This window comes from Burkholderia sp. LS-044, assembly GCF_004803625.1.
GTDB classification, from domain to species: domain Bacteria; phylum Pseudomonadota; class Gammaproteobacteria; order Burkholderiales; family Burkholderiaceae; genus Burkholderia; species Burkholderia cepacia.
Genome location: NZ_SSWO01000020.1, coordinates 1 through 111,802, shown reverse-complemented (window position 1 = coordinate 111,802; position 111,802 = coordinate 1). Strand labels below are relative to the sequence as shown.

General features: G+C 68.5%; 104 protein-coding genes and 3 pseudogenes. 59 read left to right on the top strand and 48 right to left on the bottom strand.

Annotation, left to right across the window (positions count from 1 at the left end; genetic code table 11):
• Positions 1 to 250 precede the first annotated feature (250 nt).
• On the top strand, positions 251 to 1,945 hold the full coding sequence (locus E9536_RS35175) for a M48 family metalloprotease (protein ID WP_060083075.1): 1,695 nt from the start codon (positions 251 to 253) through the stop codon (positions 1,943 to 1,945).
• A gap of 37 nt (positions 1,946 to 1,982) precedes the next feature.
• Here E9536_RS35175 and E9536_RS35170 read toward each other — a convergent pair whose 3' ends face one another.
• The 6 genes from E9536_RS35170 to E9536_RS35145 form a co-directional block, all read right to left on the bottom strand.
• On the bottom strand, positions 1,983 to 2,570 hold the full coding sequence (locus E9536_RS35170; RefSeq protein ID WP_027789222.1) for a DUF2946 family protein: 588 nt from the start codon (positions 2,568 to 2,570) through the stop codon (positions 1,983 to 1,985).
• Positions 2,563 to 3,600 (bottom strand): hydrolase, encoded by a 1,038-nt coding sequence (locus tag E9536_RS35165; RefSeq protein ID WP_060083074.1) that lies wholly within the window; start codon positions 3,598 to 3,600, stop codon positions 2,563 to 2,565. The genes E9536_RS35170 and E9536_RS35165 overlap by 8 nt, the downstream gene beginning before the upstream one ends.
• Before the next feature lie 33 nt (positions 3,601 to 3,633).
• Complete coding sequence (locus E9536_RS35160) at positions 3,634 to 4,080, bottom strand: nuclear transport factor 2 family protein (protein WP_006749968.1); 447 nt, start codon at positions 4,078 to 4,080, stop codon at positions 3,634 to 3,636.
• A 115-nt stretch (positions 4,081 to 4,195) separates the two neighbouring features.
• The gene (gene waaF / locus E9536_RS35155) at positions 4,196 to 5,233 is read right to left on the bottom strand and encodes a lipopolysaccharide heptosyltransferase II (RefSeq protein ID WP_027785312.1); all 1,038 of its coding nucleotides are present in this window, start codon (positions 5,231 to 5,233) and stop codon (positions 4,196 to 4,198) included.
• 146 nt (positions 5,234 to 5,379) lie between these two features.
• Positions 5,380 to 5,574, bottom strand: coding sequence for a zinc-finger domain-containing protein (locus E9536_RS35150; RefSeq protein ID WP_006749970.1), 195 nt, complete (start codon positions 5,572 to 5,574; stop codon positions 5,380 to 5,382).
• 50 nt (positions 5,575 to 5,624) lie between these two features.
• Positions 5,625 to 6,548 carry a branched-chain amino acid transaminase gene (locus tag E9536_RS35145; protein ID WP_011353071.1) on the bottom strand — a complete coding sequence of 308 codons (924 nt, stop codon included), beginning with the start codon at positions 6,546 to 6,548 and terminating at the stop codon, positions 5,625 to 5,627.
• A gap of 205 nt (positions 6,549 to 6,753) precedes the next feature.
• On the opposite strand from E9536_RS35145, the gene E9536_RS35140 reads away from it, so the two are divergent.
• The 3 genes from E9536_RS35140 (at position 6,754) to E9536_RS35130 (ending at position 9,306) form a co-directional block, all read left to right on the top strand.
• On the top strand, positions 6,754 to 7,509 hold the full coding sequence (locus E9536_RS35140) for an AzlC family ABC transporter permease (protein ID WP_027789224.1): 756 nt from the start codon (positions 6,754 to 6,756) through the stop codon (positions 7,507 to 7,509).
• The gene (locus E9536_RS35135; protein WP_027789225.1) at positions 7,506 to 7,829 is read left to right on the top strand and encodes an AzlD domain-containing protein; all 324 of its coding nucleotides are present in this window, start codon (positions 7,506 to 7,508) and stop codon (positions 7,827 to 7,829) included. Before E9536_RS35140 ends, E9536_RS35135 begins: the two co-directional genes overlap by 4 nt.
• Positions 7,830 to 8,109: 280 nt before the next feature.
• Complete coding sequence (locus E9536_RS35130; RefSeq protein ID WP_060199198.1) at positions 8,110 to 9,306, top strand: phosphoglycerate kinase; 1,197 nt, start codon at positions 8,110 to 8,112, stop codon at positions 9,304 to 9,306.
• Between the two features lie 157 nt (positions 9,307 to 9,463).
• On the opposite strand, the gene E9536_RS42590 is transcribed toward E9536_RS35130, so the two are convergent.
• Positions 9,464 to 9,592, bottom strand: a complete 129-nt coding sequence (locus E9536_RS42590; protein ID WP_021164118.1) for a hypothetical protein — start codon at positions 9,590 to 9,592, stop codon at positions 9,464 to 9,466.
• Here E9536_RS42590 and pyk point away from each other — a divergent pair.
• The 6 genes from pyk (at position 9,591) to E9536_RS35095 (ending at position 16,412) form a co-directional block, all read left to right on the top strand.
• Positions 9,591 to 11,027 (top strand): pyruvate kinase, encoded by a 1,437-nt coding sequence (gene pyk / locus E9536_RS35120; protein WP_021164117.1) that lies wholly within the window; start codon positions 9,591 to 9,593, stop codon positions 11,025 to 11,027. The genes E9536_RS42590 and pyk overlap by 2 nt on opposite strands.
• 316 nt (positions 11,028 to 11,343) lie before the next feature.
• Positions 11,344 to 12,408 carry a class II fructose-bisphosphate aldolase gene (gene fba / locus E9536_RS35115; protein WP_027789227.1) on the top strand — a complete coding sequence of 355 codons (1,065 nt, stop codon included), beginning with the start codon at positions 11,344 to 11,346 and terminating at the stop codon, positions 12,406 to 12,408.
• A 233-nt stretch (positions 12,409 to 12,641) separates the two neighbouring features.
• Positions 12,642 to 13,532, top strand: a complete 891-nt coding sequence (locus tag E9536_RS35110; RefSeq protein ID WP_021164115.1) for a phosphoribosylaminoimidazolesuccinocarboxamide synthase — start codon at positions 12,642 to 12,644, stop codon at positions 13,530 to 13,532.
• Positions 13,533 to 13,548: 16 nt separating this feature from the next.
• Complete coding sequence (purE, locus tag E9536_RS35105; RefSeq protein WP_021164114.1) at positions 13,549 to 14,070, top strand: 5-(carboxyamino)imidazole ribonucleotide mutase; 522 nt, start codon at positions 13,549 to 13,551, stop codon at positions 14,068 to 14,070.
• Positions 14,071 to 14,160: 90 nt separating this feature from the next.
• Positions 14,161 to 15,372: a 5-(carboxyamino)imidazole ribonucleotide synthase gene (locus E9536_RS35100; RefSeq protein WP_027789228.1), complete on the top strand. Its 1,212-nt coding sequence runs from the start codon at positions 14,161 to 14,163 to the stop codon at positions 15,370 to 15,372.
• 11 nt (positions 15,373 to 15,383) lie between these two features.
• Entirely contained in the window at positions 15,384 to 16,412 is a 1,029-nt protein-coding gene (locus E9536_RS35095) for an L-threonylcarbamoyladenylate synthase (protein ID WP_027789229.1), read from the top strand.
• Positions 16,413 to 16,497: 85 nt separating this feature from the next.
• Here the strand turns inward: E9536_RS35095 and E9536_RS35090 are convergent, their stop codons facing one another.
• The 3 genes from E9536_RS35090 to dacB all read right to left on the bottom strand — a co-directional run bounded on the left by E9536_RS35090 (position 16,498) and on the right by dacB (position 20,582).
• Positions 16,498 to 17,643: an SGNH/GDSL hydrolase family protein gene (locus tag E9536_RS35090; protein ID WP_027789230.1), complete on the bottom strand. Its 1,146-nt coding sequence runs from the start codon at positions 17,641 to 17,643 to the stop codon at positions 16,498 to 16,500.
• Between the two features lie 95 nt (positions 17,644 to 17,738).
• Entirely contained in the window at positions 17,739 to 18,653 is a 915-nt protein-coding gene (locus tag E9536_RS35085) for a sterol desaturase family protein (RefSeq protein ID WP_060083072.1), read from the bottom strand.
• 396 nt (positions 18,654 to 19,049) lie between these two features.
• Positions 19,050 to 20,582 (bottom strand): D-alanyl-D-alanine carboxypeptidase/D-alanyl-D-alanine-endopeptidase, encoded by a 1,533-nt coding sequence (gene dacB, locus E9536_RS35080; protein ID WP_059699985.1) that lies wholly within the window; start codon positions 20,580 to 20,582, stop codon positions 19,050 to 19,052.
• A gap of 186 nt (positions 20,583 to 20,768) precedes the next feature.
• Here dacB and E9536_RS35075 point away from each other — a divergent pair, with 186 nt between their 5' ends.
• The 6 genes from E9536_RS35075 (at position 20,769) to E9536_RS35050 (ending at position 26,147) form a co-directional block, all read left to right on the top strand.
• Positions 20,769 to 21,431 (top strand): response regulator, encoded by a 663-nt coding sequence (locus E9536_RS35075; RefSeq protein ID WP_021164091.1) that lies wholly within the window; start codon positions 20,769 to 20,771, stop codon positions 21,429 to 21,431.
• Between the two features lie 3 nt (positions 21,432 to 21,434).
• Entirely contained in the window at positions 21,435 to 22,781 is a 1,347-nt protein-coding gene (locus tag E9536_RS35070; protein ID WP_059523396.1) for an ATP-binding protein, read from the top strand.
• A gap of 111 nt (positions 22,782 to 22,892) precedes the next feature.
• Positions 22,893 to 24,377: a DegQ family serine endoprotease gene (locus E9536_RS35065; protein ID WP_011353057.1), complete on the top strand. Its 1,485-nt coding sequence runs from the start codon at positions 22,893 to 22,895 to the stop codon at positions 24,375 to 24,377.
• A gap of 104 nt (positions 24,378 to 24,481) precedes the next feature.
• Positions 24,482 to 24,919, top strand: a complete 438-nt coding sequence (locus tag E9536_RS35060; protein WP_048024989.1) for a carboxypeptidase-like regulatory domain-containing protein — start codon at positions 24,482 to 24,484, stop codon at positions 24,917 to 24,919.
• A gap of 132 nt (positions 24,920 to 25,051) precedes the next feature.
• Positions 25,052 to 25,411 carry a DUF427 domain-containing protein gene (locus E9536_RS35055; protein WP_119339018.1) on the top strand — a complete coding sequence of 120 codons (360 nt, stop codon included), beginning with the start codon at positions 25,052 to 25,054 and terminating at the stop codon, positions 25,409 to 25,411.
• Between the two features lie 28 nt (positions 25,412 to 25,439).
• Complete coding sequence (locus E9536_RS35050) at positions 25,440 to 26,147, top strand: SRPBCC domain-containing protein (protein WP_136472386.1); 708 nt, start codon at positions 25,440 to 25,442, stop codon at positions 26,145 to 26,147.
• 41 nt (positions 26,148 to 26,188) lie between these two features.
• On the opposite strand, the gene E9536_RS35045 is transcribed toward E9536_RS35050, so the two are convergent.
• Entirely contained in the window at positions 26,189 to 27,202 is a 1,014-nt protein-coding gene (locus E9536_RS35045; protein WP_136472384.1) for a helix-turn-helix domain-containing protein, read from the bottom strand.
• Positions 27,203 to 27,354: 152 nt separating this feature from the next.
• Between E9536_RS35045 and E9536_RS35040 the strand changes: the two genes are divergently transcribed.
• Complete coding sequence (locus E9536_RS35040; RefSeq protein ID WP_060313548.1) at positions 27,355 to 28,020, top strand: cysteine hydrolase family protein; 666 nt, start codon at positions 27,355 to 27,357, stop codon at positions 28,018 to 28,020.
• 100 nt (positions 28,021 to 28,120) lie between these two features.
• On the opposite strand, the gene E9536_RS35035 is transcribed toward E9536_RS35040, so the two are convergent.
• Positions 28,121 to 28,762 carry a TetR family transcriptional regulator gene (locus tag E9536_RS35035; RefSeq protein ID WP_027789239.1) on the bottom strand — a complete coding sequence of 214 codons (642 nt, stop codon included), beginning with the start codon at positions 28,760 to 28,762 and terminating at the stop codon, positions 28,121 to 28,123.
• Between the two features lie 402 nt (positions 28,763 to 29,164).
• Between E9536_RS35035 and E9536_RS35030 the strand changes: the two genes are divergently transcribed.
• From E9536_RS35030 to E9536_RS35020, 3 genes are read left to right on the top strand one after another with little or no spacing between them, the layout of a single operon-like run.
• Entirely contained in the window at positions 29,165 to 30,442 is a 1,278-nt protein-coding gene (locus E9536_RS35030; RefSeq protein WP_027789240.1) for an efflux RND transporter periplasmic adaptor subunit, read from the top strand.
• 15 nt (positions 30,443 to 30,457) lie between these two features.
• Positions 30,458 to 33,658 carry an efflux RND transporter permease BpeB gene (gene bpeB / locus E9536_RS35025; protein ID WP_027789241.1) on the top strand — a complete coding sequence of 1,067 codons (3,201 nt, stop codon included), beginning with the start codon at positions 30,458 to 30,460 and terminating at the stop codon, positions 33,656 to 33,658.
• A complete protein-coding gene (locus E9536_RS35020; protein WP_136472382.1) occupies positions 33,658 to 35,181 on the top strand; it encodes an efflux transporter outer membrane subunit in 1,524 nt (507 codons plus the stop codon). The genes bpeB and E9536_RS35020 overlap by 1 nt, the downstream gene beginning before the upstream one ends.
• A gap of 351 nt (positions 35,182 to 35,532) precedes the next feature.
• Here E9536_RS35020 and E9536_RS35015 read toward each other — a convergent pair whose 3' ends face one another.
• A complete protein-coding gene (locus E9536_RS35015) occupies positions 35,533 to 36,909 on the bottom strand; it encodes a nucleobase:cation symporter-2 family protein (RefSeq protein ID WP_021159518.1) in 1,377 nt (458 codons plus the stop codon).
• A gap of 438 nt (positions 36,910 to 37,347) precedes the next feature.
• Between E9536_RS35015 and E9536_RS35010 the strand changes: the two genes are divergently transcribed.
• From E9536_RS35010 to fghA, 3 genes are all read left to right on the top strand, one after another.
• The gene (locus E9536_RS35010; protein ID WP_136472380.1) at positions 37,348 to 38,829 is read left to right on the top strand and encodes an FGGY family carbohydrate kinase; all 1,482 of its coding nucleotides are present in this window, start codon (positions 37,348 to 37,350) and stop codon (positions 38,827 to 38,829) included.
• 275 nt (positions 38,830 to 39,104) lie between these two features.
• Positions 39,105 to 40,211 (top strand): S-(hydroxymethyl)glutathione dehydrogenase/class III alcohol dehydrogenase, encoded by a 1,107-nt coding sequence (locus tag E9536_RS35005; RefSeq protein WP_006483756.1) that lies wholly within the window; start codon positions 39,105 to 39,107, stop codon positions 40,209 to 40,211.
• A gap of 16 nt (positions 40,212 to 40,227) precedes the next feature.
• Positions 40,228 to 41,076: an S-formylglutathione hydrolase gene (gene fghA / locus E9536_RS35000; protein WP_027789244.1), complete on the top strand. Its 849-nt coding sequence runs from the start codon at positions 40,228 to 40,230 to the stop codon at positions 41,074 to 41,076.
• A gap of 131 nt (positions 41,077 to 41,207) precedes the next feature.
• Here the strand turns inward: fghA and E9536_RS34995 are convergent, their stop codons facing one another.
• The 4 genes from E9536_RS34995 to E9536_RS34980 are packed head-to-tail and all read right to left on the bottom strand — an operon-like array spanning position 41,208 to position 44,320.
• Positions 41,208 to 41,990, bottom strand: a complete 783-nt coding sequence (locus E9536_RS34995; protein ID WP_027789245.1) for a metal ABC transporter permease — start codon at positions 41,988 to 41,990, stop codon at positions 41,208 to 41,210.
• Positions 41,983 to 42,873, bottom strand: coding sequence for an ABC transporter ATP-binding protein (locus E9536_RS34990; RefSeq protein ID WP_059692641.1), 891 nt, complete (start codon positions 42,871 to 42,873; stop codon positions 41,983 to 41,985). Before E9536_RS34990 ends, E9536_RS34995 begins: the two co-directional genes overlap by 8 nt.
• A 14-nt stretch (positions 42,874 to 42,887) precedes the next feature.
• Positions 42,888 to 43,811: a zinc ABC transporter substrate-binding protein gene (locus E9536_RS34985; RefSeq protein WP_136472378.1), complete on the bottom strand. Its 924-nt coding sequence runs from the start codon at positions 43,809 to 43,811 to the stop codon at positions 42,888 to 42,890.
• 47 nt (positions 43,812 to 43,858) lie between these two features.
• A complete protein-coding gene (locus tag E9536_RS34980) occupies positions 43,859 to 44,320 on the bottom strand; it encodes a Fur family transcriptional regulator (RefSeq protein ID WP_011546084.1) in 462 nt (153 codons plus the stop codon).
• 328 nt (positions 44,321 to 44,648) lie between these two features.
• On the opposite strand from E9536_RS34980, the gene E9536_RS34975 reads away from it, so the two are divergent.
• The 8 genes from E9536_RS34975 to ugpC all read left to right on the top strand — a co-directional run bounded on the left by E9536_RS34975 (position 44,649) and on the right by ugpC (position 53,324).
• A complete protein-coding gene (locus E9536_RS34975) occupies positions 44,649 to 45,425 on the top strand; it encodes an L-iditol 2-dehydrogenase (protein WP_060312455.1) in 777 nt (258 codons plus the stop codon).
• Between the two features lie 96 nt (positions 45,426 to 45,521).
• Positions 45,522 to 46,478 (top strand): sugar kinase, encoded by a 957-nt coding sequence (locus tag E9536_RS34970; RefSeq protein WP_027789249.1) that lies wholly within the window; start codon positions 45,522 to 45,524, stop codon positions 46,476 to 46,478.
• Positions 46,466 to 47,827 carry a D-tagatose-bisphosphate aldolase, class II, non-catalytic subunit gene (locus tag E9536_RS34965; protein ID WP_136472376.1) on the top strand — a complete coding sequence of 454 codons (1,362 nt, stop codon included), beginning with the start codon at positions 46,466 to 46,468 and terminating at the stop codon, positions 47,825 to 47,827. The genes E9536_RS34970 and E9536_RS34965 overlap by 13 nt, the downstream gene beginning before the upstream one ends.
• A 396-nt stretch (positions 47,828 to 48,223) precedes the next feature.
• On the top strand, positions 48,224 to 49,549 hold the full coding sequence (locus E9536_RS34960) for a sugar ABC transporter substrate-binding protein (protein ID WP_021159529.1): 1,326 nt from the start codon (positions 48,224 to 48,226) through the stop codon (positions 49,547 to 49,549).
• 114 nt (positions 49,550 to 49,663) lie between these two features.
• Complete coding sequence (locus E9536_RS34955; RefSeq protein ID WP_021159530.1) at positions 49,664 to 50,617, top strand: sugar ABC transporter permease; 954 nt, start codon at positions 49,664 to 49,666, stop codon at positions 50,615 to 50,617.
• Positions 50,614 to 51,465, top strand: a complete 852-nt coding sequence (locus tag E9536_RS34950; RefSeq protein ID WP_021159531.1) for a carbohydrate ABC transporter permease — start codon at positions 50,614 to 50,616, stop codon at positions 51,463 to 51,465. Before E9536_RS34955 ends, E9536_RS34950 begins: the two co-directional genes overlap by 4 nt.
• On the top strand, positions 51,462 to 52,145 hold the full coding sequence (locus E9536_RS34945; RefSeq protein ID WP_060286268.1) for an HAD family phosphatase: 684 nt from the start codon (positions 51,462 to 51,464) through the stop codon (positions 52,143 to 52,145). The genes E9536_RS34950 and E9536_RS34945 overlap by 4 nt, the downstream gene beginning before the upstream one ends.
• A 69-nt stretch (positions 52,146 to 52,214) precedes the next feature.
• Positions 52,215 to 53,324 carry a sn-glycerol-3-phosphate ABC transporter ATP-binding protein UgpC gene (gene ugpC, locus E9536_RS34940; protein WP_059554412.1) on the top strand — a complete coding sequence of 370 codons (1,110 nt, stop codon included), beginning with the start codon at positions 52,215 to 52,217 and terminating at the stop codon, positions 53,322 to 53,324.
• A gap of 13 nt (positions 53,325 to 53,337) precedes the next feature.
• Here the strand turns inward: ugpC and E9536_RS34935 are convergent, their stop codons facing one another.
• A complete protein-coding gene (locus E9536_RS34935) occupies positions 53,338 to 54,222 on the bottom strand; it encodes a LysR family transcriptional regulator (protein ID WP_021159534.1) in 885 nt (294 codons plus the stop codon).
• Positions 54,223 to 54,336: 114 nt separating this feature from the next.
• On the opposite strand from E9536_RS34935, the gene E9536_RS34930 reads away from it, so the two are divergent.
• The 3 genes and pseudogenes from E9536_RS34930 to E9536_RS34920 all read left to right on the top strand — a co-directional run.
• On the top strand, positions 54,337 to 55,533 hold the full coding sequence (locus E9536_RS34930; RefSeq protein ID WP_136472374.1) for a serine hydrolase domain-containing protein: 1,197 nt from the start codon (positions 54,337 to 54,339) through the stop codon (positions 55,531 to 55,533).
• The gene (locus E9536_RS34925; protein WP_136472372.1) at positions 55,530 to 56,741 is read left to right on the top strand and encodes an MFS transporter; all 1,212 of its coding nucleotides are present in this window, start codon (positions 55,530 to 55,532) and stop codon (positions 56,739 to 56,741) included. Before E9536_RS34930 ends, E9536_RS34925 begins: the two co-directional genes overlap by 4 nt.
• Positions 56,742 to 56,837: 96 nt before the next feature.
• Positions 56,838 to 57,029, top strand: a pseudogene (locus tag E9536_RS34920) (helix-turn-helix transcriptional regulator); the annotation flags it as partial.
• A 75-nt stretch (positions 57,030 to 57,104) separates the two neighbouring features.
• Here E9536_RS34920 and E9536_RS34915 read toward each other — a convergent pair.
• From E9536_RS34915 to dalD, 3 genes are all read right to left on the bottom strand, one after another.
• Entirely contained in the window at positions 57,105 to 58,052 is a 948-nt protein-coding gene (locus tag E9536_RS34915) for a sugar-binding transcriptional regulator (RefSeq protein WP_034195854.1), read from the bottom strand.
• Positions 58,053 to 58,174: 122 nt separating this feature from the next.
• Positions 58,175 to 59,656, bottom strand: coding sequence for a xylulokinase (xylB, locus tag E9536_RS34910; protein ID WP_060206935.1), 1,482 nt, complete (start codon positions 59,654 to 59,656; stop codon positions 58,175 to 58,177).
• Between the two features lie 83 nt (positions 59,657 to 59,739).
• A complete protein-coding gene (dalD, locus tag E9536_RS34905) occupies positions 59,740 to 61,164 on the bottom strand; it encodes a D-arabinitol 4-dehydrogenase (RefSeq protein WP_136472368.1) in 1,425 nt (474 codons plus the stop codon).
• A 149-nt stretch (positions 61,165 to 61,313) separates the two neighbouring features.
• Between dalD and E9536_RS34900 the strand changes: the two are divergent.
• Positions 61,314 to 61,939, top strand: a pseudogene (locus tag E9536_RS34900) (MFS transporter); the annotation flags it as partial.
• Between the two features lie 18 nt (positions 61,940 to 61,957).
• Here E9536_RS34900 and kynA read toward each other — a convergent pair.
• The 3 genes from kynA to kynB form a co-directional block, all read right to left on the bottom strand.
• Entirely contained in the window at positions 61,958 to 62,893 is a 936-nt protein-coding gene (kynA, locus tag E9536_RS34895) for a tryptophan 2,3-dioxygenase (RefSeq protein WP_136472400.1), read from the bottom strand.
• 89 nt (positions 62,894 to 62,982) lie between these two features.
• Positions 62,983 to 64,233: a kynureninase gene (gene kynU / locus E9536_RS34890; RefSeq protein WP_091924611.1), complete on the bottom strand. Its 1,251-nt coding sequence runs from the start codon at positions 64,231 to 64,233 to the stop codon at positions 62,983 to 62,985.
• Between the two features lie 27 nt (positions 64,234 to 64,260).
• Positions 64,261 to 64,902 (bottom strand): arylformamidase, encoded by a 642-nt coding sequence (gene kynB / locus E9536_RS34885; RefSeq protein ID WP_136472366.1) that lies wholly within the window; start codon positions 64,900 to 64,902, stop codon positions 64,261 to 64,263.
• A 130-nt stretch (positions 64,903 to 65,032) separates the two neighbouring features.
• Between kynB and E9536_RS34880 the strand changes: the two genes are divergently transcribed.
• The gene (locus tag E9536_RS34880; protein WP_006477992.1) at positions 65,033 to 65,533 is read left to right on the top strand and encodes an Lrp/AsnC family transcriptional regulator; all 501 of its coding nucleotides are present in this window, start codon (positions 65,033 to 65,035) and stop codon (positions 65,531 to 65,533) included.
• Here E9536_RS34880 and E9536_RS34875 read toward each other — a convergent pair.
• From E9536_RS34875 to E9536_RS34865, 3 genes are all read right to left on the bottom strand, one after another.
• Positions 65,520 to 66,029, bottom strand: coding sequence for a flavin reductase family protein (locus E9536_RS34875; RefSeq protein ID WP_021162543.1), 510 nt, complete (start codon positions 66,027 to 66,029; stop codon positions 65,520 to 65,522). The two genes, E9536_RS34880 and E9536_RS34875, sit on opposite strands and share 14 nt — an antisense overlap.
• Positions 66,030 to 66,334: 305 nt before the next feature.
• Entirely contained in the window at positions 66,335 to 67,000 is a 666-nt protein-coding gene (locus E9536_RS34870) for a hypothetical protein (protein ID WP_136472363.1), read from the bottom strand.
• Positions 66,997 to 68,403, bottom strand: a complete 1,407-nt coding sequence (locus E9536_RS34865; protein ID WP_060171847.1) for a selenium-binding protein SBP56-related protein — start codon at positions 68,401 to 68,403, stop codon at positions 66,997 to 66,999. The genes E9536_RS34870 and E9536_RS34865 overlap by 4 nt, the downstream gene beginning before the upstream one ends.
• A gap of 583 nt (positions 68,404 to 68,986) precedes the next feature.
• On the opposite strand from E9536_RS34865, the gene msrA reads away from it, so the two are divergent.
• Positions 68,987 to 69,547, top strand: coding sequence for a peptide-methionine (S)-S-oxide reductase MsrA (gene msrA / locus E9536_RS34855; protein ID WP_041492935.1), 561 nt, complete (start codon positions 68,987 to 68,989; stop codon positions 69,545 to 69,547).
• 34 nt (positions 69,548 to 69,581) lie between these two features.
• Here the strand turns inward: msrA and E9536_RS34850 are convergent, their stop codons facing one another.
• The 3 genes from E9536_RS34850 to pdxH form a co-directional block, all read right to left on the bottom strand.
• A complete protein-coding gene (locus E9536_RS34850) occupies positions 69,582 to 70,871 on the bottom strand; it encodes a DUF72 domain-containing protein (RefSeq protein ID WP_136472361.1) in 1,290 nt (429 codons plus the stop codon).
• 23 nt (positions 70,872 to 70,894) lie between these two features.
• Entirely contained in the window at positions 70,895 to 72,115 is a 1,221-nt protein-coding gene (locus tag E9536_RS34845; RefSeq protein ID WP_059692609.1) for a cyclopropane-fatty-acyl-phospholipid synthase family protein, read from the bottom strand.
• Positions 72,116 to 72,236: 121 nt separating this feature from the next.
• Complete coding sequence (pdxH, locus tag E9536_RS34840; protein WP_027789268.1) at positions 72,237 to 72,881, bottom strand: pyridoxamine 5'-phosphate oxidase; 645 nt, start codon at positions 72,879 to 72,881, stop codon at positions 72,237 to 72,239.
• Between the two features lie 128 nt (positions 72,882 to 73,009).
• Here pdxH and E9536_RS34835 point away from each other — a divergent pair, with 128 nt between their 5' ends.
• Entirely contained in the window at positions 73,010 to 73,867 is an 858-nt protein-coding gene (locus E9536_RS34835) for a tRNA threonylcarbamoyladenosine dehydratase (RefSeq protein WP_124536396.1), read from the top strand.
• A 127-nt stretch (positions 73,868 to 73,994) separates the two neighbouring features.
• On the opposite strand, the gene trxA is transcribed toward E9536_RS34835, so the two are convergent.
• Positions 73,995 to 74,843, bottom strand: coding sequence for a thioredoxin (gene trxA / locus E9536_RS34830; protein ID WP_060086440.1), 849 nt, complete (start codon positions 74,841 to 74,843; stop codon positions 73,995 to 73,997).
• A 52-nt stretch (positions 74,844 to 74,895) separates the two neighbouring features.
• The gene (locus tag E9536_RS34825; RefSeq protein WP_136472358.1) at positions 74,896 to 75,777 is read right to left on the bottom strand and encodes a pirin family protein; all 882 of its coding nucleotides are present in this window, start codon (positions 75,775 to 75,777) and stop codon (positions 74,896 to 74,898) included.
• A gap of 263 nt (positions 75,778 to 76,040) precedes the next feature.
• Between E9536_RS34825 and E9536_RS34820 the strand changes: the two genes are divergently transcribed.
• A complete protein-coding gene (locus E9536_RS34820; protein ID WP_027789271.1) occupies positions 76,041 to 76,919 on the top strand; it encodes an EamA family transporter in 879 nt (292 codons plus the stop codon).
• A 64-nt stretch (positions 76,920 to 76,983) separates the two neighbouring features.
• Here the strand turns inward: E9536_RS34820 and E9536_RS34815 are convergent, their stop codons facing one another.
• Positions 76,984 to 78,510, bottom strand: a complete 1,527-nt coding sequence (locus tag E9536_RS34815) for an N-acetylmuramoyl-L-alanine amidase (protein ID WP_136472356.1) — start codon at positions 78,508 to 78,510, stop codon at positions 76,984 to 76,986.
• Positions 78,492 to 79,046, bottom strand: coding sequence for a tRNA (adenosine(37)-N6)-threonylcarbamoyltransferase complex ATPase subunit type 1 TsaE (gene tsaE / locus E9536_RS34810; protein ID WP_027789273.1), 555 nt, complete (start codon positions 79,044 to 79,046; stop codon positions 78,492 to 78,494). Before tsaE ends, E9536_RS34815 begins: the two co-directional genes overlap by 19 nt.
• Positions 79,047 to 79,063: 17 nt before the next feature.
• Between tsaE and queG the strand changes: the two genes are divergently transcribed.
• The 3 genes from queG (at position 79,064) to xerD (ending at position 81,769) form a co-directional block, all read left to right on the top strand.
• Complete coding sequence (gene queG, locus E9536_RS34805; protein WP_136472354.1) at positions 79,064 to 80,287, top strand: tRNA epoxyqueuosine(34) reductase QueG; 1,224 nt, start codon at positions 79,064 to 79,066, stop codon at positions 80,285 to 80,287.
• Between the two features lie 64 nt (positions 80,288 to 80,351).
• Entirely contained in the window at positions 80,352 to 80,819 is a 468-nt protein-coding gene (locus tag E9536_RS34800; RefSeq protein ID WP_060086436.1) for a methylated-DNA--[protein]-cysteine S-methyltransferase, read from the top strand.
• Complete coding sequence (gene xerD / locus E9536_RS34795; RefSeq protein WP_059692602.1) at positions 80,819 to 81,769, top strand: site-specific tyrosine recombinase XerD; 951 nt, start codon at positions 80,819 to 80,821, stop codon at positions 81,767 to 81,769. The genes E9536_RS34800 and xerD overlap by 1 nt, the downstream gene beginning before the upstream one ends.
• Before the next feature lie 48 nt (positions 81,770 to 81,817).
• Here the strand turns inward: xerD and E9536_RS34790 are convergent, their stop codons facing one another.
• Positions 81,818 to 83,380 (bottom strand): AMP-binding protein, encoded by a 1,563-nt coding sequence (locus E9536_RS34790; protein ID WP_136472351.1) that lies wholly within the window; start codon positions 83,378 to 83,380, stop codon positions 81,818 to 81,820.
• A gap of 261 nt (positions 83,381 to 83,641) precedes the next feature.
• Between E9536_RS34790 and ybaK the strand changes: the two genes are divergently transcribed.
• Together ybaK and plsY are read left to right on the top strand one after the other, a co-directional pair.
• Positions 83,642 to 84,133, top strand: coding sequence for a Cys-tRNA(Pro) deacylase (gene ybaK, locus E9536_RS34785; RefSeq protein WP_027789278.1), 492 nt, complete (start codon positions 83,642 to 83,644; stop codon positions 84,131 to 84,133).
• Positions 84,134 to 84,247: 114 nt separating this feature from the next.
• Positions 84,248 to 84,886, top strand: a complete 639-nt coding sequence (plsY, locus tag E9536_RS34780) for a glycerol-3-phosphate 1-O-acyltransferase PlsY (protein ID WP_027789279.1) — start codon at positions 84,248 to 84,250, stop codon at positions 84,884 to 84,886.
• Between the two features lie 79 nt (positions 84,887 to 84,965).
• On the opposite strand, the gene E9536_RS34775 is transcribed toward plsY, so the two are convergent.
• On the bottom strand, positions 84,966 to 85,451 hold the full coding sequence (locus E9536_RS34775; protein ID WP_021162564.1) for a YajQ family cyclic di-GMP-binding protein: 486 nt from the start codon (positions 85,449 to 85,451) through the stop codon (positions 84,966 to 84,968).
• A 137-nt stretch (positions 85,452 to 85,588) separates the two neighbouring features.
• Between E9536_RS34775 and murB the strand changes: the two genes are divergently transcribed.
• Positions 85,589 to 86,638 (top strand): UDP-N-acetylmuramate dehydrogenase, encoded by a 1,050-nt coding sequence (gene murB, locus E9536_RS34770; protein ID WP_136472349.1) that lies wholly within the window; start codon positions 85,589 to 85,591, stop codon positions 86,636 to 86,638.
• A gap of 90 nt (positions 86,639 to 86,728) precedes the next feature.
• Here the strand turns inward: murB and argF are convergent, their stop codons facing one another.
• Positions 86,729 to 87,658, bottom strand: coding sequence for an ornithine carbamoyltransferase (argF, locus tag E9536_RS34765; protein WP_027789281.1), 930 nt, complete (start codon positions 87,656 to 87,658; stop codon positions 86,729 to 86,731).
• A 413-nt stretch (positions 87,659 to 88,071) separates the two neighbouring features.
• Here argF and E9536_RS34755 point away from each other — a divergent pair, with 413 nt between their 5' ends.
• Positions 88,072 to 88,392 (top strand): DUF3579 domain-containing protein, encoded by a 321-nt coding sequence (locus tag E9536_RS34755; protein WP_021162567.1) that lies wholly within the window; start codon positions 88,072 to 88,074, stop codon positions 88,390 to 88,392.
• 156 nt (positions 88,393 to 88,548) lie between these two features.
• Here the strand turns inward: E9536_RS34755 and rpsT are convergent, their stop codons facing one another.
• The gene (gene rpsT / locus E9536_RS34750; protein ID WP_006482211.1) at positions 88,549 to 88,821 is read right to left on the bottom strand and encodes a 30S ribosomal protein S20; all 273 of its coding nucleotides are present in this window, start codon (positions 88,819 to 88,821) and stop codon (positions 88,549 to 88,551) included.
• Between the two features lie 304 nt (positions 88,822 to 89,125).
• Between rpsT and murJ the strand changes: the two genes are divergently transcribed.
• Together murJ and E9536_RS34740 are read left to right on the top strand one after the other, a co-directional pair.
• Positions 89,126 to 90,676 (top strand): murein biosynthesis integral membrane protein MurJ, encoded by a 1,551-nt coding sequence (gene murJ, locus E9536_RS34745; RefSeq protein ID WP_027789282.1) that lies wholly within the window; start codon positions 89,126 to 89,128, stop codon positions 90,674 to 90,676.
• 8 nt (positions 90,677 to 90,684) lie between these two features.
• A complete protein-coding gene (locus tag E9536_RS34740) occupies positions 90,685 to 91,527 on the top strand; it encodes a SirB1 family protein (protein ID WP_027789283.1) in 843 nt (280 codons plus the stop codon).
• 70 nt (positions 91,528 to 91,597) lie between these two features.
• On the opposite strand, the gene E9536_RS34735 is transcribed toward E9536_RS34740, so the two are convergent.
• The gene (locus tag E9536_RS34735; protein WP_060195152.1) at positions 91,598 to 92,356 is read right to left on the bottom strand and encodes a 3-hydroxyacyl-CoA dehydrogenase; all 759 of its coding nucleotides are present in this window, start codon (positions 92,354 to 92,356) and stop codon (positions 91,598 to 91,600) included.
• Between the two features lie 508 nt (positions 92,357 to 92,864).
• On the opposite strand from E9536_RS34735, the gene E9536_RS34730 reads away from it, so the two are divergent.
• Positions 92,865 to 93,434: an AidA/PixA family protein gene (locus E9536_RS34730; RefSeq protein WP_081072864.1), complete on the top strand. Its 570-nt coding sequence runs from the start codon at positions 92,865 to 92,867 to the stop codon at positions 93,432 to 93,434.
• A 184-nt stretch (positions 93,435 to 93,618) separates the two neighbouring features.
• A pseudogene (locus tag E9536_RS34725) lies at positions 93,619 to 93,810 on the top strand (transposase); the annotation flags it as partial.
• A gap of 215 nt (positions 93,811 to 94,025) precedes the next feature.
• Here E9536_RS34725 and adk read toward each other — a convergent pair.
• The 4 genes from adk to lpxK form a co-directional block, all read right to left on the bottom strand.
• The gene (gene adk / locus E9536_RS34720; protein ID WP_021162571.1) at positions 94,026 to 94,688 is read right to left on the bottom strand and encodes an adenylate kinase; all 663 of its coding nucleotides are present in this window, start codon (positions 94,686 to 94,688) and stop codon (positions 94,026 to 94,028) included.
• A 208-nt stretch (positions 94,689 to 94,896) separates the two neighbouring features.
• A complete protein-coding gene (gene kdsB / locus E9536_RS34715; RefSeq protein WP_124536386.1) occupies positions 94,897 to 95,688 on the bottom strand; it encodes a 3-deoxy-manno-octulosonate cytidylyltransferase in 792 nt (263 codons plus the stop codon).
• 120 nt (positions 95,689 to 95,808) lie between these two features.
• A complete protein-coding gene (locus E9536_RS34710; protein ID WP_006482216.1) occupies positions 95,809 to 96,003 on the bottom strand; it encodes a Trm112 family protein in 195 nt (64 codons plus the stop codon).
• A complete protein-coding gene (gene lpxK, locus E9536_RS34705; protein WP_059623902.1) occupies positions 95,984 to 97,012 on the bottom strand; it encodes a tetraacyldisaccharide 4'-kinase in 1,029 nt (342 codons plus the stop codon). The genes E9536_RS34710 and lpxK overlap by 20 nt, the downstream gene beginning before the upstream one ends.
• A gap of 449 nt (positions 97,013 to 97,461) precedes the next feature.
• Between lpxK and xseA the strand changes: the two genes are divergently transcribed.
• A complete protein-coding gene (xseA, locus tag E9536_RS34700) occupies positions 97,462 to 98,844 on the top strand; it encodes an exodeoxyribonuclease VII large subunit (protein ID WP_059688532.1) in 1,383 nt (460 codons plus the stop codon).
• A gap of 214 nt (positions 98,845 to 99,058) precedes the next feature.
• Complete coding sequence (sodB, locus tag E9536_RS34695) at positions 99,059 to 99,637, top strand: superoxide dismutase [Fe] (RefSeq protein ID WP_011352986.1); 579 nt, start codon at positions 99,059 to 99,061, stop codon at positions 99,635 to 99,637.
• A 106-nt stretch (positions 99,638 to 99,743) separates the two neighbouring features.
• Here the strand turns inward: sodB and chrA are convergent, their stop codons facing one another.
• Together chrA and E9536_RS34685 are read right to left on the bottom strand one after the other, a co-directional pair.
• The gene (gene chrA, locus E9536_RS34690; RefSeq protein WP_136472346.1) at positions 99,744 to 100,955 is read right to left on the bottom strand and encodes a chromate efflux transporter; all 1,212 of its coding nucleotides are present in this window, start codon (positions 100,953 to 100,955) and stop codon (positions 99,744 to 99,746) included.
• Positions 100,956 to 101,041: 86 nt separating this feature from the next.
• A complete protein-coding gene (locus tag E9536_RS34685; protein ID WP_027789289.1) occupies positions 101,042 to 101,749 on the bottom strand; it encodes a Crp/Fnr family transcriptional regulator in 708 nt (235 codons plus the stop codon).
• Between the two features lie 81 nt (positions 101,750 to 101,830).
• Between E9536_RS34685 and E9536_RS34680 the strand changes: the two genes are divergently transcribed.
• The 3 genes from E9536_RS34680 to E9536_RS34670 all read left to right on the top strand — a co-directional run bounded on the left by E9536_RS34680 (position 101,831) and on the right by E9536_RS34670 (position 104,096).
• Positions 101,831 to 102,355: an Mpo1-like protein gene (locus tag E9536_RS34680; RefSeq protein WP_059692590.1), complete on the top strand. Its 525-nt coding sequence runs from the start codon at positions 101,831 to 101,833 to the stop codon at positions 102,353 to 102,355.
• Positions 102,348 to 103,394, top strand: a complete 1,047-nt coding sequence (locus tag E9536_RS34675) for a 2-dehydropantoate 2-reductase (RefSeq protein WP_136472343.1) — start codon at positions 102,348 to 102,350, stop codon at positions 103,392 to 103,394. Before E9536_RS34680 ends, E9536_RS34675 begins: the two co-directional genes overlap by 8 nt.
• A 99-nt stretch (positions 103,395 to 103,493) precedes the next feature.
• A complete protein-coding gene (locus E9536_RS34670; protein WP_027789292.1) occupies positions 103,494 to 104,096 on the top strand; it encodes a methyltransferase domain-containing protein in 603 nt (200 codons plus the stop codon).
• Between the two features lie 19 nt (positions 104,097 to 104,115).
• Here E9536_RS34670 and E9536_RS34665 read toward each other — a convergent pair whose 3' ends face one another.
• A complete protein-coding gene (locus E9536_RS34665) occupies positions 104,116 to 105,390 on the bottom strand; it encodes an EAL domain-containing protein (protein ID WP_027789293.1) in 1,275 nt (424 codons plus the stop codon).
• Between the two features lie 180 nt (positions 105,391 to 105,570).
• Complete coding sequence (gene mdtD, locus E9536_RS34660) at positions 105,571 to 107,007, bottom strand: multidrug transporter subunit MdtD (RefSeq protein ID WP_027789294.1); 1,437 nt, start codon at positions 107,005 to 107,007, stop codon at positions 105,571 to 105,573.
• 218 nt (positions 107,008 to 107,225) lie between these two features.
• Between mdtD and E9536_RS34650 the strand changes: the two genes are divergently transcribed.
• Positions 107,226 to 107,549: a DUF2917 domain-containing protein gene (locus E9536_RS34650; RefSeq protein WP_021156384.1), complete on the top strand. Its 324-nt coding sequence runs from the start codon at positions 107,226 to 107,228 to the stop codon at positions 107,547 to 107,549.
• 95 nt (positions 107,550 to 107,644) lie between these two features.
• Positions 107,645 to 109,036: a CoA transferase gene (locus E9536_RS34645; RefSeq protein WP_136472341.1), complete on the top strand. Its 1,392-nt coding sequence runs from the start codon at positions 107,645 to 107,647 to the stop codon at positions 109,034 to 109,036.
• Between the two features lie 21 nt (positions 109,037 to 109,057).
• Here the strand turns inward: E9536_RS34645 and E9536_RS34640 are convergent, their stop codons facing one another.
• Positions 109,058 to 109,804, bottom strand: a complete 747-nt coding sequence (locus E9536_RS34640; RefSeq protein WP_027789297.1) for a GntR family transcriptional regulator — start codon at positions 109,802 to 109,804, stop codon at positions 109,058 to 109,060.
• A 166-nt stretch (positions 109,805 to 109,970) separates the two neighbouring features.
• Between E9536_RS34640 and E9536_RS34635 the strand changes: the two genes are divergently transcribed.
• Both E9536_RS34635 and E9536_RS41940 read left to right on the top strand, forming a co-directional pair.
• A complete protein-coding gene (locus E9536_RS34635) occupies positions 109,971 to 110,816 on the top strand; it encodes an aldo/keto reductase (protein ID WP_027789298.1) in 846 nt (281 codons plus the stop codon).
• Positions 110,817 to 110,876: 60 nt separating this feature from the next.
• The coding region (locus tag E9536_RS41940) for a hypothetical protein (RefSeq protein ID WP_211097517.1) at positions 110,877 to 111,802 on the top strand (926 nt) is incomplete at its 3' end.

Genomic DNA, 111,802 nt, shown 5'->3' with positions numbered 1-111,802 from the left:
GCTCGCACGAGCACGTCCGTCGATCCTGCTTCGCGATCGGGCAGCGCGCGGCATCCGAAACCGGCTCCGCGACCCGATGCAATGCTTCAACGGGCGCTTATCATAGCAGCGGCGTTCGCGTCGCCGGAGCGCAGATGGCACCGCCGCGGCACGGGACAGTCATCGCGGCGCCGGTACAATGACCCGAATATTCAGACCAAACGCCGCGATGCGCGCCCGGCGCGCGGGACGGCGTCGTTTTCATCCTGCCATGCGTGTCAAACAGTTGCTTGCCGTGTCGCTGTCGGTGGCGCTCGCGTTGCCGCCGAGCGGCCATGCGCAGCGTGCGTCCGCACCGCCGCTCGAAGCGGCGGCCGACGGCGCCCGGTCGATTTCCACCGTGCCGTCCGGCATCGCGGCCGGCGTATTCGGTACGTACGGCGGCGCGGAGAGCCGGTTCTCCGACGCGGGCGGCGCGTCGGCACCGGCCGCGAGCCTGCGCGCGCCGCTTCGCGCGCTCGAGCTGCCCGACCTGGGCGATGGCTCCGGCGGTTCGCTGACGCCGCAGGCCGAGCGCCGGCTCGGCGAGCGGGTGATGCGCGAAGTGCGGCGCGATCCCGACTATCTCGACGACTGGCTCGTGCGCGACTACCTGAATGCGATGGCGGCGCGGCTCGCGGCCGCGGCGGCCGCGCGCTTCATCGGCGGCTACACGCCGGACTTCGACCTGTTCCCGGTGCGCGATCCGCAGATCAACGCGTTCTCGATGCCGGGCGGCTTCATCGGGATCAACAGCGGGCTCGTCGTCACGACGCAGACGGAGTCGGAACTCGCGTCGGTGGTCGGCCACGAGATGGGGCACGTGCTGCAGCGGCACATCGCGCGGATGATCGGCGCGAACGAGAAGACCGGCTATACGGCGCTCGCGACGATGCTGCTCGGCGTGCTGGCGGGCGTGCTCGCGAGAAGCGGCGACCTCGGCAGCGCGATCGCGATGGGCGGGCAGGCATACGCGGTGGACAACCAGTTGCGCTTCTCGCGTTCGGCCGAGCGGGAGGCCGATCGCGTCGGCTTCCAGTTGCTCGCGGGCGCGGGCTACGACCCGTACGGGATGCCGGGTTTCTTCGAGCGGCTCGATCGCGCGTCGATGGGCGATGCGGGCGTGCCCGCGTATGCGCGCACGCACCCGCTGACCGGCGAGCGGATCGCCGACATGGAGGATCGCGCGCGCCGCGCGCCGTACCGGCAGCCGCGCCAGTCGCCCGAATACGGGTTCGTGCGCGCGCGGCTGCGGATCCTGCAGAACCGTGCGCCGACCGACATCGCGGCCGAAGCGCGCCGGATGCAGTCCGAGATCGACGATCGCACGGCGCCGAACGTCGCGGCGAACTGGTACGGCATCGCACTCGCGAACGCGCAGCTCGGCGAGTACGACGCGGCCGGCAAGGCGCTCGCGTCGGCACGCACGGCGTTCGACGCGCGCGAGCGGCGCGAGGACGATCCGGCGACGAGTTCGCCGAGCCTCGACGTGCTGGCCGCCGACATCGCGCGCCGTGCGGGGCGCGCCGACGAAGCGGTGCGGCTCGCGGCGCTCGCGCAGCGGCGCTGGCCGGCGTCGCACGCGGCGATCGTCGAGCATCTTCAGGCACTGATCGCGGCGCGCCGTTTCGCCGACGCGCAGGCGCAGGCGCGCGCGCAGGCGAAGGCCGACCCCGAGCAGCCGGACTGGTGGGACTATCTCGCGAAGGCGAGCGACGGCAAGGGCGACGTGCTGGCGCGGCGCCGCGCGCTCGCGGAGAAGCTTGCGCTCGACGGCGCGTGGCCGTCGGCGATTCGTCAGTTGAAGGAAGCGCGCGACGCGAAGGACGTCTCGTTCTACGAGCAGTCGATGATCGGTGCACGGCTGCTGGAATTCGAGGCGCGCTACAAGGAAGAGCGCGACGACGAGAAGAACGGCCGCGGGTAGCGTCCGGCGCGCGCCGGGCGCGCGAAGCCGCTGCGGGTCAGGCGTCGCCGCCGGCCGCGTCGCGGGCCTGTCGTGCCGGGCTGGCGACGTAGCCGAACCGCGCAGGCACGTCCGCGCAGACGATGCTGCCGAGCGGGAGCGTGCGGCCGTCGCGCCAGCGCAGTACCGGCGGTGCGGCATCGAAATCCGCGTGATCGGCGAACAGCCCGAGATCGTGATCGTGCAGCGCCGCGATGCGCGGCGCCGTGCCGGCCGAGCGAAACAGCACGCCGCCCGCGTCGTCGAGCCATGCTTCGTCCGGTTCGAACGGCGTACCGGTCTGGTCGGTGAGCGCGAGTTGCCCGTCGCGTTCGGCCAGGCGGACGACCCAAGGCGTATAGGCAAGCTCGACGTACACGCGCTGCGGTCCGTTCTGGAAGAACCACTGGCCCTGCGCGTCGCATTCGTAGTTGCGGCCGATGAACGCGTTCAGCGCCGCATGCCGGATCGGCGAGCCGAGCTCGCCGGCCGCCTGGGCCGCGTCGTCGCGCAGCCGCCATTCGCCGCGCCGGTCGAGCAGCAGCCAGCCGGTGCAGTGCGGCACGTTCGGCCATTTGGCGAGGGCCTGCCTGACGATGTCATCCATGGTCGACGAATTTGGAGCAATAGCCGAACACCCGCGCCGACAGCCAGTCGAGACGGCCGGGGAACGGCCCGGTCATGAACCCCGCGTGTCCGCCGTCCGCGGGCTGGTCGAGCTCGACGGCCGGCGATACGTCGGCCGGGCCCGGCAGCGCGGACTCGGGCAGGAACGGGTCGTTGCGGGCGTTGAGGATCAGCGTCGGCACGTCGATCGCCGGCAGCAGCGGCCGGGTCGTCGCCTTCGTCCAGTAGTCGTCCGCGTCCGCGAAACCGTGCAGCGGGGCGGTCACGACCTCGTCGAAGTCGCGCATCGTCACGGCCTGCAGCATCGCTTCACGGTCGAACAACCCCGGATACTGGTCGAGCTTCGCGAGCGCCTTGCGCTTGAGCGTCTTCAGGAAGCTGCGCGTGTAGACCATCGCGAAGCCTTGCGACAGCGCGCGCCCGCCCGCGTGCACGTCGATCGGCGTCGAGATCGCGGCGGCGGCCCGCAGGATCGACGTGTCGCTGCGATGCTCGCCGAGCCAGCGCAGCAGCACGTTGCCGCCGAGCGACACGCCGGCCGCAACCAGCGGCCCGCGATGCTGCGTGGCGAGCCGGCGCAGGATCCAGTCGACTTCGGCGCTGTCGGCGAGATGGTAGAAGCGCGGCTGGCGGTTGATCTCGCCGCTGCAACTGCGAAAGTGCGGGACGACCGCGTGCCAGCCCTTCGCGCGCGCGGCGGCCATCATCGCGAGCGCGTAGTGCGAGCCCGAGCTGCCTTCGAGGCCGTGGAACAGCACGAACAGCGGCGCATCGGGCGGCGGCGCCGCGCTGTCGAGATGCGCGACCCAGTCGAGATCGATGAAATCGTGGTCGGGGGTTTCCCATCGCTCTCGTCGGTAAGCGACGGCCGGGCGCCGTGCGAACAGCGCGGGCACGATGGTCTGGGCATGGCTGTTCGGCAGCCAGCGCGGTGCGCGATAGCGCAATGAATCGTCGTTGGGGGCCGGGGCCCCGGTCAGCGGCGAGGTGGGCGGAGAAGCCGTACTCATGATCGCCCCGCTAATGCGTTGCTTCGTTCTTCGTCAGTGCAGCGGACCCTGCCCGTGACGGATCTTCGCGGCGAATTGTCCGGCCGCCTGTTCGGGAATCGGGCTCGCGTGAATATGCGCGATGCGCCACTCGCCGCGCTCGTGAATCATCACGTACGTGGCGAAAACCATGTCGGGTTCGGCCGTCAGGTCGGCCTGCTGATGCGCTTCGGCGATCGTATAGACGACCGTGCCGAGGCTGTCGTACACACGGATGTCGAGCGGCTCGATCGTCACGGGGCGCGTGGCGAGCCGGTTGGCGAGCCCGCTGCGGATCTGGTCGAGGCCATGCAGATGCTCGCCGTCCGCCCATACGCAGCTGGCGAAATCCTCGTCGATCCACAAACCCAGCAGCGCGTCGAGATTGGCATCGGCGACGGCCTGGTAGTAAGCGTTCAGCGTATCGGCGGCGGCTTCGAAGAGGCGGGCAAAACGTGGCATCGGGGTTATCTCTCGCGCGCGTCGCGCGCCGTATTCAGCACGGCGGCCCGGATGGAGCCGCCGTACACCGGTGAATCGGATTGCCCGGCGCGTCGTGCGACGCTGCCGGCCAGGGTCAGCGCTGCCCGACGAGCATGCCGCGCAAATCGCCGAATACCTGCTCGGGACCGAGTTCGCGCAGGCACTTCAGGTGGCCGAGCGGGCACTCGCGTTCGAAGCAGGGACTGCATTCGAGATGGAGCCATTGTACCTTCGCCAGGTCCGACAGCGGAGGGGTGTGGCGCGGATCCGTCGAGCCGTACAGCGCGACGAGCGGCCGGCGCAGCGCGGCGGCGACGTGCATCAGCCCCGAATCGTTGGTGACCACCGCGTTCGCGCGCGCGATCAGCGCGCATGCCTCCGACAGCGACGTCTGCCCGCACAGGTTGCGCACGTTCGGCGCGTGGTCGGCGATCGCCTGCGCGGCCGCGGCGTCCTTCTGCGAGCCGAGCGCGACGATCTGCGTGTACGGGAACGACTGGTGGACGATGGTGGCGAGCGACGCGAAGTGCTCGGGCGGCCAGCGCTTGGCCGGGCCGTATTCCGCGCCGGGGCAGAACACGACGAGCGGCTTGCGGGTGTCGAGGTTGAAGCGCGCGGACACGCGCGCCGTCTCGTTCAGGTCCGCGTCGAGGCGCGGCGCGGGCAGCGTCTTCATCGACTCGGGCAGCTTCGCGCCCGGCGCGTACGCGAGCGCCGCGTAGTGGGTCGTCATCGGCGGCCGCTCGCCCGACTTGGTCGGGTTCGCGTGCCGCACGTTCAGCAGCCCGTAGCGGTGCTCGCCCGTGTAGCCGATCCGCAGCGGGATGTTCGCGAGCCACGGGATCACCGCGGATTTCAGCGAATTCGGCAGCACGTACGCCGCGTCGTAGCCGACGTCGCGCAGGTCGCTCGCGAGCTGCCAGCGGCGCAGCAGTTGCAGCTTGCCGTGCGCGAGATCGGTCGCGTAGACATCGTGGATCTCGGGCATCCGCTCGAGCACGGGCGCGACCCACGAGGGTGCGACGGCATCGATCGCGATGCGGGGATGGAGCTTCTTCAGCAGCGCAAAAAGCGGCTGCGCCATCAATGCGTCACCGATCCAGTTCGGTGCGATAACCAGCGCTCGACGCATCAGGTCGACTTCCGATGTCTTGATGAAGCGCGGCGCCCAGGCGCCGCGTTCGGGTTGCCAGAATGGAGAACGGCGGCGCGCCGGAAGCCCGGCTGCGCCGCCTTGGGTCGGCGGGCCTGCAAGCCTGTAGGCCCGGCCGCCGGGGCTCAGTGGCCCTTGACGACCTCGCCGTCGCGCAGCTTGTAGCGCGTGCCGCAGTACGGGCAGCGTGCTTCGCCGTGCGAGACGTCGATGAAGACGCGCGGGTGCGCGCTCCAGCGCGCCATGGCCGGGTTCGGGCAGTACGCGGGAAGATCCTTGGCCGTCAGCTCGACCAGCGGCATTTCCTTGATTTCACTCATGAGACTTTCTCTTATCACTCTTTTGTGGGGCGGTCGGTGGCGCGGCGCGCTCAGACCTTCGTCAGCCAGTGCGCGTACTTCGCGTTCTTGCCCGACACAATATCGAAAAACGCCGACTGGAGCTTTTCCGTGACCGGGCCGCGCGCGCCGCTGCCGATCGTGCGGTTGTCGAGCTCGCGGATCGGCGTGACTTCGGCGGCCGTGCCGGTGAAGAACGCCTCGTCGGCCGTGTAGACCTCGTCGCGCGTGATGCGCTTCTCGATCACCTCGATGCCGGCGTCCTTCGCGAGCGTGATGACCGTGTCGCGCGTGATGCCGTCGAGGCACGACGACAGGTCGGGCGTGTACAGCTTGCCGTTGTTCACCAGGAAGAAGTTTTCGCCGGAGCCTTCCGACACGTAGCCGTCGACGTCGAGCAGCAGCGCCTCGTCGTAGCCGTCGGCCGTTGCTTCCTGGTTCGCCAGGATCGAGTTCACGTACCAGCCCGAGGCCTTCGCGCGGACCATCGACACGTTCACGTGGTGGCGCGTGAACGACGACGTCTTCACGCGGATGCCCTTCGCGAGGCCTTCCTCGCCGAGGTACGCGCCCCACGGCCATGCGGCGATCGCGACGTGGATCGTGTTGCCCTTCGCGGCCACGCCGAGCTTTTCCGAGCCGACCCAGATGATCGGGCGCAGGTAGCACGACTCGAGCTTGTTCTCGCGCACGACTTCCAGCTGCGCGGCTTCGAGCGTTTCCCGGTCGAACGGCACGTCCATCTGGAAGATCTTCGCCGAATTCAGCAGACGTTTCGTGTGCTCGTACAGGCGGAAGATCGCGGTGCTGCCGTCAGCCGACTTGTACGCGCGCACGCCCTCGAAGACACCCATGCCGTAGTGCAGCGTATGGGTCAGGACGTGGATCTTGGCGTCGCGCCAGTCGATCAGCTTGCCGTCCATCCAGATCTTGCCGTCGCGGTCGGCCATTGACATAGGATTCTCCTGGGAAGCAGTTGTACAGCGGGTTGTATGCAGCGTTGAGCCGGAAAGACGCTTATTTTAGCGTCATTTGCCGGCGATCCGGTCGGTCGGCACGGGGCCGGCGCTATAATCGCCCGGTACCGATTCCAATAACGACGGGTCGTACCGGCAGGAGGCGCCGGCGGCCCGACGAACCGCCCGCCGCGGCCCGCTTCCCATGCTCGCTCGATTGTCCGCCACCGACCGCTTCGCGCTGATCCAGGGCGCGCGCGACTATTCCCCGACGCTGATGGCGATTCTCTCGTGGGGGCTCGTCACCGGCATCGCGATGAGCAAGTCGGTCATGACACTCGCGCAGGCGAGCGCGATGTCGCTGCTGGTCTACGCGGGCTCGTCGCAGCTCGCGGTGCTGCCGCTCCTCGCGGCGAAGCTGCCGATCTGGACCATCCTGCTCACGGCCGCGATGGTCAACACGCGCTTCGTGATCTTCAGCGCCGGGCTTGCGCCCCATTTCTCCTACCTGCCGCTGTGGCGGCGCCTGGCGATCGGCTATTTCAACGGCGACGTGATCTACCTGCTGTTCCAGAAACAGGGCTTCGCCTACGGTCGCGTGCCCGGCAAGGAAGCGTATTTCTGGGGGATGGCGCTCGCGAGCTGGCTGTCGTGGCAGGTGTCGTCGCTCGCCGGCATCCTGCTCGCGAGCTTCTTCCCCGCGAGCTGGGGGCTGGAGCTGGCCGGCACGCTCGCGCTGATCCCGATCATGGTGTCGGCGGTCGCGAACCGGTCGACGCTCGCGGCCGTCGCGGTCGCGGGCATCGTGTCGCTGGTCGCGTTCGACCTGCCGTACCGGCTCGCGCTGCCGCTTGCGGTGCTCGCCGCGCTCGCGGCCGGCTGCACGGCCGACTTCTTCGTCGAACGGGCCGACTGGCGGCGCATCCGCACCGAAACCGTGCACGAGAAGGAGATCGAATGAGCGCGACGGAGATCTGGATCGTCATCATCGGGATGACGATCGTCACGGCGGTCACGCGTGCGCTGTTCCTGATCGGCGGCGAGCGCACCGTGCTGCCCGAACGCGCGCAGCGGGCGCTGCGCTACGCGCCGGCCGCCGCGCTCGTCGCCGTCGTGCTGCCCGACGTGCTCGAAACGCCGGCCGGGCTGTCGTTCGCGCTGTCCAACCATCCGTTTTACGCGTCGCTCGCCGGCCTCGGCTGGTTTTTGTGGCGCCGCAGCATGCTCGGCACGATCGTCGTCGGGATGCTCGTGTTCACCGCGCTGCGCCTGATCTTCTGATGAGCCGCCGTTCAGGCCCGCCGGGCACCGGCCGCTCGCGCAGGTGCATTGCTGCGTTGCGGCAATGTGTCCGTTCCCGCGCGCGATCCCAAATAGGCGGAATTCGCCGCCGCACGGGTCAGTCTGCCAGGTGGATCGGCTAGAATGCCCGTTCGAGATTTTTTACCCGTGCGCGTCATGCGAACCGCCAGCCACGGCCGCATCCGGCGCCCTTTCGCGGCAGCCCGCGCACGTCCAGCGTGAACCCCCTTTCCCCATCCACTACTTCAATCTGTTCAACATGAGCCAAGTCAAGCGTCTTACCGACCTGATCGCCGCCGGCCAGCTCGCCGGCAAGCGGGTATTCATCCGCGCCGACCTGAACGTCCCGCAGGACGACCAGGGCAACATCACCGAGGACACGCGCGTGCGCGCGTCCGTGCCGGCCATCCAGGCCGCGCTCGACGCCGGCGCGGCCGTGATGGTCACGTCGCACCTGGGCCGCCCGACCGAAGGCGAATTCAAGCCGGAAGATTCGCTCGCGCCGGTCGCGAAGCGCCTCGCCGAGCTGCTCGGCCGTGACGTGCCGCTCGTCTCGAACTGGGTCGAGAACGGAGTGAACGTCGCGCCGGGGCAGGTCGTGCTGCTCGAGAACTGCCGCGTGAACAAGGGCGAGAAGAAGAATTCGGACGAGCTCGCGCAGAAGATGGCGAAGCTCTGCGACGTGTACGTGAACGACGCGTTCGGCACCGCGCACCGCGCGGAAGCGACCACCCACGGGATCGCGAAGTACGCGCCGGTCGCGTGCGCGGGCCCGCTGCTGGCGGCCGAACTCGACGCGCTCGGCAAGGCGCTCGGCAACCCGGCCCGCCCGCTGGTGGCGATCGTCGCCGGCTCGAAGGTGTCGACCAAGCTCACCATCCTGAAGTCGCTGGCCGGCAAGGTCGACCAGCTGATCGTCGGCGGCGGCATCGCGAACACGTTCATGCTCGCGGCCGGCCTGTCGATCGGCAAGTCGCTCGCGGAAGCCGACCTCGTCAACGAGGCGAAGGCGATCATCGACGAAGCGCGCGAGCGCGGCGCGTCGGTGCCGATCCCGACCGACGTCGTGACGGCCAAGGAATTCTCGCCGACGGCCGTGGCCACGGTGAAGCAGGTCGCCGACATCGAAGCGGACGACATGATCCTCGACATCGGCCCCGATACGGCGAAGGCGCTCGCGAGCCAGCTCGAGAAGGCCGGCACGATCGTGTGGAACGGCCCGGTCGGCGTGTTCGAGTTCGACCAGTTCGGCAACGGCACCAGGACGCTCGCGGAAGCGATCGCCAAATCGTCCGCGTTCTCGATCGCGGGCGGCGGCGACACGCTCGCGGCCATCGCGAAGTACGGCATCCACGACCAGGTCAGCTACATCTCGACGGGCGGCGGCGCCTTCCTCGAGTTCCTCGAGGGGAAGAAGCTGCCGGCGGTGGAAGTGCTCGAAACGCGGGCGGCCTGAGCGTGGCGGCGCGCGCAGGGGTGATGAAGGCCGCGCGCTCCGCGAAAGCGGAGCAGCCGGCCGGCGCGGGCAAGCGCAAACGCGCGCCCGCGCGGGCGAACACCGCCCCGCGCGCACCGGCGGCCGCTGGCGACGCGGCCGAGCAGCACCACGAGATTCAGAACAAAGCGATGCCGGGCGCAAGCACCGGCACGCCCCCCGGAACGGCCGCCGCTGGGCCCGCCGCTTCCGGCTCTCGCAGCGTTTCACCCAGCGCATCCACCTTGATCCAGATGAGGAGTTTCATGCAGCGCGCCACCAAGATAGTCGCCACGATCGGCCCGGCTTCCAGTTCGCCGGAGATTCTGCTGCAGATGATGCAGGCGGGCCTCGACGTCGTGCGGCTCAATTTTTCGCACGGCACGGCCGACGATCACCGCCAGCGCGCCGAGATGGTGCGCGAGGCCGCCCGCAAGGTCGGCCGCGAGATCGCGATCATGGCCGACCTCCAGGGCCCGAAGATCCGCGTCGGCAAGTTCGAGAACGGCAAGACGACGCTGACGCCGGGGCAGCCCTTCATCCTCGATGCCGGTTGCGAGCTCGGCAACGACGAGCGCGTCGGGCTCGACTACAAGGAACTGCCGCGCGACCTGAAGCCGGGCGACCTGCTGCTGCTGAACGACGGCCTGATCGTGCTGACCGTCGAGCGCGTGCTCGGCGACGAGATCCACACGATCGTCAAGGTGGGCGGCGAGCTGTCGAACAATAAAGGCATCAACCGCCAGGGCGGCGGCCTGTCGGCCCCCGCGCTGACCGCGAAGGACATGGAAGACATCCGCACCGCGATGTCGCTTGGCGCGGACCTGGTGGCAGTGTCGTTCCCGAAGAACGCGACCGACATGGAAATGGCGCGCCAGCTCGCGAACATCGCGGGCGCGCCGTACGGCATCAAGCCGAAGATGATCGCGAAGATCGAGCGCGCGGAAGCGATTCCGGCGCTGCAGAGCATTCTCGACGCGTCCGACGGCATCATGGTCGCGCGCGGCGACCTCGCGGTGGAAGTGGGCAACGCGGCCGTGCCGGCGCTGCAGAAGCGCATGATCCGGATGGCGCGCGAGTCGAACAAGCTCGTGATCACCGCGACGCAGATGATGGAGTCGATGATCCACGCGCCCGTGCCGACCCGCGCGGAAGTGTCGGACGTCGCGAACGCGGTGCTCGACGGCACCGACGCGGTGATGCTGTCGGCCGAGACGGCCGCGGGCAAGTACCCGGTCGTCACGATCGAGACGATGGCGGCCGTGTGCGTCGAGGCGGAGAAGTCCGAAGAGGTCGAGCTCGACAAGGATTTCCTCGACCGCACGTTCACGCGGATCGACCAGTCGATCGCGATGGGCGCGCTGTTCACCGCGTACCACCTCGGCGCGAAGGCGATCATCGCGCTGACCGAATCGGGCGCGACCGCGTTGTGGATGTCGCGTCACTACACGCACGTGCCGATCTTCGCGCTGACGCCGCGCGTCGGCAGCGAGCGCACGATGGCGCTGTACCGCAACGTGACGCCGCTGCACGTCGACTTCAACAGCGACCGCGACTCGGCGCTGCAGGCAGCGCTCGAGATCGTCGTCAAGCAAGGCTACGTGCAGCACGGCGACATGGTCGTGCTGACCGTCGGCGAGCCGATGGGGCAGGCGGGCGGCACCAACACGCTGAAGATCGTGCGGGTCGGCGAGCACTATTGAGCACCGACTGAGCACCGCGCCGGCCAGCGCGCCGGCCGCCCGGATCGGCTGAAAAATCGATCCGGCACCGTTTTATACGCGAAAGCCGCGTGGGGTCCGAAGCCCCACGCGGCTTTTTTTCTCTTTTTTGCCCGCATTGTGCCGTGCGAACGTAACAAATTGCGAGTCGGCGCCACCGGGCGGTCGGAATCGGAGGCGCTTCGCGATAAAATGCGGCTATTCGACGCTCAGCCGCGCCGCGCCACCCCGGTTCGAACGGGAGCGAGCGCCGCGCCGGCGTCAGGGCGCACCGGTTTTCATTCCAAGGAGTTCCACAATGCCTCTCGTATCAATGCGTCAATTGCTGGACCACGCGGCAGAGCACGGTTACGGCCTGCCGGCCTTCAACGTGAACAACCTGGAGCAGGTCCAGGCGATCATGGCGGCGGCGGACCAGGTCGGCGCGCCCGTGATCATGCAGGCATCGGCCGGCGCGCGTAAGTATGCGGGCGAGCCGTTCCTGCGCCACCTGATCGAAGCGGCGGTCGAATCGTACCCGCACATCCCGGTCGTGATGCACCAGGATCACGGCCAGTCGCCGGCAGTCTGCACGGCCGCGATCCGCAGCGGCTTCACCAGCGTGATGATGGACGGTTCGCTGGAAGCCGACGGCAAGACGGTCGCGTCGTACGAGTACAACGTCGACGTGTCGCGCAAGGTCGTCGAGATGGCGCACTCGATCGGCGTGACGGTCGAAGCCGAACTCGGCGTGCTCGGCTCGCTCGAGACGATGAAGGGCGACAAGGAAGACGGCCACGGCGCGGAAGGCACGATGACCCGCGAGCAGCTGCTGACCGATCCGGAGCAGGCCGCCGACTTCGTGAAGCTCACGCAGTGCGATGCGCTCGCGATCGCGATCGGCACGTCGCACGGCGCGTACAAGTTCTCGAAGAAGCCGACGGGCGACATCCTGTCGATCCAGCGCATCAAGGAAATCCACGCGCGCATTCCGAACACCCACCTCGTGATGCACGGTTCGTCGTCGGTGCCGCAGGAACTGCTGGCCGAGATCCGCGAATTCGGCGGCGACATGAAGGAAACCTACGGCGTGCCGGTCGAGGAAATCCAGGAAGGCATCAAGCACGGCGTGCGCAAGATCAACATCGACACCGACCTGCGTCTCGCGATCACCGGCGCGATCCGCCGCTACCTGTTCGAGAACCCGGGCAAGTTCGACCCGCGCGACTACCTGAAGCCCGCGCGCGAAGCGGCGAAGCAGGTTTGCGTCGACCGCTACCTCGCGTTCGGCTGCGAAGGCCAGGCCGGCAAGATCAAGCCGCTGTCGCTCGACAAGATCGCCGAGCAGTACAAGTCCGGCGCGCTCGCGCAGGTCGTGCGCTGAGACTGTAGTACGATTGCCCCCGCCCGGTACTGCCGCCGGGCAAGGGCTGGCCGCCCGGTTGCCGGATCCGATCCGGCCCCGGTAGCCGCTCCGTCCGGCCGAACAAGGGCCGGCCGGCAACCGCCGGGCGCCGTCGCCCGCCGGTTCGCCGACGTATTGCAAGACCGCCGTTCCCGCCTGCCGCGGGGAACGGCGTTTCCCTTTTTGTTTGGCTCCTTATCTGCGAAAAGACGATGTCTACCCTTTACGAATCCACGCTCCGCTCGCTGCCGCTCCTCGGTCGCGGCAAGGTCCGCGATAACTACGCGGTCGGCAACGACAAGCTCCTGATCGTCACGACCGACCGCCTGTCGGCATTCGACGTGGTGATGGGCGAGCCGATTCCGAACAAGGGCCGCGTGCTGAACCAGATGGCGAACTTCTGGTTCGACAAGCTCGCGCACATCGTGCCGAACCACCTGACGGGCGACGCGCCGGAAGCGGTCGTCGCGGCCGACGAGGTCGAGCAGGTGAAGGGCCGCGGCGTGGTCGTCAAGCGCCTCGAGCCGATCATGATCGAAGCGGTCGTGCGCGGCTACCTGGCCGGCAGCGGCTGGAAGGAATACCAGGCGTCGGGCGCCGTGTGCGGCGTGCAGCTGCCGGAAGGCCTGCAGAACGCGCAGAAGCTGCCCGAGCCGATCTTCACGCCGGCCGCGAAGGCCGAGATGGGCGAGCACGACGAGAACATCACGTTCGAGGAAACCGAGCGCCGCATCGGCACCGAGCTGGCCGCCACCATTCGCGACATCTCGATCAAGCTGTACAAGGAAGCGGCCGATTACGCGGCGACGCGCGGCATCATCATCGCCGACACGAAGTTCGAATTCGGCCTCGACAACCACGGCAAGCTGTACCTGATGGACGAAGTGCTGACCGCCGATTCGTCGCGCTTCTGGCCGGCCGACCAGTACGAGGTCGGCACCAACCCGCCGTCGTTCGACAAGCAGTTCGTGCGCGACTGGCTCGAGGCGCAGCCGTGGGGCAAGACGGCGCCGGCGCCGGCGCTGCCGGCCGACGTCGTCGAGAAGACGGCCGCGAAGTACCAGGAAGCGCTCGAGCGCATCACCGGCCAGGCGCTTGCCTGATCGAGGTACATACGACATGAGCGAAATCCAGACTGCCCACACGCACAGCGCGCCGCTCGTCGGCGTGCTGATGGGTTCGAGTTCCGACTGGGACGTGATGAAGCACGCGGTCGCCATCCTGCAGGAATTCGGCGTGCCGTACGAAGCGAAGGTCGTGTCCGCGCACCGGATGCCCGACGAGATGTTCGACTATGCGGAGAAGGCGCGCGAGCGCGGGCTGCGCGCGATCATCGCGGGCGCCGGCGGCGCAGCGCACCTGCCCGGCATGCTGGCCGCGAAAACCACGGTGCCGGTGCTCGGCGTGCCGGTCGCGAGCAAGTACCTGAAGGGTGTCGATTCGCTGCACTCGATCGTGCAGATGCCGAAGGGCGTGCCCGTCGCGACGTTCGCGATCGGTGAGGCCGGCGCCGCGAATGCCGCGCTGTTCGCGGTGTCGATCCTGTCCGGCACGTCGACCGACTACGCGAACCGGCTCGCCGCGTTCCGCGTGCGCCAGAACGAAGCCGCGCACGCGATGGTGCTGCCGCCGCTGGAATGACGGCATGGCGCGCGGCCGCACGACGCGGCCGGCGCCGGATTTTCCCACTGCGGCGGGCATTTTCGCGTTCCGCCGCGACCGACCACTGACATGACCGCAACTCCTGATTCCGTTTCCCCGATCCTGCCCGGCGCGTGGCTGGGCATGGTCGGCGGTGGCCAGCTCGGCCGCATGTTCTGCTTTGCCGCCCAGTCGATGGGCTATCGCGTCGCCGTGCTCGATCCCGATCCGACGAGCCCCGCCGGCGCGGTCGCCGACCGCCACCTGCGCGCGGCGTACGACGACGAAGCCGCGCTCGCGGAACTGGCCGACCTGTGCGACGCGGTGTCGACGGAGTTCGAGAACGTGCCGGCCGCAAGCCTCGATTTCCTCGCGCGCACGACGTTCGTCGCGCCGGCCGGCCGCTGCGTCGCGGTCGCGCAGGACCGGATCGCGGAGAAGCGCTTCATCGAGGCGTCGGGCGTGCCGGTCGCGCCGCACGTCGTGATCGAATCGTCGGCGGCACTCGCCGCGCTCGACGATGCCGCGCTCGACGCGGTGCTGCCGGGCATCCTGAAGACGGCGCGCCTCGGCTACGACGGCAAGGGCCAGGTGCGCGTGAGCACCGCGCAGGAAGCGCGCGACGCGCATGCGGCGCTGAACGGCGTGCCGTGCGTGCTCGAGAAGCGCCTGCCGCTGAAATACGAAGTGTCGGCGCTGATCGCGCGCGGCGCGGACGGCCGCTCGGCCGCGTTCCCGCTCGCGCAGAACGTGCATCACAACGGCATCCTCGCGCTGACGGTCGTGCCCGCGCCGGCCGCCGATGCCGCGCGCGTCGAAGAGGCGCAGCAGGCCGCCGTGCGGATCGCCGATACGCTCGGCTACGTCGGCGTGCTGTGCGTTGAATTCTTCGTGCTGGAAGACGGTTCGTTCGTCGCGAACGAGATGGCGCCGCGCCCGCACAACTCCGGCCACTACACGGTCGATGCGTGCGCAACGAGCCAGTTCGAGCAGCAGGTGCGCGCGATGACGCGCATGCCGCTCGGCAACCCGCGCCAGCATTCGCCGGCCGCGATGCTGAACATCCTCGGCGACGTGTGGTTCCCGGACGGTGCGGCCGGCGTAGGCGCGACGGCTGATGCCGTCACGCCGCCGTGGGACACGGTCGCCGCGATGCCGGCCGCGCACCTGCACCTGTACGGCAAGGAGGACGCGCGCGTCGGCCGCAAGATGGGCCACGTGAACTTCACGGCCGAAACGCGCGACGAAGCCGTTGCCGCGGCCACCGCGTGCGCGCAGCTGCTGCGCGTGCCGCTCGACTGAGGCGCCGGCCGATGTCCATCGATCTCCCGAACACCGTGACGGCCGCGCAGATCGACGCGGCTGCCGCGTTGCTCGACGCGGGCCAGCTCGTCGCCTTTCCGACCGAAACCGTCTACGGGCTCGGCGCCGACGCGGCGAATCCCGAGGCCGTCGCGCGCATCTACGCGGCGAAGGGGCGGCCGGCGAATCATCCGGTGATCGTGCACCTGCCGCCGGGCGGTGATCCCGGTTACTGGGCCGACGATCTGCCGGCCGATGCGCAGGCGTTGATCGATGCATTCTGGCCGGGCCCGCTGACGCTGATCCTGAAGCGTCATGCGCGCATTCCGGACGCCGTGAGCGGCGGCCAGGATTCGGTCGGGCTGCGCTGCCCGTCGCATCCGGTCGCACAGGCGCTGCTGGCTGCGTTCAGCGCGCGGCGCGGCGGGCATGGCGGCGTGGCCGCGCCGTCCGCGAACCGGTTCGGCCATGTGAGCCCGACCACCGCGCAGCACGTACGCGACGAATTCGGCGACACCGTGCACGTGCTCGACGGCGGCGCGTCCGAAGTCGGCATCGAATCGACGATTCTCGACCTGTCGCGCGGTTTCCCGGCGCTGCTGCGCCCGGGCCACGTGACGCCGCAGCAGATCGCCGACGTGCTCGGCCGCGCGCCGAAGCTGCCGGACGGCAGCGACGCGACCGCGCCGCGCGCATCGGGCACGCTGAAGGCGCATTACGCGCCGCGCACGCCGCTCGCGCTGTTGCCGTTCGACGCGCTCGAGCCGCTGCTCGCGGCCGCGCAAGCCGACGGCGAGCGTGTCGCGCTCGTCGCCCGTGCGTCGCGCGCGGGACGCTGGGCGCAGGCCGACGGCGTGCATTTCGTCGCGGCGCCGGAAGATCCGCAGGCGTATGCACGCGACCTGTACGGGATGTTGCGCGCGCTCGACCGCGCGCAGGTTGCACGCATCCTCGTCGAGAAGCTGCCCGAGACCGTCGAATGGATCGCGGTCAACGATCGTCTCGGCCGTGCGGCGGCCGCGTTCGAAGCGCGCGACTGACACGTTCGACGGCTGATTCAGGAATGAAAAAACGCCCGACCGGCGAACCGGTCGGGCGTTTTTGTTTGGGCGCGTGGCCGGCGGCTTACTTGCCGACGCCCGACTTCGCGATCTGCTGTTCGACGAACTGCGCGAACAGCGCGTGCAGGTGCGTCGTCGGGTGGACCGTGTCGGCGAACATGTAGGTCTGGTCCGCGTTCGCGACCGTGTAGGTCTGCGGCGAGCAGAACAGCGACGAGCCGAATGCGGTCGCGTTCGCGACGCCGTACTGCGTGGCGGCCTGGACCATCGCCTTCAGGTTGCAGGCGGTGTCGGTGTTCGACACGCTGAAGCCGTTCGCCTTGTAGTTCGCCGCGATGCCGTCCTGCCACGTGAACGTGTCGAGCAGCGCGACCTTCGTCGTGTCGACCTTCAGCGCGGCCAGCGTGCCGGCGAGCGTCTTGTTGAACAGCCCCGACAGTTGCGTGAACGCGGCCTGCGTCGGCGCGCCGCCCTGCAGCGCGAGCGGCGTGCCGCCGATGTCCGGCACGTTCGACACGTACACGTGCGTCGCGCCTGCCGCGACGATCTGCTGGACGATGCCGCCGAGCTGCTGCGCGGCCAGGCCGATCGCCTGCGCCGCCGCGAGTTGCGCGGCCGGCGTGTTGCCTTGCGCCTGCGCGACCTGTGCCTGGTAGAAGATGTCGTTCGCGCCGCCGTTGACCAGCACGATCTGGCCGGCGTTGAAGCTGCCGTGCTGCGACAGGTATTGCTTGACCTGGTCGGCGATCGGCGTCGTGGTGGCCTGCGCGTAGTCGGCGTTCGGCACGCTCGCGTCCGCGTGACCGATGCCCGGCTGCAGCGTCACGCGCGAGCCGCCCTGTGCGTAGCCGAGACCGCCGGTGGCCTGCAGCGGAATGCCGAACCCGCCCTGGTTCGCGGGCTGCAGCGTGTCGCCGTAGTACTGCGCGACGTTCTGCGTCCATACCTGGCCCGGGTTGGTCGTGAAGCGGCCGCCGCCGAAGCCGAGCTTGATCTGCGAGTAGGTGCCCGCGTCGGACAGGCTGTCGCCGAACGACACGACCTGCATCTTCACGCCCGACGGCGGCGTGTTCGACGCGCTGTTGTTGTTGTCGTCACCGCCGCCGCCGCATGCGGCGAGCAGCGCGAGCGCGGCGCCGGCGATCGCGACCTGCGCGGTGCGCAGCATGCGCTGCCGGGTGCGGGAAGGTGCGTGTTGTTGTGTCTGCATCGTTCGATCTCCTCGTAGATATGGCCTGATGTGTTTCTCATCTGCCGCGTGCCTGCTCGGTTCCGGGCCGCGCGGCGGCCGTTGGCTGAAACGGTTTATTGGTCGCGCGCAGCCGCAAGCGGCACGGTGCGCGGATCGGGGTTCGCGGCCTCGGCAATCTGCGCATGATAAGCGCTCGCCCATTCGGGCGGGCCGAAAATCGCGCGCAGCTTGTTGCGCCATCCGTCGACGCGCAATGCGTCGCCGGCCATCGATATCCACTCGTGGAACGTCGCGACGAGCGGGTTGTTCGAGCCGAGCCGCTCGACGATCCCGTACCTCGGCGGATCGTCGGGTGTTTCCTCGACATAACTCCCGAACAGGCGATCCCAGATCACAAGGACGCCTGCGTAATTGCGGTCGATGTAGCGGGGATTGCGCGCATGGTGCGCACGGTGGATCGACGGCGTGTTCAGCACGTATTCGAGCCAGCCGAGCTTGCCGATCGCCTGCGTGTGCACGAAGAACTGGAACGCGAGGTTGATCAGCACGATGCCGACGACCTGCTGCGGCGGAAAGCCGGCGAACGCGAGCGGCAGCCAGAACACCCACATGCCCGCGACGGGATACATCAGGCTCTGGCGGAACGCGGTCGAGAAATTCATCCGCTCGGACGAGTGATGCACGACGTGCGCGGCCCACAGCCAGCGCACGCGATGGCTCGCGCGATGGAACACGTAGTAGAGGAAATCCTGCGCGACAAACAGCACCGCGAACGACAGCCAGCCGTCGTGCCACGTGAACAGGCGGTAGTGCCGGTAGCAATACGCGTAGACGGGGATCACGAACAGCCACGCGATCTTGTCGGCGCCCTGGTGCATCAGCGCGAGCGCCGCGTTGCACAGCGTGTCGCGCCACGCATAGACAGAGTCCTGCGCACGGGTGCGGGCGAGGTGCCAGGCCTCCCACGCGATGCAGAGCAGGAAGACGGGCGCCAGCGCGAGCAGAAGCAATTCGACGTCGAATCGCATGGGCGTGTCTCCTTCTTTCCCCTGCAAGCCTTGAGGCCGGGCGTATGGCCCGTTGTAGATATCGGTCAGGCCAACAGCCTACGCAATCGCCACGCGCTAGGCGAGGGGGCAGCGTAGAGGGTTCCCTCTGAGGACAGGGTTTCTACGGAAGCCGCGCGGCACGGGGCCGGGCGGTGTGGCCCTGTTTTGTGGGCGCGATCGGTGCGCGGTGTGTCGCGCGCGGGCGGCGGCTGCCGTTTCAAACCGGGGAGGGCGGGATTCCGTGCGCGGGGGCGTTTGCGGGGCGCCCCGATTGCCCGTCGGGGCGACCCGCTGCGCGGTGCGGCCCCGTGGCCGGTGCAAGCCGGCGCGGGCCGGCTGCCGGCGGCGCCGCGCCATGCCGCGGTGCGCGGATCGTCATTGCGCGCCGGCGTAGATCCATTCGAGCAGCGTGTCGTGCGCGGCGCGTGCGGCTTCCGCGTGATCGTTGTTGATGAAACTGACGACGATGTAGCTCTGGCCGTCGGCGCCGGCAACGTAGCCGGCGATCGCGCGCACGTCGCGCAGCGTGCCGGTCTTGATGTGCGCGTTGCCGAGCACGCCGGCGTTGGTGAGGCGGTTCTTCATCGTGCCGTCGATGCCCGCGATCGGCAGCGAATCGATGAAGGCCTGCGCGACGGGGCTCGCGTTCGCGGCCTGCAGCAGCGCGGCAAGCGACAGCGCGCTCACATGCTCTTCGCGCGACAGGCCCGAGCCGTTCTCGAGCACGAGGTCGGGCATCGCGATGCCGTTCTTCTGCAGGAACGCCTGGATCACGCGGCTCGACTGCTCGGGCGTCGCGGGCGGCCTGCCGCCGACCGCGCCGATCGTCAGGAACAGGTTGCGCGCCATCACGTTGTTGCTGAACTTGTTGATGTCGTAGACGATGCTGCCGAGCACCGGGCTGTGATGCACGGCGAGCGGCCGCGCGGTGGTCGGCACCTTGCCTTCGCTCACGGGCCCCGTGATCGTGCCGCCGTCCTGCTGCCACAGCGCGAGGAAGCCGCGGGCGAAGAACGTGGTGTGGTCGAGGATCGCGAGGTTGGTCGTGTGCGCGCCGCAACGCAGCGGGTAGTCGCCGGCGAACGAAGCGGTCATGATCCCGCTGCCGGCCGTCAGCGTCGGCCGCGCGGCCGCGGCGGCCGCGCTGCACGAGCCCGAGCCTTCGACCAGCTGGTTGTCGATCGACAGGTCCGCGAGCGGCGGCAGCACGTCGACGGCCACCTTGCCGTCGTCGCCCGGCGTGACGGTGAACGACACGGCCTTGAACGCGTACAGCAGCGGATCGGGGCCGACGTTGTACGGCGCGCTCGCATCGTCGTCGAACGAAGGGAGATCGCGCGTCGACGCCGCGAAGTAGCTCTTGTCGAGCACGAGGCCGCCGGCCACGCGCTTGACGCCGGCCTTGCGGAGCTTGTCGACGAGGTCGATCAGCTCTTCGGGTACGAGCTTCGGATCGCCGGTGCCCTTGATGTACAGGTTGCCCTGCAGCGTGCCGTCGGGGTCGACCGTGCCGTCCGTGTACGCGGTCGTGCGCCAGCGGTAGTCGGGGCCGAGGATCGACAGGCCCGAGAAGGTCGTCACGAGCTTCATCGTCGAGGCGGGCAGCATCGGCCGGCTCGCATTCCACGCGATCAGCGGTTCCGGATCGCCGACGCGCTCGACGACGACGCTCATCGCCGACGCCGGCACCTTCGCGCGCTGCAGCGCGACGAGCACGGATGCCGGCAGGCCGGCCGCGCGCGCGGCCGGCGACACGACCGTGGTCTTGCGCGCTTCCTTGTGGGATTTCTTGCGGGCCTGCGCGGCAGGCGCGAAGGCGAGGGCCGTGCAGGTGGCGACGATGGCGGCCGCCCGCAGGCAGACGCGGGCGCGGGGGGCGAACCGGTTGGAAAGATCGGAAATCGGCATGAGCGAATACGGGGAAAGCACGACGTTCGGGCAGGGCGCGCGCGGCGCCAAAGCGCACATTGTAGAGACAAGTCCGGACAGCCCCCTTGCAATCCGCCTTTCTGTTGCATTGCACGGTGCCGCGCGCCGGGTTCGCGGCGCTACAATGGTCGGCGTGTTTGACTCGCCCCATGGATGCCTGTCCCGATGCGGATTCTGCTTGTCGAAGATGATCGAATGATTGCCGAAGGCGTGCGCAAGGCGCTGCGCTCGGACGGCTTTGCAGTCGACTGGGTGCAGGACGGCGACGCCGCACTGACGGCGCTCGGCGGCGAGACGTACGACCTGCTGCTGCTCGATCTCGGGCTGCCGAAGCGCGACGGCATCGACGTGCTGCGCACGCTGCGCGCGCGCGGGCTGGCGCTGCCGGTGCTGATCGTCACCGCGCGCGACGCGGTGGCCGATCGCGTGAAGGGCCTCGACGCGGGCGCCGACGACTACCTCGTCAAGCCGTTCGACCTCGACGAGCTCGGCGCGCGAATGCGCGCGCTGATCCGCCGCCAGGCGGGGCGCAGCGAATCGCTGATCCGCCACGGCGCGTTGACGCTCGATCCCGCCTCGCACCAGGTGACGCTCGACGGCGCGCCCGTCGCGCTGTCCGCGCGCGAGTTCGCGCTGCTCGAGGCGCTGCTCGCGCGGCCCGGCGCGGTGCTGTCGAAGAGCCAGCTCGAGGAGAAGATGTACGGCTGGGGCGAGGAGATCGGCAGCAACACGGTCGAGGTCTACATCCACGCGCTGCGCAAGAAGCTCGGCTCCGACCTGATCCGCAACGTGCGCGGGCTTGGCTACATGGTCGTGAAGGAAAGCTGACGCGTGAGGTCGATTCGTCATCAATTGCTGATCTGGCTGCTCGCGATCGTCGTCGCGGGCGTGGGCATCGCGGGCTGGCTGATCTACCGGCAGGCGCTCGCCGAGGCGAACGAACTGTTCGACTACCAGTTGCAGGAAATCGCCGCGGCGCTGCCGTCGGAACCGTTCTCGCAGGTATTCGGCTCGCGTACCAACGGCGACGAAGGCATCGTGATCCAGATCTGGAACCGCAACGGCGTGCTGATGTACTTCTCGCATCCGCGTGCGCCGATCGCGCCGCGCGCGGAACTCGGTTTCTCGACCGAGCGCACCGATCGCGGCGAATGGCGCGTGTACGGGGCGATCGTCGGCGACAACGTCGTGCAGCTCGCGCAGCCGCTGTCGGTGCGCAACCGGCTCGCGGCGAACGTCGCGCTGCGCACGCTGTGGCCGCTGATCGTGCTGCTGCCGTTCCTCGGCGCGGCCGTGTGGGTGATCGTCGGGCGCGGGCTCGCGCCGCTCGGCCGTGTGACGCGCGCCGTCGAGGCGCGCCGGCCGGAAGCGCTCGATCCGCTGCCCGATGCACGCCTGCCGCTCGAGGTGCAGCCGCTCGTGCGGGCGCTGAACGGGCTGCTCGCGCGGCTGTCGGCCGCGCTCGACACGCAGAAGGCGTTCGTGGCCGACGCCGCGCACGAACTGCGCACGCCGCTCGCGGCCGTGCAGATCCAGGCGCAACTCGTCGCCCGCGCGAAGGACGACGCATCGCGCCGCGAGGCGGTCGCGGATCTCCAGGATGGCGTGTCGCGCGCGACGCGTCTCACGGAGCAACTGCTCGCGCTGGCACGCGCCGAACCCGACGGCGCGACGATGCGCGAACCCGTCGACCTGCAGGCACTGCTCGCCGAATGCGTGGCTGCGCTTGCGCCGCTCGCGCAGCGGCGCGACATCGATCTCGGCTTCGAGGAGACGCACGCGGCGAGCGTCGTCGCGGACGTCGGCGCGCTGCGCGTGATGTTCGGCAACCTGCTCGACAACGCGGTGAAGTACACGCCGGACGGCGGCCGCATCGACGTGTCGCTCACCCGCGACGCGGCCGGCCGCGCGTGCGTGCAGATCGGCGACAGCGGGCCCGGCATCCCGGCCGACGAGCGCGAGCGCGTGTTCGACCGTTTCTACCGCGACAGCTCCGCGCGGGCGCGCACCGATGTGTCGGGCAGCGGGCTCGGGCTCGCGATCGTCAAGCGCGTGGCGGCGCAGCAGGGGGCGACGGTGTCGCTCGGCGACGCGGCTGCGGGCGGCCTGCTCGTCAGCGTCGTGTTCCGCGACGCCGAGATGCCGGCCGAGGCGCCGCAGCCTTCCGAATCCGCGTGACGCGTGCCGCCGGGCGGGCGCCGGCGGCCGCTTAAGCCCCGCTTAAGGCTGATTAAGCCTCCTTTAAGTCAGGGTCGTTACGCTGCGTCCTAACAAAGAGGAGGTCCTACGATGAACACCCGATTCCTTGCGCGCGGCGCCGTCGCGGTCGCCGTGGCGGCCGCCCTGTCCGCCGGTTATGTTGCCGGCACCCGCCGCGCCGATCCCCAAATCATCACGCCCGCGCAGGCTGCCGCGCTGATGCCGGCCGAAGCGGCCGCCAAGACCGGCATTCCCGATTTCTCCGGGCTCGTCGAGACTTACGGCCCGGCGGTGGTGAACATCAGCGCGAAGCACGTCGTGAAGCAGGTGTCGCGGCGCGTACCGCAGCCGCAACTGCCGATCGATCCGAGCGATCCGTTCTACCAGTTCTTCAAGCATTTCTACGGCCAGGTGCCGGGCATGGGCGGCGACGCGCAACCGGACGACCAGCCGAGCGCGAGCCTCGGTTCCGGGTTCGTCATCAGCTCCGACGGGTACATCCTCACCAATGCGCACGTGATCGACGGCGCGAACGTCGTCACGGTCAAGCTGACCGACAAGCGCGAATACAAGGCGAAGGTCGTCGGCTCGGACAAGCAGTCGGACGTCGCGGTGCTGAAGATCGATGCGAGCGGCCTGCCGACCGTGAAGATCGGCGACCCGGCGCAGAGCAAGGTCGGCCAGTGGGTCGTCGCGATCGGCTCGCCGTACGGCTTCGACAACACGGTCACGTCGGGCATCATCAGCGCGAAGTCGCGCGCGCTGCCGGACGAGAACTACACGCCGTTCATCCAGACCGACGTGCCGGTGAACCCCGGCAACTCGGGCGGCCCGCTGTTCAACCTGCAGGGTGAGGTGATCGGCATCAACTCGATGATCTATTCGCAGACGGGCGGCTTCCAGGGCCTGTCGTTCGCGATCCCGATCAACGAGGCGATCAAGGTGAAGGACGAACTCGTGAAGACGGGCCACGTGAGCCGCGGCCGCCTCGGCGTCGCCGTGCAGGGGCTGAACCAGACGCTCGCGAGCTCGTTCGGACTGCAGAAGCCGGACGGCGCGCTCGTCAGCTCGGTCGATCCGAACGGCCCGGCCGCGAAGGCCGGCCTGCAGCCGGGTGACGTGATCCTGTCGGTCAACGGCTCGCCGGTTGCCGATTCGACGTCGCTGCCCGCGCAGATCGCGAACCTGAAGCCGGGTTCGAAGGCCGACCTGCAGATCTGGCGCGACAAGTCGAAGAAGTCGATCAGCGTGACGCTCGGCGCGATGGCCGATGCGAAGCTCGCGTCGAACGACGGCGGGCCCGTCGAGCAGGGGCGCCTGGGCGTCGCGGTGCGTCCGCTGTCGCCGCAGGAGCGCAGCGCCGACAACCTGTCGCACGGCCTGATCGTGCAGCAGGCCGGCGGGCCGGCCGCCAACGCGGGCATCCAGCCCGGCGACGTGATCCTCGCGGTCAACGGCCGCCCGGTCACGAGCCCCGAGCAGTTGCGCGACGCGGTCAAGGGCGCGGGCAACAGTCTTGCTCTGCTGATCCAGCGCGATAATGCCCAGATCTTCGTGCCGGTCGACCTGAGCTGACCGGCCACGGCCGACGGCCGGCCAGGCCGGCCGCGGCGGGCGCCGCCGCCGCTCGAATGCGTGACGCCGCGCCCTGTATGTGTTCCGACCCCAAGGAGAGAGCCATGCAATATCTACGCAACGTGTCCCGATTTGCCGTCGCCGCGGCGCTGGCCGCCGGCCTCGCGGCCGGAGCGTCCGGCGCGTACGCGCAGTCGGACGGTTTGCCCGCCGCGGGCCAGCAGGGCGACGTCACCTTCGTGTCCGGCGGCGTCGGGCAGGACGAATCGACGGCGTTCCAGCGCAACGAGCCGAAATGGCCGCTGGCGCTGCGCTTCACCGGCAAGGGCGGCGAGTTCCTGGCCGACGTTCATGTGCGGATCGTCGACGGCAAGGGCGACGAGGTGTTGAAGACCGACGCGCGCGGGCCGTACATGCTCGTGAAGGTGCCGCCGGGCCGCTATACGGTGCATGCGTCGTACCAGGGCAACGAGGAATCCCGTGCCGTCACGGTCGGCGCGAAGGGCGGCGCGAAGACGGCGTTCCAGTGGAGCGCGCAGTAGCCTGCCGCGCGCGGCGCCGGCCCGGGTCGCGCATTCGGCTGCGGTTTCGCCCATAATGAAAGCCACGGCACCCGTGCCGTGGCTTTTTCGTTTCCTGAGCCCGGCCTGGCCGGGTCGTCCCAAGGAGAAACGATGTCCGACGCAGCCGACCCTCGTCTCGAAATCGTGCCGAACCGTCATCGCGTGCGCGTGATCCATCGCGGTATCACGTACGCCGATTCGCACGGCGCGCTGACCGTGCGCGAAACGGGCCTGCCGGACACCCACTACCTGCCGCGCCGCGACGTCAACATGCGCCGGCTCGTGAAATCCGGTATCACGTCGGTCTGCCCGTTCAGGGGCGAGGCCGTACACTTCGACTTGCAGACGGAAGACGGCGTGATCGAGAACGCCGCATGGAGTTACGAGGAACCGAAGGGGGCGGCGTCGGCGCTCGCGCTCTACGTCGCCTTCGACGCCGCACGGATCGACAGTCTCGTCGAGACATCCTGATGCGGCGCGCGTTCATCGGGGAGGCGTCATGGAACTGAACGACACATTGCGCATACCGCTCGCGCCACCCGTCGTGCGGGCGGCATTCGAGGATCTCGCGCTGCTGCGCGCGAGTTTCGATCATTGCGAATCGTTCGTGAAGCTTGCGGACGGCGAATTCGCGCTGACGATCACGGTGCCGCTCGGCCCGCTGCGCGCCCGCTACGACGTGCGTGCGCATGCGGCCGCCGAGCAGGGCGATGCGGAAGGTCAGCCGCGCCGCGTGCTCAATTTCAAGGCGCGGGCCGACGGGCTCGGCGCGCTGCGCGGCCAGGTCGAACTCGTGCTGATGCCGGATGACGACGCGAACGCCACGCGTATCGAGTACGTGGTCTGGGCGACGGCGAGCGGCCCGCTCACCGAGTTGCCGGGGCGGCAGATCGAAAATACGCTGCGCGAATGGACCGACGATTTCTTCCGTGAATTCTGCGCGGTCGTGCAGGCGAAGCACGGTCTCGCACCGAATCGCGCGCGCTCGGCCGCGCCGCGGCGCCAGCACGTGTTCCTGCGGCCGGCGTCGCTCGTGGCCGCGACGAAGCGGGCGCTGCCACAGCACCTCGGCGGCGCGCTGACCGGGCGTGCCGCCAGTGCACTCCCGCATCGCGGCTCGGGCACGGTGCCCGTGTGGGCGTGGGCCGCGATGATCGTCTTCGTCGCGCTGCTGCTCTACGCGGCGCGCTGGATCAACGGCGGCTGAGCGGCCGGCCGTTTCCGCTGCGAGGCTCGCCCGCCGCGCGCCTACCGCGCGGCATCGGCGCCGGCTCCGGCGCCGCGAAATTCCCTTCGATACGCCGACGGCGACGTGCCGAGCGTGCCCGCGAAATGCTGGCGCAGCGACACGCTCGACCCGTAGCCGGCCGCCTGCGCGATCGCATCGATCGATTGCCCGGTGGTTTCCAGCAGATGCTGCGCGCGCGCCAGCCGCTCGGCCTGCAGCCACGCGGTGACGGTCGTGCCGGTCGCCTGGCGGAAGTGGCGCGTGAACGTGCGCCGGCTCATCAGCACGCGTTCGGCGAGCGAATCGACGCTGTGCGCGGCGTCGAGGTGCGCGCGCACCCAGTCGAGCAGGCCCGCGAGCCGCGCATCGCGCGGGTGCGCGGCGACCAGCTGCGGCACGTATTGCGCCTGCCCGCCCTGACGGTGCGGCGGGATCACGAGGCGGCGCGCGATCTGGTTCGCGGCGTCCGAGCCGAAGCGCCGCCGCACGACGTGCAGGCAGCAGTCGAGCCCCGCGGCCGTGCCGGCCGACGTCATCAGGTTGCCGTCGTCCACGTACAGCACGTCCGGATCGAGCTTCACGCGCGGGAAGCGTTGTGCGAAGTCGTCGGCCCATGCCCAGTGCGTGGTGGCCGGGCGGCCGTCGAGCAAGCCGGCCGCGGCGAGCACGTACGCGCCGAGGCACAGCCCGACGAGCTGCGCGCCGCGCGCGGCGACCGCACGGACGGCGTCGAGCAGCACGTCGGGCGGCGCTTCGTCCGGGTCGCGCCACGCCGGCACGATGACGATGTCCGCGTCGTCGAGCCCGTCGAGGCCGTAGGGCGCGGTGATCGTGAAACCGCCCGTCGTCGACAGGGGGCCGCGCTCGGCCGAGCAGACGCGGAACTCGAACGCGGGCGACGCGGCCGCGTCGCGTTCCTTGCCGAACACGACGGACGGCACCGACAGGTGGAACGGGCTGATGCCGTCGTACGCGATCACGGCAACGACGGTCGGAGCGGCCGAGGCGGGCCGGGTGGACGAGGCGGCGGTCATGGCGGGCTCCGGATTGGTGATGGCCCGATTCTATCGAAGAATGGCTATCGGGCCACTGTCCACGTGAGCGTCGCGCCCCGACAATGCATCGCATCGCGCCGCTGACCACCCCGTTCCGGGGCGGGGCCGCGCCCCTGGACCAGGAGCCCGCCATGTCGAACGCCGTCCCGCATTCCGTTTCCCATTCCGCTACCCGCCGCGCGCTGATCGTGATCGACGTCCAGAACGAGTACGTGACGGGCAACCTGCCGATCGAATATCCGCCGCTCGACGTGTCGCTCGCGAACATCGGCCGCGCGATCGATGCCGCGCATGCGGCCGGCGTGCCCGTGATCGTCGTCCAGCACGTCGCGCCGGCCGGCGCGCCGATCTTCGCGCCCGGCACCGACGGCGTCGCGCTGCACGCGGTCGTCGCCGGCCGGCCGTACGCACACCTGATCGAGAAGACGCGCGCAAGCTCGTTTGCCGGGACCGACCTTGCGGCGTGGCTCGATGCGCACGGGATCGACACGCTCGCGGTGGCCGGCTACATGACGCACAACTGCAATGCGTCGACGGTCTATCACGCGGCGCATGCGGGGCTGAATGTCGAATACCTGAACGACGCGACGGGCGCGCTGCCTTACGAGAACGAAGCAGGCGCGGTGAGCGCCGAGGAGATTCACCGCGCGTACGCGGTGGTGTTCCAGTCGAATTTCGCGGCCGTGATGTCCACCGATGCGTGGATCGCGGGGCTGGCAGGTGCGCCGATGCCGAAGCGCGATTCGGTCGCCGCGTCGAACCGGCGGGCCCGCGCGCAACGCGCGAAGGCGGCCTGAACCGGGCGGGAAGAAGGGGCGGCGGGCAGGCCGTCGGCGAGATTGGCGGCCCGCGCGATGAAACGAAGACCCGAACCGCGGGCGAACGCGCGTCGCGCGGTCATTCGCCGTCCTTCAGCATCGCCGGGCTGTAGCGCAGCATGTCGAAACAGCCGTCGACGAGCTTTTCCGCATGCTGCTCGGCGTCGATCTCGTCGGGCAGCATCAGCATGTCGCGCACGAAACCGCTGACGAGCGTGTGCAGCATCAACGTCGCGCGCCACGTATCGAGCCGCTCGGGCAGCAGCTTGAGCCGCACGGCCCCCGCGAGATCGGCGTCGATCGCGTGCAGTGCCTCGCTCATCCCCGCGCGGTTGCGCTGCAGCAGCGGCTCCAGGTCCGCGACGTATTCGCACTTCATGAACAGGATGCTGAACACGCGGCGCAACTGCGCGTCGCGCTGCACGCCGAGCAGGCACCAGATCAGGATCTGGCGGATCTTGTCGAGCGGATTGCCGCCCGGCGCGTCGAGCGGCATCCGCTTCAACTCGTCGATCGGCAGAAATACGCGGTCGAACATTGCGTCGAACAGTTCGCTCTTGTTCGCGAAATGCCAGTAGATTGCGCCGCGCGTCACGCCGGCATGTTGCGCGATGTCCGCGAGCGACGTGTGCGACACGCCTTTCTCGAAGAACACGTGCTCGGCGGCGTCGAGAATGCGATTGCGCGTCTCGAGCGCCTCCTCCTTGGTACGTCTGACCATGTGCAGGCCTGATTGGATCGATCGTAGGTGAATATAGGGTCTGCAACCCTCGGCGCGGTCGTATAGACTGGCTATGCTCGCGGCTGGTAACAATCTGTAAGACTGGACAGCCGGTCGCGCACAAACGGGCTTTTTACATACATTCATGAATGTATATACAATACCACCCTACGATCGAATGACCCAAGTGGCAATCAGTTAATATCCCACTCTGCTGATTCCCGCCAAAGTACCAGTCCGCAGTTGCGGGGCATCCTGTCGGCACGGAGGTTTCGTGCCGCTTGCTGTATCTAGCAGTCCAGTAATTCAGGTGTTCGATCTGCGCCGTGAGGCGCATCCGTGTTGCGCTCGCTCCGGTCGGGTGCGGCACTTATTCCATTGGTTATACACAGAGGTCGCTCCATGCGCGTCGAACGGGTTCCATACCGCTTAATCACTGTCGCGACGGCCGCCGTTTTCCTGGCCGCGTGCGGGAAAAAAGAATCGGCACCGCCGCCGCAAACGCCGGAAGTCGGCGTCGTCACCGTCCAGCCGCAAGCCGTACCGGTCTTCACCGACCTGCCGGGCCGCACCAGCGCGTTCCTCGTCGCGCAGGTCCGCGCGCGGGTCGACGGCATCGTGCTGCGCCGTGAATTCACCGAAGGCACCGACGTCAAGGCCGGTCAGCGCCTCTACAAGATCGACCCGGCGCCTTATATCGCCGCGCTGAACAGTGCAAAGGCAACGCTCGCGAAGGCGCAGGCGAACCTCGTCACGCAGAACGCGCTGGTCGCACGCTACAAGGTGCTGGTGGCCGCGAACGCGGTCAGCAAGCAGGACTACGACAACGCGGTGGCCACGCAAGGCCAGGCCGCGGCGGACGTCGCGGCCGGCAAGGCGGCGGTCGATACCGCGCAGATCAACCTCGGCTATACCGATGTCGTGTCGCCGATCACCGGCCGCGTCGGCATCTCGCAGGTGACGCCGGGCGCGTACGTGCAGGCGAGCCAGGCGACGCTGATGTCGACGGTGCAGCAGCTCGACCCGGTGTATGTGGACCTCACGCAGTCGAGCCTCGAAGGGCTGAAGCTGCGCCAGGACGTACAGAGCGGGCGCCTGAAGACGTCCGGCCCGGGCGCGGCGAAGGTGTCGCTGATCCTGGAAGACGGCAAGACCTATTCGGAGCCGGGCAAGCTGCAGTTCTCGGACGTGACGGTCGACCAGACCACCGGCTCGGTGACGATCCGCGCGGTCTTCCCGAACCCGGGCAAGGTGCTGCTGCCGGGCATGTTCGTGCGTGCACGGATCGAGGAAGGCGTGAACGAGAACGCGTTCCTGGTGCCGCAGATCGGCGTCACGCATGACCAGAAGGGTCAGGCGATCGCGATGGTGGTGAACGCCAGCAACAAGGTCGAGCCGCGTCCGCTGAAGACGACGGGCATGCAGGGCCCGAACTGGGTGGTCGAAGGTGGTCTGCAAGCGGGTGATCACGTGATCGTGCAGGGTGCCGACAAGGTGCGCCCGGGTGCGACCGTGAAGACGGTCCCCGCGCAGCTCGCACCGGCGGCCGATGCCGCGTCGGGTGCGGCTGCCGCGTCCGCCGCGCCGGCTGCCGCCGGTTCCGGCGCCGCTGCCGCTTCCGGTGCTGCCGCATCGGGCGCTGCGCCGGCGAGTGCTGCCGCTGCTTCGAGCGCGCAATAACAGGGAGCCTGTTTCATGGCAAAGTTTTTTATCGATCGCCCGATCTTCGCGTGGGTGATCGCCATCATCCTGATGCTGGCCGGGGTTGCGGCGATCTTCACGCTGCCGATCTCGCAGTATCCGACGATCGCACCGCCATCGATCCAGATCACCGCGAACTACCCGGGCGCTTCCGCGAAGACGGTGGAAGACACGGTGACGCAGGTGATCGAGCAGCAGATGAGCGGTCTCGACAACTTCCTGTACATGTCGTCGACCAGTGACGACTCGGGCAACGCGACGATCACGCTGACCTTCGCGCCGGGTACCAACGCCGACATCGCGCAGGTCCAGGTGCAGAACAAGCTGTCGCTCGCGACGCCGATCCTGCCGCAGGTCGTGCAGCAGCTCGGCCTCTCGGTGACGAAGTCGAGCAGCAGCTTCCTGCTGGTGCTCGCCTTCAACTCCGAAGACGGCAGCATGAACAAGTACGACCTCGCGAACTTCGTGGCGTCGCACGTGAAGGATCCGATCAGCCGGTTGAACGGCGTCGGTACCGTCACGCTGTTCGGCTCGCAGTACGCGATGCGGATCTGGCTCGACCCGAACCGCCTGACGAACTACGGCCTCACGCCGGTCGACGTCAGCTCCGCGATCACCGCGCAGAACGTGCAGATCGCGGGCGGCCAGATCGGCGGCACGCCGGCGAAGCCGGGCACGATGCTGCAGGCGACGATCACCGAATCGACGCTGCTGCAGACGCCCGAGCAGTTCGGCAACATCCTGCTGAAGGTCAACCAGGACGGCTCGCAGGTTCGCCTGAAGGACGTCGCGCAGATCGGCCTCGGCGGCGAAAACTACAACTTCGACACGAAGTACAACGGTCAGCCGACCGCGGCACTCGGTATCCAGCTCGCGACCAACGCGAACGCGCTCGCGACCGCGAAGGCCGTGCGCGCGAAGATCGACGAACTGGCACCGTTCTTCCCGCACGGCCTCGTCGTGAAGTACCCGTACGACACGACGCCGTTCGTGAAGCTGTCGATCGAGGAAGTGGTCAAGACGCTGCTCGAAGGTATCGTGCTCGTGTTCCTCGTGATGTATCTGTTCCTGCAGAACCTGCGGGCAACGATCATCCCGACGATCGCGGTGCCGGTCGTGCTGCTCGGCACGTTCGCGATCATGTCGATGGTGGGCTTCTCGATCAACACGCTGTCGATGTTCGGCCTCGTGCTCGCGATCGGCCTGCTGGTCGACGATGCGATCGTGGTGGTGGAGAACGTCGAGCGCGTGATGGCGGAGGAGGGCCTGTCACCGAAGGAGGCGACCCGCAAGGCGATGGGCCAGATCACCGGCGCACTGGTCGGCGTGGCGCTGGTGCTGTCGGCGGTGTTCGTGCCGGTGGCGTTCTCGGGCGGTTCGGTCGGTGCAATCTATCGTCAGTTCTCGCTGACGATCGTGTCGGCGATGGTGCTGTCGGTGCTCGTCGCGTTGATTCTGACGCCGGCACTGTGCGCGACGATCCTCAAGCCGATCCCGCAAGGGCATCACGAAGAGAAGAAGGGTTTCTTCGGCTGGTTCAACCGCACGTTCAACAACAGCCGCGACAAGTACCACGTCGGCGTGCACCACGTGATCAAGCGCTCGGGCCGCTGGCTCATCATCTATCTGGTCGTGATCGTCGCGGTTGGCCTGCTGTTCGTGCGCCTGCCGAAGTCGTTCCTGCCCGATGAAGACCAGGGCCTGATGTTCGTGATCGTGCAGACGCCGTCGGGTTCGACGCAGGAAACGACCGCGAAGACGCTCGCGAACATTTCCGACTACCTGCTGAAGGACGAGAAGGAAATCGTCGAATCGGCGTTCACGGTCAACGGCTTCAGCTTCGCGGGCCGTGGCCAGAACTCCGGTCTCGTGTTCGTTCGCCTGAAGGACTACTCGCAGCGTCAGCATGCGAACCAGAAGGTGCAGGCGCTGATCGGCCGGATGTTCGGGCGCTACTCGGGTTACAAGGACGCAGTGGTGATCCCGTTCAACCCGCCGTCGATTCCTGAACTCGGTACGGCTGCCGGCTTCGACTTCGAACTGACCGACAACGCGGGTCTCGGCCACGATGCGCTGATGGCCGCGCGTAACCAGCTGCTCGGGATGGCCTCGAAGGATCCAACGCTGCAGGGCGTGCGCCCGAACGGCCTGAACGATACGCCGCAGTACAAGGTCGACATCGACCGCGAGAAGGCGAACGCGCTCGGCGTGACGGCGGATGCGATCGACCAGACGTTCTCGATCGCATGGGCATCGAAGTACGTGAACAACTTCCTGGATACCGATGGCCGGATCAAGAAGGTGTACGTGCAGTCGGATGCACCGTTCCGGATGACGCCGGAAGACCTGAACATCTGGTACGTGCGCAACGGGTCGGGCGGGATGGTGCCGTTCAGCTCGTTCGCGACCGGTCACTGGACGTACGGTTCGCCGAAGCTCGAGCGCTACAACGGCGTGTCGGCGATGGAAATCCAGGGTCAGGCCGCACCGGGCAAGTCGACCGGTCAGGCGATGGCCGCGATGGAAGGGCTCGCGAAGAAGCTGCCGGTCGGTATCGGCTATTCGTGGACCGGCCTGTCGTTCCAGGAAATCCAGTCCGGCTCGCAGGCGCCGATCCTGTACGCGATCTCGATCCTTGTCGTGTTCCTGTGTCTGGCGGCACTGTATGAAAGCTGGTCGATCCCGTTCTCGGTGATCATGGTGGTGCCGCTCGGCGTGATCGGTGCACTGCTTGCGGCGACGATGCGCGGTCTGGAAAACGACGTGTTCTTCCAGGTCGGCCTGCTGACGACCGTGGGCTTGTCCGCGAAGAACGCGATCCTGATCGTCGAGTTCGCGCGCGAACTGCAGCAGACGGAGAAGATGGGGCCGATCGAGGCCGCGCTGGAAGCGGCGCGCCTGCGGCTGCGTCCGATCCTGATGACGTCGCTCGCGTTCATTCTCGGCGTGATGCCGCTCGCGATCAGCAACGGCGCGGGTTCGGCGAGCCAGCACGCAATCGGTACGGGCGTGATCGGCGGGATGATCACGGCGACGTTCCTCGCGATCTTCATGATCCCGATGTTCTTCGTGAAGATCCGTGCGATCTTCAGCGGCGAGAAGGAAGACGTCGACGAGGCGCTGCGCCTGGCTCAGGAGCACTCGCACCACGAAGAGAAGCCGGGCAACGGCGACGAAGGCAACAAGGGACAGTGATGATGCAAAAACACGCTTTGACTGCAATCGCGGTCGCGCTCTTTGCCACGGGCTGCACGATGGCGCCGCATTACAAGCGGCCCGACGCGCCCGTCGCACAGGCGTACCCGGCCGGCGGCGTCTACGCGACGCAGCCGGGTGCGGCCGGCGCGCGCAGCGCGAACGGCCAGGCGGCGACCGCCATCGGCTGGCGCGAATTCTTCGTCGATCCGCGCCTGCAGCGGCTGATCGAGATCGCGCTGAAGAACAACCGCGACCTGCGCGTGTCGGTGCTGAACATCGAGGCGGCGCGCGCGCAGTACCAGATCACGCGCGCGGAGCTGTTCCCGACGCTCGACGGCACGGGCACGGGCAGCATCCAGCGCGTGCCGCAAGGTCTGTCGCAGACGGGGGCGCCGTATATCTCGCGTTCCTACAACGTCGGTTTGTCCGCGTCGTGGGAGCTTGACTTGTTCGGCCGCGTGCAGAGCCTGAAGGACCAGGCGCTCGCGCAGTACCTGTCGACGTCGTATGCACGGCAGGCATTCGAGATTTCGCTGGTGTCGCAGGTGGCCGATCAATACCTGACGCTGTTGTCGACCGATGACCTGCTGAAGGTCACGGAGGACACGCTGAAGTCCGCTCAGGCGCAGTACGACCTGACGAAGCTGCAGTTCGACAACGGCACAGGCTCCGAGCTCGAGCTGCGTCAGGCGCAGACGGTGGTCGAGCAGGCGCTGTCGAACCAGCAGCAGCAGGCGCGTGCGCGCGCTCAGGCACTGAACATGCTGGTGCAACTGATCGGCGAGCCGCTGCCGGACGACCTGCCGGCAGGCATGCCGCTCGACGCGCAGAACCTGCTGACGGACGTGCCGGCCGGGTTGCCGTCGGACCTGCTGACGCGTCGTCCGGACGTGATGCAGGCCGAGCAGACGCTGCTGGCCGCGAATGCGAACATCGGTGCGGCGCGCGCGGCGTTCTTCCCGCGCATCTCGCTGACGGGCGCGTTCGGCACCGGCAGCCCGACGCTGGGCGGCCTGTTCAAGGCCGGCACGGCGGCGTGGTCGTTCGCGCCGCAGATCACGATGCCGATCTTCGAAGGCGGGCAGAACATCGCGAACCTGAATCTCGCGAACGTGCAGAAACGCATCGAGATCGCGAACTACGAGAAGGCGATCCAGTCGGCATTCCGCGAAGTGGCGGACGGCCTGGCCGCACGCGGCACGTACGACCAGCAGATCGCGGCGCTCGAGCGCAACGAGCACGCGCAGCAGCGACGTTTCGACCTGTCGGACCTGCGTTACAAGAACGGCGTCGACAGCTACCTGTCGGTGCTGACCGCGCAGACGGATCTGTACTCGGCACAGCAGACGCTGATCAACGCACGTCTGGCGCGCTGGACGAACCTCGTCGACCTGTACCGCGCACTGGGCGGCGGGTGGATCCAGCGGGCCGGCGAGACGCCGCGCGCGCCGGATGCGCCGGTCGACTACGACAAGGCGGCCGCTCCGGCGCCTGCGTCGTCGGCGGCGACGAACGGCTAAGTGAAAGGCGGGGCAGGAGCGGGCAACTGCTTCTGCCTGCCGAACCGGCGAGATGCAAAAGCGAAAACGCCACGGATGAAAATCCGTGGCGTTTTCTTTTGTGCGGCCGAGTTGTGCGAGACCACGACGGTTGGCGTGACGATGACTGCATCGGATGCCGCTGATGCCGATCACGGCAGATACGCGTCCAGGCGCGATCAACCGATCAACCAGGCAGCCTGCACCGCATCGCAGGCGGCCACCCCTCGCGCGCGAGGCACCTCGCGTAACCCGGCTCCGCCAAGCAAAAGCGCCACGGCATGCCGTGGCGTTTTCCGTTACCGCTTCGCGCCGTCGTCCGGCGCGTCGTGATCAGTGATGCACGTCGGCCGGGCGGCCGTCGAAGTCGTGTCCGGCGCGGCGGATCTCGCAGCGCGCATCCTTCTCGCCTTTCACGCCGTTGAACACGATGTTCAGGATCACGGCCGATGCCGACGCCAGCAGGATGCCGCTGTGCAGGATCGGGGCGAGCGCGGGCGGCAGCTTCGAGAAGAAGTGCGGCGACACGACCGGCACGAGACCCATGCCGACGCTCACGGCGACGATGAACAGGTTGTGCGAGTTGTTCACGAAGTCGACCTTCGACAGCACCTTGATGCCGTTCGCGGCCACCATCCCGAACATCACGATGCCCGCACCGCCGAGCACGAACGGCGGCACCGATGCGACCACCTGCGCCATCTTCGGGAACAGGCCGAGCAGCACGAGAATCACGCCGCCCGTCGCACACACGAACCGGCTCTTCACGCCCGTCACGCCGATCAGGCCGACGTTCTGCGAGAACGACGTATGCGGGAACGAGTTGAAGATGCCGCCGATCAGCGTGCCGAGGCCGTCGACGCGCAGGCCGCGCACGAGGCGCTCCTGGTTGACCGGACGATCGACCATGTCGCCGACCGCGAGGAACATGCCGGTCGATTCGATGAACGTGACGAACATCACCGTGACCATCGTCACGATCGACAGCGGGTCGAAGTGCGGCATGCCGAAGTGGAACGGCATCACGATGCCGACCCACGGTGCGTGCGCGACGCCGTCGGTATTCACGCGGCCGATCGCGAACGCGATCGCGAAGCCGGCGACGATGCCGAGCAGCACCGAGATGTTCGCGATGAAACCGCGGCCGAACTTGTTGATCAGCAGGATCAGCGTCAGCACGAGCAACGACAGGCCGAGATAGACGGGGCTGCCGTACTCGGGGTTGCCGACGCCGCCGGCCGCCCAGTTGATGCCGACTTCCATCAGCGACAGCCCGATCACCGCGATCACGGTGCCGACCACCACCGGCGGGAAGAACCGCAACAGCTTGCCGATCATCGGCGCGAGCACGATACCGATGATGCCGGCCGCGATCGTCGAGCCGAAGATGTCGAGAATGCCGAGGCCGGGGTTCGTGCCGATCGCGATCATCGGGCCGACTGCCGCGAACGTGCAGCCCATGATGACGGGCAGGCGGATCCCGAAGATCCACAGGCCCAGCGTCTGGATCAGCGTGGCGATGCCGCACGAAAACAGATCGGCGCTGATCAGGAACGCGATCTGGTCTTTCGGCAGCTTGAGTGCGGCGCCAACGATAAGCGGCACGGCAACAGCGCCGGCGTACATGACGAGGACGTGTTGCAGGCCAAGCGTTACCAGCTTGCCGGTCGGCAGCACCTCATCGCACGGATGGACCGTGTTCGATTGCATCTGTCTCACTCCATGATCTTGTTTTCGGGGTGATACGAAGTTATGCGGAATGAATCCACGCAACAAGAGCGCTGGGTACTATTCCGCTCTTTGCTGGTTCGATATGCCATTTCGGCATGAAACAGGGTGTCGATCATCGGGAAACTGCCGCAGGAGTGAGGGTTCCCGGTTTTATAGCCCTTCAAAATAGCGCTGGCCCCCATGTCAAATATCGGCCGCTTTATGGTGTGTATCGGGCGGGGCGCATAGCGGCAAAAAGTGCCTGGGAAAAATCGTGCCGGGTTAACCCGCGAGCGGCCGCTTTCACCGCCAACGTGCAGCCGGGTGAAACCCGGCAGGCCATGGCGATGTCGGCCGGCGCGGCGGCGGCAAAAGACGGGGCGTGCATCGCGATCCCGTTATCATCGACATCCGTTCATTCGAATTCGCCCTCACGTCATGCGCCTGCTCGGAATCGACCTCGGCACCGGCTCCGTCAAACTCGTCACGCTCGATGCCGACGGCGTCGAGCGTGCGGTCGCGAGCGAACCCTATGCGCTGTCGTCGCCGCGGCCCGGCTGGGCCGAGATCGCCCCCGACACGTGGTGGCAGGCGCTGGTGCGCGCGGCCGCGCGGTTGCCGGCCGGCGAGCGTGCGCAGGTGGCGGCGATCGGGTTCTCGGGGCAGATGCACGGCGTCGTGCTGATCGACGCGGCCGGGCAGCCGGTGCGGCCCGCGCTGCTGTGGCCCGACACGCGGGCGGTGCGCGAAGCGGATGAGGCAGGCCGGCCCGTCACGGGATCGCCCGTCGCCGGATCGCCCGTCGCCGGATTGCCCGTCGCCCCGAACCCCGTCGCGCCGGGTATGGCCGGCCCGCTGCTGCGCTGGCTGGCCGCTCACGAACCCGATGCGCTGCGCGCCGCGCGCTGGGCCGTGCAGCCGAAGGACTGGTTGCGCATCGCGCTGGGCGGCGACGTCGCGGCCGATCCGAGCGACGCGTGTGCGACCGCGCTCGCGACGCCCGACGGCGCATGGGATCTCGCATTGATCGACGCACTCGGCCTGCCGGCCGACCGGTTCGCATCGGTGCAGCCGTCGACTGCGCGCTGCGGCACGCTCGGCGCAACGGCTGCGGCTGCACTCGACCTGCCGGCCGGCGTGCCGCTGGCGACGGGCGCGGCCGACACCGCATGCGCGGCCCTCGGCAGCGGGCTCGCCGCCGCCGGCGATGCGCTGCTGACGACGGGCAGCGGCGGCCAGATCGTCGTGCTCGCGGATGTGCTGCAGCCCGCGCGACGCGGGCTGCATCGCTATCGCGCGGCGGCCGGCGGCGGTTATTACACGATGGCCGCGATGCAGAACGTCGGGCTCGCGCTCGAAGCCGTGCGCGGCTGGCTCGGCTACGCGCAGTGGGCCGATGCGTACGACGATGCGTTCGCGCAGGCTGCGTCGGAACGTCTGTGCTTCCTGCCTTACCTGACGGGCGAGCGTTCGCCGTGGATGAACCCCGACGCGCGCGGCGGCTGGCTCGGCCTCGGGCTCGGCGACACGCGCGGCGCGATGATGCGCGCCGCGTTCGAAGGCGTCGCGTTCGCGTTGCGCGCCGGGCTCGACGCGATCCGCGATGCCGACCGCGGCGACCCGGTGACGACGCTGCGTCTCGCGGGCGGCGGCTCGGTCGATCCGCGCTGGCGCCAGTTGCTTGCCGACTCGCTGGGCGCGTCGCTTCACGCGATCGACTGCCCGAACGCCGCGACGCGCGGCGCCGCGCTGCTGGCGGGTGTCGCGATCGGGCACTGGCGGGAAGACGCGCTGCACGCGCTGGCGCCGGCCGCGGCGCCGGTTGCCGAGCCGCGCGACGATCGATCGCTCGCCGCACGCCACGCGCGCTTCGTCGACCTGTATGCCCGGACGGATGCATGGTTCACGACGGGCGCTTAAAATCGGGCACTTGTTCTTTTGCGTCAGCGATGACGCATCGTGGCAAGCCGGCGGCCGTTTCCCGCACGCGATGCGCGGCGGAACCGGCCATCATGGCGAGCACGAGATTCTTTCGCCGTGCCGTGCGCGACGCCGCGCGGCACGGTTTCGACCGCTTTGCATGGAACCCGGTGCGAAGCATTGGGCCGGCGTCGGTGCTGGCGCACCCAGGCCGGTCGACATGAGCGCCGACGCGCGAACCCGGGCCGACCTCACACACAGACAGGAGTCACACGATGAAGACGAAAGCCGCGATTGCATGGAAGGCGGGCGCACCGCTGACGATCGAGGAAGTCGATCTCGAAGGGCCGCGCGCAGGCGAAGTGCTGATCGAGGTGAAGGCGACGGGCATCTGCCACACCGACTACTACACGCTGTCGGGCGCCGATCCGGAAGGGATCTTCCCGGCGATCCTCGGCCATGAAGGCGCGGGCGTCGTGGTCGACGTCGGCCCCGGCGTCGGCACCGTGAGGAAGGGCGACCACGTGATTCCGCTCTACACGCCCGAATGCCGCGAGTGCAAGTTCTGCCTGTCGCGCAAGACCAACCTGTGCCAGAAGATCCGCGCGACGCAGGGCAAGGGCCTGATGCCCGACGCGACGTCGCGCTTCTCGCTCGACGGCAAGCCGCTGTTCCACTACATGGGCACGTCGACGTTCTCGAACTACATCGTCGTGCCGGAAATCGCGGTCGCGAAGGTGCGCGAGGACGCGCCGTTCGACAAGATCTGCTACATCGGCTGCGGCGTGACGACGGGCGTCGGCGCGGTCGTGTACTCGGCGAAGGTCGAGGCCGGCGCGAACGTCGTCGTGTTCGGCCTCGGCGGGATCGGCCTGAACGTGATCCAGGGCGCGAAGATGGTCGGCGCGGACAAGATCATCGGCGTCGACATCAACCCGAAGCGCGTCGAGCTCGCGAAGAAGTTCGGGATGACGCACTTCATCAACCCGAACGAAGTCGAGAACGTGGTCGACCACATCGTGCAGCTGACCGACGGCGGCGCGGATTACTCGTTCGAATGCGTGGGCAACGTGAAGCTGATGCGCCAGGCGCTCGAGTGCACGCACAAGGGCTGGGGCCAGTCGTTCATCATCGGCGTGGCGGCAGCGGGCGAGGAAATCAGCACGCGTCCGTTCCAGCTGGTGACGGGCCGCGAGTGGAAGGGCTCGGCGTTCGGCGGCGCGCGCGGCCGTACCGACGTGCCGAAGATCGTCGACTGGTACATGGAAGGCAAGATCAACATCGACGACCTGATCACGCATACGCTGCCGCTCGAGCGGATCAACGAAGGCTTCGACCTGATGAAGGCCGGCGAGTCGATCCGTTCGGTCGTGCTGTACTGACCGGGAGCGCACCGCGATGCTCGAACTCGTTTCCTCGCATGCGTGCCACGGCGGCGAGCAGCGTTTCTACCGTCACGATTCGGCGGCCATCGGCCTGCCGATGAAGTTCTCGGTGTACCTGCCGCCGCAGGCCGCGCACGGCCGCGTGCCGGCACTGTTCTATCTCGCGGGGCTCACGTGCACCGACGAGACGTTCGCGATCAAGGCCGGCGCGCAGCAATACGCGGCGCAGCACGGCATCGCGCTCGTGATGCCGGACACGAGCCCGCGCGGCGCGGGCGTGCCGGGCGAGACCGACGCGTGGGACTTCGGCGTCGGCGCGGGCTTCTATGTCGACGCGACCGAAGCGCCGTGGTCCGCGCATTACCGGATGGAGTCGTACGTGACGCGCGAGCTGCGCGAACTCGTCACGGCCGAACTGCCGATCGACGGCGCGCGGCTCGGGATCTTCGGTCATTCGATGGGCGGGCACGGCGCGCTGACGCTTGCGCTGCGTCATCCCGGGCTGTACCGGTCGGTATCGGCGTTCGCGCCGATCGCCGCGCCGACACGCTGCCCGTGGGGCGAGAAGGCGTTCTCGGGCTACCTCGGCGCCGATCGCGACGCCTGGAAGGCACACGACGCGAGCGAACTCGTCGCGCGCGCCGATGCGCCGAAGTTCGCGGACGGCATCCTCGTCGATCAGGGCCTCGCGGATCAGTTCCTCGCGAACCAGCTCAACCCCGACGTGTTCGAAGCCGCGTGCGCGAAGGCCGGCCAGCCGCTGACGCTGCGCCGCCATCCGGGCTACGACCACGGGTACTACTTCATCTCGACGTTCATCGCCGATCACATCGCGCATCACGCGCGCGTGCTCGCGCGATGAGCGGGAAGGGGAGCACATAACGCACACGGCGGCACGCGGCGACACACGGCGCGCCGCCCGAGCGGGTGCATGAAAAAACGCCGGCGCTGCCCTCGGGCACGCCGGCGTTTTTCATGGTCGTCGGGCGTCGATCAGTGGCGCCGCAACAGGCTTGCGCCGTACACGAGCGCCGACAGCGCGGTGATCCAGAAACTCGTCGGCCAGTCGGTGTGATACGCGAGCACGATGCCGAGCCATGCTTCGAACAACGCAAACAGCGCGGCGAGCAGCACGCCGGTCGACAGCCGCGTCGTCACGTTCTGCGCGGCGGCAGCCGGCCCGACCAGCAGCGTGAACACCAGCAGCACGCCGACGATCTGCGTGGCCGCCGCCACGGCGAGCGCGCACACCGCGAGGAACAGCATCGACACCGTGCGCAGCGACACGCCCTTGGCTTCGGCCAGTTCGGGCTGCAGCGACGCGAACAGCAGCGGCCGCGCGATCAGCGCGAGCGCGAGCAGGCTCACGGCGCCGATGCCGGCGAGCACCGCGAGCGTGTCGTGGCTCACCGCGAGCACGTTGCCGAACAGCAGCGCGGTGACCTGCGTCGCGAACGACGTGTAGAAATGCAGGAACAGCAGGCCGAAACCCAGCGCACCCGACAGGATCACGCCGATCGCGACGTCGCGGCCCGCGAGCTTTTCGCCGAGCGCGCCCATCCCGATCCCGGCCGCGAGCGTGAAACCGACCATCCCCCAGATCGGCGAGATGCCGAGCAGCACCGCGCCCGTCGCGCCGGTGAAGCCGACGTGCGACAGCGCATGGCCGGCGAAGGTCTGCCCGCGCAGCACCAGGAAGTAGCCGACGATGCCCGCGAGCACCGCGACGATCCCCGACGCCGCGAAGGCGTTGATCATGAAGTCGTATTCAAACATCGTGCGAGTGCCCGGGATGAGCGTGTCCGTGGTGGTGATGGCCGTGGCCGCCGCCACCGCCGTGCGAGTGGCCGTCGTCGTCCTCGTGTTCGTGGTCGTGCTTCTCGATCTCGACGTCGCCCGACATCACGAAGATCTTGCCGTTCACGCGCATCACGTCGATCGGCGATCCGTAGAGCCGCGACAGCACGGGCTTCGTGATCACCTCGTCGACGGTGCCGAGCGCCGCGACGCCGTTGCCGAGATACAGCACACGGTCGAGCGCGTTCAGCAACGGATTCAGTTCGTGCGCGGAGAACAGCACGGTGATGCCGAGCTCGCGCTGCACGTTGCGCACGAGCTCGACGACGCCGCGCTGGTGGTTCGGGTCGAGGCTGATCAGCGGCTCGTCGAGCAGCAGCAGCTTCGGGCTGCCGAGCAGGCATTGCGCGAGCAGCAGGCGCTGCCGCTCGCCGCCGGACAGTTCCGACAGCGGCCGGCGGGCAAGCGTCGGGCCGCCGACGAGATCGAGCACGCGGTCGACGTCGCGGCGCGTCGCCGCGTTCGTGTGCGGCAGCCCCCAGCGGTGGCCGTCGGCGGCCATCGCGACGAAGTCGTAGCCGCGCATCCGGCGGTTCGCGAGGCCGCTGCGAATCTGCGGCATGTAGCCGATCGACGCGTTGCCGCGTACGACCGGCACGCCGCCGACGGACAGCGTGCCGGCCGACACGGGCACGAGGCCGAGCACCGCGCGCATCAGCGTCGTCTTGCCCGCGCCGTTCGGCCCGAGCACGCCGACGAATTCGCCGGGTTCGATCGCGAAGCTGACGTCGCGCAGGATCGTGCGTCCGCCCAGTTCGAGCGTGACGCGATCGACGGCGAGTGCGTGGGGAGTGGCGGTCATGGCGTTACGGTTGTTTATTTCTTGCCGGCGGCGAGCGCGGCCGAGAGCGCGTCGAGCTGGCCGGCCATCCATTGCTGGAAAGTCTTGCCGGCCGGCTGCGTCTCGGTGACGCTGACGGTCGGCACGCCGCCGTCGCGTGCGATCTTCAGCATGCGCTTGGTCATCGGTTCTTCGGCCTGGCTGTTGTAGATCAGCGCGCGTACCTGCTTCTTGCGCAGGTCGTTCTCGAACGCGGCGACGTCCTGCGCGCTGGCTTCGGTGTCGTTCATCGTCGCGAGCTGGAAGCGCTGGTTGCGCATGTCGAGGCCGATCGCGTCAGACAGGTAGCCGAACACCGGCTCGGTGGCCGTCACCGGCACGCCCTTGTACTGCGCGCGCAGCGTGGCGACCTTGTCGTCGACGGGCTTCAGCGACGCGACGAACTTCTGCAGGTTCGCATCGTATTCGGCCTTGTTCGCCGGATCGGCGCGGCCGAGTTCGGCCGCGATCGCGCGTGCGGCGGCCGGCATCGTCGCCGGGTCGTACCACAGGTGCGGGTTGTCGCCGGCCTTCTTGCCGACCAGGTCGGCGACGACGATCGTCGCGCGCTTCGCCTGCTTCGACGCGCCGAGCAGCTTGCTCATCCACGGATCGTAGTTGGCGCCGTTGTAGATCACGACCTGCGCGTGCTGGAGCGCGCGGGCCGTCTTCGGGCTCGCTTCGAACAGGTGCGGATCCTGGTCGGGATTGCTGAGGATGCTCGTCACCGCGACATGGCTGCCGCCGATCTGCGACGCGACGTCGCCGTAGAAATTCTCGGCGGCGACGACGTTGACGGTCGCGGCCTGCGCGAACGCGGGCGCCGCGAGCGACAGCGCGGCGGCCGCGGAGACGGCAGCGGCGAGCCAGCGGACAGGCGTCAGGGCGCGCCGCGGCGCGCGCTTCAGGGCAATGGGCATGGAACTCCTCGTTGGAAGGGGGCGGCGCGTGTGCCGCCCGATACGCGTCAGCGTTGCGCGGGCTTGCGCTTGCAGTGTCCGCACAGGCCGCTCAGCTCGACGACCTGATGGTGGACTTCGAAACCGTGCGCGGGCTCGCTCGCGGACAATTGCTTCGCGAGGTCGCCGCCGGGAATCTCGACGGTGTCGCCGCACGAATCGCAGATCAGGAACTGGCCTTCGTGCGGGACGCCGATCTCGCAGCACGCGAAGAACGCGTTCTTCGATTCGATCCGGTGGATGAAGCCGTGCTCGACGAGGAAATCCAGCGCGCGGTAGACGGTCGTGGGCGGCACGCGGCCGCGCTGCGGCTCGAGCTCGGCGAGCAGGTCGTACGCGCCGATCGGGCGCTGCGCGGCCAGCACGCGTTCGTAGACCTGGCGGCGCAGCGGCGTCCACGCGAGCCCGTGCTCGGCGGCGAATGCGTCGGCCCGGGACAGCCGGGCGTCAATGGACGATGAGGTAGCCATGGCGTGAAGCTGGGCGTGAAACGAAGTATGGCGATGATATAACGTATCGCCGCGCCGTGCAGCGCGAATTCCCCTTTTCGTCCTCGCTCCGTCCCCTTCATCGCCGATCCGACCGCGCCGCACCGCGCGCGCCGCGCCTTGCCGGGCGCGCGTGGCGGGCCGCCGCGGTGCGCCGTTGTGCCGCAGCGCATCATAGAAAGCCGTCATGTTGCCTTGACAGCGCGAATCGCGTATCCGATCATTCGATCAACAACAGAGCAATTGATCGGTCGGCGAGCGTTAGTTCATCTCGCGGCCGTCGTAAAGCAGAACGAACCGGAGACAGCCAGTGAGACTGGAAGACAAGGTCGCGATCCTGACGGGCGCCGCAAGCGGCATCGGCGAGGCGGTCGCGCAACGCTATCTGGACGAGGGCGCCCGCTGCGTACTCGTCGACCTGAAGCCTGCCAGCGGCTCGCTCGCGCGGCTCATCGAAACGAACCCCGGCCGCGCGGTGGCCGTCACCGCGGACGTCACGCGCCGCGACGACATCGAGCGCATCGTCGCCACGGCGGTCGAGCGCTTCGGCGGCGTCGACATCCTGTTCAACAACGCGGCGCTGTTCGACATGCGGCCGATCCTCGACGAATCGTGGGACGTGTTCGACCGGCTGTTCGCGGTCAACGTGAAAGGGCTGTTCTTCCTGATGCAGGCCGTCGCGCAGCGGATGGTCGAGCAGGGGCGCGGCGGCAAGATCGTCAACATGTCGTCGCAGGCCGGGCGTCGCGGCGAGGCGCTCGTTTCGCACTACTGCGCGACCAAGGCCGCGGTGATCAGCTACACGCAGTCGGCCGCGCTCGCGCTCGCGCCGCACCGGATCAACGTGAACGGCATCGCGCCCGGCGTCGTCGACACGCCGATGTGGGAGCAGGTCGATGCGCTGTTCGCGCGCTACGAGAACCGGCCGCTCGGCGAGAAGAAGCGGCTCGTGGGCGAAGCCGTGCCGCTCGGCCGCATGGGCGTGCCGGGCGACCTGACGGGCGCCGCGCTGTTCCTCGCGTCGTCCGACGCCGACTACGTCACCGCCCAGACGCTGAACGTCGACGGCGGCAACTGGATGAGCTGACGTGGCGCCGCTCGCACGCGTCACCTGCCGGCCGGCCTGCGACGGGGCGGCCGCGCCGCTCACCGCGGCCACCGTCGAACGGGGAGGGCACGCCTGATGGCCGAGATCGTCGTCGCCGGCGAACTGCTGGCCGAATTCGTCGCCGCCGAGCGCGGCCAGGGTTTCGACGCGCCGGGCCTGTTCGCCGGGCCGTTCCCGAGCGGCGCGCCGGCGATCTTCGCCGACCAGGCCGCACGGCTCGGCGCGCGCGTCGCGTATGCGGGCTGCGTCGGCCGCGATGCGTTCGGCGACGCGATCGTCGCGCGGCTCGAGCGCGATGGTGTCGACGTCGCGCGCATCCGCCGCGTCGCGCGTCCGACCGGCACCGCGTTCGTCGCGTATCGCGACGACGGCTCGCGCAGCTTCGTCTACAGTCTGTCCACCAGTGCGGCCGCGTGCGTCGATGCGTCCGACGTCGATACCGCGATGTTCGACGGCTGCCGCTATTTCCACGTGATGGGCTCGTCGCTGACGAGCGAATCGGCGATCGCGGCCGTGCAGCGCGGCGTGATCGAGGCCGCGCGGGCCGGCGCGAAGGTGTCGTTCGATCCGAACGTGCGCCCCGAGATGCTGAGCTTTCGCCCGATGCGCGCGGCGCTCGAGACGATGCTCGCCGCGTGCCACCTGTTCATGCCGAGCGAGGCCGATTTGCCGTTCTTCTGCGGGCCGCAGCCGGCCGAGCGTGCGATCGCGGGCCTGCTCGCGACGCATCCGCTGCTCGAGCGTGTCGTGCTGAAACGCGGCGCGCAAGGCAGCGTTGCATTTGACCGCGCCGACCGCGTCGAAGCACCGGCCTTTCAGGTCGACGAAATCGACCCGACCGGCGCCGGCGACTGCTTCGGCGGCACGCTCGTGGCGAGCTTCGTCGCGGGCGTGCCGATCGATGCCGCATTGCGCCGCGCGAACGCGGCCGGCGCGATCGCGGTCACGCGGCGCGGCCCGATGGAAGGCAACAGCAGCGCGGCCGAGATCGACCGCTTCCTGACCGAACGAGGTATCGCATGTCCGGCCTGACGACCTTCGCCGAACGCCCGCGCACCGCCCATGCGGACGCCGTGCTGCGGATGATCTTCGATGCGAACCGCGCCGACGCGCAGCGCGGCATCTATTCGATCTGCAGCGCGCACCGGCTCGTGCTGGAGGCCGCGTGCGAAGCGGCGCGCGCGGATGGCTCGCCGCTCCTGATCGAGGCGACCTGCAACCAGGTGAACCATCTCGGCGGCTATACGGGCATGACGCCCGCCGATTTCCGCCGCGACGTCGACGCGATCGCCCGGCGTTGCGGGCTGGCGCCGTCGGCGCTCGTGCTCGGCGGCGACCATCTTGGGCCGAACCCGTGGCGGCACCGCCGCGCGGCCGATGCGATGCGCGAGGCGGGCACGATGGTCGCCGCCTATGTGGAAGCCGGCTTCGAAAAAATCCACCTCGATGCGAGCATGGCGTGCGCGGACGATCCGGTGCGGCTCGACGATCGCACGATCGCCGCGCGCGCGGCCGAACTGTGCTGCGTGGCGGAAGACGCGGCGGCGCGCGCCGGCATCGCGCCCGTCTACGTGATCGGCACCGAGGTGCCGACGCCGGGCGGTGAAGTCAGCGGCAACAACGGCCACGACGGCGATGCGGCGATCGCGCAGATCGCGGTCACGCGCAGCGACAGCATCGCGGCGACGCTCGATGCGCACCGCGCCGCGTTCGCGGCGGCCGGGCTCGACGACGCGTGGGCGCGCGTCGTCGCGATCGTCGCGCAGCCGGGCGTCGACTTCGACGATCGCCACGTGCTCGACTACGACAGCGCGAAGGCCGCGGCGCTCGGCGCGAGTATCCTGCAGACACCGCGCCTCGTGTTCGAGGCGCATTCGACCGATTACCAGACCGAGGGGGCACTCGCCGCGCTCGTGCGGGACCACTTCGCGGTGCTGAAGGTCGGCCCCGCACTCACGTTCGCGCTGCGCGAGGCGCTGTTTGCGCTGACCTTCATCGAGGACGCGCTGACCGGCGACGCCGGGCAGCGCTCGCGGTTGCGCGACGTGGTCGACGCCGCGATGCGCGCGCAGCCCGAGCACTGGGCGCCGTACTACCGCGGCGACGAAACCGAGCAGCGGCTCGCGCGCCAGTTCAGCTACAGCGACCGGATTCGCTACTACTGGCTGCAGCCGGCCGTCGCGGCAGCGGTCGAGCAACTGTTCGACAACCTCGCGCGGCAGCCGGTGCCGGAGACGCTCGTCGCGCAGTGGCTGCCGGATGTCTACGCGGCGTGCCGCACGGGCGGGCTCACGAAGGAGCCGCGCGCGTGGGTGCGCCACCGGATACGCGACGTGATCGCGCACTATGCGCGCGCGTGCGGAATGCAGCGGCCGGTGTGACGGGCCGCGAAGGAAACGCAGGACCGACGACACTAGGGTCTGTTTCCATATGGAACGCACATGCGAATGCCCGAAATCGCTCGTCCCCCAAGGGGACTTCCTAACGGGGCGCAGGCAAGAAGTGAGGAGCGCCGTTTGGCCGAGCCAAACGCCCCGCAGGAAGTCCCCTTGGGGGACAAGCGACGAGCGACGCCGCCATGTGGGCGATTTCGGGCATTCCCGTGGAATGTATTTTTTTAGTTTGGGGTTGCCACGAGAACGGCCGCTTGCCGCGTTGCGCTCCTTGCGAATACGTCCAGTATTCGCAGCGTCGCGCGCCTCGCGAGCGGCCGTTCTCGTGGCAACGCATGTGCGTTCCATATGGAAACAGACCCTAACAAACACAGGAGACATGCCATGCAACGAAAGATGCTCGACGCCGCCGCACGCTGCTTCGCCGGAGCCGCGCTCGCGACGGCGGCCTGCGCCGCGTCCGCCGGCACGCTGACGATCGCGACGCTGAACAATCCCGACATGATCGAGCTGAAGAAGCTGTCGCCGGCGTTCGAGAAGGCGAACCCGGACATCAAGCTGAACTGGGTGATCCTCGAGGAAAACGTGCTGCGCCAGCGCGCGACGACCGACATCACGACCGGCAGCGGCCAGTTCGACGTGATGGCGATCGGCACCTACGAGACGCCGCAGTGGGGCAAGCGCGGCTGGCTCGCGCCGATCACGGGCCTGCCCGCCGACTACGACCTGAACGACATCGTGAAGACCGCGCGCGACAGCCTGTCGTACAACGGCCAGCTGTACGCGCTGCCGTTCTACGTCGAGAGCTCGATGACGTTCTACCGCAAGGACCTGTTCGCGGCGAAGGGGCTGAAGATGCCCGACCAGCCGACCTACGACCAGATCGCCGAGTTCGCGGACAAGCTCACCGACAAGGCGAAGGGGACCTACGGAATCTGCCTGCGCGGCAAGGCCGGGTGGGGCGAGAACATGGCGTACGTGTCGACGGTCGTGAACACGTTCGGCGGGCGCTGGTTCGACGAGAACTGGAATGCGCAGCTGACGTCGCCGGAATGGAAGAAGGCGATCACGTTCTACGTGAACCTGCTGAAGAAGGACGGCCCGCCGGGAGCGAGCTCGAACGGCTTCAACGAGAACCTGACGCTCACCGCATCGGGCAAGTGCGCGATGTGGATCGACGCGACGGTCGCGGCCGGGATGCTCTACAACAAGCAGCAGTCGCAGGTGGCCGACAGGATCGGCTTCGCGGCCGCGCCGGTCGCCGCCACGCCGAAGGGCTCGCACTGGCTGTGGGCGTGGGCGCTGGCCGTGCCGAAGACGTCGAAGCAGCAGGACGCCGCGCGCAAGTTCATCGCATGGGCGACGTCGAAGCAGTACATCGAGATGGTCGGCAAGGACGAAGGCTGGGCGTCGGTGCCGCCGGGCACGCGCACGTCGACGTATCAGCGTCCCGAGTACAAGGCCGCCGCGCCGTTCTCTGACTTCGTGCTGAAGGCGATCGAGACGGCCGATCCGAACGATCCGTCGCTGAAGAAGGTGCCGTACACGGGCGTGCAGTACGTCGGGATTCCTGAATTCCAGTCGTTCGGCACGGTGGTCGGCCAGTCGATCGCCGGTGCGGTCGCGGGCCAGATGACGGTCGACCAGGCGCTCGCCGCCGGGCAGGCCGCCGCCGACCGCGCGGTGCGGCAGGCCGGCTACAAGAAGTAACGCGCCGGCAGTCACGCGGCCCGCGGCGTGCGCCGTTGCACATGCCGCGGGCCGGCGAAGCCGAAAGGCGGGCGGGCCGTTCGCGCCCGCGCATCAACCGGAGGAACGCCGATCATGCGTCATTTACGTCTTCCCCTGAGCCATGCTCATGCGCCGTCGGTCGGCGACGCGTCGTCGCCGCCCGGCGCGCCGCGCCGCGCACGCGGCGGCGCGAGCTGGCTCGTCTCGCCGTCCGTCGCGGTGCTGCTGCTGTGGATGTCGATTCCGCTCGCGATGACGATCTGGTATTCGTTCTCGCGCTACAACCTGCTGAACCCGGACGTGAAAGGTTTCGCCGGGCTCGACAACTACCGCTTCCTCGCGACCGATCCGTCGTTCCTGCCCGCGATCTGGCACACGCTCGTGCTGATCGGCGCGGTGCTCGCGATCACGGTGGTCGGCGGCGTGCTGATGGCCGTGCTGTTCGACCGCAAGTTCTACGGGCAGGGCGTCGCGCGCCTGTTCGCGATCGCGCCGTTCTTCGTGATGCCGACGGTGTCCGCGCTGATCTGGAAGAACATGATCCTGCACCCTGTGTACGGGCTCGTCGCGAACGCGATGCGCGCGCTCGGGATGACGCCGATCGACTGGTTCGCCGACTACCCGCTCACCGCGGTGATCATCATCGTCGCGTGGCAGTGGCTGCCGTTCGCGTTCCTGATCCTGTTCACCGCGATCCAGTCGCTCGACCAGGAGCAGAAGGAAGCCGCGCGCATCGACGGCGCGGGCCCGATCGCGATGTTCTTCTACATCACGCTGCCGCACCTGAAGCGCGCGATCGCCGTGGTCGTGATGATGGAGACGATCTTCCTGCTGTCGATCTTCGCGGAGATCTACACCACGACCGGCGGCGGCCCCGGCGATGCGACGACCAACCTGTCGTACCTGATCTACGCGCTCGGCCTGCAGCAGTTCGACGTCGGCCTCGCGTCCGCGGGCGGCATCATCGCCGTCGTGGTCGCGAACGTCGTGTCGTTCTTCCTGGTGCGGATGCTCGCGCGCAACCTGAAGGGGGAGTACGAGAAATGAGCGACCTGACCTTCGAAGGCCGGCGCGTGCCGGCCGTGTTCGACCTCGTGCGGCGTGCGCTGCCCGGCACGCTCGCGTGGCTGATCGCGCTCCTGCTGTTCTTCCCGATCTTCTGGATGGCGATCACCGCGTTCAAGACCGAGCAGCAGGCGTATGCGTCGACGTTGTTCTTCGTGCCGACGCTCGACAGCTTCCGCGAGGTATTCGCGCGCAGCAACTACTTTTCATTCGCCTGGAATTCGGTGCTGATCTCGGCCGGCGTCACGGTGATCTCGCTGCTGTTCGCGGTGCCGGCCGCGTACGCGATGGCGTTCTTCCCGAACCACCGCACGCAGAAGGTGCTGCTGTGGATGCTGTCGACGAAGATGATGCCGTCGGTCGGCGTGCTCGTGCCGATCTACCTGCTGTGGAAAAACGCGGGGCTGCTCGATACCGTGTCGGGCCTCGTGATCGTCTACACGCTGATCAACCTGCCGATCGCGGTGTGGATGACCTTCACGTACTTCAACGAGATCCCGAAGGACATCCTCGAAGCCGGGCGCATCGACGGCGCGTCGACGTGGCAGGAGATCGTCTACCTGCTGATGCCGATGGCGCTGCCGGGGCTCGCCTCCACCGCGCTGCTGCTCGTGATCCTGTCGTGGAACGAAGCGTTCTGGAGCATCAACCTGTCGAGCTCGAACGCCGCGCCGCTCACCGTGTTCATCGCGTCGTACTCGAGCCCCGAAGGGCTGTTCTGGGCAAAGCTGTCCGCAGCTTCCCTGCTGGCGGTCGCGCCGATCCTGATCGTCGGCTGGCTGTCGCAGAAGCAGCTCGTGCGCGGGCTCACGTTCGGAGCCGTCAAATGAGCGCGAACGTCCTGATCTGCGATTGCGACGGTGTACTGATCGACAGCGAGGCCGTGGCGGCCGACGTGATCGTGCGCGAGCTCGACGCGCGCTGGCCGGGCATCGATGCCCGGCCGGCCGTGATGCCGTTGCTCGGGCTGCGCATCGAGCGCGTGCTGGCTGGCGCGGGCGACGCCGTCGGGCGCACGCTGTCGGCCGGCGATGTCGACGCGATCCGCCGCGCGGTCGAGGCGGCGGCCGTCAACGCGCCGATGGTCGACGGCATCGATGCGGCGCTGGACGCGATTCAGTTGACGACGGCCTGCGCGAGCAACAGCTACCGCGCCTACGTCGAGGCGGCGCTGGCGCGCACGGGCCTCGCGCGCTTCTTCGGCGACCGGCTGTTCTGCGCGGATGCCGTCGCACGGCCGAAGCCCGCGCCGGACGTGTATCTCGCGGCCGCGCGTACGCTCGGCGTCGTGCCTGCGCAGTGCCTCGTGGTCGAGGACAGCGCGACCGGCATCACCGCGGCCGCCGCGGCCGGCATGACCGTGCTCGGCTTCGTCGGCGGCGGGCATGCGTCGGCCGCGCAGATCGACGCGCTGCGCGGGATCGGCGCGCGTCACGTATTCGACGACATGCACGAACTGCCCGGCTACGTCGCGCGCTGGCAGGCGACCGGCGCGGTGCTGCCGAACTAGCAACCACGAACGATTGCGCGCCGCGTCCGACGCGGCGCATCACGCATCACGAACGAACGGAGACAGATCATGGCAAGCGTGCTCCTGCGCAACATCGCGAAGCGCTACGACGAAACCGAAGTGCTGCGCAACGTGAACCTCGACATCGCCGACGGCGAATTCGTCGTGTTCGTCGGCCCGAGCGGCTGCGGAAAATCCACGCTGATGCGGATGATCGCGGGCCTCGAGGACATCTCGAGCGGCGACCTGCTGATCGACGGCGCGAAGGTCAACGACGTGCCGAGCGCGAAGCGCGGCATCGCAATGGTGTTCCAGTCGTATGCGCTGTACCCGCACATGACGCTGTACGACAACATGGCGTTCGGCCTGAAGCTCGCCGGCGCGAAGAAGCCCGAGATCGACCAGGCCGTGAAGAACGCCGCGAAGATCCTGCACATCGACCATCTGCTCGACCGCAAGCCGAAGCAGCTGTCGGGCGGCCAGCGGCAGCGTGTCGCGATCGGCCGCGCGATCACGCGCAAGCCGAAGGTGTTCCTGTTCGACGAGCCGCTGTCGAACCTCGACGCGGCGCTGCGCGTGAAGATGCGGCTGGAGTTCGCGCGGCTGCACGACGAGCTGAAGACGACGATGATCTACGTGACGCACGACCAGGTCGAGGCGATGACGCTCGCGGACAAGATCGTCGTGCTGTCGGGCGGCGCGGTGCAGCAGGTCGGCACGCCGAACGAGCTTTACCACGCGCCGGCGAACCAGTTCGTCGCGGGCTTCATCGGGTCGCCGAAGATGAACTTCCTGACGGGCACCGTCGATTCGGTCGATGCAGGCGGCGTGCTCGTGCGCTTCGACAGCGGCGAGACGCAGCGCGTCGCGGTCGAGGCGGCGGGGCTGCAGCGCGGCGCGGCGGTGACGGTCGGCGTGCGGCCCGAGCACCTGAAGGTCGAAGCGGCGGCCACCGGCGTGGCCGCGCGGACGATGGCCGTGGAATCGCTCGGCGATGCCGCGTACCTGTATGCGGAGTCGGCCGTTGCGCCGGACGGGCTGATCGCGCGGATTCCGCCGCTCGACACGTACCGCACCGGCGAGGCGCTCCACGTGCACGCGCAGGCCGAGCATTGCCACCTGTTCGACGAACACGGCCAGGCGTTCCGCCGGCTGAGCGTGCACGCGAAGGCCGCATGACGGCCGGCCGCGGTCACAGCGGCAGGTGCGCGGCCATGTAATCGACGAACGCGCGCAGCTTCGGCGTCGGGTGACGGCCCGACGGCCACAGCACGTAGACCGGCGTGCAGCTCGCGACGTGTTCGTCGAGCACCGCGCGCAGCGTGCCGTCCGCGAGCGCCTCGCGCACGAAGAAGATGGGCAGGCAGGCGATGCCGAGCCCGCGCAGCGCGAAGCACAGGCGCGCTTCCGCACTGTTGCTGACCATCGCGACCGGCACTTCGGGCGGCGTGCCCGCGCGCGGCACGCGCAGCGGCCAGGTCTCGAGCTTGCCGCTGGTCGGGAAACGGTAGTGCAGGCAGCGGTGCTGCGCGAGATCGGCCGGCGTGCGCGGCGTGCCGTGCCGGTCGAGATAGCCGGGGGACGCGACGAGGTGCTGGCGGAAGTGGCCGAGCAGCCGCGACGACAGCCGGGAATCCGAGGGCTGGCCGGTGCGCAGCACCGCGTCGAACCCTTCGTCGACGACGTCCACGAGCCGGTCGCTGAAATCGATGTCGAGCTCGATCTCCGGATACGCGGCCATGAAATCGGCGAGCACCGGCAGCAGCAGCGTGCCGATCGTCGGCAGGCTCACGCGCAAGCGCCCGCGTGGCGCTTCGGCACTGTGTGTCAGTTCCTGCTCGGCCGCGTCGAGCTCGGCGATCACGCGCCGGCACCGTTCGAGAAAGCGCGTGCCTTCGGCGGTCAACGTGATGCTGCGCGTGCTGCGGTGAAAGAGCCGCACCTTCAGCCGCGCCTCGAGCCGCGCGATGCGTTTGCCGATCGCCGAAGCCGATAGCCCGAGCGCACGTCCGGCCGCGACGAAACTGCGCGTTTCCGCGACCTGAACGAACACGACGAAGCCGCCGAGGTTTTCCATGCGAGTTTCCGATTGCGGACGCCGGCGTCCGGATTGTCCGGAACTCTACCCCGGTTTTTCTTCTTGCGTCGGCTCCCTACGATGAGCGCTCGTTCATTGTCGAGAGGTCACGTCATGTCATCCCTGCCTGTCACCGCCTTGCGCGTGGAACCGGACGCCGCGCTGCGCCACCGGCTCGACGACGCGCTGGATCGCGCGCTCGCCGACGCGCGCATGGTCGGCGCGGTCGTGCTGGTCGCGCAGGACGGCGAGCTGCGTTATGCGCGCGCCGTCGGCCTTGCCGATCGGGAAGCCGGCACGCCGATGCGGGACGACGCGCTGTTCCGCCTGTCGTCGGTCACGAAGCCGGTCGTGGCGGCCGCCGCGATGCGGCTGGTCGCGGCGGGGCGCATCGCGCTCGACGAACCGGTCGCCCGCTCGTTGCCCGGATTCCGCCCGACGTTGGCCGACGGCACGCCTGCCGTCATCACGTTGCGTCATCTGCTGTCGCATACGGCCGGCCTCGGCTACCGCTTCCTCGAAGCGGACGGCGACGGCCCGTATGCACGCGCCGGCGTGTCCGACGGAATGGACCGCTCGGGTCTCTCGCTCGCCGAGAACCTGCGGCGCATCGCCAGCGTGCCGCTGCAGTTCGCGCCGGGTACGTCGTGGGGCTATTCGCTCTCGATGGACGTGGTCGGCGCGCTGATCGAGGCAGTCGACGGGCGGCCGCTCGCCGACGCGGTTGCCGCGCTCGTCACGACACCGCTCGGGATGACCGACACCGCGTTCGTCGCGCACGACGCCGCACGCGTCGCGACGCCTTACGTGAGCACGCCGGGCGCTCCGCGCCGGATGGCGGACGTCGATCTCGTGCCGGTGTTCGACGGCACGATCGGCATCCGCTTCGAGCCGGCGCGCGTGTTCGATGCCGATGCGTGGCCGTCGGGCGGCGCGGGGATGGTCGGCACCGCACGCGATTGCGTGACGCTGCTCGACGCGCTGCGCACGGGCCGCGACGGCTGGCTCGAACCCGCATGGGTCGACGAGATGGCGCGCGTCCAGCCGGGTGCGGGCGAACTGCGGGATGCGCCCGGTTTCGGCTTCGGGCTTGGGTTCTCGGTGCTGCGCGATCCGGTGGCCGCGCAGTCGCCGGAGTCGGTCGGCACCTGGCGCGGGGGCGGCGCGTACGGGCACACGTGGTTCGTCGACCGCGCGGCGGGGTTGACGGCCGTCGCACTGACCAACACGCTGTACGAGGGCCTCGACGGGCGGATCGTGACCGCGGTGCGCGATGCGGTCTACGGCGTCGAAACCGGGAGCGCGGCATGAGCGACTGCACGACGATCGAAGACGAGCTGGCCGTTCAGCCGGTGCAGGCCGGCGCGCGCCTGCCGGTTGCGAACCTGCTGGCGCTCGCGACGGCCGCGTTCATCACGATTCTCACCGAGGCGCTGCCGGCCGGCCTGCTGCCGCTGATGAGCACCGACCTGCGCGTGCCCGAGGCGCTGATCGGCCAGCTCGTGACCGTGTATGCGCTCGGCTCGATCGTCGCGGCGATTCCGCTCGTCGCCGCGACGCGCGCGATGCGCCGGCGCACGCTGCTGCTCGCGGCGCTGGCCGGCTTCGTCGTCTCGAATGCGCTGACGGCCGTGTCGCCGTACTACGCGCTGACGCTCGCCGCGCGCTTCGTCGCGGGGATGGCGGCCGGGCTGCTGTGGGCGCTGCTCGCCGGCTACGCGAGCCGGATGGTCGATGCCTCGTTGCGTGGCCGGGCGATCGCGGTCGCGATGCTCGGCGCGCCGGTCGCGATGTCGATCGGCATTCCGGCCGGCACCGCACTCGGCGCGGCGCTCGGGTGGCGCGTCGCGTTCGCGGGTATCACGCTCGCGGCGCTCGTGCTGATCGGCTGGATCCGTTGGCGTCTGCCCGATTATCCGGGGCAGCAGGCCGGCGCGCGCGAGCCGGTGCTCGGCGTGATGACGCTGCCCGGCGTGCGGCCGGTGCTGACCGTGATGTTCGCGTACGTGCTGGCGCACAACATGCTGTATACGTACGTCGCGCCGTTTCTCGCGGGCGTGCGGATGGGCGCGCAGGTCGATGCGGTGCTGCTCGTGTTCGGTATCGCGTCGCTGGTCGGCATCGCGCTGACGGGCGCGTGGATCGGCGTCGCGCAACGGCGGCTGACGCTCGCCAGCATCGCGTTGTTCGCCATCGCGGCGGCGATGCTCGGCGCCGGTTCCGGCATGGCGATCGTCTATGCGGGTGTCGCGCTGTGGGGGCTCGCGTTCGGCGGCGCGCCGACGCTGTTCCAGACGGCCGCCGCGAACGCCGCGGGAGAGGCGGCGGATGTCGCGCAGTCGATGCTCGTGACGGTGTGGAACCTCGCGATCGCGGGTGGCGGAATCGCGGGCGGGATGCTGCTCGGCGCAACCGGGGCGGGCGCGATTCCGTGGGTGCTCGTCGCGCTGCTGGCGGCCGCGTGGGTCGGCGCATGGCGGGCTCGCCGGCATGCGTTTCCGGCGCCGCGCGCCGCGTGAGTTTGCAGGTGCGGGCGCGATTCAGATTGCCCGCATGCCCGGCGCCGTCCTGGCGCGCGCCTCGTCGTTGCCATGGCGATGCCGGAGGTGTGCCAGACGCTGACGGCGCGCGAGAAGGAGGTGCTGAAATGGACTGCGGCAGGCAAGACGTATGCCGATATCGGATTGATTCTGTCCATCTATGACCGGACTGCGAAGTTTCACCTGATGAACGTGATGCGCAAGCTTCGTGCGGCCAACAAGGCGGAGGCCGTCATGAAGGCCACGATGCCCGGGTTTCTGCAGTGATGCCCGGTTTGTCCGCACGCGTCGGCGATCCGCCGTGCGGCGACCGCATGCGGTGACGGGAAGCCGGCACGCCGGCTACGCTTCCAGCGCCGCCCTCGCGCACGTCTCGTCGGTGACGAGCCCCGACATCCAGCCGCCGCGCAATGCGGCGATCACCGCATCGCGTTTCTTCGGGCCGCCCGCGAACGCGATCGTCGGGCGCTTCGGCGGCGTGGCGAGCGACACGCTCGTCACGCGCGTGCCGGTCGACACATCGATCAGCTTGCCTTGCGCGTCGATCGGCACGCCGAGCAGTTCGGCCACCGCGCCGAGCGCGGTCATCTCGTCGCGCTCCTGTTCGGTGATGAAGCCGTCTTCGTAGAGCGGGCAGTGCGGGCCGATGTTGCCGATTCCGACGAACGCGACGTCGGCCTGGCCCGACAGCGCCTCGACGATCCGGTACAGCCGGTGATTGCACCACTGCGCGCGCTCGGCGGCGCTGTCGGCGAACAGCGGCGCGGGCAGCAGGAAGTGCTTGCTGCCGGTTTTCTCGGAGATGTACTGCGCGACGTCGTAGCGGTTCGACGAACCGTCGGCCGCGATCGCGCCGACCATCGACACGAGGCGGTGCTGCGGTCGGTCGATCTGCGCGATCTGTGCGACCGCGGCCTTCAGCGTCCGGCCGCTGCTGACCGCGATCACCATCGGCCGCGTTTCGTTCAGGTAGCGCTCCATCACCTGCGCGCCGGCGACGGCCAGCTTGCGGTCGATCGCGTCGGGCGCATCGGCATCGACGGGCACGACTTCGCACATCGCGAGGCCGTAGCGCTTCGACAACTGCGCGCCGAGGTCGAGACAGTCGGCGAGCTGGTGGTCGACGCGCACGCGGATCAGGTTCTTCTCGACCGCGAACGCGACGAGGCGCTGCGCGACCGGGCGCGACACCTGCAGCTTTTCCGCGATCTCGTTCTGCGTGTCGCCCGCGACGTAGTAGAGCCACGCGGCACGCGTGGCGAGATCGAGTTTTTCTGAGGACTTGGACACGATAGCGATTCGGTTCGGAGCTGGGGGGCCGCCCGCGGGCCGGCCGGCGGGCCGCATGACGGCATCCACTGTACCGCATGTCGCGCATGCGGCCGACGGCCGGCACGCGTGACGGGCGGCGCTTACGCGAGCCGTGCGCGCGACGGTTCGTACAGCGGCCGCACGTGGCGGTACAGCGAACGAAACGCATCGAGGCGTTCGCGCAGCAGCGCATGGCGGGCGGCATCCGGCGTGTATTCGGCCCGCACCGGCGGCTTGGCCAGCACCGCATGCGGATCGCCGCCGACGGCCAGCCAGCCGAGCCGCGCCGCGCCGAGCGCCGCACCCGTTTCGCCGCCGCCGTGCTGGCGCGTGCGCACGTTCAGCGCATCGGCGATCAGTTGTGCCCAGTACGCGCTGCGCGCGCCGCCGCCGATCAGCGACAGCTGGGCGGTTTCGACGCCGGCCGCATGCAGCGCGTCGAGACCGTCGGCGAGGCCGAGCGTCACGCCTTCGAGCACCGCGTAGCCGAGATGCGCGCGTTCGGTCGCATGCGTCATCCCGAAGAACACGCCTTGTGCGTACGGATCGTTGTGCGGCGTGCGCTCGCCGGACAGGTAGGGCAGGAACAGCGGGGCCGTCGCGAGCGCGTCGGCGTCGAGCGCCTCGACTTCGGCGAGCAGGGCGGGCTCGTCGGTGCCGGTCAGCTTGCAGACCCAGCGAAGGCAGCTCGCGGCCGACAGCACGACGCTCATCAATTGCCAGCGGTCGGGAATCGCATGGCAGAACGCATGCACGGCCGATGCGGGGTTCGGCATGAAGCGATCGCCGACCACGCTCAGCACGCCGGACGTGCCGAGCGACACGAAGCCGTCGCCTGCGTGGATCGCACCGATGCCGAGCGCGCTCGTTGCGTTGTCGCCGCCGCCGCCGGCTACCACGACCGCCTCCGACAGCCCGAGTTCGCGCGCGATGTCCGCGCGCAGCGTGCCGGACGGCGCATTGCCTTCGACGATGCGCGGCATCTGGTCACGCGTCATTCCGCATGCGGCGAGCAGTGCGTCGGACCAGTCGCGGCGCGCGACGTCGAGCCACAGCGTGCCGGCTGCGTCCGATGGATCGGACACCTTTGCACCGGTCAGCCGGAACCGCAGGTAGTCCTTCGGCATCAGCACGCAGGCAGTGGCCGCGAACACATCGGGCTCGTGCTTCGCGACCCACAGCAGTTTCGGCGCTGTGAAGCCCGGCATCGCGAGATTGCCGGCGAGGGCGTGGAGATCGGGCGCGCGTTCGGTGAGCAGCGCGCATTCGTCGGCGCTGCGCATGTCGTTCCACAGGATCGCGGGGCGCAGCACGCGGTCGTCGCGGCCGAGCAGCACGGCGCCGTGCATCTGGCCCGACAGGCCGATGCCGCGCACGGCCGCGAACGCTTGCGGATGCCGTTCGCGCAGCGCAGCGAGCGCGGCGAGCGTGCCTTGCCACCAGTCGTCCGGATGCTGTTCGGCCCAGCGCGGATGCGGCCGCGACACGGTGAACGGCGAGCCGGCGGTGCCGACGACCGTGCCGTCCGGGGCGAGCAGCAGCACCTTCACTTCCGAAGTGCCGAGGTCGATGCCGAGATACATGAGCGATCCGTTCCGTCAGTGGGGACTCGCTACTTTAGCCGCGCGGCCGTGCACGTGCCAAGGCAGGTTCGCCCCAATGCGCGTCAGCGCGCCGCGAGCCATGCATCGACCCGCGCGAGCCCGGCGCGCAATGCCTCGAACAGCGCCGCGTTGCCGGCGAGCGAACCCCACAGCGCGCGGCTTGCGCACAGCGCGGCGACCTGGTCGTCGGCCTCCGGATGGCCGGCCCCCGGATGGCCGGCCCCGACGATCGCACGCGCGGCGCTTTCGTCCATCACGCCGTCCTGGTACGCATACGGCAAGGTGCCGCGCGCCCAGCGTTCGAGAAAGCGCAGGAACAGCGCGGGCAGCACGGCTGTGGCGACCGGCGCTGCGCCGCGTGCGAACGATTCGACGAGCGTCGGTGCGATGAAGCCGGGGATCTTCGAGAAGCCGTCGGCCGCGACGCGCTGGTTCGTGTCGAGTACGTACGGGTTGCCGAAGCGTTCGAGCACGACGTCGCGGTAGCGCGCGAGATCGAGCGGGCTCGGCGTCAGGCACGGGATCACGTCCTGCGTCACGTAGTCGTGCGCGAAGCGCCGGATCGCCGCGTCATGCGTGCCTTCGTGGATATACGTGTGGCCCGCGAGCGTGCCGGCCCACGCGATGCAGCTGTGCGTCGCGTTGAGGATGCGGATCTTCGCTTCCTCGTACGGGTGCACGTCGTCGACGAGTTCGGCACCGGCCAGCTCCCAGCGCGGCCGGCCGGCCGCGAAGCGGTCCTCGATCACCCACTGGATGAACGATTCGCCCATCACCGGGCATGCGTCGTCGATGCCGGTGGCGGCCAGCACGCGCTCGCGCACGTCGGCGGTCGGGCGCGGCGTGATGCGGTCGACCATCGCGCTCGGCGTCGCGACGTTCGCATCGAACCACGCGAGCAGGTCGGCCTGCCCGCGCCGCTCGAGGAATTCGCGCATCCCCGCACGAAAGCGCGCACCGTTGTTGCGCAGGTTGTCGCAGCTCTGCAGCGTGAGCGGGCCCGCGCCGCGCTTCACGCGTTCGGCGAGCAGCGCCGCGAGCGCGCCGTACAGCGTTGTACGCGCACCCTGCAGGTCGGCCGCGAGATCGGCATTCGCGACGTCGAGCCGGTTGTGTTCGTCGAGGTAGTAGCCGCCTTCGGTGACGGTGAACGACACGATCCGGCAGGCCGGATCGGCGCCGGCGTCGATCAGCGCGGCGAGATCGATCGACCAGGGCAGCACGCGCGTGATCGCGCGGATCGTCTCGTACGCGCGCTCGCCTTGCGGCGTGACGGTTTCGAGCGTGTATTCGCCGTGCTGCGCGGCCAGCGCGTCCATCGTCGCGCGCATGTCGTCGCGGATGTTGCCGACGGTCAGCGACCAGCGCTCGTCGGGCGGCACGGCCGCGTTCACGCGATGCAGATACCACGCCTGGTGCGCGCGGTGAAACGAGCCCGCGCCGATGTGCAGCAGCACGGGCGTGCGGGCGGAGGGCGATGCGCTCATCCGGTGTCTCCTGTTCGTGCCAGATTTTCCTGCCGAGTACGAATACGATCATTTGCTCTTTGTGTGAACGAATGATCGTATTCGGGCGAACGAAAGTCAAGGCGGGGAAACGGCATTTCGATGGTGCGCTGCGGCGGCGGGCGGAATGAGCGGGTGGAAAGGCGCGCGACACGATCGCGCTGTGGTGCGCGTTCTTCATGTGCCTGCTCGCTGTGTATGCGGCGTTCAGCTGGCTGCCGACGATGCTGGCCGCGAGCGGGCTGAGCGTGTCGGTCGCGGGGACGGGGCTCACCGCGTACAACCTCGGCGGCGTGATCGGCGCGCTGCTGTGCGCGTGGACGATCGCGCATGCCGGGTCGCGCTGGCCGCTCGTGCTGTGCAGCATCGGCGGCGCGGCGAGTGCGGTGTGGCTGATGGGGGCGATGCAAGCCGCCGCACGGGCTGGCTGATCGTCGGGCTCGGGCTGCACGGGCTGTTCGTCAACGCGGTGCAGTCGACGATGTATGCGCTCTGTGCGTACATCTACCTGACCGCCGTGCGCGCGACGGGTACCGGAAGCGCGCTCGCGTTCGGCCGGCTCGGCGCGATCCTCAGTGCGTTCGCGGGCGCGATCGTGATCACCACGGGCGGCGCCACGGCCTATCTGACGATGCTGGCGATCGCGATGCGCATCGTCTGCGTCGCGCTGCTCGCCGTGCGGCGGCATATCCCGCGACTGTCACGTACGGCAGCGCAGCCGCGTGAAGGGGAGGAACTGGCCCGCACGTCGTCGTGACGGCGGGCGAGTGGTGCGTTACAGCGTGGTGCGCACGTGCCAGAGCTCGGGGAACAGCACGACGTCAAGCATCTTGCGCAGGTACGGCGCACCGCTGGTGCCGCCCGTGCCCTGCTTGAAGCCGATGATGCGTTCGACGGTCGTCACGTGACGGAAGCGCCACTGGCGGAATGCATCCTCGAGATCGACCAGTTCCTCGGCCATCTCGTAGAGCTCCCAGTGCTGCTGCGGGTGGCGGTACACCTCGAGCCACGCGGCTTCGACCGTTTCGTCGTGCTGCGTCGGCTGCGTCCAGTCGCGCTCGAGCCGCGCTTGCGCGATCGGGAAACCGCGCCGCGCGAGCAGGCGGACGACCTCGTCGTAGAACGACGGCGCTTCGAGCGTCGCGCGCACCTGTTCGAGGATGTCGGGCCGGTGCGCATGCGGCTGCAGCATCTGCACGTTCTTGTTGCCGAGCAGGAATTCGAGCTGGCGATACTGATACGACTGGAAGCCCGACGATTGCCCGAGATACGGCCGCATCGCCGAATACTCGGACGGCGTCATCGTCGACAGCACGTTCCACGCCTGCACCAGTTGCTCGAGGATCCGCGACACGCGCGCGAGCATCTTGAACGCGGGCGGCAGCGCGTCGGTGCGCACCGCGTCGAGCGCGCCGCGCAGCTCGAACAGCGCGAGCTTCATCCACAGCTCGCTCGTCTGATGCTGGATGATGAACAGCATCTCGTTGTGATCCGGCGACAGCGGATGCTGCGCGTCGAGGATCGAATTCAGCGACAGGTAGTCGCCGTAGCTCATCGACTTCGAGAAATCGAGCTGTGCGTTGTGCCAGCCGGCTTCGCCCGCGGCATCGCCCGGCACGTGCGGCGCTTCGTGTGCCGCTTGTGCGGAATGTGCTGCGCGTGCGCCCGAGAACGGGCAGCCCGCCGGCGCGTCGCCGCCGGGCGGCTGCATATGACCAGAATTCACGACTATCTCCAGATTTGAATGACGGGGCGCGGCGCGCAATCCGCGTGACCGCGGTGCGCGCCGGGCAAGGCCGGTCAGGTCACCGCGCCGCGTTCGGCGAACTCGGGCGCCTTCCAGGCGTCGGTGGCGAGGATGTCGCGCAGCGTCTCGACGGCATCCCACACGTCGACGAAGCGCACATAGAGCGGCGTGAAGCCGAAGCGCAGCACGTACGGCTCGCGGTAGTCACCGATCACGCCGCGCGCGATCAGCGCCTGCATCACCTCGTAGCCGTGCGGATGCTCGAAGCTCGCCTGCGAGCCGCGCTGGTGATGCGCGCGCGGCGTGACGAGCTTCAGCGACAGGCCCGCGCAGCGTGCTTCGACGAGCGCGATGAAGGCATCGGTCAGCGCGAGCGATTTGCGGCGGATCGCCTGCATGTCGGTTTGCAGGAACACGTCGAGCCCGCATTCGACCATCGACATCGACACGATCGGCTGCGTGCCGCACAGGAAGCGCGCGATGCCCGGATCGGGCGCGAAGCCCGGCTGCATCGCGAACGGTGCGCGGTGGCCCCACCAGCCGGACAGCGGCTGCGAGAAGTGTGCGTGATGACGCTGCGGCACCCACACGAATGCGGGCGAACCCGGGCCGCCGTTCAGGTACTTGTACGTGCAGCCGACCGCGCCGTCGGCGCGCGCGCCGTTCAGGTCGACCGGGACCGCGCCGGCCGAGTGCGCGAGGTCCCACAGCATCAGCGCGCCCGCGTCGTGCACGAGCTGCGTGACGGCCGGCATGTCGTGCATGTAGCCGGTGCGGTAATTCACGTGCGTGATCATCGCGACGGCCGTGTCCGCGCCGAGCGCGGCCGGCAGGTCGGCCGGATCGTCGATCAGGCGCAGTTCATAGTTGCCGCCGAGCTGCTCGATCAGCCCCTGCGCGATATACAGGTCGGTCGGGAAGTTCGAGCGCTCCGACACGATCACGCGGCGCTCGGGCGCGCGCTCGGCCTGGTGGCGCAGCATCGCCGACAGCAGCTTGAACAGGTTGATCGAGATGGTGTCGGTGACGACCGTTTCGCCCGGCGCGCCGCCGATCAGCGTCGCGAGCTTGTCGCCGAGACGGCGCGGCAACGCGAACCAGCCGGCCGTGTTCCAGCTGCGGATCAGGCCTTCGCCCCATTCGGCGCCGATCACCTGCTGCGCGCGGGCGGCCGATGCGCGCGGCTGCGCGCCGAGCGAGTTGCCGTCGAGATAGATTACGCCGTCGGGCAGGGAGAACTGGTCGCGCAGCGGGGCGAGCGGATCGTCGCGGTCGAGCGCGAGCGCGTCTTCACGGGTCTTGATCATGATTTGAGTCGTCAGTCGGGGTAATCAGGAGGCACGCGCGGGCAGCGCGCGCAGCACCGCGCGCACGGGGCTCGCGTCGAGCGTCGCGAATTTCAGCGGCAGTGCGATCAGTTCGTAGTCGCCGGGCGGCACGTCGTCGAGCACGATGCCTTCGAGGATCGCCATCCGGTGCGCGCGCACGCGGTGATGCGCATCCATCGTCTTCGATTCCTGCGGGTCGAGCGACGGCGTATCGATGCCGATCAGCTTCACGCCGTGCGCGGCGAGCAGGTCGACGGTCTCGGGCGCGACCGCGCAGAAGTCGCTGTCCCACCGTTCGATGCTGGCACGTGCATACGTGCGCAGCAGCACGCGCGGCGGCACGCCGTCGAGCGCGGCCGCGACATCGGCCGGCCGCACGACCGGCGATGCGCCGATGCAATGGATCACGCGGCACGGGCCGAGATAGGTGTCGAGCGGCACGGCGCCGATCGGCGCGCCGTCGGCGTCGTAATGCAGCGGCGCGTCGCAGTGCGCGCCCGTGTGCGGCGACAGCGTCAGGCGTGCGACGTTGACCGGCGAGCCGGCCTCCATCCGCCACACGCGTTCGACGGAAACCGGCGTATCGCCTGGCCACACGGGGGTGGCGGGGCTGACAGGCGGCGAGATGTCCCAGAGGGTGTCCATGGCATGACGATTCGGTGAGTCGATGCTTCGAATGATAGGTGGACGCTCGCAGAAAGTGCTTGCGAAATAAACATGGACAAACCGCCGGATTGGCAGATAATTCGACTCAGAGGGAAAACGGGGACCAAAAATGCACGCGATCACGCTCGATGCCACCGACTGCCGGATTCTGGCGGTACTGCAGGAAGAGGGCAGAATCAGCAATCTCGACCTGGCGGAACGCATTTCGCTTTCGCCATCCGCTTGCCTGCGCCGCATGCGTCTGCTCGAGGAGCAGGGTGTGATCGAGCACTATCGCGCGTGCCTGAGCCGCGAGAAGCTCGGCTTCGAGCTCGAGGCGTTCGTGCAGGTATCGATGCGCAACGAAGAAAATCAATGGCACGAGCGCTTCGCGGAAGCGCTGCGCGAATGGCCGGAGGTGGTCGGCGCGTTCGTCGTGACGGGCGAGAGCCACTATCTGCTGCGCGTGCTCGCGCACAACCTCAAGCACTACTCGGATTTCGTGCTGAACCGGCTCTACAAGGCGCCGGGCGTCATGGACATCCGTTCGAACATCGTGCTGCAGACGCTGAAGGACGAAGCCGGCGCGCCGGTCGGGCTGGCGCGCACGGGAGCGATCAAAGCGGTGTAAGGCCGTGGAAGCCGCCGCCGTGGAACACGAGCGGCGGCGTCGTGTCCGATGCGGCGCGCACGCCGCAGCGTTCGACCTCGCCGACGAAGATCACGTGGTCGCCTTCGTCATAGCGGCTGCGGTTATGGCATTCGAACCATGCGAGCGCGCCGTCGAGCACGGGCATCCCGGAGTTGCCGGCCGCATGCGCGATTCCTTCGAAGCGGTCGCCCTTGTAGGTCGAGAAGCGCTTGCACAGGTCGAGCTGCGAGGCCGCAAGTACGTTCACCACATAGTGGCTGTTGCCGCGGAACACGGGCGTCGACGCCGATTTGTGCGCGAGGCTCCACAGCACGAGCGGCGGATCGAGCGATACCGAGTTGAACGAGCTGGCGGTGATGCCGATCAGCTGCCCGGACGGCGCGCGCGTCGTGATCACCGTCACGCCCGTTGCGAACTGGCCGAGCGCTTGCCGGAAAGCGGCCGAGTCGAAATCCGGGGGATTGGCCTGGCTCATCGGGCAGCCATCCGGAACGAAACGGGCGGGCGCGGCGCGACGCGAGCGGGGCGGGCACGGCGGACGAAAGGCGACAAGGCGGTCGATGGGGAAGGGGTGCGCATGGCCCGATTTTAGCGGAATCGGGGCCGCCGGGCCCGGCCAGGCGGCGCATCGAGGGGGCAGGGTGACGTAGCGAACACTGCGGCGCGCGGCAGGACGGGCAATCGCGCGCGGCCGGCAACGCCGTTCTGTCGCGTTTTTCGAACGGGGCCGCCGCGCGGTCCTGCGCAGTTGCATCTCCCAGCCGCCGATCCCCGCGCCATCTATCGCGCCGCCGCCAGTCCGAGCGACAGCGCGCCCGTCACGATCAGGCTCGACGCCCACACCGCATCGAGATTGAACCAGCTCCGCGACACGAACTTCAGCCCGAGATAGCGGTACACGAGCCACGCGAGCCCGCCGCCGGCGCCGATCATCGCGATTGCATGCACGGCAGCGACGACGAGCGCCATTCCGAGATGCGCATCGACGAGCGTGGCCGCCGCCCGGTGGCCGGCGTCCCGGTCGAGCCCGCAGAGCCCGAGGTAGATCGGCACCAGCATCAGCCCCGCGCCATGCGCGATCGCGACCGCGAACGACCACAGGCCGAGCCGCGCCGGCGGGATCCGCGCGAGCGCACGCGGATGCCGGCGCCGGATTAGCAGCACGGCGCCGAAGCCGATCACGAGCGCGCTCGCGCCGATCCGGATCGCCGATTGCCAGGAAAGCAGCGCGGCGAGCAGCCCGAACGGCAGCATCACCGCGAAGACCGCGAGCGCATGGCCGAGCGCGAGATAGCCGAGCGCCGCGACGAGCGCGCCGCCGCGGCGCGTCATCAGCGCGTTCGACACCGCGAGCGGCCAGCCCATCGCGGGGTTGAGCCCGTGATACACCCCGCTCGCGAGCACGGCCGCCCACAGCGCGAACTGGGCGTGAAGGCCGGCGTTCAACGCTTGACCGACGGATAGCAGAACGAGTCGGTCGAGCAGTCGCCGCCTTCGAGCCGGATCTGGTGCGCGCGATAGCCTTCGGGGAACTCGACCCAGTAATCGTCGGCGAGCGTCAGCCCGCCTTCCGGCCCCGCATGCGCGAGCACCTGCGCGGCCGGCACGCCATCCGGATAAAACTGGTCGTCCCACGTCGAATAGAGCGAATTGGTCCAGTACACGCGCCGGCCGTCGCGGCTGATCTCGACCATCTGCGGGCCGCCCGCGAATGCGCGGCCGTTCGAGTGCGGCGCACGGCGCGCGATGCCGCCGATGCGGACCGATCCCGCGAGCACCGGGTTGTGCGGGTCCGATACGTCGTACTGGCGCATCTCGCCGGTGCCCCAGCACGACACGTAGAGGAAGCGGTCGTCGAGCGACAGGTCGATGTCGGTCACGAGCGGCGGCACCGCGCCGAACGATTTCAGCAGCGGCGGCAGTTCGTCGGCCGCGGCCGGTTCGGCCGGGATGGTCGCGGTCTTCTTCACATGGAACTTGCCGCCTTCGCGCCACCAGGTCCAGATCGAGCCTTCGAGATTCGTCGTGTCGACCACGACGCCGACGAACCCGTATTCGCGCACCGGGTCGTGCGCGGGCCGCACTTCGAGCGCCATCTGGTGCTGCGCGCCGAGATCGATCGTCTGCACGTTGCGCCGCGCGCGCAGGTCCCAGAAATGCAGCCGGTGCCCGTATTTGTTCGCGAGCAGGTCCTCGGGCACGATGCCGTTCTCGAATTGCGGCGGCAGCGCCCATTCGCTCGACACCATGTAGTCGCGCGGCAGGTTCCACCAGAAGTCGTAGTGCTTGTCCTGCGGGCCGCGGTCGATCTCCCAGCGGCCGAGCACGTCGAAGGTTTCGCAATCCATGATGAAGATGCCGGGCGCGCCGTCGGTGCCATCCTTGCCGGCACCGCCCAGCGTGCTCACGTAGATGCCTTCGGGGCCGCAGTGAACGGTGTGCGGCCGCGAATAGCCGGTTTTCGAGAAGATCTCGTCGGGCTCGACGATCTTGTGGATGCGTGCCTGCGTCGGATGCGGCTTCGTGTCGATCACGTAGATGCGCGACGAGCGCAGGCCGGGGATGATCAGGAAGCGGCGTTCGAGGAACGCATGGCCGGTCAGCGGCGACAGCGACGACGAACAGGCATTCCAGCCGAAGTGGTGAAACTCGTCGCCGGTGTTCGGCATCGTCACCGTATGCACGATTTTTCCGTAGGTCGTCGAGCCGGGCTTCACGTCGATCACGGCGAGCGCGTCGGGTCTGGAAAAATCGGGGCTCAGCAACAACGTATAGGCAAACTCTTCCGCCGGCGCCTGCATCGCAAGCTCGGGCGAAGCGTGAAACGTCGGGTCAGGTCGCATGCTCATGGTGATGCCCTCTCGATGGGTTCGGATCGTTGACGCACGGCCGTTCGTTGCGGGCGTGCGGGTCGGGGTTGCCGCGCGGCGCGCATGGCGCCGGCAGGCGCGATCGGCAGGCGGATGCACGCGTCGGCGACACGTGCGGCGCGCCGTGCATCAGATCGTGAAAGCGGAGAAAGGCGGTGTTCCGGATCGCCGCACGCGGGGCGAGACGGACGTACGGCAAGGGGGTGGCACGGTCGAAGCGGCAGCCCGCGATGCGGCGACGGCCGGGCGAGTGATGCGGGTGATGTCTGTTAAGGCATGCATATCGATGTTCCGGCAGATGATGTTTGCATCAGGGTCGGGCACGCATCGGGCGCTTTGCGCGAGGCAGCGGGTTTGCCGCCGCGCTCGCGCGTGCCTAAGTGTAGACGAGAAAGCGGGCGGCCGGTCGTGCGCGGTACCTGTGCAACCTGTCAGGTTCGCGCGCGAGTGAGATACTTGCCGCAGTGCCGTTGCGACCCGCCCCCGGGTGGGCAGCGGCGAGACGGAACGGTGGCGCCGGCGCATGCGTGCCGGCTGCCGACATCAACGCAGGACTGATTTCATGGTGAACGAGATGCTTGAAACCGCGACATTGGGAGGCGGGTGTTTCTGGTGCACGGAGGCGGTGTTTCTCGACGTCGACGGCGTGACGGCCGTCCAGTCGGGCTACGCGGGCGGCCATACGCGCAATCCCGGCTATCGCGACATCTGCGAAGGCGACACGGGCCACGCGGAAGTCGTCAACGTGACGTTCGATCCGGCGCGCATCGGCTATCGCGAGATCCTCGAGATCTTCTTCGCGACGCACGATCCGACCCAGTTGAACCGGCAGGGCAACGACGTCGGCACGCAGTACCGTTCGGTCGTGTTCACGCATTCGGACGCGCAACGCGACACGGCGCTCGACGTGATCCGCGAGCTGGAGCGCGAGCAGGTGTTCGGGCAGCCGATCGTCACGCAGGTCGTGCCGCTCGACGGCAACTACTGGCCGGCCGAGGATTATCACCAGAACTATTACGCGCGTAACCCGGGGCAGGGCTACTGCTCGGTCGTGATCGGGCCGAAGCTCGCGAAATTCCGGCAGAAGTTCTCGCACCGGCTGAAGTCGCTGCGCGGCGCGTAAGCGCCGGAACGGCGGGAGCCGGCGCAAATGGGCGTCAGGCCGCCTCGTTGCGCCACTGCGCGCACGCGGCGGCGATCTCGCGCGCGAGCGCGATGCACGACAGCGGCGCGGAGCCTTCCGCCTTGTTGTTGATCGTGATGATCACCGGCTGCCCCGCCAGCGCATAGCGCGCGGCCAGTTCGGCGAGCGCCGAGCGCGTGGCCGGATCCTCGTCGACGAGCTTGTCGAACGGCTCGTATTTCGCTTTCGCCTGTTCGTACTTGAAGCCGCTGTGCAGGCTCCAGCGCACGATCAGCGGGCCCGGCGCGTCGCCGTCGAGCAGGGCGAGCGCGGCCGCCTGGCGCAGCGCGTCGGGCATCCGTGCGTGCAGGCCGACGCAGTAGCGCACACCGAGCGCGGCGAGCGCGCGGATGAAACGCGGCGTGAGCAGGCTCGCGTCGCGAATCTCGATCGCATAGCGGGTGCCGTCGGCGTCCGGCGGCAGCGGCGGCAGCGCCGCGAAGAACGCGGCGAGCCGGTCGATCAGCGCGGCCGGCAGCGCGAGCAGCTGGTCGGGCAGCGGCGAGAACTGGAACACGAGCACGCCGGCTTTCCGGCCGAGCCCTTCGAGGCACGGCAGCACGAACTCGCGGGTGGCGAGCTGCGCGTCGAGGAAGGTCGGGTTCGGCCCCGACGGCTCGCCGCGCCGGCCGCGGATGACCGCGTCGGTCACGGAGGCCGGCGCCTTCACGACGAAGCGGAAATCGTCGGGCACCTGCTGCGCGTAGCGCAGGTAATCGGCGACCGACAGCGGGCCGTAGAACGACCGATCGAGGCTCACGCTCTTCAGCAGCGGATGTGCGCCGTACGCTTCGAGCCCTTCGCGCGACAGCTTGGTCTGCGCGAAATCGCCGTCGTAGACGATGCCGTCCCAGCCGGGGAAGTACCACGACGACGTGCCGAGCCGAACGTTCGGCGGCAGGCCGGCCGCTGCGTCGGCGACCTCGGGGGCGATCGGCGCGGGCAGCACGCCGCGTCGGCGCCGGCCTTTCTTCAGCGGCGCGGCTGGCGGGGACGGTTCGTCCCACAGCAGCCCGGAAGCGGCAGGCGGTATTTCGTCGGAAGAACGGGAGCGGGAGCGCGGTGCCGGCTGCGCGTCGTCGCGCGCGTCCGGTTTCACGTGTTCGTCGGTGCGGGCAGGCGGGCCGTCGTCCTCGGGCGACGCGCGTGCAGCGTCGGCCGGCACGCCGAACAGGTCGAATTGCCCGTCGGCGTGCGGCGCGTGCGCGTCGTCGTGCTGCTGTCGTTCCGGCGGCCCCTTGCGCCGCGTCCTGCCGTCACCCATGCATGCCCAGCGTGAAGCGCCGCCTAGCGCGGCAGCGCGTGTTCGTACATATAGCGCCGCGACCACGGCAGCGTTTTCGCGCTGCGTCCGGCCTTGCGGCACACGATCTGGAAGATCGACACGTCGTCGTGCTCGAATGCATACGCGCAGCCGGCGAGATACACGCGCCAGATGCGGAATTTTTCGTCGTCGACGAGTTGTCGCGCCGCTTCTGCCTTCGCCTCGAAGTTTTCCGTCCAGATGTCGAGCGTGCGCGCATAGTGCCGTCGCAGGCTTTCGACGTCAATCGCTTCCAGGCCGCCGCGCTGCGCGGCTTCCAGCGCGAGGCTGATGTGCGGCAGCTCGCCGTCCGGGAACACGTAGCGGTCGATGAACTCGCCGCCGCCGAGCGCCGTCTCGCCGCTTTCCGCGTCGGTCGACGTGATCCCGTGGTTCATCGCGATGCCGTCGTCGACGAGCAGGTCATGAATCCGCGTGAAATAGAGCGGCAGGTTCTTGCGCCCGACGTGCTCGAACATCCCGACACTCGTGATGCGGTCGAACTGGCCGTCGATCTCGCGGTAGTCCTGCAGCCGGATCTCGATCCTGTCCTCCAGCCCGGCCGCCTTCACGCGCGCGGTCGCGAGGTCGAACTGGTTCTGCGACAGCGTGACGCCGAGGCACTGCGCGCCGAACTTCTGCGCGGCGCGCAGCACGAGCGCACCCCAGCCGCAGCCGATGTCGAGCAGGCGCTGGCCGGGCTCGAGCCGGATCTTCGTCAGGATGTGGTCGATCTTCTTGATCTGCGCGGTGGCGAGATCCTCGTCGCCGTTCTCGAAGTAGGCGCACGAGTACACCATGTTCTCGTCGAGCCACAGCTTGTAGAACTCGTTCGAGACGTCGTAGTGATACTGGATCGCCTTCTTGTCGGTGCTCTTCGTGTGATTGAAGTAGCGCTTCACGCGCGCGAGCTTGCTCGCGCTCGTCACCGTGCTGCGCGCGAGCGAGTAGCCGATGTTGATGATGTCCGACAGCTTGCCTTCGATGTCGATCTTGCCCTTCACGTAGGCCTCGCCGAGATTGTCGAGGCTCGGTTCGAGCAAGAGCGGCAGCGCCGACGCGCTGTTCACCTTCAGCGTGACCTGCGGCGCGCTGAAGGTGCCGAAATCGAGTTGGTCGCCGTTCCACAGCACGAGGCGCGCCGGTATGTTCGCTTTCGCCCGTACTTCGTCCGCCCACTGTGCCAGCTTCTTTTCCCAGAACATTTGGATTCTCCGTTTGTTCGTTGAATCGAATACAGCCAAGTATCTTGACCGGCGCCCGCCGCTTGCGCGGCGGGCGCCCGGATGCAACACGAGACACGACCGGCGTGCGCCGGCGCCGCGCTTACGGCGACAGGCGCGAGATCGACCAGCCCGACGAAGCGTTGGCGTCGCGCGTATAGAGCAGACGGTCGTGCAGCCGCGACGGGCGGCCCTGCCAGAACTCGATCGAGTCGGGCACGAGGCGGTAGCCGCCCCAGTGGGGCGGGCGCGGCGGGTTGTCGCCGTAGCGTTCGCTGACGGCCTTTTCCTGCGCTTCGAGCGTCGCGCGGCTGTCGATCACCGCGCTCTGCTCGGACGCCCATGCGCCGATGCGCGAGCCGAGCGGGCGCGACGCGAAATAGCGGTCGCTTTCCTCGGCGCTGGTTTTCTCGATCCGGCCTTCGATGCGCACCTGGCGCTCGAGCTCGATCCAGTAGAACAGCAGCGCTGCCTGCGGATGCGCGGCGAGGTCGTGCCCCTTGCGGCTTTCGTAATTGGTGAAGAAGACGAACCCGCGTTCGTCGACGCCCTTGATGAGCACGATGCGTGCCGAGGGCCGGCCGTCGGCGCCGACGGTCGCGAGCGTCATCGTGTTCGGCTCGGGCAGCTTGGCGGCAAGCGCCTCCTTGAACCAGCGGTCGAACTGGGCGAAGGGGTCGTGGGCGACATCGGCTTCGTCGAGCGAAGCACGCGAATAATTGATGCGGAGATCGGCGAGAGTCGTCATGTTATGCAAACGCTTCAATCTGGAACCATTGTAGCCAACGCGCAAGAAACGTGCGTGCACAGTGGCGCGTGCGAGCGGGGAGTTCAGGCAAAATAGAGGGCTGCACGACTTACGTTTTCCTTGCTGCCATGCCCGCCGCCGACACCGCCCCGCCCAGTTCTTCTGATCTTACCCCGACCCCGGAAATCCAGCTTGACGTGGATCGCGCGCGGCGCTTCGGCGGCGTCGCGCGGCTGTACGGCGCGCCGGCCGCCGCCGCGTTCGAGCGCGCGCACGTCGCGGTGATCGGGATCGGCGGCGTCGGGTCGTGGGTGGCCGAGGCGCTCGCACGCAACGCGGTCGGCACGCTCACGCTGATCGATCTCGACAACGTCGCGGAAAGCAATACGAACCGGCAGATCCACGCGCTCGACGGCAATTACGGCAAGCCGAAGGTGGACGCGATGGCCGAGCGGATCGCGCTGATCGATCCCGCGTGCCGCGTGAACCGGATCGAGGATTTCGTCGAGCCCGACAACTTCGACGCGCTGCTCGGCGGCGGTTTCGACTACGTGGTCGACGCGATCGACAGCGTGCGCACGAAGGTCGCGCTGATCGCGTGGTGCGTCGCGAAGCGTCAGCCGCTCGTCGTGGTCGGCGGCGCGGGCGGCCAGCTCGACCCGACGCGCATCCGGATCGACGATCTCGCGCTGACGATCCAGGATCCGCTGCTGTCGAAGGTGCGCGCGCAGTTGCGCAAGCAGCACGGCTTTCCGCGCGGGCCGAAGGCGCGTTTCAAGGTCAGCGCCGTGTATTCGGACGAGCCGCTGATCTATCCGGAAGCGGCCGCCTGCGATCTCGAGGACGGTGCGGAGCCGTCCGCGGCCGCGCACGTCGCGGGGCTCAACTGTGCGGGATTCGGTTCGAGCGTGTGCGTGACCGCGAGCTTCGGCTTTGCGGCCGCCGCGCATGCGCTGCGCGCGATCGCGGCGCAGGCCGCCGGCTGAGCGCGCGACACGCGGGCGTGGGCGCGATGCCGCAGCGCGTGATGCGCGCCGCGCCGCATGCGATGCGGGGCTGTTACGCAGTCGGGCTGTTACGCAGCCGGGCCGTTGCGGCCCGGCCAGTCGTCCCTCAGTTGAGCGCCATGCTCAGCTTGCGCCGCCATCCGGCGACGAGGTCCGGGCGGTCGCCGGCCAGCTCGAATACCGAGATCATCGTGCGGCGGCCGAGATCGTCGCCGTACGCGCGGTCGCGCGTGACGATTTCCAGCAACTGCTCCAGCGCCCCTTCATACGCACGTCGCGCGATCAGGCTCTGCGCGAGATCGAAGCGCGCGTCGAGATCGGCCGGGTTGGCCGCGATGCGCGCTTCGAGTGCGTCGGTCGGCGGCAGGTCGGCCGTGGCTTCGAGGGCGTCGAAACGAGTCTTGATCGCCTGGTAGCGCGGGTCGCCGCCTTGCACGGTCTGCGGCGACAGGCGTTCCGTCTCGGCGCGCGCGGCGTCGACCTGGTTGCTCGCGAGCAGCAGTTCGATCAGGTCGAGGCGTGCGTCGTCGAAGCCGGGATTCAGCGCGAGCGCCGCCTCGAGGTGCGTGAGCGCGTCGTCGTGGCGCTCTTCGGCGATCGCGTATTGCGCGGCGCGCCGTTCGGCTTCCTCGGGGGCCGGCAGCAGCCGGTCGAGAAAGGCGCGCAGCTGGCCTTCTGGCAGCACGCCGACGAACTGGTCGACCGGGCGCCCGTCGGCGAACGCGATCACGTGCGGGATGCTGCGGGTCTGGAAGTGCGCGGCGAGTTCCTGGTTCTCGTCGACGTTGACCTTCACGAGCTTCCAGCGGCCTTCGTAATCGCCTTCGAGTTTTTCCAGCAGCGGGCCGAGCGTCTTGCACGGGCCGCACCACGGCGCCCAGAAGTCGACCAGCACGGGGGCGTCCAGCGACGCCTCGATGACGTCTTTCTCGAATGTGGCAAGCGTGGTGTCCATGTCGTTCTCTTTCGTTCGAATGTCGTCAGGATGGGGGCGGAGCGCCCCTTTTTCAACGCGGTTTCGACTCGGGCAGCGGAATCCACTCGGTCTCGCCCGGCACCTTGCCCATTTCCTGGCGCGTCCATGCATCTTTCGCGCGTTCGATCGCTTCGCGGCTGCTGGCGACGAAGTTCCATTCGATGAAGCGTTCGCCGTCGATCTTGTCGCCGCCGAGCAGCATCGCGCGCGCGCCGCTGCCGCTCGTCAGCGTGACTGCGGCACCGGGCGCGAGCACGGCCATCTGCTCGGCGGGTACCGGCGTGCCGTCGATCGCGAGCTCGCCGTCGACCACGTAGACCGCGCGCTCCTCGTGCGACGCGTCGAGTTCGAGGCGGCCGCCGGCCGCGAATTCGGCCGCGACATACAGCGTGCGCGAGAACGTCGTGACCGGCGAGCGCAGCCCGAACGCATCGCCGGCGATCACGGTCAGCGACACGCCGTCCTCGTTGCGCTTCGGCAGCGTGTCGGCCGGATGGTGTTCGAACGACGGCTCGGTCGTCTCGTGCGCGCGCGGCAGCGCAACCCAGGTCTGGATCCCGTGCACGGTGTGGCCGTTTTCGCGCTGCGCGTCGGGCGTGCGTTCGGAGTGGACGATCCCGCGGCCGGCCGTCATCCAGTTCACGTCGCCCGGCACGATTTCCTGCAACGATCCGAGGCTGTCGCGGTGCAGGATCGCGCCGTCGAACAGGTAGGTGACGGTGGCGAGACCGATGTGCGGGTGCGGGCGCACGTCGAGCCCCGTGCCGGGCGGCAGCGTGGCGGGTCCCATGTGATCGAAGAAGATGAACGGGCCGACGAGGCGTGCGGCGAGTGCGGGCAGCGTGCGGCGCACCTGCAGGTTGCCGATGTCGCGCACGTGCGGCTTCAGCAGGGCTTTGATCGGGGCGGTCATGGCGGATCCTGTGGGGCGGCGGGGGAGATGCCGGTCATTGTACTGGCCGTCCGCCGCCGATTCCATTCGCGCCGCGCGGGTATCGGGCCGGGTGCCGAAACCCGGTAGACTGACCGGCTTCCCGGGAAAATGCCGGGCCGCCCCGGTATTTTCTGCCCCGCAGGCAGTCCCTTTGGGGGATCGCCTCCTCGGGCGCCTGGCGCGAAGCGACAGGGTTCGAGAGCACCTTGCACAACGATTCGACAATCGAGGAGACGCCGATGATGGCCCCGAAGGACTTGCTGCTTGCGCTGGTCGTGATCCTGGCGTGGGGCGTGAACTTCGTCGTGATCAAGGTCGGCCTGCACGGCATGCCGCCGATGCTGCTCGGCGCGCTGCGCTTCACGCTCGCGGCCGTGCCCGCGGTGTTCTTCGTGCGCCGGCCGCAGATTCCGTGGCGCCTGCTGGTGCTGTACGGCGCGACGATCCAGCTCGGCCAGTTCGTGTTCCTGTTCACCGGCATGTACGTCGGCATGCCGGCCGGCCTCGCGTCGCTCGTGCTGCAGTCGCAGGCATTCTTCACGCTCGTGTTCGCGATGCTGTTCCTCGGCGAGCGGCTGCGCATGCAGAACCTGCTCGGGCTCGCGATCGCCGCGGGCGGGCTCGTCGTGATCGCGGCGCAGGGCGGCCGCGCAATGACGCTCGCGGGCTTCCTGCTGACGATCTGTTCAGCCGCGATGTGGGCGTTCGGCAACATCGTCACGAAGAAGGTCGGCCGGGCGAACCTCGTGTCGCTCGTCGTGTGGGCGAGCCTCGTGCCGCCCGTGCCGTTTTTCCTGCTGTCGCTGTGGTTCGAAGGGCCGCAGCGGATCGCGACCGCGCTCGCCGGGCTGAACGGGGCGTCGATCTTCGCGGTCGTCTATCTCGCGTTCGTCGCGACGCTGCTCGGCTACGGGCTCTGGAGCCGCCTGCTGTCGCGCTATCCGGCCGCGCAGGTCGCGCAATTCTCGCTGTTGGTGCCGATCGTCGGCCTGGCTTCGTCGGCGCTGCTGCTCGACGAGCATCTGACGCGCGCGCAGCTGATCGGCACGGCGCTCGTGATGGGCGGGCTCGCGGTGAACGTGTTCGGCGGGAAACTGATGCGCCGCTTCGCGGCATCGTGACGCGCCGGCACGCACTGCGTGCCGGCGGCGGGGCGGGGTGGCCGAGTATGGCTGGATACGGCCGTCAGGCCATCCGGTTCTTCGCGAGCGGAGGATTCGCGGCGAAATAACGCTTGATGCCGCGGAAGATCGCGTCGGCCATCTGGTCGCGATAGCTGTCGTCGTTCAGCCGGCTCTCCTCTTCCGGGTTGCTGATGAACGCGGTCTCGACGAGGATCGACGGAATGTCGGGAGCCTTCAGCACCGCGAACCCGGCCTGTTCGACCGAGCCCTTGTGCAGCTTGTTGATGCCGCCGACTTCCTTCAGCACATAGTTGCCGTAGCGCAGCGAGTCGCGGATCTGCGCGGTCGTCGACATGTCGAACAGCGCGCGGTTCACGGCCGCATCCGCCGTCTTGATGTTGATGCCGCCGATCAGGTCGGATGAATTTTCCTTGTTCGCCATCCAGCGCGCCGCGGCACTCGTCGCGCCGTGATCGGACAGCGCGAACACCGACGAGCCGCGCGCGGACGGCGTCGTGAACGCGTCCGCATGGATCGACACGAAGAGATCCGCGCCCACGCGGCGCGCCTTCTGCACACGCACGTTCAGCGGCACGAAGAAGTCGGCGTCGCGCGTCATCATCGCGCGCATGTTCGGCGCGCCGTCGATCTTCGCGCGCAGCTTCTTCGCGATGTCGAGCGCGATGTGCTTCTCGTACGTGCCGCCGCCGCCGATCGCGCCCGGATCCTCGCCGCCGTGGCCCGGATCGATCGCCACCGTCAGCAGGCGCACGGTGCCGCCCTTGCCGGATTTCGGTGCGGTGAACTTGTAGGTGTCGCCGTCGTCCTCGCTGTCGTCGCGGCGCGCGATGACCGGCGGCGGCTTGACGGCCGGCTTCGCGGGCGTCGAAGGCGTGCCGGCGGCGGGCGGCGTGTGCGGCGAGGCCGGCGTGTTCTGCGCGAAGCGCTGGAAGAACGCATCGCTGTTGTCGCCCGCGGCGGGCGGCGGGGTGCCCGGGCCGGCCAGCGTGGACGGCGGCTGCATCTGCTGCGCGCGCGCGGTGTCGTTGAGCGCCTGTTCCTTGCGTTCCGTCTGCGCGATCAGGTCGGACAGCGGATCGGGGGCGACGGCCGGATACAGGTCGAACACGAGCCGGTACTTGTAGGCGCCGACCGGCGGCAGCGTGAACACCTGCGGCTTCACCGAACCTTTCAGGTCGAACACCATCCGCACGACGTGCGGCTGATACTGGCCCACGCGCACCGACTGGATCTGCGGATCGTTCGGCGCGATCTTCGACACGAGATCGCGCAGCGCCTGGTCGAGATCGAGGCCGCTCAAGTCGACGACGAGGCGGTCGGGACCCTGTAGCAACTGTTGGGTATTCTGCAGCGGCTGGTCGGATTCGATCGTGACGCGCGTGTAATCGCGTGCGGGCCACACGCGCACGCCGAGCACCGACGACGCGTGCGCGAGCCGCGGCGCGACGAGACCGAGCACCAGCGTCGACGCGCCCGCGCGCAGGATCTGGCGACGCCGCCAGTTGTGCGTCGCGGTGGCCGCCGATTCGATCGAGCGGAACGGTTTGATCAACATCTTTCGAGACATGCCTTTCCTGAAGCGCTGTACGCCCGGACGGTGAGGACGCGGCCGTCGCCATCCACGTCGAGCGAGAAAACCAGATCGGGTACGCCGAGCAGCGTGCCCGCCTGTTGTGGCCATTCGACGAGGCAGATCGCGCTGGAATTGAAATATTCGCGAAAGCCTGCGTCGGACCATTCGGCCGGATCGTTGAAACGATACAGATCGAAGTGATAGACCTCGAGTTCCCCATCCTCGCGTTCGAGCGCGTACGGCTCGACGAGCGTATAGGTCGGGCTGCGCACGCGCCCCGTGTGGCCGAGGCCGCGCAGGATGGCGCGCACGAGGGACGTCTTGCCCGCGCCGAGGTCGCCGACCAGCTGGATCTGCAGCCCGTCGAACGCATGCGCGCGGGCGAGCTCGATGCGCGCCGCGTCGAGCGCGTGCGCGAAGCGGGTGCCGAAGGCCTCGGTCGCCGCTTCGTCGGCGAGTGCGATCACGCGCTCCGCGAGCAGGGCGGGCAGCATGGCGTCGTGAGGCGGTTGGCTGGGCGTGGCTGGCATTCTCGTAAAATAGTGCGATGAACCGATTACCGGAACTCGCCGCATCCGACAGGCCTTCGACTCGTGCCGAAGGCGCGGCACCGTGCGCGCTCGACGATGCGGCGTTGACTGCGCTCGCCGCGCGCATCAGGGCGTGGGGGCGCGAATTGGGTTTCGGGGCGATCGGCATCAGCGATACCGATCTCTCGGATGCCGAAGCAGGCCTCGCCGCCTGGCTGGAAGCCGGATACCACGGCGAAATGGATTATATGGCGAAACATGGGATGAAACGCGCGCGTCCGGCCGAACTTGTGGCCGGTACGCGACGCGTGATCTCCGCGCGGCTCGCCTATTTGCCGGCTCAAACACTCGCTGACGGTGCGCCCGGCGCACTCGTGCCGCACGACTGGCGCGCGCGCGAACGGGCCCGGCTCGACGATCCGCAGGCGGCCGTCGTGTCGATCTATGCGCGCGGCCGCGACTATCACAAGGTGCTGCGCAACCGGCTGCAGACGCTCGCCGAGCGCATCGAGCAGGCGATCGGCGCGTTCGGCTACCGCGTGTTCACCGATTCGGCGCCCGTGCTCGAGGTCGAGCTTGCGCAGAAGGCCGGCGTCGGCTGGCGCGGCAAGCACACGCTGCTGCTGCAGCGCGATGCGGGTTCGCTGTTCTTCCTCGGCGAGATCTACGTCGACGTTCCGCTGCCGACCGACGCGCACACGTCGCCCGACACCGCGCCCGAGACGCCCGGCGCCCACTGCGGCAGTTGCACGCGCTGCATCGACGCATGCCCGACCGGCGCGATCGTCGAGCCGTACCGCGTCGACGCGCGCCGCTGCATCTCGTACCTGACGATCGAACTGAAAGGCAGCATCCCCGAGCCGCTGCGGCCGATGATCGGCAATCGCGTGTACGGCTGCGACGATTGCCAGCTCGTGTGCCCGTGGAACAAGTTCGCGCAGGCCGCGCCCGTCGCCGATTTCGACGTGCGGCACGGCCTCGACCGCGCGACGCTCGTCGAGCTGTTCGCGTGGGATGCGGACATGTTCGATACGCGGATGCAGGGCAGTGCGATCCGGCGCATCGGCTACGAAAGCTGGCTGCGCAATCTCGCGGTCGGGCTCGGCAACGCGCTGCGCGCGGGTGAGGGCCGGCTCGCGCCGCAGGCGCGCGATGCGATCGTCGATGCGTTGCGCGCGCGGGCCGACGATCCGTCGCCGGTCGTGCGCGAGCATGTCGAATGGGCGCTGCGTGCCGTGTGAAGGCGGCGTAAAGTGTCGTCGGCGCGCGGCGCTGCCGCGCGCTTCCATCGGTCAGGAGAGGGCCATGTTCAATGCAGTCATCGACGCACCGTTCGGCAAGGTCGGCATCCGCACGGATGCCGCGGTGGTGCGCGAGATCGTCTATCTGCCCGAATCGGTGAAGCCGGTCGATCCGGATTCGCCGCTCGCGAAGCGCGCGGTCAAGCAGATCGAACGTTACTTCGCGCGCGCGTCGGCGCGCTTCGACCTGCCGCTAGCCGAGGTCGGCAGCGCGTTCCAGCACCGCGTGTGGGACGTGATCAGCGATATCCCGCCCGGCACGGTGCTGACCTACGGCCAGGTCGCGAAGCGGATCGGCAGCGCGCCGCGCGCGGTCGGTCAGGCGTGCGGCGCGAACTACTTCCCGCTCGTGATCCCGTGCCATCGCGTCGTCGCGGCGGGCGGCCTCGGCGGTTTCGCGAACCACGACGACAACGGGTATTACCAGAAAGTGAAGCGCTGGCTGCTGGCGCACGAGGGCGTGCCGTACTGATGAGTGAATCGCTGATTTCCCCCGAAGCCGACGGCGATGCCGCCGCGGCGTCCCCCGCGCTGCTCGCGAGCCGCGCATCGATCGACGTGTTTTGCGATGCGCTGTGGCTCGAGCACGGGCTCGCACGCAACACGCTCGATGCTTACCGGCGTGATCTGGTGCTGTTTTCCCAATGGCTCGCCGCGACCCACGACACGTCGCTCGATTCGGTCGACGAAGCGATGGTGACGGGCTACATCGCCGCGCGCAGCGACGGCAAGGCGACGTCGTCGAACCGGCGGCTGTCCGTGTTCCGGCGCTATTACGGCTGGGCCGTGCGCGAGCATCGCGCGAGCGCCGACCCGACGCTGCGGATCTCGTCCGCGAAACAGGCGGCCCGGTTTCCGTCGACGTTGTCGGAGGCGCAGGTCGAGGCGCTGCTCGGCGCGCCCGACATCGACACGCCGCTCGGCCTACGCGATCGCACGATGCTCGAGCTGATGTATGCGAGCGGATTGCGCGTGAGCGAACTCGTGACGCTGAAGACCGTCGAGGTCGGGCTCAACGAGGGCGTCGTGCGCGTGATGGGCAAGGGCTCGAAGGAGCGGCTCGTGCCGTTCGGCGAAGTCGCGCACGGCTGGATCGAGCGCTATCTGCGCGATGCGCGGCCGGCGCTGCTCGGCGCGCGCGCGGCCGACGCGCTGTTCGTGACCGCACGCGGCGACGGGATGACGCGCCAGCAGTTCTGGAACATCATCAAGCGTCACGCGCAGCACGCGGACGTGCGCGCCCACCTGTCGCCGCACACGCTGCGGCACGCGTTCGCGACGCACTTGCTGAACCACGGCGCCGACCTGCGCGTCGTGCAATTGCTGCTCGGTCACAGCGACATCTCGACCACGCAGATCTATACGCACGTCGCGCGCGAGCGGTTGAAGACGCTGCACGCGCAACACCATCCGCGCGGTTAGCGCACGTTTCGCTGCGCAGGCTCCGGTGCGCGTACCGGCCTGCCTGCGTCAGACCAGCTCGCGCAGCTTGTGCTTCAGCACCTTGCCCGTCGATGCGGCCGGCAACGCGTCGAGGACGCGGATATGCGCGGGGCGCTTGTAAGGCGCGAGCCGCTCCGCGCACCATGCGTGCAGCGCCGCTTCGTCGGCGGTCGCGCCGGGCACCCGTTCGACGAACGCGAGCACTTCCTCGTTGCCTTCGACCGCACGGCCGATGACGGCCGCCTGCACGACGTCAGGGTGCGCGTTCAGCACCTGCTCGACTTCGACCGGATAGACGTTGAAGCCCGAGCGGATGATCAGCTCCTTGCTGCGGCCCGCGATCGTCACCGCGCCGTCCGCCTCCTGCCGCGCGAGATCGCCGGTGCTCAGCCAGCCGTCCGGCGACACGGCCGCGCGGGTGGCGTCCGCGTTGCGGTAGTAGCCGAGCATCACGTTCGGCCCGCGTACGCGAATCTCGCCGACTTCACCGTGCGGCACGTCGGTGCCGTCCGGCGCGACGATCCGCATCTCCACACCGGGAATCGGCACGCCGACCGAGCTGTCGGTGCGTGGCGCGTCGAGCGGTGTCTGCGTGATCGTCGGGCTGCTCTCGGTCATTCCGTAGCCGTTGTGCAGCGGCACGCCATACAGGCGCTCGACGCGTGCCTTCAGGTTCGTGTCGAGCGGTGAGCCGCCCGAATACGCGAAGCGCAGGCGCGGTGCGTGCCATGCGTGGCCGTGCGTGTGCAGGTGTTCGAGCAGCTTCGCGTGCATCGCGGGCACGCCCTGGAAGATCGTGACACCTTCGTCGGCGAGCGCGACGCGCACGGCTTCCGGCGAGAAGCGCGGCGCAAGCCGCAGCGTCGCGCCCGCGTACAGGCTGCCGAGGCAGACCGACGCGAGCCCGTACACGTGCGACACGGGCAGCACCGTGTAGACGACGTCGTCGGGCGACACGCGGCGCAGCGCGCTCGATGTCGCCGCGATGAACAGCAGGTTGCGATGCGACAGCATCACGCCTTTCGGCGTGCCGGTCGTGCCGGTCGTGTAGATCAGCGCCGCGCATTGCGCGGCGCCGTCGGCGGCGACCGGTTCGCCCGGCGCGCTCGCGTCGACGCGATACGACCACGCGCCGATGTCGACCGGCAGTGCGCCGGCAGGTGTCGCGCCGTGCCGCGCGGCATGCGTGCGTGCGTCGGGCGATACGTCGGTGGTGAACGCGATCAGCTTCGGGCGCGCGTGCGCGGCGATCGCGTCGAGTTCGCCGGCCGACAATCGCGCGTTCGACACGAGCGCCCACGCGTCGAGGCGGGCGACCGCGAACAGCAGCACGATCTGCGCGACGCAGTTTTCGGCGACGATCATCACGCGGTCGCCGCCTTGCACGCCGAGGCCGGCGAGCAGCGCGGCCGCCGCATCGACGGCTTGCGACAGGTCGCCGTACGACAGCCGGCGTGCGTCCTCGATCAGCGCCGGATGCCCGGGTGCCTGGGCGGCCCGGCGTGCGGGCACGTCGGCGATGCGGCGGGGCAGCGCGGCGAGCAGTGCATCGACGTCGAGCGGCTCGGAAGAACGGAGGGGCGAGGACATGGCGTCTCCAGAAAAGGGGCGGGCGGCGGCCGACGAGGTTGGCGAACGATCGTGCCATGACGGCGCGTGCGCCACAATCGGCCATTCGGGCAATAGCGCTTCGCGATGTCCGCAATGATGATGGACGGAATCGCTGCGGCGACGCAGCAGGCCGCCCGGCGGAAAACGGGCCGCGAGTATACCGCCGGCGCGGGTGCGAGGGCCCAAGGGCCCAAGGGCGCGATTGCGCGCCAGCCGGTCGTTCACCATTAAAATGCCGCCATGAGCAAATCCAGACACGTGTCCGAAACCCCTGCCACCCAGCTGTTGCGCCGCCACGGCGTGGCGTTCGGCGAGCATCCGTACGACTACGTCGAGCACGGCGGCACCGGCGAATCGGCGCGCCAGCTCGGCGTCGACGAGCACAGCGTCGTGAAGACGCTCGTGATGGAAGACGAGCATGCGAAGCCGCTGATCGTGCTGATGCACGGCGACCGCACGGTATCGACGAAGAACCTCGCACGGCAGATCGGCGCGAAGCGCGTCGAACCGTGCAAGCCCGAGGTCGCGAACCGCCATTCGGGCTATCTCGTCGGCGGCACGTCGCCGTTCGGCACGCGCAAGACGATGCCCGTCTACGTCGAGGCGACGATCCTCGAACTGCCGACGATCTACCTGAACGGCGGCCGCCGCGGCTACCTCGTCAGTCTTGCGCCGGCCGTGCTCACGTCGCTGCTCGGCGCGCAGCCCGTACAGTGCGCCAGTGTCGACTGAGGGTTTCACCTTCGTGGCAGGCCGCGCCCGTTCGGTAGAATGGGCGCCGTTTCGGCTTGCGGGCTTGCCGCGCAGCCGTCCCTTTACCGATACGTTGAAAGAAGAGTCCACCGCATGCAGATCCTGCTCGCCGCCCTCGTTGCCTACCTGATCGGTTCGGTGTCGTTCGCCGTCGTCGTCAGTGGCGCGATGGGCCTGGCCGACCCGCGTTCGTACGGGTCGAAGAATCCCGGCGCGACCAACGTGCTGCGCAGCGGCAACAAGAAGGCCGCGATCCTGACGCTCGTCGGCGACGCGTTCAAGGGCTGGATTGCCGTCTGGCTCGCCCGCCGCTTCGGCCTGCCCGACGTCGCGGTCGCATGGGTCGCGATCGCCGTGTTCCTTGGCCACCTGTATCCGGTGTTCTTCCGCTTCCAGGGCGGCAAGGGCGTCGCGACCGCGGCTGGCGTGCTGCTCGCCGTGCACCCGGTGCTCGGGCTCGCGACCGCGCTCACCTGGCTGATCGTCGCGTTCTTCTTCCGCTATTCGTCGCTCGCGGCGCTGGTGGCGGCCGTGTTCGCGCCGGTGTTCGACGTGTTCCTGTTCGGCACGGGCCACAACCCGGTCGCATGGGCCGTGCTCGCGATGAGCGTGCTGCTCGTGTGGCGTCACCGCGGCAACATTTCGAAGCTGCTGGCGGGGCAGGAGAGCCGGATCGGTGACAAGAAGAAGGCGGCCGCGGACGGCGGCGCACAGGACGGCGGCAAGGCCTGAGAAAGCGCAGCGCTTGCCGCACGCCGGGCGCGCCGCGTGTGCGGGGCCCGGCAGGATGACGTGACGGATCGTCCGGCGATCAGTCGCGGAAGTTGTTGAAGTCGAGCGGCGTGTCGGTCACGTCCTTGCGCAGCATTGCGATCGTGCTCTGCAGGTCGTCGCGCTTCGTGCCCGACACGCGCACCGCGTCGCCCTGGATGCTCGCCTGCACCTTGATCTTGCTGTCCTTCACGAGCCGCACGATCTTCTTCGCGAGATCGCCGGTCACGCCCTTCTTCACGGTGACGATCTGCTTGACCTTGTCGCCGCCGATCTTCTCGACCTTGCCGTAGTCGAGGAAGCGGACGTCGACGTTGCGCTTGGCCAGCTTGCCGATCAGCACGTCCTTGACCTGGCCGAGCTTGAAATCGTCATCGGCGAACAGCGTCAGCTCGCGCTCCTTCTGCTCGACGCGCGCGTCGGAGCCCTTGAAGTCGAAGCGCGTCGAAATTTCCTTGTTCGACTGCTCGATGGCGTTCTTCACTTCGATCATGTTCGCTTCGGAAACGACGTCGAACGATGGCATGGCATTCCTCCCTTGAGATGCGGACGCCCGGCTCGCGCGCGGGCACTCGCTATAATTGCGGACTGTTTGCCATTTTACCGATGCCCCTCCGTTTGCCCAAGGCCGGCCATGCGCCGCCCGGGCGGACGTGACCGCGAATGCCGATGCCTCCTGACGATTCCACCCTGTCGCTGCTTCCCGACCATCCGCTCGCCGCGCACAACACGTTCGGCATTGCCGCGACCGCGCGCCTTGCCGCGCGCGTCACGCATGCGTCGCAATTCGAGGCGCTCCATCGCGACCCGCGCGTCGCGAACCTGCCGCGGCTCGTGCTCGGCGGCGGCAGCAACGTCGTGTTCACGCGCGATTTCGACGGTATCGTGCTGCTCGATGAAATCAAGGGCCGCCGCGTCGTGCGCGAGGACGACGATGCGTGGTACGTCGAGGCCGGCGGCGGCGAGAACTGGCACGCATTCGTCGCATGGACGCTCGAGCACGGGATGCCCGGCCTCGAGAACCTCGCGCTGATTCCGGGTACGGTCGGCGCCGCGCCGATCCAGAACATCGGCGCATACGGTCTCGAGATGAAGGTGTATTTCGACTCGCTGGTCGCGGTCGAGCTGGCGACCGGGCGCAGCGAGCGCTTCGACGCCGCGCGCTGCGCGTTCGGCTATCGCGACAGTTTCTTCAAGCGGGAAGGGGCTGGCCGGTTCGCGATCGTGTCGGTGACGTTCCGGCTGCCGAAGCAATGGGCGCCGCGGCTCGGCTACGCGGACGTCACGCGCGAACTCGACGCCCGTGGCATCGCACCCGATGCGGCCGCGCCGCTTGACGTGTTCGACGCCGTCGTCGCGATCCGCCGCGCGAAGCTGCCCGATCCGCTCGTCCTCGGCAACGCGGGCAGCTTCTTCAAGAATCCGGTGATCGATGCCACGCAATTCGAGGCGCTGCGCGCCCGCGCGCCCGAGATCGTGTCGTATCCGCAGCCGGATGGCCAGGTCAAGCTCGCGGCCGGCTGGCTGATCGACCGCTGCGGCTGGAAGGGGCGCGTGCTGGGCGCGGCGGCCGTGCACGACCGCCAGGCGCTCGTGCTCGTCAATCGCGGCGGCGCGACGGGCGCCGACGTGCTCGCGCTGGCGCGGGCGATCCAGGCCGACGTGCGCGCGCATTTCGGCGTCGAGCTCGAGCCCGAACCCGTCTGCCTGTAACCGGGGTTTCGCACCGCTTTTCGCGGGCCCGAACAAAAAGCGCCGATCGTCGATCGGCGCTTTTTACATGGGTTGCCGGGTGCCGGCGCGTCAGTGCTTGAGGCGGCCGAGCAGCAGGAACTCCATCAGTGCCTTCTGCACGTGCAGGCGGTTTTCCGCTTCATCCCATACGACGCTCTGCGGGCCGTCGATCACGCCGGCCGTCACTTCTTCGCCGCGGTGCGCGGGCAGGCAGTGCATGAAGAGGGCGTCCGGGTTCGCGTGGCCCATCATCTCCTCGTCGACGCACCAGTCGGCGAATGCCTGCTTGCGGGCCTCGTTCTCGGCCTCGAAGCCCATGCTCGTCCACACGTCGGTGGTGACGAGATCGGCGCCCTTGCACGCTTCGTTCGGATCGTCGAACACCTCGTAGAACGGCGCGCTGTCGGGCGACACGAGCTTCATGTCGAGCGCGTAGCCGGGCGGCGTGGACAGGCGCAGCTTGAAGCCGAGGATCTGCGCAGCTTCGATCCACGTGTAGAGCATGTTGTTCGCGTCGCCGACCCACGCGACGGTCTTGCCGGCGATCGGGCCGCGGTGCTCGTAGTACGTGAAGATGTCGGCGAGCACCTGGCACGGGTGGTATTCGTTCGTCAGGCCGTTGATCACCGGCACGCGGGAGTTGTCCGCGAAGCGCTGGATGATCTCCTGCTCGAACGTGCGGATCATGATGATGTCGACCATCCGCGAGATCACCTGCGCGGAATCCTCGACGGGTTCGCCGCGACCGAGCTGCGTGTCGCGCGTGCTCATGAAGACGGCGTGGCCGCCGAGCTGGAAGATCCCGGCTTCGAACGACAGGCGCGTGCGCGTCGAGTTCTTCTCGAAGATCATCGCGAGCGTGCGGTCGTGCAGCGGGTGATAGGTCTCGTAGTTCTTGAACTTGCGCTTCAGGATACCCGTGCGTTCGAGCACGTACTCGTAGTCTTCCAGCGAGAAATCCTTGAACTGCAGGTAGTGACGAATGGTTTTGGCGGTCATGAAGCGAAATGCGGCGGGTTGCACCCGGCAGCAAGGCCGGACGGCGCCGCCGTTGGGTGTGGATAACTCAAAGCAGCATAAAGGATTTTCTGTGCTTTGACGAGCCAGGGAGAGAAGCGGGGCGCGATCGCCGTGCGTTGCGGGCGGCACAGGAGGAGGGGTGTCGGAACGACGCGCGATGGCGCGCTGCGGTATAATCCAAAAGTTTTCTCCAGCCCGGCAGGCAAGCCTCTTCGCGCTCTGCCGGACACAAGCCGTGCGCTGCACAAATCCGGTGCAGTCCGCCGGCGGCACACGTCGACGTCTCGTTTTCGGGGCATCTGAATGCTTGTGCCGCCGTCCGTTTCAGCTTTGTGTTCGCGTATCCAGGCGCCGTTGCCTGGACATCGCCGGGCCGTCACTTGGGTAACCACATGGCTGAAACCCCTCCGACCGAATTCTTCATCCAGGGCATCACGAAAGACGGGAAAAAGTTTCGCCCGAGCGACTGGTCGGAACGTCTGGCCGGTGTGATGGCCTGCTTCGGGCCGGGGGCGAGCGGGCCGAACGCGCGTCTCAAGTATTCGCTCTACGTGCGTCCGACGATGCTCGGCGACCTCAAATGCGTGATCCTCGATTCCCGGCTGCGCGACGTCGAGCCGATGGCGTTCGATTTCGTGCTGAATTTCGCGAAGGACAACAACCTCGTCGTCACCGAGGCGTGCGAACTGCCGGACTACGACGCGAAGAAGTGATGCCGGCACGGGCGAGGGCGCATGCGGCGCCCGCCCTGGCACACGTCGCCGGCCCGCAGGATGTGCGCCGGCGACAGGCGACAAAAAAGCCCGCCTAGGCGGGCTTTTTTGCGATCGCAGGAAACAGGAGCGCCCGCGTGAGCGGGCGCACCGGAATTACGCTGCTGCCTGCAGACCCTTGACGGCCGCGGCGAGGCGGCTCTTGCTGCGAGCGGCCTTGTTCTTGTGAACGATCTTCTTGTCGGCGATCGTGTCGATCGTCTTCACGGCAGCCTTGAACAGCTCGGCAGCCTTTGCCTGGTCGCCGGCTTCAACAGCCTTGCGAACCGACTTGATCGCGGTACGGAATTTCGAGCGCAGCGCCGAGTTGTGCGAGTTTGCCTTCGCGGCCTGGCGGGCGCGCTTGCGTGCTTGTGCGGAGTTAGCCATGACGGTTCCTTATCCTGTCCTGTTTCCAGAGCTTGGAGCCTGACGGCCAAGCGCTGCTTTTCGATCCGTCCCCTGAGAACGATTGCCCAGGGGCGCATAAAAAAACGGTGATTTTAACCGAGGCCGGGACATGAAAACGGCAGTTGCCGTGCATGTACGAGCCCAGAAACCGGCGATTATAGCAACAAAATCAAGCGAGTGGCAAGTTGAACATGACAACCGTCGGGCGGGGCACCGGCGGCGTGCGCGCTTTTCGGCATCGGCCGCTGGCCGGGCCACGCAACGTCCGTATAATAAGCGCCCCATGAATCTATTCCGAGCCCTGCTGACGGTCAGCGGCTTCACGCTGCTGTCGCGCGTGACCGGACTGGCCCGCGAGACGCTGATCGCCCGTGCGTTCGGCGCCAGTCAATACACCGACGCGTTCTACGTCGCCTTCCGTATCCCGAACCTGCTGCGCCGCCTGTCCGCCGAAGGCGCGTTCTCGCAGGCGTTCGTGCCGATCCTCGCCGAGTTCAAGAACCAGCAGGGGCACGATGCGACGAAAGCGCTCGTCGACGCGATGTCGACGGTGCTGGCGTGGGCGCTTGCCGTGCTGTCGGTCTTCGGGATCGCCGGCGCATCGTGGGTTGTGTTCGCGGTCGCGTCCGGCCTGCACACCGACGGGCAGGCGTTCCCGCTCGCGGTCACGATGACGCGGATCATGTTCCCGTACATCGTGTTCATCTCGTTGACGACGCTCGCATCCGGCGTGCTGAACACGTACAAGAGCTTCTCGCTGCCCGCGTTCGCGCCGGTGCTGCTCAACGTCGCGTTCATCGCCGCGGCCGTGTTCGTCGCGCCGCACCTGAAGGTGCCGGTGTTCGCGCTTGCATGGGCCGTCATCGTCGGCGGCGTGCTGCAGTTCCTCGTGCAGCTGCCGGGCCTGAAGAAGATCGACATGGTGCCGCTGATCGGCCTCAACCCGCTGCGCGCGCTGCGCCACCCGGGCGTGAAGCGCGTGCTCGCGAAGATGGTGCCCGCGACGTTCGCGGTGTCGGTCGCGCAACTGTCGCTGATCATCAACACCAACATCGCGTCGCGGCTCGGGCAGGGCGCCGTGTCGTGGATCAACTACGCCGACCGCCTGATGGAATTCCCGACGGCGCTGCTCGGCGTCGCGCTCGGCACGATCCTGCTGCCGAGCCTGTCGAAGGCGCACGTCGACGCCGATTCGCACGAGTATTCGGCGCTGCTCGACTGGGGGCTGCGCGTCACGTTCCTGCTCGCGGCACCGAGCGCGCTCGCGCTGTTCTTCTTCGCGACGCCGCTCACGGCGACCCTCTTCAACTACGGCAAGTTCGATGGGCATACCGTCACGATGGTCGCGCGCGCGCTCGCGACCTACGGGATCGGCCTCGTCGGCATCATCCTGATCAAGATCCTCGCGCCGGGCTTCTATGCGAAGCAGGACATCAAGACGCCCGTTAAAATCGCGATCGGCGTGCTGATCGTCACGCAGATCTCGAACTACGTGTTCGTGCCGCTGATCGGCCACGCGGGCCTGACGCTGAGCATCGGCGTCGGCGCGTGCCTGAACTCGCTGCTGCTGTTCCTCGGGCTGCGCAAGCGCGGCATCTACCAGCCGTCGCCGGGCTGGCTGCGCTTCTTCGTGCAGCTGATCGGCGCGGCGCTCGTGCTCGCGGGCCTGATGCACTGGCTGTCGATCAGCTTCGACTGGACCGGGATGCGTACGCAGCCGCTCGATCGCATCGCGCTGATGGCCGCGTGCCTCGTGCTGTTCGCTGCACTATATTTCGGTATGTTGTGGGTGATGGGCTTCAAATACGCTTATTTCAGAAGGCGCGCCAAGTGACGACCGCAATGACCCGCGTCCTCGACTACTTCAGCACGCTCGTGGCAGACGACGACAGCCTGCCCGTCACGGAAGCGGCGCTGTCGCTGGCGCAGGACGCCTATCCCGACCTCGACCTGCAGGGCACGCTGGCCGAACTCGACATGCTGGCGGCGCGGCTGCGCCGGCGGCTCGCCGACGACACGGACCTGAAGGGCCGCGTCGCCGCGCTGAACGACTTCTTTTTCCGCGAGCTCGGCTTCGCGTGCAATCACAACGATTACTACGACCCCGATAACAGCCACCTGAACGCCGTGCTGAAGCGGCGGCGCGGGATTCCGATCTCGCTGTCGGTGCTGTACCTGGAGCTTGCCGAGCAGATCGGCGTGCCGGCGCGCGGCGTATCGTTCCCCGGCCATTTCCTGCTGCGCGTCACGCTTCCGGACGGCGACCTGATCATCGACCCGGCCAACGGCCATTCGCTGTCCGAAGCCGAGATGGTCGAGATGCTCGAGCCGTACGTCGCGCGTGCGGCCGGTGCGGTCGACAGCGCGTTGCGCGCACTGCTGCAGCCGGCGACGAGCCGCGAGATCATCGCGCGGATGCTGCGCAACCTGAAGACGATCTATCTTCAGACGGAGCGCTGGCAACGGCTGCTCGCGGTGCAGCAGCGGCTCGTGATCCTGCTGCCCGAGCATCTCGACGAAGTCCGCGACCGCGGTTTCGCGTATGCGCGGCTCGACTACCTGCGCCCCGCACTCGAGGATCTCGAGCAGTATCTCGGCGAGCGGCCGGACGCGGACGATGCGACCGTCGTCGAATCGCAAGTGACCGAGTTGCGGCAGCGGATGCAGCGCGACGGCGAGGACTGAGCCGCCGTCGTGCTGCCTGCCGGAACCGTGAATGACAAAACGCCCGCGATGCGGGCGTTTTTTTGCGTGCTTATTTCGGCTGCATCCGGATCGCGCCGTCGAGGCGGATCACTTCGCCGTTGAGCATCGGATTCTCGACGATCTGGCGCACCAGCAGCGCGTATTCGGCCGGTTTGCCGAGCCGCGGCGGGAACGGCACCATCGCGCCGAGCGCGTCCTGGACGTCCTGCGGCATGCCGAGCAGCATCGGCGTCTCGAACAGGCCGGGCGCGATCGTCATCACGCGGATGCCGTTGCGCGACAGGTCGCGCGCGATCGGCAGCGTCATGCCCGCGACGCCGGCTTTCGACGCCGCGTACGCGGCCTGGCCGATCTGCCCGTCGAATGCTGCGACCGACGCGGTGCTGACGATCACGCCGCGCTCGCCTTCCGCGGTCGGCGCGGTGGCGGCCATCGCGGCGGCCGCGAGCCGGATCATGTTGAACGTGCCAATGAGGTTCACGTTGATCGTCTTCGCGAACACGTCGAGCGGATGCGCGCCGTCCTTGCCGACGGTCTTCGCGGCGGGCGCGATGCCGGCGCAGTTCACGAGGCCGCGCAGCGTGCCTGCGCGCGTCGCTGCGTCGACGGCCGCCTGCGCGTCGGTCTCGCTCGACACGTCGCAGTGCACGAAGATGCCGCCCAGCTCGGTCGCGAGCGCGGTGCCTGCCGTGTCGTTCAGGTCGGCGAGCACGACCGTGCCGCCTGCTTGCGCGAGCATCCGCGCCGTGCCGGCACCGAGGCCGGATGCGCCGCCCGTGATCAGAAATACGTTGCCGCGAATTTCCATGACTGTCTCCGTGTCGACCGCCCTTGGCGCTTCAGCGCTTAGGGCGGTCCCATGCAAGGCGGTCGACCGCCGTTGGCGCTTCAGCGCTTGGGGCGATCCCATGCAAGGCGGTTGCCTGGTTCCTGCCGCGTGACCGGTTGAAATGCCGGCACGCCGGTAACGGAGGCGCCCGCACTCGACCGATTGTACGGGGCACCCTCGCGTGACGGCGAGACCGGAACGATCGTGCGAATTCCGCCCGGGCAAAAAAGGGTCTTCGCGAATTTCCGTGGATATCGCTGTCCGTCCCACTGCTGCGAATCGCGCGGAATCCGCTAGTGGGCAATACTCCTCTATCGGCCACATCGGACTGTAATCGAGTGTAATCGATTCGCGCGCCAATTCCGCCTACGCTGCGAGAACTCTTTGGAGAGATTCGAATTCTTCGATCGAGAAGATTTTAAATCCAGAAGAGAAACGGGTGCCGCAAGCACCTTTGCTTTGACACAAATTTAATTCGGAGAAAATCATGGGGCATCGAGAAATTCTCGCTGGCGCACCCGCAACAATCGAAATTGTTGCATTGTTTGACGTCGAGTTAATTCTGCACGATTATCCAATAAAGAATAATAATACTCCTCAGGCCGCCACGTGGATCGAACACGGGCCGGAATCGGTAAAATATGCCTATCTGGTTGCTCCTGAGGAGTATGTGGATCCCAAAACAAACGCGACACCGGATCTCACGATTTATGGCCTTACCGGCGATACCGTCCGTTGGCGCGGTCTCTCCTTCAGTGGAAACATCAACCATGCGGGAGCCCTGGTTGCGATCAAACCTAACGGGATCCTGCATGTCCTTCAATTTAAGGGCCCTCCGCGTGATGTCCCGGGGTCTTATTTGGGTTACAACATTGACAAAGGTGAGCCTTACGATATTAAGCAGTTTCTGGATAACCGTATCGATTCTTCTGTTATTGGCACTGGCACAGATAATTATATTATAGTGTTTGCGTTAATGGAGGTTGATCGCAGAACTGGAAATATCGGCAAGATTGGATATTATCAGTGGGACCCGAAAGTTACCTGCCACGCTTGAGCCGGGAATCCAATTGACGTTAAGGGGCGGCGATATCTCTCCGGCAGTCGTTGAAAATGAAGCCGCCCCAATTTCGAGTCGATAAGGTTCCTTGCAATGCCGTTCCGCAAGATTGCGCGCGCGTTCACGAAAATGCTCGGGACGTGGTGTGGAAGCTATGGGCACACCGGAGTTCAAACAATAGCGCCGCGAGCGAAAGAAGGTCGAGATGCTGTTCGCGCATCTGAAGCGAATTTTGAAGCTCGATCGCTTGAGGCCACGAGAGCTGAGCGGAGTGCAGGACGAATTCCTGTTGGCAACAACTGCGCAAAACCTGCGACGAATGTCTAAACGGTCGGCGCCGCTCGGCAACGAGATGACTGCGATGGCGGTGTAACCATGCGATGAGAGGCGAAAGCTTCTTCGAAGTCAGGCGCATCGATTCAACCGAACCGCATCGCAAGTGCAAGTGAGTTATGGACGTCGTCCGAGCCGAGTATTCCAACGGAATCGGCCGATCGCCGGCAGTCTGCCTCGCGTTCCCCGGTAATCCGTGATGAACCAAAAAAAAGCCGCCCGGAGCGGGCGGCTTGCGGGTGCGCGACGCGCTGCTTACTTCAGTGCGTCAAACGCGCGCTCGCGGATTTCCTCGACGGCGCCGAGGCCCGAGATCTTGCGATACTGCGGGGCCTTCAGGCCGTTTTCCTCGCCGCGCTGCGCCCAGTCGCCGTAGTACGTGATCAGCGGCTTGGTCTGCGCTTCGTACACTTCGAGACGCTTCTTGACGGTTTCTTCCTTGTCGTCGTCGCGCTGGATCAGCGGCTCGCCCGTCACGTCGTCATGGCCTTCGACCTTCGGCGGGTTGAACTTGACGTGGTACGTGCGGCCCGATGCCGGGTGCGTACGGCGGCCGCTCATGCGCTCGATGATTTCCGAGAACGGCACGTCGATCTCGAGCACGTAGTCGATCGCGACGCCCGCTTCCTTCATGGCGTCAGCCTGCGCGATCGTGCGCGGGAAGCCGTCGAACAGATAGCCGTTCGCGCAGTCGGCTTCCTTCAGGCGCTCCTTGACGAGGCCGATGATCAGCGCATCCGGAACGAGCTTGCCGGCGTCCATGTAGCCCTTCGCCTCGACGCCGAGCGGCGTGCCGGCCTTTACGGCCGCGCGCAGCATGTCGCCCGTCGAGATTTGCGGGATGCCGAACTTTTCCTTGATGAAGTTTGCCTGGGTGCCCTTTCCCGCGCCGGGCGCGCCCAACAGGATCAAACGCATGGTGATATCTCCAGTATGTAGATTCGTGTGGCGAGACGCGAAAAGCGCCGGCGACGGTGTGCGCGGCGCTTGCCTGGCGCGCGGCGGACCGGTCTGATGCGGCGCGTCGGGTTGGGCGACGCGCGACTGCCGGCAGGGCCACGGGCGGGGTCAAGCGAGGACGCGCTGGTCGCGGACGGCTCGCACAATCGCCTGATTATGCCACGGGTTATTTTGGTCCCGGCTGAAAAAGGGCCTGCACGCGTGCGAGATCGGCCGGCGTGTCGATGCCGGCTTCGGGCGCGGACTCGGTGATCAGCACCGCGATGCGCTCGCCGTGCCAGAGCGCGCGCAGCTGTTCGAGCTGCTCGGCCTGTTCGATCGGCGCCTGCGCAAGCGTCGGATACGTGCGCAGGAAACGCGCGCGATACGCATAGAGGCCGATGTGCCGATAGACCGGGAAAGCAGGCGCAGGCATGGCTGCGACGTCGGGCCAGTGCGGCTGGTACGCGTCCCGGCTCCATGGAATCGGCGCGCGCGAGAAGTACAGCGCGACGCTCTGCGCGTCGAGCGCGACCTTCACGACGTTCGGGTTGAACACGTCGGCCGCGTCGTGGATCGGGTGGGCGGCCGTCGCAATCGCGCACGCCGGATGCGTGGCGAGGTGCGACGCTACGTCGCGCACGAGTACGGGGTCGATCAGCGGTTCGTCGCCCTGAACGTTGACGACGACGGTGTCGTCGCTCCACCCGAACGTCGCCGCGACTTCCGCGAGACGGTCGGTGCCGGACGGATGGTCGGCGCGTGTCAGTACCGCTTCGAAGCCGTGATCGCGCGCGGCATCGAGCACGCTCTGCGCGTCGGACGCGACGAGCACCTGCTGCGCGCCCGCTTCACGTGCACGCTCGGCGACGCGCACGACCATCGGCTTGCCGCCGAGATCGGCGAGCGGCTTGTTCGGGAGCCGCGTCGACGCGAGCCGGGCGGGAATGACGGCGATGAAGGGTTGCGGGTGAGTCATCGGGGCGGGCGGTGAAGAGAACGGAGCGGGCGGCGCGTCTGGCGCGGGTCGCCCGGAGGGTTCGGCGCCCTGACCGCGGACGGGCCGCGGTTCGGGCTGGGTCGGGCTGGCTCGGGCGGCTTAGCGGCCGGCCGGGTCGACCGGCGTGCCTTCGACGGTCTGGCGCGCTTCGTCGACCAGCATCACGGGGATGCCGTCGCGGATCGGGTAGGCGAGCTTGTCCGCGTTGCAGATCAGCTCCTGCGCGGCACGGTCATAGTGGAGCGGGCCTTTGCAGATAGGGCACACAATGATTTCAAGCAGGCGAGCGTCCACGGAGTTTCTCCACAACGAGGGCAATGAGGCGAGGGTCGAGCGCGGCTTCGACGGGGACGACCCACAGTCGAGCGTCGCGCCAGGAAGCGCCCAATTTTACTGCATCCTTCTCGGTGATCAGGATCGCGTCGACGGCGTCGTCGACGAACGGATTGTCGGCGAACGCATAGTGATCGGGCAGCGCGCGCGTCGCGGGCGCGAGACCGGCCGCGCGCAGCGTCGCGAAGAAGCGTTCCGGCGCGCCGATGCCGGCTGCGGCGAGGACGCGCTCGTTCGCGAATTGCGACAGCGGGCGGCGCAGCGCCGGCTGGTCGAGGTGCCACGCGGCGCCCGGTGTGAGCGCGAGCGAATAGGTGTCGGGCCACGGCGGCAGCGCGCCGCTGTACGGATCGTTGACGAGCGTCGCGTCGCGGTGCCGCGACAGCGGCTCGCGCAACGGCCCGGCCGGCAGCAGGAAGCCGTTGCCGCCGAGCCGGTGGTCGAACACGACGAGTTCGACCGTGCGCGCGAGGCGGTAGTGCTGCAGGCCGTCGTCGCTGACGATCACGTCGACGTCCGGATGCGCGGCGCGCAGCGCCTGCGCGGCCGCGACGCGATCCGGGCACACCCAGACGGGCGCGCCGGTGCGGCGTGCGATCAGGAGCGGCTCGTCGCCGCCCGCGCCGGCGCGCGACGCGGCCGTGACGGCGGTGGGCGCCTTCACGTTCGCGCCGTAGCCGCGCGACACGATGCCGGGTGTGAAGCCGGCCGCCCGCAACGCGTCGACGAGCGCGATCACGGTCGGCGTCTTGCCGGTGCCGCCGACTGTCACGTTGCCGACCACGACGACGGGCACGCCGACGTCGACCGGCTTCTTCCAGCCCTGCGCGTAGGCGGTGCGCCGCAGCGCCGCGCACAGGCCGAACACGCACGCGAACGGCGTGAGTGCCCACGCGAGCGCGCCGCGGCGCTGCCATTCGCGCGTCAGGCGCGCTTCGAGCCGGGCGAGCGGGCCGTCGGGCGCGCTCATCGGGCCGGGCGCGGCAGGTCGTGCGCCGCGGCGTGGGACGGATTCGTCAAGGCGGATTCTCCGTTGGGCGGCGCATGCCGCGGGGTCTGCGGAAGGCGGCACTCTAGCGCGCCGCGGGCGGGCGCGGCAAGCCGACCGGCTGACGCAACCCACGGGGCCGGATCGCGACGGCTTGTGGATAACTCTGTGAAGAACTCCCCGCTCGAATGAGTCAAACGCCCGCCGGGTGGGCCTCGAATCGGATGAGAATCGTTTCGAAAGTTTTAAAAATATATAAAAATCAATGTGTTATCGCAAATCGTCTGGATTTTTCCGCGGTTTTCAGGCGTTTCAAGCCGACGATTGCCAAAATGTGGACACCTTCCGCGCGTCACCGCGCCCGCACCCGGCGCTGGACGTCGCGCGCGTGTCGGACTATCGTGTCGCCGCCAGCATTCATCCGACCGTCCATGCCTTCCGACTCCCCATTTGCCGCGCCGGGCGCCACCCGCGGCGGCGACGAAGTGATACCCGTTTCGGCGCTCAATCGCGCGATTTCGACGATGCTCGAGCGCTCGTTTCCGCTGCTGTGGATTTCGGGCGAAGTGTCGAATTTCACGCGCGCCGCGAGCGGCCACTGGTATTTCTCGATCAAGGACCAGCAGGCGCAGATGCGCTGCGTGATGTTCCGCGGCCGCGCGCAATACGCGGAATTCACGCCGCGCGAAGGCGACCGCATCGAGGTACGCGCGGTCGTGACGATGTACGAGCCGCGCGGCGAAGTGCAGCTCAACGTCGAGGCCGTGCGGCGCACGGGCCAGGGGCGTCTGTACGAGGCATTCCTGCGGCTGAAGGCGCAGCTCGAGGGCGAGGGGCTCTTCGCCCCCGAGCGCAAGCGGCCGCTGCCGGCCCACCCGCGCGCGATCGGCATCGTCACGTCGCTGCAGGCCGCCGCGCTGCGCGACGTGCTGACCACGCTCGCGCGCCGCGCGCCGCACATTCCGGTGATCGTCTATCCGGCGCCCGTGCAGGGTGCGGGCTCGGCGGAAAAGCTCGTCGCGGCCGTCGAGACCGCGAATGCGCGCCGCGAGGTCGACGTGCTGCTGGTCTGTCGCGGCGGCGGCTCGATCGAGGATCTATGGTCGTTCAACGACGAGGCGCTGGCGCGCGCGATCGCGGCGAGCGAACTGCCGGTCGTGAGCGGCGTCGGGCACGAGACCGATTTCACGATTGCGGACTTCGCGGCCGACCTGCGCGCGCCGACGCCCACCGGCGCCGCCGAGCTCGCGAGCCCGCAGCGCGCACTGCTGCTGCGTGAGGTCGGCGAGCGCCAGCGTGCGCTCGCTCGCGGCATGGAACGCCGGCTGGAGCAGCGCGCGCAGCAGCTCGACTGGCTCGCGCGCCGGCTGGTGAGCCCGGCCGAGCGGCTGCAGCGGCAGCGCACGCACGTCGAGCAACTCGCCGTGCGGCTGGCGTCGGCGGCGTCGCGGCCGGTGCGTGACGCGCGCGCGCGGTTCGCGCTCGCGCAGTTGCGCTGGCAGCGCGCGCGCCCCGATCCGTCGCAGGCGCGCCAGGCACTCGCGGGGCTGTCGCAGCGTCTTGCGCTTGCATTGCAGCGCCGTCACGAACGCGACACGGCTCGCGTGTCGGCCTGTGCGGCAAGGCTCGAGGTGTTGAGCCCGCAGCGCACGCTCGAGCGCGGTTATGCGGCGCTGATCGATGCGCAGACGGGCCGCGCGGTGCGCACGCCGAACGCATTGAAGCCGCAGCGCCGCCTGACCGTGCATCTCGCCGAAGGCTCGGCCGACGTGTCGCTCGCCGACGTGCAGCCGCGCCTCGCCGATACGATCTGACGTGAGCGGCGCACGCGCCGCGACCGGGAAAAACGCGCGGGAACGGCGGTTGCGCGGTATCGGCTCGTCCCTGTGGACGATGCGCGAACATCGCTTTTCCGCATACCGCGGATAAATGGCCCGTGAGTTTGCGGGGTTATTCGTCCTCGCCTACAATCGGACGCTCGGCAGCATTCAACACAAGCCCCCCTACATACTCAACGAAGGAATCGCCATGGCTCATACGCTCCCGCCGCTCCCGTACGCTGAAGACGCACTCGCGCCGACCATCTCGCTCGAGACGATCCAGTACCACTACGGCAAGCACCATCAGGCTTATGTGACGAACCTGAACAATCTGATCCCGGGCACGGAATTCGAAAACCTGTCGCTGGAAGAGATCGTGAAGAAGTCGTCGGGCGGCATCTTCAACAATGCCGCGCAAATCTGGAACCACACGTTCTTCTGGAACAGCCTGTCGCCGAACGGCGGCGGCGCACCGACGGGCGCGCTGGGCGATGCGATCAACGCGAAGTGGGGTTCGTACGACGCATTCAAGGAAGCGTTCACGAAGGCCGCGGTCGGCACGTTCGGTTCGGGCTGGGCATGGCTCGTGAAGAAGGCTGACGGTTCGCTCGACATCGTGTCGACGAGCAACGCAGCGACCCCGCTGACGACGGCCGACAAGGCACTGCTGACGATCGACGTGTGGGAACACGCGTACTACATCGACTACCGCAACGCACGTCCGAAGTTCGTCGAAGCGTTCTGGAACATCGTGAACTGGGACTTCGCAGCGAAGAACTTCGCGTAAGGTCCGGCACCTGCGCGCCGCCACGGCGCGCGGTACCCAGCAGAAAAGCCCTCGAAACGAGGGCTTTTTTGTTTTTGCCGCGGCGGAACGTGCCGCGCGTGCCCGGTCAGGCGAGGAGGCCGGGCCCCCAGCCGAGCGCCGCGCTCGCGATCACGACGGCCCATGGCGGCACGCGCCAGAACACCAGCGCGACGAATGCGACGAGCGCCGCGGCCAGGTCGCGCGGCGCCATGATCGTGTCGGTCCAGACCGGGTGATAGAGCGCCGCGAGCAGCAGCCCGACGACGGCCGCGTTCACGCCCGCGAGCGCGGCCTGCATCCGCGTGCTGCGGCGCAGGCGCTCCCAGAACGGTGCGGTGCCGGCCACCAGCAGGAACGACGGCGCGAAGATCGACACCAGCGCGATCGTGCCGCCGAGCCAGCCGGTCGGCGCCTGGCGCAGCGACGCGCCGAGGAAGGCCGAGAACGTGAACAGCGGCCCCGGCACGGCCTGCGCGACGCCATAACCGGCCAGGAACGCCGCATCGCCGACCCAGCCGGGCGCGACCACGGCCGCCTGCAGCAGCGGCAGCACCACGTGGCCGCCGCCGAACACGAGCGCACCCGTACGGAAGAACGCATCGACGACGGCAAGCGTATCGGAGCGCAGCGCGCGGGCCGCGAACGGCAGTACGACGAGGAGCGCGGCGAACAGCGCGAGCCACAGCACGCCCGCGCGCGGCGACACGTGCAGCGGCAACGGATCGTGGGTGCCGCGCGCCGGCTGCGGCAGCAGCACGAGGCCGGCCAATCCGGCCGCGACGATCACGGCAATCTGCGCCCACGCGGCCGGCGCGAGCAGCGCGACGCTGGCGGCCGCGGCCATCAGCGTGACGCGGCGCGCATCCGGGCACAGCGTGCGTGCCATGCCCCACACGGCCTGCGCGATCACGGCGACCGACACGATGCGCAGCCCGTGCAATGCACCGGCTTCGATCGGCGCGCCCGTCGCGTGCACGCCGAGCGCGAACAGCATCATCAGCAGCGCCGACGGCAGCGTGAAGCCGAGCCACGCGGCGAACATCCCCGCGTAGCCTGCGCGCGCGAGGCCGATCGCCATCCCGACCTGGCTGCTCGCGGGCCCCGGCAGGAACTGGCACAGCCCGACGAGATCTGCGTAGGTGCGCTCGGTGAGCCAGGCGCGCCGCGTGACGAACTCGGTGCGGAAGTAGCCGAGATGCGCGACCGGGCCGCCGAACGACGTGAGGCCGAGCCGCAGGAATGCGATGAACACCGGCCACGGATGGCGGGAGGGAGCGGAGGCGGTCGACGTGCTCAAGGCGGGGCGGATGGATGAACGGACGAGCCGCCACGATAGCGCAACGCGGCGACGGCGGGGTGGCCGCGTGACGGCGCTGCCGCGGCTCAGCGCATGCCGTCGGGCAGCCCGCTCGCGCGCCGCAGCGCGTCGACGTCGACGAGCTCGATTTCACCGACGTGCAGCCGCACGACGCCGTCGGCCTGCAGCGCCTTCAGCAACTGGTTGGTGGTCTGCCGCGTCAGCGACAGCATCGCCGCGAGCTTTTCCTGCGACAGCCGGATGCGGGTGCGGCCGGCGCTGATCCCGCCGTAGCCGTCGGCGATCATCAGCAGGCGGGCGGCGAGCCGCTGCGCGGCCGGCATCACGCTCATCGACTCGACGGTCAGGAAGCTCAGGCGCAGCTTCTGCGCCATCAGCAGCGCGAATTGCCGCCAGTATTGCGGCGTCGCGTCGAGGATCGCGAGCAGCGCGGCCTGCGGGACGTGCAGCAGCAGCGCGTCGTCGAGCGCGATCGCGTCGTGCGTGCGCGGCTGGCCGTCGAACAGCGCGATTTCGCCGAACCACGTGACGGGCTCGGCGACCGTCAGCAGCGCCTCCTTGCCCTGCGGGTCGACCGCACCTATCGTGAGTGAACCGGCCAGTACCGCGTACAGCCCGCACGGCGGGTCGCCGCGCCGGAACAGCGCATGGCCGGCCGGCAGCCGGCGCAGCGCCGCGCGGGCGAGCAGGTCCGCGCGCAACGCGGGCGGCAGCGCGGCGAACCACGGGTTCGCTTCGATCTGCGGCAGGTACGGGGCGAGCGAAGAGGGCATGGGCACGCGATGTCGGGTAGCTGACAGAGGTTCTCGGGCGTGACGCGCATCATAGCGCTCAACCACCGACCAGGAGACGCGATGAAGACGCTCGAAGACCATCTTTCCCAATATGCGGCCTACCACCGCGACGCGCGCAACATCGCGACGCATCTGGTCGGGATCCCGATGATCGTATTCGCGGTCGAGGTGCTGCTGTCGCGGCCGGCGCTCGGGATGCCGGCCGGCGTCGCGCTGTCGCCGGCGCTGCTGCTCGCCGTCGCGTTCGCGGTGTTCTACCTGCGGCTCGACCTGCGGTTCGGGATCGTGATGACCGCGCTGTTCGCGCTGGGCCTGTGGGCCGCGCAGGCGCTCGCGTTGCTGCCGACCGCGCAATGGCTCGCGATCGGCATCGGCGCGTTCGTCGTCGGCTGGATCGTCCAGTTCGTCGGGCACTGGTTCGAAGGGCGCAAGCCCGCCTTCGTCGACGATCTGGTCGGCCTGATGGTCGGGCCGCTGTTCGTCGTCGCCGAGGTCGCGTTCTTCGCGGGACTGCGCGGCGAAGTGCGCCGCGAAGTCGAGCGGCGGGCCGGCCCCGTGCACGGCGGCGCGCATTCGCATGTCTGACGCACCGGTCTGCGTATTCGGCGCGGGCGCCGTCGGCTGCTATCTCGGCGGACGGCTCGCGGCGGCCGGCGCGAATGTGACGCTCGTCGGCCGCGCACGGATCGGCGATGCGATTCGTCGGCGCGGGCTGACGCTGACCGACCGGCGCGGCTATCGCGCGACGCTCGCCCCGGCCGATGTCGTGTTCACGACCGATCCGGCGGCCGCGGCGACCGCGCGGCTCGTGCTCGTGGCGGTGAAGTCGGCCGCGACGCGTGAGGCCGCGGCGCAGCTTGCCGGCGTGCTGAGGCCCGGCACGGTCGTGATCAGCTTCCAGAACGGCCTGCACAATGCCGACGTGCTGCGCGAGGCGCTGCCGCAAGCAACCGTGCTGGCCGGCATGGTGCCGTTCAACGTGATCGAGCGCGAGCCCGGCGCGTTTCACCAGGGCTCGGCCGGCGCGCTTGCGGCCGACGCGTCTCCGGTGCTGCAGCCGTTTGCCGACGCATTCGCGCGCGCCGGGCTGCCGCTCGCGCTGCATCGCGACATGCGGGCCGTGCAGTGGGCAAAGCTGCTGCTCAACCTGAACAACGCGGTCAATGCGCTCGCGAACCTGCCGCTGCGCGACGAACTCGCGCAACGTGCGTACCGGCGCTGTGTCGCGCTCGCGCAGCGCGAAGCGCTGCACTGCCTGGCGCTGGCCGCGATCCGGCCTGCGCGGTTGACGCCGTTGCCGGCCGCGTGGATCCCGGCCGTGCTCGACTTGCCCGATTTCGCGTTCCGCGTGCTCGGTGGCCGGATGCTCGCGATCGACCCGCTCGCGCGTTCGTCGATGTCCGACGATCTCGCGGCGCAGCGTGCGACGGAAGTCGAGTGGATCAACGGCGAGGTCGTGCGGCTGGCCGCGCGCGTCGGCGCGCAGGCGCCCGTCAATGCGCGACTGTGCGCGCTCGTGCATGACGCGGAACGTGCGGCGGCGCGCCCGGCCTGGCGCGGCGACGCGCTGTGGGCCGAGTTGACCGCGCAGGCGGTGCGCGCGGGCGACGTGCGGGCCGCGTAGGGGCCGCGCAAGCCGACGCGCGGGGCGTGGGGGGCCGCACGGCAGGTGCTGCGGCCAAGATGCGGGGTGCGTCATACGACGCTTATGCGGAGCTGTCACATGGTGGATCGCCCGACTCTCGATGCGTACGACGCCCATGCCGCGCAATACGCGCAGGACTGGCTCGACCAGGCCGCGCCAGACGACATGTACGCGCTGCTGGAGCAGCATTTTTCGCCGGGGCCGACCGCGGACGTCGGCTGCGGAGCCGGGCGCGATACGGCCTGGCTCGCGTCGCGCGGCTTCGACGTGCGCGGCTACGACGCGAGCGTCGCACTGCTCGACGAGGCGCGGCGCCGCCATCCGGACCTCACCTTCGAGCTGGCCGCACTGCCAGCGCTGGCCGGCGTGCCGTCCGGCGCGTTTCGCAACGTGCTGTGCGAAACGGTCGTGATGCATCTCGAACAGGCGGACGCGGCGGCCGCCGCCGCGCGGCTGGCCGAGCTCCTGATGCCGGGCGGCACGTTGTACATGAGCTGGCGGGTGGCCGGCAACGGCGCGTTGCGCGACGAGCGCGGCCGCCTTTACACGCCGCTCGATTCGGCGCGGATGCGGGCGGCGCTCGGCGCGGGCACGCAGGTGATCGACGAGCACGAGGTCGTCAGCGCGTCGTCCGGCAAGCGCGTGCACCGGCTGATCGCGCGCAAGGCCGCCGCCGCGTGAGCGCGGCGCGGCGGCACGCTCATTCGCGGTTGAGTGCCGCTTCCCAGTTGATGTCGACGCACAGCACCTGCATGCCGGTCGCGACCGGCGCGGCGATCGACGCGGTCACGCACAGGTGCGCCTCGTTGATCGACAGGTAGGGGGACGTCAGGTGCACGTGGCCCGGCGCGCGCATCGCGTCGATGAAGTACGGGCGCCGTTCCCAGCTCGCGCCTTCCGAGTGCAGCAGCGGCCGGAAGCGCTTGGCGCGCTGCGATACGCTGCCGCGCGCGAGCACGTTGTCGCCGATCTGGCGCCCCGATGCGTCGAGCAGGAAACACCGGGCGGTCTCGGGCAGCCCGAGTACGACGGCCGCCGCGTCGGTGAGCGGCTCGCCCGCGCCGAGCTTCCGGCTCGCTTCCTCGAGCGCCGCGACGTACGGTGCGAGCCGTTCCGCCTGCGTGCGCTCGCGTTGCGCGACGCGCAGCCGCAATGCGGCCGACAGCGTATCCATGCAGCCCGCGGCGGCCTGCGGTTGCACCGGTTCGACGCTCGGCCCCGCGAAATACTGGCCCTGCACGAAATCGACGTCGCACTCGAGTGCGATCAGCGCGTCGCGTTCGGTCGCGAGCCCGCCCATCAGCACGAGCTGGCCGGATTCGTGCAGCAGCGACACGAGCCCCGGCAGCACGCGTTCGAGATGCGAGTGCTCGCTTGCCTGCGCGAGGATGCCGCGATCGAGCGTGACGATGTCGGGATGCAGGTGCCACACGCGGTCGATGTTCGAATGCTTCGCGCCGAACCCGACCAGCGCGATCAGGAAGCCGGCCTTGCGCAGCCCGTCGACGATCGCCGCATAGCGCGGCGTTTCGCCGCCCGCCTGCTCGGGCACTTCGAGCACCACGCGATGCGGCGGCAGCCCGAGCGCCTTCAGGTTCGCGAGCAGGGCGTCGCTGTAGACGGTGTCCATCAGTGCGGCCGGATGCAGGCTCAGGAAGAGCCATTCGTCATGACTGTCGAACGCGTGGAAGTTGCCGAGATGCAGCGATTCGGCGAGCCGGCCGAGCTCGAGCAGGTCGCCGCGCCGCGCCGCCTGCGTGAACACCTCGTGTGACGCCACCTGGCGGCTGTCCTCGTCGTGCGCACGCAGCGACGCGTGATAGCCGATCGCGCGGCGGTGCGACACCGAGAAAACGGGCTGGAACACGCTGAACACGGTGTAGCCGCCGTACAGCACGGTGCGCCGGTTCCCGTCGTCGCCGGCGACGGGGCGGGGCGGCTGAAAGCCGGGGGGATCGATTTCGATCATGCTCATGATGTCGGCCGAAGGAAGACTGCCAGTTTACCTAGAGAATAGGCGAGCAAGAAGCGTGCACGGCATCGTACCCCGTGCGGCGGCGCGTCGCGGCCGGGCCGTCGGTCATCGCCGGCGCATCGAACGGCCCGCGCTGCACCGCAATGGTGCGCGCCGACCCGGTTCGGCGCGCGCCGCGCGTCACGCGCGCTCGGACGGATCGGTCTTGCGCGCGGTGCTGCGGATCTCGGGCGCGAGCTGCGCGAAGATCCACGCGGAAGCGGCCGTGATGATCCCGACGCAGATGAACGTCGCATGGAACGCCGGCAGCGTGTTGCTCGGCGTCACGGTGCGCAGCATGCCCGTGAACGTCGCGAGCAGCGCCCCCGCGACCGTGACGCCGAGGCTCATCGACAGCATCTGCACGAGCGAGAACAGGCTGTTGCCGCTGCTCGCGCCGCCCGTGCCGAGATCCTTGAGCGTCAGCGTGTTCATCGCGGTGAACTGCATCGAGTTGAAGCCGCCGAACAGCGCGAGATGCACGACCTTCACCCAGACCGGCACCGTGTCGCGCATCAGCGCGAAGCTCGCCATCATCACGCCGACCATGATCGTGTTCACGAGCAGCACCTTGCGATAGCCGTAGCGCGTGATCAGGCGCGTGATGATCCGCTTCGAGAACATCCCGGCCGCCGCCACCGGCAGCATCATCAGCCCGGCCTCGAACGCCGAGTAGCCGAGGCTCACCTGCAGCAGCAGCGGGATCAGGTACGGCATCGCGCCGCTGCCGATCCGCGCGAACAGGTTGCCGAGCAGCCCGACGCTGAACGTATGGATCCTGAACAGCTCGAGCGAGAAGATCGGCTGCGGCGCGCGCACCGCATACAGGCCGTATGCGACGAAGCACGCAAGGCTCAGGATCAGCAGCACGAGCACGGCCGCGTGCTGCATGCCGAGATCGGCGAGCCCGTCGAGCGACAGCGAGATCGCGACCATGCCGATCGTCAGCAGCAGATAGCCCTTCAGGTCGAAGCGGCCGACGGCCGGGTTGCGCGAATCGGGCATCGAATAGAAGGTCGCGATGCAGCCCGCGACGCCGACCGGCACGTTGATCAGGAAGATCCAGTGCCACGACGCGATCTTCACGAGCCAGCCGCCGAGCGTCGGCCCGATCAGCGGGCCGATCAGGCCGGGAATCGCGACGAACGACAGCGCGGACAGGTAGCGTTCGGCCGGGAACGTGCGCAGCACCGCGAGTCGCCCGACCGGCAGCAGCATCGCGCCGCCGACCCCCTGAACGACGCGGAACGCGACGAGTTGCTGCAGCGTATGCGCGTTCGCGCACAGCAGCGAGCCGAGCGAGAACACCAGGATCGCGCTGAAGAACACGCGCCGCGTGCCGAAGGTATCGGCGAGCCAGCCCGACACGGGGATCATCACCGCCATCGTCAGCGAGTACGCGATCACGACCGACTGCATGCGCAGCGGCGATTCGCCGAGGCTCGCGGCCATCGACGGCAGCGCCGTGTTGACGATCGTCGAGTCGAGCGTCTGCATGAAGAAGCCCGTTGCGACGAGCCAGAGCATCAGGGTGAGGTTCTTTTCGCCGGGAGCGGCGGCAGGCGGGCGCTGGAACATGGGGGCGGGGCGGTGGTGCGGGACAGCCGACATTGTAGGGAAAGCCGTCGCGCCGTGCAGGTTCGGCGCAAGGGCGGTGCGAAGTCCGGCCTGCGGGTGCCTGTCCTCGTCGAGTGACCGGTACAGTTCAGCCGAAAGGGTCTGCCGCCGTATCTGTCCGTGTGCTGCCGCTGTCCGAAATACTGGTGCCATCGGACCCGTGCGACCAGGAGGCTGCCATGCGCGAACTGCGACTTTACGTGATCGAAGGCGACGAGCCGGCCGGTCGGTGGCGGATCGTCGATCGCACCGCACTGGAGGTGGCCGACGGCGAGGTCTGGGTGACGATCGAGGGCCGGATCGACGATCACTGGCTCGGCGCGGGCGATTCGCTGACGCTCACGCCCGGCATGCGCGTCTGGGTCAGCGCGGGGGCGCACGGCGCGACGTTCGCGTTCGGTCCGCTCGACGCGCCCGCCGTGCGCGCCGCGCAGGCTTGGTGGCGGCCGCTCGTTGCATGGCGCGACGGCCGGCGTCACGCGCCGGCATCGTTGCCGACGTAGCCTCCCGGCGCTGGCGGACCGGCTTTCGTCCAGGATTGCTCGCGACGGTCGCGAATTCTAGACTCGATCCTGTCTCCCCCAAGGCTCGTCCCGCCATGACACCCGAACTCGCGTTGACGCATCTGTGGCGGCTCGCACACGGCGACCCCGACGCGCCGGCACGCGCGACCGTGACGGGGCAGGACCCGACGCTGCCGTCGACCTTCCGGGTCGGCACGCTGGCCGCGGCGACGATCGCGGCAGCCGGGCTCGCGGCGGCCGAATGCCATCGGCTTCGCACGGGCGTTGCGCAAACCGTCGACGTATCGGTGCGCGACGCGCTCGTCGCGTTCCGCAGCGAACGCTATCTGCGCGTGGACGACGGCCCGCCGCCGGAGTTGCGTCATCCGGTGACGGGCTTCTACGAGACGCGCGACGGGCGCTGGATCCAGTTGCACGCAAACTTTCCGCATCACCTGCAGGGGATGCTCGGCGTGCTCGGCTGCGGCGCGCAGCGGGACGACGTCGCCGCTGCGATCCGCACGCGGGACGGCGCAGCACTCGACACCGCGCTGGCCGAGGCCGGGCTGTGTGCCGCATTGATCAGAATGCCTGACGAGTGGGCGGCGCACGAGCAGGCGCGTGCGATCGCCTCGCTGCCGCTGTTCGAGATCGAGCGGATCGGCGATGCCCCCGTCGAGCCGATCGGCGGGGGCGACGCCGGCCAGCCGCTTGCCGGTGTGCGCGTGCTCGATCTCACGCGGATCATCGCGGGGCCGGTCGCGGGCCGCGCGCTGGCGTCGCACGGCGCGCAGACACTGCTCGTCAACGGCCCGCACCTGCCGAACATCGCGCCGCTCGTGATCGACAACGGGCGTGGCAAGCGTTCGACGTGGATCGACCTGCGCGACGACGCGGGCGTCGATACGCTGCACGCGCTCGCACGCGATGCGGATGTGTTCCTGCAGTCGTACCGGCCCGGCGCGCTCGCGGCGCGCGGCTTCGGACCGCTCGCGCTGGCGGCGCGGCGGCCCGGCATCGTGTGCGTGTCGATATCGGCGTACGGGCAGGCGGGGCCGTGGGCGCAGCGGCGCGGCTTCGACAGTCTCGTGCAGTCGGCGAGCGGGATCGCGTGGCAGGAACAGCAGGCCGCGCACGCGAACGCGCCGCGCCACCTGCCGTGCCAGGCGCTCGATCATGCAACGGGTTATCTCGCGGCGTTCGGCGCGATGATCGCGCTCGCGCGCAGGGCACGCGAAGGGGGAAGCTGGCACGTGCGACTGTCGCTCGCGCAGACGGGCCGCTGGCTGCAGTCGTTCGGTATCGTGCCGGACGGCCTGCAGGCACCCGATTTCGCGCGCGCCGACGTACGCGACCGGATCGAGCGCATCGCGTCGCCGTTCGGCATGCTCGACGCGGTGCGGCCCGCCGAGCGGTTATCGGTGACACCGCCGTCGCTTGCGCGCCCGTCCGTGCCGCCCGGCACCGACGATGCGCGCTGGCTGTAAGCGCCGGCGGCGCGGCCGGCGTTACTTGCGCAGTTCGACGACGAAGTCGTAGTAGTCGTTGCGGCAGTAGGTATCGGTCAGTTCGATCGCGCGCTGGTCCGACGTATAGCCGATTCGTGTGATCAGCAGCAGCGCGTCGTGTGGTGCGATGCCCATCTGCTCGGCGATCTCGTCGGTCGCGTTGACCGCGCGGAAATGCTGCAGCGCGCGCACGATCGGCGTGCCGCGCGCTTCGAGATAGCTGTACAGCGAATCGCCGATTGCCTGCGGATCGGGGATCAGCGTCGCGGGAAACGTCGAATTCTCGACGGCCATCACGATGCCGTCGGCGAGGCGCAGGCGTTTCAGGCGCGTGACCGATGCGGCCGGCGACAGCCCGAGCTGGATCACTTCGTCGCGGTTCGCCGGCTGGATCTCGCGTGCGAGCCATTGCGAGCTCGGCTTGAAGCCGCGCCGTTCGAGCATTTCGCTGAAGCTCGACAGCCGCGACAGCGGATCCTCGTAGCGCGGCTGGATGAAGTTGCCGGCGCCCTGCGTGCGGCGAATCAGGCCTTGCTCGACGAGCAGCGCGATCGCCTTGCGCGCGGTGATGCGCGATACGCCCAGTGCATCGGACAGCACGCGCTCGGAGGGCAATGCCTCACCGGCTGTCCAGCGGTTGTCGTGGATCGCGTCGCCGAGCTTGCGGGCGAGCTGCAGGTAGAGCGGCGTGTCGTTGTCGGGGTCGGGGCGCAGGTCCTGCCAGCGGTCGTCCGTGGATGCCTTCATGGAGTGGGTATCGATCAGGTTGCGGCCATTCTAAGTCATCGCGTGGCGCCGTTATAGCCGGTTTTTGCCGTGCAATAGGTGAATTGCGCGCCGATTGACTACACTGATGCGTCGTATTCCATGCCTGGGTCGCGGTGCGCGGCCACGAATCCGCAACGAGGAACGCATGACAGACACGATCGCCACGGTCGTCCTGCCGGACGGCGAGACGATTCCGAAGCTTGGCCTGGGCACGTGGGAAATGGGCGAGCGGCCCGCCCGGCGCGCCGACGAGATCGCCGCGCTGCGCGAAGGCGTCGCGCTCGGAATGACGCTGGTCGACACGGCCGAGATGTACGGCGACGGCGCGACCGAGGAACTGGTCGGCGAGGCGCTTGCGGGCCTGCGCGACGACGTGTTCCTCGTCAGCAAGGTCTATCCGCACCATGCGAGCCGGCGCGGCGTCGTTGCCGCGTGCGATGCGAGCCTCAAGCGCCTGCGTACCGATCGCCTCGACCTGTATCTGCTGCACTGGCGCGGCTCGGTGCCGCTCGATGAAACGGTCGAAGGCTTCGAAGCGCTGCAGCGCGCGGGCAAGATCCGTCACTGGGGTGTCAGCAACTTCGATACGGCCGACATGGCCGAGCTCGTCGATGAAGCCGGCGGCGGCGCGTGCGCGACCAACCAGATCCTCTACAACATCGCGCGGCGCGGCCCGGAATTCGACCTGCTGCCATGGCTTGCCGGGCACGGGATGCCGGCGATGGCCTACAGCCCGGTCGATCACGGACGGCTGCCGAAGCGCTCGCCGCTCGACGAGATCGCACGGCAGCGCGGGGTGTCGGTGATGCGCGTCGCGCTTGCGTGGGTGCTCGCGCAGCCGGGGGTTTTCGCGATCCCGAAGGCGTCGCGCATCGAGCACGTGCGCGACAACCGGGCCGCGCTCGATTTCATGTTCAGCGACGACGAGCGCGCGCAGCTTGACGCGTACTTCCGTCCGCCACGCAGCAAGCGCGCGCTCGAGATGCTCTGACGACGCCCGGCCGGGCAACGCTGCAGGTCAGTGGTTGCCTCCGGAGGATCCGCCGTTGCCGTGACCGCCGCCATTGCCGTTTCCGCTGCCATGGCCATTGCCGACACCGTTGGCCCCGCCATTGCCAGCGCCGCCGCTGCCGTTTCCATTGCCGTTGCCACCGCCATTGCCGTGGCCACCGTTGCCACCGTCGCCATGGCCACCGCCATCGCCGCTGCCATGGCCACCGCCGTTACCGTGACCACCGCCATCGCCACCGCCGTTACCGTGACCACCGCCATCGCCACCGCCGTTACCGTGACCACCGCCATCGCCGCTGCCGTGGCCGCCGCCGCTGCCGTGACCGCCGCCATCGCCGTTGCCATGGCCACCGCCGTTGCCGTGACCGCCGCCATCGCCGTTGCCGTGGCCACCGCCGTTACCGTGACCGCCGCCATCGCCGTGACCACCACCATCGCCGTTGCCGTGACCGCCGCCATCGCCGTTGCCATGGCCGCCACCGTTGCCGTGACCACCACCATCGCCGTTGCCGTGGCCACTGCCGTTACCGTGACCGCCGCCATCGCCATTGCCGTGACCACCACCATCGCCGTTGCCATGGCCACCGCCGTTACCGTGACCGCCGCCGTCACCGCTGCCATGGCCACCGCCGTTGCCGTGGCCGCCCCCATCGCCGTGACCACCGCCGTTGCCATTGCCGTGACCACCGCCATCGCCATGGCCGCCACCATTGCCGTGACCGCCGCCGCCGGAAGAACCGCCGCCGGAAGAACCGCCGCCGGAAGAACCCCCACCGGAAGACCCACCACCGGAAGACCCACCGCCGGAAGAACCGCCGCCGGAAGAACCCCCACCGGAAGACCCACCACCGGAAGACCCACCGCCGGAAGAACCCCCACCGGAAGAACCACCACCGGAAGAACCCCCACCGGAAGAACCCCCACCGGAAGAACCCCCACCGGAAGAACCACCACCGGAAGAACCCC

Excerpts from the sequence above, each read along its gene's own strand:
- E9536_RS35075 (WP_021164091.1), top strand. The coding sequence starts at position 20,769 with ATGCGGATTCTGCTTGTCGAAGATGATCGAATGATTGCCGAAGGCGTG.
- E9536_RS35085 (WP_060083072.1), bottom strand. The coding sequence starts at position 18,653 with ATGCGATTCGACGTCGAATTGCTTCTGCTCGCGCTGGCGCCCGTCTTC.
- E9536_RS34775 (WP_021162564.1), bottom strand. The coding sequence starts at position 85,451 with ATGCCATCGTTCGACGTCGTTTCCGAAGCGAACATGATCGAAGTGAAG.
- sodB (WP_011352986.1), top strand. The coding sequence starts at position 99,059 with ATGGCTCATACGCTCCCGCCGCTCCCGTACGCTGAAGACGCACTCGCG.
- E9536_RS35050 (WP_136472386.1), top strand. The coding sequence starts at position 25,440 with ATGGAACTGAACGACACATTGCGCATACCGCTCGCGCCACCCGTCGTG.
- E9536_RS35015 (WP_021159518.1), bottom strand. The coding sequence starts at position 36,909 with ATGCAATCGAACACGGTCCATCCGTGCGATGAGGTGCTGCCGACCGGC.
- E9536_RS34960 (WP_021159529.1), top strand. The coding sequence starts at position 48,224 with ATGCAACGAAAGATGCTCGACGCCGCCGCACGCTGCTTCGCCGGAGCC.
- rpsT (WP_006482211.1), bottom strand. The coding sequence starts at position 88,821 with ATGGCTAACTCCGCACAAGCACGCAAGCGCGCCCGCCAGGCCGCGAAG.
- fghA (WP_027789244.1), top strand. The coding sequence starts at position 40,228 with ATGCTCGAACTCGTTTCCTCGCATGCGTGCCACGGCGGCGAGCAGCGT.
- E9536_RS35065 (WP_011353057.1), top strand. The coding sequence starts at position 22,893 with ATGAACACCCGATTCCTTGCGCGCGGCGCCGTCGCGGTCGCCGTGGCG.
- pyk (WP_021164117.1), top strand. The coding sequence starts at position 9,591 with ATGCAGCGCGCCACCAAGATAGTCGCCACGATCGGCCCGGCTTCCAGT.
- E9536_RS35130 (WP_060199198.1), top strand. The coding sequence starts at position 8,110 with ATGAGCCAAGTCAAGCGTCTTACCGACCTGATCGCCGCCGGCCAGCTC.
- E9536_RS35045 (WP_136472384.1), bottom strand. The coding sequence starts at position 27,202 with ATGACCGCCGCCTCGTCCACCCGGCCCGCCTCGGCCGCTCCGACCGTC.
- E9536_RS34970 (WP_027789249.1), top strand. The coding sequence starts at position 45,522 with ATGGCCGAGATCGTCGTCGCCGGCGAACTGCTGGCCGAATTCGTCGCC.
- E9536_RS34635 (WP_027789298.1), top strand. The coding sequence starts at position 109,971 with ATGACAGACACGATCGCCACGGTCGTCCTGCCGGACGGCGAGACGATT.
- E9536_RS35055 (WP_119339018.1), top strand. The coding sequence starts at position 25,052 with ATGTCCGACGCAGCCGACCCTCGTCTCGAAATCGTGCCGAACCGTCAT.
- E9536_RS35165 (WP_060083074.1), bottom strand. The coding sequence starts at position 3,600 with ATGAGTACGGCTTCTCCGCCCACCTCGCCGCTGACCGGGGCCCCGGCC.
- dacB (WP_059699985.1), bottom strand. The coding sequence starts at position 20,582 with ATGCCGATTTCCGATCTTTCCAACCGGTTCGCCCCCCGCGCCCGCGTC.
- E9536_RS35160 (WP_006749968.1), bottom strand. The coding sequence starts at position 4,080 with ATGCCACGTTTTGCCCGCCTCTTCGAAGCCGCCGCCGATACGCTGAAC.
- E9536_RS34930 (WP_136472374.1), top strand. The coding sequence starts at position 54,337 with ATGTCATCCCTGCCTGTCACCGCCTTGCGCGTGGAACCGGACGCCGCG.
- E9536_RS35150 (WP_006749970.1), bottom strand. The coding sequence starts at position 5,574 with ATGAGTGAAATCAAGGAAATGCCGCTGGTCGAGCTGACGGCCAAGGAT.
- E9536_RS35140 (WP_027789224.1), top strand. The coding sequence starts at position 6,754 with ATGCTCGCTCGATTGTCCGCCACCGACCGCTTCGCGCTGATCCAGGGC.
- E9536_RS35030 (WP_027789240.1), top strand. The coding sequence starts at position 29,165 with ATGCGCGTCGAACGGGTTCCATACCGCTTAATCACTGTCGCGACGGCC.
- tsaE (WP_027789273.1), bottom strand. The coding sequence starts at position 79,046 with ATGCCAGCCACGCCCAGCCAACCGCCTCACGACGCCATGCTGCCCGCC.
- purE (WP_021164114.1), top strand. The coding sequence starts at position 13,549 with ATGAGCGAAATCCAGACTGCCCACACGCACAGCGCGCCGCTCGTCGGC.
- E9536_RS34965 (WP_136472376.1), top strand. The coding sequence starts at position 46,466 with ATGTCCGGCCTGACGACCTTCGCCGAACGCCCGCGCACCGCCCATGCG.
- E9536_RS42590 (WP_021164118.1), bottom strand. The coding sequence starts at position 9,592 with ATGAAACTCCTCATCTGGATCAAGGTGGATGCGCTGGGTGAAACGCTG.
- kdsB (WP_124536386.1), bottom strand. The coding sequence starts at position 95,688 with ATGACTCACCCGCAACCCTTCATCGCCGTCATTCCCGCCCGGCTCGCG.
- ybaK (WP_027789278.1), top strand. The coding sequence starts at position 83,642 with ATGAGCAAATCCAGACACGTGTCCGAAACCCCTGCCACCCAGCTGTTG.
- E9536_RS35145 (WP_011353071.1), bottom strand. The coding sequence starts at position 6,548 with ATGTCAATGGCCGACCGCGACGGCAAGATCTGGATGGACGGCAAGCTG.
- dalD (WP_136472368.1), bottom strand. The coding sequence starts at position 61,164 with ATGAGCGCATCGCCCTCCGCCCGCACGCCCGTGCTGCTGCACATCGGC.
- xerD (WP_059692602.1), top strand. The coding sequence starts at position 80,819 with ATGAGTGAATCGCTGATTTCCCCCGAAGCCGACGGCGATGCCGCCGCG.
- E9536_RS35005 (WP_006483756.1), top strand. The coding sequence starts at position 39,105 with ATGAAGACGAAAGCCGCGATTGCATGGAAGGCGGGCGCACCGCTGACG.
- E9536_RS35100 (WP_027789228.1), top strand. The coding sequence starts at position 14,161 with ATGACCGCAACTCCTGATTCCGTTTCCCCGATCCTGCCCGGCGCGTGG.
- E9536_RS34865 (WP_060171847.1), bottom strand. The coding sequence starts at position 68,403 with ATGAGCATGCGACCTGACCCGACGTTTCACGCTTCGCCCGAGCTTGCG.
- E9536_RS34880 (WP_006477992.1), top strand. The coding sequence starts at position 65,033 with ATGCACGCGATCACGCTCGATGCCACCGACTGCCGGATTCTGGCGGTA.
- queG (WP_136472354.1), top strand. The coding sequence starts at position 79,064 with ATGAACCGATTACCGGAACTCGCCGCATCCGACAGGCCTTCGACTCGT.
- E9536_RS34835 (WP_124536396.1), top strand. The coding sequence starts at position 73,010 with ATGCCCGCCGCCGACACCGCCCCGCCCAGTTCTTCTGATCTTACCCCG.
- lpxK (WP_059623902.1), bottom strand. The coding sequence starts at position 97,012 with ATGAGCGCGCCCGACGGCCCGCTCGCCCGGCTCGAAGCGCGCCTGACG.
- E9536_RS34670 (WP_027789292.1), top strand. The coding sequence starts at position 103,494 with ATGGTGGATCGCCCGACTCTCGATGCGTACGACGCCCATGCCGCGCAA.
- E9536_RS35020 (WP_136472382.1), top strand. The coding sequence starts at position 33,658 with ATGATGCAAAAACACGCTTTGACTGCAATCGCGGTCGCGCTCTTTGCC.
- E9536_RS35010 (WP_136472380.1), top strand. The coding sequence starts at position 37,348 with ATGCGCCTGCTCGGAATCGACCTCGGCACCGGCTCCGTCAAACTCGTC.
- E9536_RS34680 (WP_059692590.1), top strand. The coding sequence starts at position 101,831 with ATGAAGACGCTCGAAGACCATCTTTCCCAATATGCGGCCTACCACCGC.
- kynB (WP_136472366.1), bottom strand. The coding sequence starts at position 64,902 with ATGGACACCCTCTGGGACATCTCGCCGCCTGTCAGCCCCGCCACCCCC.
- fba (WP_027789227.1), top strand. The coding sequence starts at position 11,344 with ATGCCTCTCGTATCAATGCGTCAATTGCTGGACCACGCGGCAGAGCAC.
- E9536_RS34740 (WP_027789283.1), top strand. The coding sequence starts at position 90,685 with ATGACCCGCGTCCTCGACTACTTCAGCACGCTCGTGGCAGACGACGAC.
- plsY (WP_027789279.1), top strand. The coding sequence starts at position 84,248 with ATGCAGATCCTGCTCGCCGCCCTCGTTGCCTACCTGATCGGTTCGGTG.
- E9536_RS34800 (WP_060086436.1), top strand. The coding sequence starts at position 80,352 with ATGTTCAATGCAGTCATCGACGCACCGTTCGGCAAGGTCGGCATCCGC.
- xylB (WP_060206935.1), bottom strand. The coding sequence starts at position 59,656 with ATGTATCTCGGCATCGACCTCGGCACTTCGGAAGTGAAGGTGCTGCTG.
- trxA (WP_060086440.1), bottom strand. The coding sequence starts at position 74,843 with ATGGACACCACGCTTGCCACATTCGAGAAAGACGTCATCGAGGCGTCG.
- ugpC (WP_059554412.1), top strand. The coding sequence starts at position 52,215 with ATGGCAAGCGTGCTCCTGCGCAACATCGCGAAGCGCTACGACGAAACC.
- E9536_RS34985 (WP_136472378.1), bottom strand. The coding sequence starts at position 43,811 with ATGCCCATTGCCCTGAAGCGCGCGCCGCGGCGCGCCCTGACGCCTGTC.
- E9536_RS34665 (WP_027789293.1), bottom strand. The coding sequence starts at position 105,390 with ATGAGCATGATCGAAATCGATCCCCCCGGCTTTCAGCCGCCCCGCCCC.
- E9536_RS35090 (WP_027789230.1), bottom strand. The coding sequence starts at position 17,643 with ATGCAGACACAACAACACGCACCTTCCCGCACCCGGCAGCGCATGCTG.
- pdxH (WP_027789268.1), bottom strand. The coding sequence starts at position 72,881 with ATGACGACTCTCGCCGATCTCCGCATCAATTATTCGCGTGCTTCGCTC.
- E9536_RS34850 (WP_136472361.1), bottom strand. The coding sequence starts at position 70,871 with ATGGGTGACGGCAGGACGCGGCGCAAGGGGCCGCCGGAACGACAGCAG.
- E9536_RS34755 (WP_021162567.1), top strand. The coding sequence starts at position 88,072 with ATGGCTGAAACCCCTCCGACCGAATTCTTCATCCAGGGCATCACGAAA.
- E9536_RS34640 (WP_027789297.1), bottom strand. The coding sequence starts at position 109,804 with ATGAAGGCATCCACGGACGACCGCTGGCAGGACCTGCGCCCCGACCCC.
- E9536_RS35170 (WP_027789222.1), bottom strand. The coding sequence starts at position 2,570 with ATGGATGACATCGTCAGGCAGGCCCTCGCCAAATGGCCGAACGTGCCG.
- E9536_RS34650 (WP_021156384.1), top strand. The coding sequence starts at position 107,226 with ATGCGCGAACTGCGACTTTACGTGATCGAAGGCGACGAGCCGGCCGGT.
- E9536_RS34825 (WP_136472358.1), bottom strand. The coding sequence starts at position 75,777 with ATGACCGCCCCGATCAAAGCCCTGCTGAAGCCGCACGTGCGCGACATC.
- argF (WP_027789281.1), bottom strand. The coding sequence starts at position 87,658 with ATGACCGCCAAAACCATTCGTCACTACCTGCAGTTCAAGGATTTCTCG.
- E9536_RS34945 (WP_060286268.1), top strand. The coding sequence starts at position 51,462 with ATGAGCGCGAACGTCCTGATCTGCGATTGCGACGGTGTACTGATCGAC.
- E9536_RS34875 (WP_021162543.1), bottom strand. The coding sequence starts at position 66,029 with ATGAGCCAGGCCAATCCCCCGGATTTCGACTCGGCCGCTTTCCGGCAA.
- E9536_RS34980 (WP_011546084.1), bottom strand. The coding sequence starts at position 44,320 with ATGGCTACCTCATCGTCCATTGACGCCCGGCTGTCCCGGGCCGACGCA.
- E9536_RS34955 (WP_021159530.1), top strand. The coding sequence starts at position 49,664 with ATGCGTCATTTACGTCTTCCCCTGAGCCATGCTCATGCGCCGTCGGTC.
- E9536_RS34735 (WP_060195152.1), bottom strand. The coding sequence starts at position 92,356 with ATGGAAATTCGCGGCAACGTATTTCTGATCACGGGCGGCGCATCCGGC.
- E9536_RS34645 (WP_136472341.1), top strand. The coding sequence starts at position 107,645 with ATGACACCCGAACTCGCGTTGACGCATCTGTGGCGGCTCGCACACGGC.
- msrA (WP_041492935.1), top strand. The coding sequence starts at position 68,987 with ATGGTGAACGAGATGCTTGAAACCGCGACATTGGGAGGCGGGTGTTTC.
- E9536_RS34685 (WP_027789289.1), bottom strand. The coding sequence starts at position 101,749 with ATGCCCTCTTCGCTCGCCCCGTACCTGCCGCAGATCGAAGCGAACCCG.
- E9536_RS34935 (WP_021159534.1), bottom strand. The coding sequence starts at position 54,222 with ATGGAAAACCTCGGCGGCTTCGTCGTGTTCGTTCAGGTCGCGGAAACG.
- E9536_RS35175 (WP_060083075.1), top strand. The coding sequence starts at position 251 with ATGCGTGTCAAACAGTTGCTTGCCGTGTCGCTGTCGGTGGCGCTCGCG.
- E9536_RS35060 (WP_048024989.1), top strand. The coding sequence starts at position 24,482 with ATGCAATATCTACGCAACGTGTCCCGATTTGCCGTCGCCGCGGCGCTG.
- E9536_RS35110 (WP_021164115.1), top strand. The coding sequence starts at position 12,642 with ATGTCTACCCTTTACGAATCCACGCTCCGCTCGCTGCCGCTCCTCGGT.
- mdtD (WP_027789294.1), bottom strand. The coding sequence starts at position 107,007 with ATGTTCCAGCGCCCGCCTGCCGCCGCTCCCGGCGAAAAGAACCTCACC.
- waaF (WP_027785312.1), bottom strand. The coding sequence starts at position 5,233 with ATGCGTCGAGCGCTGGTTATCGCACCGAACTGGATCGGTGACGCATTG.
- E9536_RS34730 (WP_081072864.1), top strand. The coding sequence starts at position 92,865 with ATGGGGCATCGAGAAATTCTCGCTGGCGCACCCGCAACAATCGAAATT.
- E9536_RS34950 (WP_021159531.1), top strand. The coding sequence starts at position 50,614 with ATGAGCGACCTGACCTTCGAAGGCCGGCGCGTGCCGGCCGTGTTCGAC.
- E9536_RS34820 (WP_027789271.1), top strand. The coding sequence starts at position 76,041 with ATGGCCCCGAAGGACTTGCTGCTTGCGCTGGTCGTGATCCTGGCGTGG.
- E9536_RS34675 (WP_136472343.1), top strand. The coding sequence starts at position 102,348 with ATGTCTGACGCACCGGTCTGCGTATTCGGCGCGGGCGCCGTCGGCTGC.
- bpeB (WP_027789241.1), top strand. The coding sequence starts at position 30,458 with ATGGCAAAGTTTTTTATCGATCGCCCGATCTTCGCGTGGGTGATCGCC.
- xseA (WP_059688532.1), top strand. The coding sequence starts at position 97,462 with ATGCCTTCCGACTCCCCATTTGCCGCGCCGGGCGCCACCCGCGGCGGC.
- murB (WP_136472349.1), top strand. The coding sequence starts at position 85,589 with ATGCCGATGCCTCCTGACGATTCCACCCTGTCGCTGCTTCCCGACCAT.
- E9536_RS35135 (WP_027789225.1), top strand. The coding sequence starts at position 7,506 with ATGAGCGCGACGGAGATCTGGATCGTCATCATCGGGATGACGATCGTC.
- E9536_RS34845 (WP_059692609.1), bottom strand. The coding sequence starts at position 72,115 with ATGTTCTGGGAAAAGAAGCTGGCACAGTGGGCGGACGAAGTACGGGCG.
- E9536_RS34925 (WP_136472372.1), top strand. The coding sequence starts at position 55,530 with ATGAGCGACTGCACGACGATCGAAGACGAGCTGGCCGTTCAGCCGGTG.
- adk (WP_021162571.1), bottom strand. The coding sequence starts at position 94,688 with ATGCGTTTGATCCTGTTGGGCGCGCCCGGCGCGGGAAAGGGCACCCAG.
- E9536_RS35035 (WP_027789239.1), bottom strand. The coding sequence starts at position 28,762 with ATGGTCAGACGTACCAAGGAGGAGGCGCTCGAGACGCGCAATCGCATT.
- E9536_RS35095 (WP_027789229.1), top strand. The coding sequence starts at position 15,384 with ATGTCCATCGATCTCCCGAACACCGTGACGGCCGCGCAGATCGACGCG.
- E9536_RS34990 (WP_059692641.1), bottom strand. The coding sequence starts at position 42,873 with ATGACCGCCACTCCCCACGCACTCGCCGTCGATCGCGTCACGCTCGAA.
- E9536_RS34815 (WP_136472356.1), bottom strand. The coding sequence starts at position 78,510 with ATGTCTCGAAAGATGTTGATCAAACCGTTCCGCTCGATCGAATCGGCG.
- E9536_RS35040 (WP_060313548.1), top strand. The coding sequence starts at position 27,355 with ATGTCGAACGCCGTCCCGCATTCCGTTTCCCATTCCGCTACCCGCCGC.
- kynA (WP_136472400.1), bottom strand. The coding sequence starts at position 62,893 with ATGCAGCCGCCCGGCGGCGACGCGCCGGCGGGCTGCCCGTTCTCGGGC.
- E9536_RS34995 (WP_027789245.1), bottom strand. The coding sequence starts at position 41,990 with ATGTTTGAATACGACTTCATGATCAACGCCTTCGCGGCGTCGGGGATC.
- murJ (WP_027789282.1), top strand. The coding sequence starts at position 89,126 with ATGAATCTATTCCGAGCCCTGCTGACGGTCAGCGGCTTCACGCTGCTG.
- E9536_RS34790 (WP_136472351.1), bottom strand. The coding sequence starts at position 83,380 with ATGTCCTCGCCCCTCCGTTCTTCCGAGCCGCTCGACGTCGATGCACTG.